This is a genomic window from Solimonas soli DSM 21787 (genome assembly GCF_000474945.1).
Taxonomy (GTDB): Bacteria; Pseudomonadota; Gammaproteobacteria; order Nevskiales; family Nevskiaceae; genus Solimonas; species Solimonas soli.
In genome coordinates this window covers 114,141-229,483 of record NZ_AXDW01000004.1, presented here as the reverse complement: position 1 = coordinate 229,483, position 115,343 = coordinate 114,141, and the positions used below count along the sequence as shown (strand labels likewise).

Below are 115,343 nucleotides of genomic sequence, written 5' to 3'. Positions count from 1 at the left end.
GGCTTCATGCGCGCCGGCTAGGCTCGCACTTTTCCCGGCGAGGCTCACGATGATCATCCTTCCTTCGGCGAGGCGCGTGCGCGGCGGCCTCTCGCGCCGCGGCTTCCTCAAGCGCGGCGCCCAGGCCGCGGCCTATGTCGCACTGGCGCGCGCGCTCGCCGCCTGCGGTGGCGGTGGCGACGGCAACGGTGCCGGCGATGGCGCGCGCCTGGCCAAGGTCGGCGCCCTCGGCGAGCCGCTCGACATCGGCATCCGCATTCCGCGCGGCTTCAGCGCGCGCGTGATCGCGCGCGCCGGCGAAACGATCGAAGGCACTGCCCTGCGCTGGCACAGCGACCCCGACGGCGGCGCCACGTTCGCGACCGACGATGGCGGCTGGATCTACGTGTCCAACCGCGAGTTCCTGCCCGGCGGCGTCGACGCGATCCGCTTCGACGCCGGCGGCGCGATCGTCGACGCCTACAACGTGCTGCCCGGCGCGCTGACGCGCATCAATTGCAGCGGCGGCGCGACGCCGTGGAAGACCTGGATGTCCGGCGAGGAATACGACCTCGGCATCGTCTGGGAATGCGATCCCTGGGGCGTCGCCAGCCCGACGCCGCTGCGCGCCCTCGGCACCTTCGCGCACGAGGCGGTCGCCGTCGATCCGCGCACGAACATCGTCTACGAGACCGAGGACAAGCCGGACGGCCGCTTCTACCGCTTCGTGCCGGACACGCCGAATGTCGGCGGCAAGCCGGACCTCGCGCGCGGCACGCTGCAGGTGATGCGCGTGCTCGCCGATCCCGCCACGGTTGCCGCCGATGGCCTGCTGCCGGCGACGAAAGTCGAATGGCTCGACGTGCCGGATCCGAACCCGGTGCTCGGCGGCGTGCTGATCGGCAAGCCGACGCGCGAGCAGGTGCCGGAGAGCACGGCCTTCGACGGCGGCGAAGGCATCTGGCATCACGAGGGCCTGATCTATTTCACGACCAAGGGCGACCGCAAGATCTGGGCGCACGACACCGCGGCCGGCACCCTCGCCTGCGTCTACGACGACAGCCTCTACGCCGCGCCGGTGCTCGACTCGGTCGACAACATCCTCGTCACGCCGGGCGGCGATCTGGTCGTCGTCGAGGACAAGAGCGAGGCGAACCAGCAGGCCGTGGCGATCACGCCGGACGGCGCGATCTTTCCGCTGATCGAACTGTCCGGCCAGCAGGGCTCCGAGGTGACCGGCCCGGCGTTCTCGCCGGACGGCCGGCATTTCTATTTCAGCTCGCAGCGCGGTCCCGGCGCCGACGCCGCGACCGGCTCGGCGGGCGTCACGTACTGCGTCAGCGGACCGTGGTTCGGGCGCTGACATTCCGATGATCGCGTCCATGGGGGAACCGCAGTCCTTCACGCCCATTGGGCCACGGTTCCCGTAGGAGCGGCCCATGGCCGCGATCGGCCGCGCCTACGGCAAGAGCACGACCGACCCCGTCGTCCTGCGCGCTTCGAGATCGCGATGCGCCTGCGCGGCGTCGCGCAGTGCGTAGCTGTGATTCACGCTGATCTTCACCGCGCCGCCGCGCACGACCTCGAACAGCGCGTGCGCGCTGCTCTCCAGCTCGTCGCGCGTGGCGATGTAATCGGCGAGCCGCGGTCGCGTCATGAACAGCGAGCCCTTCGCCGCCAGCAGCGCCGGGGCGAACGGCGCGACGGCGCCGCTGGCGTTGCCGAAGCTGACGAACAGGCCGCGCGGCGCGAGGCTGTCGAGCGAGGCGTTGAAGGTGTCGCGGCCGACGCCGTCGTAGACCACCGGCACGCCGCGTCCGTGCGTCAGCGCGCGCACGGTCGCGGCGACGTCTTCCTTGCGGTAATTGACGACGTGGTCGCAGCCGAGCATCCTGGCGATCGCCGCCTTGTCCTCGCTGCCGACGGTACCGATCACGGTCGCGCCGATGTGCTTGAGCCACTGCACGGCGATCTGGCCGACGCCGCCGGCGGCCGCGTGCAGCAGCACGGTCTGGCCGCGCTGCACCGGGAACAGACGGCGGATCAGGTATTCGACGGTCATGCCCTGCAGCATCATCGCCGCCGCCGTGCGCAGCTCGATCGAGGCCGGCACGCGCACCAGCTTGTCGGCCGGGAACGTGCGGTACTCGGCATAGGCGCCGAGCGGGCCGTTGCCGCCGTAGGCGACGCGATCGCCGACCGCGAGCCCGCTGACGCCGGGGCCGATCGCCGCCACGGTGCCGGCGCCTTCGCTGCCGAGCACGGCCGGCAGCGGCACCGCGTACAGGCCGCTGCGGTGATAGGTGTCGATGTAGTTGAGGCCGATCGCCTCGTGCCGGATCAGCACCTCGCCGGCCTGCGGATCGGCGACCTCGATCTCGTCCCAGCTCAGCTGCTCGGGACCGCCGTGCTGGTGGACGCGGATGGCGTGGGCTCGCATCGCGAAAGGCTCCGTTCGACGAGGGATGCGGCGCATCGTAGCGCCGAAGGCTCGCGCGCGCTGCGAGCGTCGCCTTGGCGGCGGCCAGGAAAACGTTCGGCTGCCGCAGGCGCTGTCGATCGCGGCCATGGGCCGCTCCTACGGAGACCGCGGTTTCAGTAGGAGCGCCTCATGGACGCGACCCATGGAACGTCAAGAACGGTCGCGGGAATGACGGAAAACAGGTTCTAGCGCAGCAGCAGCCGCTCGTACAGCGCGAAATACGCGCGCGCCGACGCGCCCCAGGAGAAATCGCGCTGCATCGCCGTGCGGCGCAGCTGCGCGCGGCGCTCGGGCTGTTCGTGCAGCGCGAGCGCGCGACGCAGGCCGTACAGCAGGCCGCCGCGATCGGCGTCGTTGAACTGCACGCCGCTCGCCGAGCCGTCGGCGAGCGTGGCCTCGTTGGCATCGACCACGGTGTCGATCAGCCCGCCGGTGCGGCGCACGACGGGGATCGCGCCGTAGCGCTGCGCGTACATCTGGTTGAGGCCGCAGGGTTCGAAGCGCGAGGGCATCAGCAGGATGTCGGCGGCGGCGTTGAAGCGGTGCGCGAGGCGCTCGTCATGGGCGATGCGCACGGCGACGCGGCCCGGCGCCGTGGCCGCGAAGGCCTGCAGCTCGCGCTGCAGCTGCGCCTCGCCGCTGGCGAGGATCGCGTACTGCGCCGGCAGGCGCAGCAGCTCGTCCTGCGCGGCGACGATCAGGTCGGCGCCCTTCTGCTCGGCGAGCCGGCCGACGAACGCCACGAGCGGCCAGTCGCCGGGCGCGAGGCCCAGCTCGGCCTGCAGCAGATATTTGTTGGCGGCCTTGCCGGCGGCGACGTCGTCGACGCCGTAGCGGCGCTCGATCAGCGGGTCTTCGGCCGGATTCCACACCGTGTCGTCGATGCCGTTGACGATGCCGCCGAGCGCGCCGGCGCGCGCGCGCAGCACGCCGTCGAGCCCGCATCCGTACGCCGGCGTCTGGATTTCCGCGGCGTAGCTCGGGCTCACCGTGGTGATCGCGTCGCTGCAGACGATGCCGGCCTTCATGCATGACCAGTCGCCCCAGAACTCGATGCGCTCGGGCGACCACCAGTGCGCGGGCAGCTGCAGGGCCTCGAACTCGCGGCGGCCGAAGCGGCCCTGGTAGGCGAGATTGTGGATCGTGTAGACCACGCGCGGCGCCGCGGCTTCCTCGCGCAGCCAGGCGGCAGCGAGGCCGGCCTGCCAGTCGTGCAGATGCACGAGGTCGGGCCGGAACGCGGCGTCGCCGCCCAATGCGAGATGCCGTACGGCGGCGGCGAAGCAGGCGAAGCGCAAGGCGTTGTCGGCGAAATCGCGGCCCTGCTCGTCGCGGTACGGATCGCCGCCGCGCTCGTACAGCGCCGGCGCCGCGACGAGGTATACCGTCAGTGCGGCGGTCGGTCCGGCCATCAGCGTGCCGCGGCGCAGCTGCAAGGTCTGGCCGTGCGCCTGCAGGCTCGCGATCGTCTGCAGGCCTTGGAGCCCTGCGGCGAGACCGTGATAGCCGGGCAGGACGACGCGCGCGTCGACGCCGAGCCCGCGCAGGGCCAGCGGCAGCGCGCCGACCACGTCGGCGAGGCCGCCGGTCTTGATCAGGGGGAAGCATTCGGAGGCCGCGTGCAGGACGTTCATGCGCTGGTTCGGTTCGTGCTTGGGGTTTGTGACCGCGGGACCGCATCGATAGTTTAGAGGCGCGGCGGCGTTGTCCGGCCGCACCGTGGAACGGCTTCGTGCAGCTTCGAGGGAAAACCGTGACCATAGGGAACACCGATATCTTTCTGACCGGCGACGCCCGGCAAGGCGTCGAGATCGGACGCATCGCGCAGGGCCCTGCCGAGGATGGCCGCATGAGGGACAGTTCCGAGACGCGCTTCGTCAGCCGCCTGACGCGCGACACCGTGGCGCTGGTGATGGCCGGCGGCCGCGGCACGCGCCTGATGCAGCTGACCACGCAGCGCGCCAAGCCGGCCGTGCCCTTCGGCGGCAAGTTCCGCATCATCGACTTCACGCTGTCGAACTGCATCAACAGCGGCATCCGCCGCATCGGCGTGCTGACGCAGTACAAGAGCAACTCGCTGCTGCGCCCGCTGCAGCTCGGCTGGAGCTTCCTGCGCGGGCAGTTCGGCGAGTTCGTCGAGCTCCTGCCCGCCGAGCAGCGCGGCGAGATCGCCTCCTGGTACGCCGGCACCGCCGACGCCGTCTACCAGAACCTCGATTTCATCAAGGAACATCAGCCGGCGCACGTACTGATCCTCGCCGGCGACCACGTCTACAAGATGGACTACGGGCGCATGCTCGCCCACCACGCGCGCAGCGGCGCCATGCTCACCGTCGGCTGCATCGAGGTGCCGGTCGGGGAGGCCAGCTCGTTCGGCGTGATGGAAGTCGACGAGAACACGCGCGTCGTGCGCTTCGAGGAGAAACCGAAGCAGCCGCGCAGCATGCCGGGCAAGCCGGACCGCGCGCTGGCCAGCATGGGCATCTACGTGTTCGACGCGCACTTCCTGCTGCGCTGGCTGATGCGCGACGCCGGCATCGCCGAGTCGAGCCACGATTTCGGCAAGGACGTCGTGCCCTCGGCGATCAAGGAGGGCGTGGTCTACGCCTACGAATTCACCGATCTCTACGACAGCGGCAAGCAGGGCTACTGGCGCGACGTCGGCACCGTCGACGCGTACTGGCAGGCCAACATCGAGCTGACCGAGGTCACGCCCGAGCTGAATCTCTACGACGAGGAATGGCCGATCTGGACGCACACGCCGCAGCTGCCGCCGGCCAAGTTCGTGTTCAACGATGACGCGCGCCGCGGCTGCGCGGTCGATTCGCTGGTCAGCGGCGGCTGCATCGTCTCCGGCGCGCAGGTCAGCCGCAGCGTGCTGTTCTCGAAGGTGCGCATCGACAGCGGCAGCAGCGTCGAGGAAAGCGTGGTGCTGCCGGACGTGCGCATCGGCCGCAACTGCCGCGTGCATCGCGCCATCATCGACGAAGGCTGCGTGCTGCCGGACGGCACGACGATCGGCGTCGATCGCGAGCGCGATCGGCGCCTGTTCCACGTCAGCGAAGGCGGCGTGACGCTGGTGACGCGCGAGATGCTGGAGAGCTAGGGCCTCTTGCCGCCATGCGCGCATTCATGAGCGAGTCATCCACGGGCGGTGAGACTGCGTCGGATCGCCACAGCAGGTGGTCCGCCCTCGCACCGCCATGTCACGATCCGTCATGTCGCAACCCTCAGCCAAGACCCAGCTGAACCCGCTCGCGGATGTCGCCTCGGCCATGGCGGCGCCGCGCATCGCGATCGAGCGTATCGCGCCGGCGGTCGACGGCGGCCGCTTCGCGGCCAAGGCGGTGGTCGGCCAGCCGGTCGAACTCGGCGCCGACATCTTCATCGACGGACACGACCAGCTCGCGGCGCGCGTGCTGTGGCAGCGTGTCGGCGAGCGCGAGTGGCAGGCAGCGCCGCTGCGGCCGGTCGGCAACGACCGCTGGAGCGGCCGCTTCGTGCCGCAGCGCACCGGCCTGCACCGCTACGTCGTCGAGGCCTGGCTCGACACCTGGGCCAGCTACCGCAGCGAGCTGGCGAAGAAGCACCGCGCCGGCGTCGCCACCACGCTCGAAATCGAGGAAGGCCGGCGCCTGGTGACCGCCGCCGCGCGCCGCGCGCCGACGTCGACGGTGCAGCGCTTCGCCGAGCTGCTGGCGCAGAGCGACGATGCCGGCGCGCGCGAGCTGCTGCTGAGCGACGCCTGCGCGGCGGCGATGGCGACGGCCGACGAGCAACGCTTCCTGGTGCGCAGCGAGCCGCCGCTGGCGATCGACGTCGAACGCCTGCAGGCCGGCTTCGCATCCTGGTACGAACTCTTTCCGCGCTCGCAGGTGCGCGCGCCGGACTTCGGGGCGCCGCGGCACGGCACCTTCGACGATGTCATCGCCCGCCTGCCGGCGATCCATGCGATGGGCTTCGACGTGCTGTACTTCCCGCCGATCCATCCGATCGGCCACACGCACCGCAAGGGCCGCAACAACAGCCTGTACGCCAGCTTCAGCGATCCCGGTTCGCCCTACGCGATCGGCAGCGAGCGCGGCGGCCACGACGCCGTGCATCCGCAGCTCGGCGGCATCGAGGCCTTTCGCCGCCTGCGCGTCGCGGCGGCCGACTACGGCATCGAGCTGGCGCTCGACTTCGCCGTCCAGTGCTCGCCCGACCATCCCTGGCTGAAAGAGCATCCGGAGTGGTTCTCGTGGCGGCCGGACGGCTCGATCCGCTATGCCGAGAATCCGCCGAAGAAATACGAGGACATCGTCAACGTCGACTTCTACGCCGACGGCGCGCGGCCGGCGCTGTGGCTCGCGCTGCGCGACGTCATCGAATACTGGATCGGCGAAGGCGTGAAGATGTTCCGCGTCGACAATCCGCACACCAAGCCGCTGCCGTTCTGGCAATGGCTGATCGCCGACATCCGCTCGCGCCATGCCGACGCGATCTTCCTGTCGGAGGCCTTCACGCGACCGGCGATGATGTACCGCCTCGGCAAGATCGGCTTCACGCAGAGCTACACCTATTTCACCTGGCGGCACGGCAAGCAGGAGCTGACCGACTACCTCGTCGAGCTGACGCAGGGGCCGGCACGCGATTTCTTCCGGCCGCATTTCTTCGTCAACACGCCTGACATCAACCCCTACTTCCTGCAGACCTCGGGCCGCGCCGGCTTCCTGATCCGCGCCGCGCTCGCCGGCACGCTGTCCGGCCTGTGGGGCCTGTACAGCGGCTTCGAGCTTTGCGAAGGCGCGGCGCTGCCGGGCAAGGAGGAGTACCTCGACTCCGAGAAGTACGAAATCCGGCCGCGCGACTGGCACGCGCCCGGCAACATCGTCGCCGAGATTTCGCGGCTCAATCACATCCGCCGCGACAATCCGGCGCTGCACACGCATCTGAACCTGAAGTTCTACAGCGCCTGGAACGATCAGGTGCTGTGGTACGGCAAGCACACGCCGGACAAGTCCAACTTCGTGCTCGCCCTGGTCAGCCTCGATCCGCACCACGGCCAGAGCGTGCATTTCGAGGTACCGCTCTGGGAGTTCGGCCTGCCCGACGACGGCCGCGTCGAGGTCGAGGAGCTGATGGGCGGCGGGCGCTTCGTCTGGCAGGGCAAGACGCAGCACTGGTGGTTCGATCCGCACGGCGGCCTGCCGTTCGCCATCTTCCGCATCCGTCCCGCGCTCTGACATGGCACGCAACGGCAAGCACGGACAGACCTTCCGCGAGGCGCCGGCCGGCACGCCGTTCACGGTCGATCCGCTGTGGTACAAGGACGCGGTCATCTACCAGGTGCACGTCAAGAGCTTCTACGACGCCAACGGCGACGGCATCGGCGATTTCGCCGGCCTGATCGCCAAGCTCGACTACATCGCCGAGCTCGGCGTCAACACGATCTGGCTGCTGCCCTTCTATCCGAGCCCGCGCCGCGACGACGGCTACGACATCGCCGAGTACCGCGGCGTGCATCCCGATTACGGCACGCTCGGCGACGCCCGGCGCTTCGTGCAGGAGGCGCACAAGCGCGGCCTGCGCGTCATCACCGAGCTGGTCATCAATCACACCTCGGACCAGCATCCCTGGTTCCAGCGCGCTCGGCGCGCCAGGCCCGGCTCGGCGGCGCGCAATTTCTACGTGTGGTCGGACAGCGAGCGCGCCTACGACGGCACGCGCATCATCTTCCTCGACACCGAGAAGTCGAATTGGACCTGGGACCCGGTGGCCGGCGCCTACTACTGGCACCGCTTCTACGCGCACCAGCCGGACCTCAACTTCGACAACCCGCAGGTGCTCAAGGCCGTGCTCGGCGTGATGCGCTTCTGGCTGGAGATCGGTGTCGACGGCCTGCGCCTCGACGCCGTGCCGTACCTGATCGAGCGCGAAGGCACCAGCAACGAGAACCTGCCGGAGACGCACGCGATCCTCAAGCGCATCCGCGCCGAGCTGGACGCCAACTTCGAAGGCCGCATGCTGCTCGCCGAGGCCAACCAGTGGCCGGAGGACACGCAGCAGTACTTCGGCGGCAAAGCCGCGGACAAGCCGGCGGGCGGCGGCGGCGCGCCGTCGGCGGACGACAACGTCGTGCTGGGCGACGAATGCCACATGGCCTTCCACTTCCCGCTGATGCCGCGCATGTACATGGCGCTCGCCCAGGAAGACCGCTTCCCGATCACCGACATCCTGCGCCAGACGCCGGACATCCCGCCGAACTGCCAGTGGGCGATCTTCCTGCGCAACCACGACGAGCTGACGCTGGAGATGGTCACCGACAAGGAGCGCGACTATCTCTGGAACTACTACGCCTCCGACAAGCGCGCGCGCCTGAATCTCGGCATCCGCCGCCGCCTCGCGCCGCTGCTCGAACGCGACCGGCGCCGCATCGAGCTGCTCAACTCGCTGCTGCTGTCGATGCCGGGCACGCCGGTCATCTACTACGGCGACGAGATCGGCATGGGCGACAACATCCATCTCGGCGATCGCGACGGCGTGCGCACGCCGATGCAGTGGTCGCCCGACCGCAACGGCGGCTTCTCGAAGGCCGATCCGGAGCAGCTGGTGCTGCCGCCGGTCATGGGCACGCTGTACGGCTACGAATCGGTGAACGTCGAGGCGCAGACACGCGATCCGCATTCGCTGCTCAACTGGATGCGCCGCCTGCTCGCCGTGCGCAAGCGCCTGCACGTGTTCGGCCGCGGCACGCTGAAGCTGCTCTACCCGCGCAACCGGCGCATCCTCGCCTACCTGCGCGAGTACAGCGATCCGGACGGCAACCAGCAGACCGTGCTCTGCGTCGCCAATGTCTCGCGCGTGGCGCAGGCGGTCGAGCTCGAGCTGGCGCCGCTCGCCGGCCGCGTGCCGGTCGAGATGATCGGCGGCTCGGCGTTTCCGCCGATCGGCCAGCTGCCGTATCTGCTGACGCTGCCGCCCTACGGCTTCTACTGGTTCCTGCTCGCCGCCGAGGCGCAGCTGCCGCCCTGGCACACGCCGCAGCCGGAGCCGCTGCCCGACCTGCAGACCATCGTCCTGCGCCGCGACGTCTCCGAGCTGCTCGACGCGCCGCACCGCAGCGTGCTGGAGCGCGACATCCTGCCGGCCTATCTGCCGAAGCGGCGCTGGTTCGCCGCCAAGGACGAGCGCCTGCGCAGCGTGCGCATCGCCGACGCGGCGATGCTGCCCGGCTTCGCGCGGCCGATCCTGCTCGCCGCGGTCGAGGTCGAGACCGCGCATGGCCGCGAGCAGTACCAGCTGCCGCTCGGCTTCCTGCCCGAGGAGGAGCAGATCAGCGCGCTGCCGCACCAGCTGGCGCTGGCGCGCGTGCGCCGCGGCGCGCGCGTCGGCTACCTCACCGATGCCTTCACCCTGGACGCCTTCGCGCACGGCGTGCTGGCGCGCCTGCGCGAAGGGCGCGGCCTGGCGCTCAGCAACGGCGAGCTGCGCTTCCTGCCGAGCTCGAAGATGCAGGCGCTCGACGTCGCCGCCGACGCCGAGGTGCGCCGCGTCGCCGCCGAGCAGTCGAACAGCTCGCTGGTCGTCGGCGAGAAGGCGATCATCAAGATCATCCGCAAGCTCGCCGCCGGCCGTCATCCCGAAGCGGAGATGGGCCGCTATCTCACCGAAGCCGGCTACACGAACATCGCGCCGCTGCTCGGCGAGGTCACACGGATCGCCAGGGACGGCACGCCGACCGTGCTCGCCGTCGTGCAGGGCTTCGTGCACAACCAGGGCGATGCCTGGACCTGGACACAGAACCAGCTGACGCGCGCGGCGCAGGACGCCGCGCTGGCGACGGCGCCCGGCGGCTTCGAGAAGCGGCAGGACCCGCTGGCCGAGATGGCCGCCGCCGCCGCGGTGCTCGGCCGGCGCCTCGGCGAGATGCACGCCGTGCTGGCACGCGACACCGACAACGCCGACTTCGCGCCCGAAGCGGCCGACGAGGCCGGCGCCGCGGCCTGGGCGGAGCAGACGCGCGCACGTCTCGACGAGGCCTTCGAGGTGCTCGCCGCACCGCGCGAAGGGCTCGACGCCGATGGCCGCGCACTCGCGCAGTCGCTGCTCGGCGCGCGCGCCGCGCTGCGCGCGGCGGCCGACAGACTCGCGCGAGCCGGCGTCGGCTCGCTGCGCACGCGCACGCACGGCGATCTCCACCTCGGCCAGGTGCTGGTCGCGCAGGACGACGCCTATTTCATCGACTTCGAAGGCGAGCCGGCGCGGCCGCTGGCGGAGCGGCGCGCCAAGACCAGCCCGCTGCGCGACGTCGCCGGCATGCTGCGTTCCTTCGACTACGCCGCCGCGGTGGCGCTGCGCGGCGAAGGCAGCGCGGTCGGCGAGGCGCGCATGCGCGGCGACATCGTGAAGGGCTTCCGCGAAGTCGCGCCGCGCAGCTTCGTCGCGGCCTACCTGCAGGCCAGCGCCGGCATCGCCCATCGCTGGGCCGCCGCGCACGGCGCCGACGCGCTGATCGATCTCTTCTGCCTCGAGAAGGCGGCCTACGAAGTCGTCTACGAGGCCAACAACCGCCCCGCCTGGCTCGACGTTCCCCTGCACGGCCTCGCCGCGCTCGCGCGCCGGCTCGGCGTGCTGGACAAGGCCTCATGATCAAGACCCGGATGCAACACACCGACGCGAGTCCGCTCGAACCGCCCGCCGCCGTGCTCGACGCGCTCGTGCGCGGCAGCTGCCACGATCCCTTTGCCTGGCTCGGCCCGCACGGCACGCCTGACGGCGGCGTCGTGGTGCGGGCCTTCCTGCCCAGCGCCGAGCGCGTCGAACTGGTCGAACGCGACGGCGAAGCCGTGCTCGCCACGCTCGAACCGCTGCGCGACAGCGGGCTGTTCGCCGGCCGGCTCGCGCGCCCGGCGGCCTACCGCCTGCGCATCCGCTGGCCCGGCGGCGCCACGCAGGAGACCGAGGATCCCTACGCCTTCGGCCTGCTGCTCGGCGACCTCGATCTGTATCTGATCGGCGAAGGCCGGCACCAGGAACTCGGCCGCTGCCTCGGCGCGCAGATGATGACGATCGACGGCGTCGACGGCGTGCGCTTCGCGGTGTGGGCGCCGAATGCGCGGCGCGTGTCGGTGGTCGGCGACTTCAACGGCTGGGACGGCCGCCGGCATCCGATGCGCCTGCGCAAGCCGTCCGGCATCTGGGAGCTGTTCGTGCCGCGCCTGCCGGCCGGCACGCGCTACAAGTACGAAATCCTCGGCGCGCACGGCCTGCTGCCGCTGAAGGCCGATCCGCTCGCCCGGCAATGCGAGGCGCCGCCGCAGACGGCGTCGATCGTCGCCGCTCCGGATCGCTACGAATGGCACGACCAGGCCTGGATGGCGGCGCGCGCGCAGCGTCAGTCGGTCCACGCGCCGATGGCGGTCTACGAGGTGCACGCCGGTTCCTGGCGACGGCGCTGGGATCCCGGCCATCCGTCGCTGTCCTGGGACGAGCTCGCCGAGCAGCTGATTCCCTACGTGGCCGATCTCGGCTTCACGCACATCGAGCTGCTGCCGGTGATGGCGCACCCCTTCGGCGGCTCCTGGGGCTATCAGCCGCTGGGCCTGTACGCGCCGCATGCGCCGCTCGGCGAGCCCGACGGCCTGCGCCGCTTCGTCGACCGCGCGCACCAGGCCGGCATCGGCGTGCTGCTCGACTGGGTGCCGGCGCACTTTCCGACCGACGCGCACGGCCTCGCGCGCTTCGACGGCACCGCGCTCTACGAGCACGAGGACCCGCGCGAAGGCTTCCACCAGGACTGGAACACGCTGATCTACAACCTCGGCCGCCGCGAGGTGCACGGCTTCGTGCTCGCCAGCGCGCTGCACTGGCTCGAGCACTATCACATCGACGGCCTGCGCGTCGACGCCGTGGCGTCGATGCTGTACCGCGACTACTCGCGCAAGGCCGGCGAATGGATCCCCAACCGCTACGGCGGCCGCGAGAACCTGGAGAACGTCGAGTTCCTGCGCGAGCTCAACGAAACCGTGCGCCAGCGCTGCCCGGGCGCGATCACCGTCGCCGAGGAATCGACCGCCTGGCCGGGCGTGTCGCGGCCGGTCGCCGAAGGCGGCCTCGGCTTCAACTACAAGTGGAACATGGGCTGGATGCACGACACGCTGGAATACGTGCGCCGCGACCCGATCCATCGCCGCCATCACCACCACGAGCTGACCTTCGGCCTGGTCTACGCCTTCTCCGAGAACTTCGTGCTGCCGCTGTCGCACGACGAAGTCGTGCACGGCAAGGGCTCGCTGATCGGCAAGATGCCGGGCGACGGCTGGCAGCGCTTCGCCAACCTGCGCGCCTACTTCGCCTTCATGTGGGCGCACCCGGGCAAGAAACTGCTGTTCATGGGCGGCGAACTCGCGCAGGAGCGCGAATGGAACCACGATGCGCAGCTCGACTGGCCGGCGCTCGCCGATCCGCGGCATGCCGGCATCCAGCAGCTGATCCGCGACCTCAACCGCCTCTACGCGCAGGAACCCGCGCTGCACGCCGCCGACTGCGAGAGCTACGGCTTCCAGTGGCTGATCGGCGACGACGCGGCGAACAGCGTCTACGCCTGGGTGCGCTGGGGCCACGGCGACGCGCGGCCGGTGCTCGCCGTCTGCAACTTCACGCCGGTGCCGCGCCACGGTTACCAGGTCGGCTGCCCCTGCCCGGGCCGCTGGCAGGTGCTGCTCAACACGGATTCGGCGTTCTACGGCGGCAGCAACACCGGCAACGCCGGCGCGCTGGAGACCACGCCGACACCGATGCACGGCCAGCCGCACGCGCTGACGCTGACCATTCCGCCGCTGGCGGTGGTGTGGTTGCGGCATGAGGGGTGAGGCGATGACGGCCACGAATCGCAATATTCCCCAGTTTGCTGTCAGTCATTGCTTGGCGGCTTTGGTTTCGCGCTGTCGCGCGCCCTACTTTTCTTTGCTTGTGCAAAGAAAAGTAGGCAAAAGAAAGCACACCCTGGCTCTGCGCCCTCCGCTACGCGGAGGGTTCCCTGCGGTGCTCGATCCGGAGGGCGCGGCCGAAACTCGCGGTGCTGCGCACCGCTCAGACACTCGGCCGCTTTTCTCCCTCCGGATCTGCGCGCCTCGGCGCAACGCAAAGGGGCCCAACATCAAAAGCAACAGCAAAGCTGCGCGCGACGCTGTGCTGCGGCTTTTCGCTTTTGATGTCGGGCCCCTAAGGGCCGCACCGAGCAGCGCAGCGCGCGCAGGGGGTGAGCCGGGGATTTGCGGATGTCCGGTGGACATCCGCCCCGGCGAACGCCCCGCCCCGTGGGCGGGGCCGGATGGCGCGCCAGGACGGCACGCCAAGTCGCCGACAGGCCATGGATGGCCTGTCGGCGACGGCCCCGAGCACGTGAGCAGCGCAGGCTCCGCTCGCGACAGCGAGCGGTGCGGCCCTCAGGGTGTGCTTTCTCTTGGGTACTTCTCTTTGCACAAGCAAAGAGAAGTACCTCGCCGAAGGCGAAATCAAAGGCAGGATCGAGAGCCAAAGCGCCATTGCGCGAGAACCCAAAGCTCTCGCCGAGCAGCCCCGTAGAACACCAAGAACTCCCGATCGCACCCCCATGCTGAGCGACCTCCCCGACCGCCTCCTCCCGCCCGACCCGCAACACGCCGACGGCCCGCTCGGCGCGCACTGGGACGGCCGCGGCACGCACTTCGCCGTGTTCTCGGAAAGCGCCGAACTGATCGAGCTGTGCCTGTTCGACGCCAGCGGCCGCCACGAACTGCGCCTGCCGATGCCCGAGTGCGTCGACGGCATCTGGCGCGGCTATCTGCCGAACGCGCGGCCCGGCCAGCTCTACGGCTATCGCGCCTACGGCGCCTACGAGCCCAAGGCCGGCAAGCGCTTCAACCCGCACAAGCTGCTCGTCGATCCCTACGCGCGCCAGCTCGCCGGCGAGCTGAAATGGCACGACGCGCTGTACGGCTACCGGCTCGGCTCGCCGCGCGGCGACCTTTCGTTTGATCGCCGCGACAGCGCCGCCTACGTGCCGAAAGCGATCGTCGTCGACGACCGCTTCGACTGGGGCGACGATCATCCGCCGCGCGTGCCGTGGTCGCAGACGACGATCTACGAAATGCACGTGCGCGGCTTCAGCAAGCGCCGCGACGGTCTTTACGATCATGACCGCGGCACCTTCGGCGCGCTCGGCCACCCGCAGACCATCGACTATCTCAAACGCCTCGGCGTCACCGCCGTCGAGCTGCTGCCGACCCACGCCTTCGTGCGCGACCGCTATCTGGTCGACCAGGAGCTGACGAACTACTGGGGCTACAACACGCTCGCCTTCTTCGCGCCGGACCGCGCCTATCTTTCCGACGGTACGCTCGGCCAGATCAAGTGGGCGATCAAGCAGCTGCACGCGGCCGGCATCGAGGTGATCCTCGACGTCGTCTACAACCACACCTGCGAGGGCAACGAGCTCGGTCCGACGCTCTCCTTGCGCGGCCTCGACAACGCAGCCTACTACCGCCTGCTGCCGAACAACCTGCGCCACTACATCAACGACACCGGCTGCGGCAACACCGTCAATCTCAGCCATCCGGCGACCATCCGTCTGGTCATGGATTCGCTGCGCCACTGGGTGCGCGAGTTCCACGTCGACGGCTTCCGCTTCGATCTCGGCGTGACGCTCGGCCGCGAGCCGAGCGGCTTCGATCCGGGCGCCGGCTTCTTCGACGCGCTGATGCAGGACCCGCTGCTGGCGCGCGTGAAACTGATCTCCGAGCCCTGGGACATCGGCCCGGGCGGCTACCAGATCGGCAACCATCCGGCCGGCATGGCGGAATGGAACGGCAAGTTCCGCGACGACGTGCGCCGTTACTGGAAGGGCGACGCCGGCCTGCGCCCGGCGCTCGCCGCGCGCCTGCAGGGCTCGGCGGAGATGTTCGACCATCACCGCCGCCGGCCGTGGGCCAGCGTCAACTTCGTCACCGCGCACGACGGCTTCACGCTCGAAGACCTGGTCAGCTACAACGGCAAGCACAACGAGGCGAACGGCGAGAACAACCGCGACGGCAGCGACCACAACGACAGCTCGAACTGGGGTGTCGAAGGACCGACCGACGATGCCGGCATCGTCGCGCAGCGCGAGCGCGTCAAGCGCGCGATGCTGGGGACGCTGCTGATCTCGCACGGCACGCCGATGCTGCTGGCCGGCGACGAATTCGGCCAGACGCAGAAGGGCAACAACAACGCCTACTGCCAGGACAACGAGCTTTCCTGGCTCGACTGGTCGCGGCTCGACGACCCGCGCGGCGCCGCGCTGCGCGATTTCGTCGCGCAGATGCTGGCGCTGCGCCGCGAGCAGCCGCTGCTGCAGGGTCTGCAGTTCCAGCACGCGCGCGTCGAGCTGGCGCCGGGCCTGCGCGACGTGTTCTGGTTCGACGAGGACGGCGTGGAGCTGTCGGCCGACGACTGGAACAACCCGAACGCGCGCCTGCTCGGCCTGCGCCGCGCCGGCCTGCGCGGCGGCAACGAGCGCGAGATCGACGTCGTCATCGCCCTGTTCAACGCCGACGGCGACAGCTACCGCTTCGAGCTGCCGCCGCCCGCGCTCGATTACCGCCTGCTGATCGACACCGCCGATCCGCAGCGCCGCGAGCTGCGCCTCGTCGACGGCGGCGTCGAGATCGCCGGGCACAGCCTGATGCTGCTCGGCGCACGCGTCGAGCGCGCGGCGCTGACGGCGCTGCCGGCCGGCGCGCCGGCGGCGGCGAACGAAGGCGAGCCGCCAGCGCCGGAGAACGACGAGTCGGAGCAGGCCGCGTGAGCACGCGCCACGCGCACGACATGCGCCAGGGCGCCACCTATCTCGGCGCCGGCCGCACGCGCTTCGCCCTGTGGGCGCCGGCGCAGCAACGCGTACAGCTGCTCGTCGACGACGCGGCGCCGCAGCCGATGCGGCGCGGCGACGACGGCTGGTTCGAGCTCGAAGCCCCCTGCGCGCCGGGCTGCGGCTATCGCTACCTGCTCGACGACGAGCTCGCGGTGCCCGATCCCGCTTCGCGCGCGCAGCGCGGCGACGTGCACGACGCCAGCCTCGTCGTCGACCCGCGCGCCTACGCCTGGCGACACGGCGAATGGCGCGGCCGGCCCTGGCACGAGACCGTGCTCTACGAGCTGCACGCCGGCTGCTGCGGCGGCTTCCGCGGCGTCGCCGCGCGCCTGCCGGCGCTCGCCGCGCTCGGCATCACGGCGATCGAGCTGATGCCGATCAACGATTTTCCGGGCGCGCGCAACTGGGGCTACGACGGCGTGCTGCCCTACGCGCCCGACGCCAGCTATGGCACGCCGGACGAACTCAAGTCGCTGATCGACGCCGCGCACGGCCTGGGCCTGATGGTGTTCCTCGACGTCGTCTACAACCACTTCGGCCCGGACGGCAATTACCTGCACGCCTACGCGCCGAGTTTCTTCCGCGCCGACCAGCACACGCCCTGGGGCGCTGCGATCGACTTCCGCCGCCGCGAGGTGCGCGACTACTTCATCGACAACGCGCTGTACTGGATTCACGAGTACCGCGTCGACGGCCTGCGCTTCGACGCCGTGCACGCGATCGGCGAGCGCGATTTCCTCATCGACCTGGCGCGGCGCGTGCGCGCGTCCGTCGAAGCGGGCCGGCAGGTGCATCTGGTGCTCGAGAACGAGCATAACGACGCCGCCCTGCTCGGCCACGGCGCGCGCGACGATGCCGAGGCGCTCTACGACGCGCAGTGGAACGACGACGCGCACAACAGCATTCATGTGCTGCTGACCGGCGAGCAGGACGGCTACTACGCGAATTACGCCGACCGGCCGATGACGCATCTGGCGCGCGTGCTCGCCGAGGGCTTCTGCTACCAGGGCGAACCGGCCGCGAGCCTCGGCGGGCGGCGGCGCGGCACGCCGAGCGCGCAGCTGCCGCCGACCGCCTTCGTGTTCTTCCTGCAGAACCATGACCAGATCGGCAACCGCGCCTTCGGCGAGCGCCTGCAGACGCTGAGCGACGCCGATTCGCTGCGCGCCGCCATCGCCCTGCAGCTGCTCTGCCCGCAGATCCCGCTGCTGTTCATGGGCGAGGAATGGGGCAGCCGCACGCCGTTCCTGTTCTTCACCGACCATCACGGCGAGCTCGCGCCGAAGGTGACCGAGGGCCGGCGCGCCGAGTTCGCGAAATTCGCCGCCTTCGCCGACGCCGCGCAGCGCGAGCGCATTCCCGACCCCAATGCCGCGAGCACCTACCTGCATTCGGTGCCCGACGCCGGCGAAGCGGCCTGCGCCGAGCACGCCGCCTGGCTCGGCTACTACGGCGAGCTGCTCGCCCTGCGTCGTCGCCACCTCACGCCGTATCTGCCGCAGGCTCGCGGCGGCCGCACGCAACTGTTCGGCCGTCGCGGCGTGCTCGCGCAGTGGACGCTCGGCACCGGCCGCGCGCTGAGCATCGCCGCGCAATGGGACGCCGGCGAAGCGCCGCTGCCGATGCTGCCGCCCGGCCGCCTGCTGTTCTGCAGCCGCGAGGGCGCGCTGAGCGAAGCGACGCTGCGCGGGCCCTGTTGCTGCGTGTTTCTCGACGAACCATCGGAATCTGCACGGGAGTCCACGTGAGCAGCGATCTGCAGCGTCTTGCCGCCAATGCCGGTATCGCCTTGCGCTGGATCGACTATCGCGGCGCGCCGCAGGAGGTGGGCGAGGCCTCGCTGCGCGCCCTGCTCGGCGCGCTCGACCTGCCCTGCGCGACGCCCGCGCAGATCCGCGACAGCGAGGCACGCCTGAGCATCGAGGCGGCGATGCTGCCGCCGCTGCTGACCGCGGTGTCCGGCGGCTCGCTGTTCGTGCCGTCGCCGGCGCTGAGCGGGCGGCGGCTGCCGCTGCACCTCGAAGCGGGCGGCAAGACGGAACTGCTGTTCGAGGCCGAAGCCGGCGGCGCCTGCGCGCACATCGCCGTCGCGCCCGGCTATCACCGTCTCGAACTGCCGGCCGGCGAGGCCCTGACCATCGCCGTCGCGCCGCCACGCGCCTTCGGCGTGCGCGACGTGCGCGGCGCGGCGCCGCGCGTCTGGGGCCTCGCCGCGCAGATCTACGCGCTGCGCCGCCGCGGCGACGCCGGCATCGGCGACTTCACCGCGCTCGCCGACTTCGCCGAGCGTTGCGCGGCGGCCGGTGCCGACGCCCTGGCGGTGAGCCCGGTGCACGCGCTGTTCTCGGCCGACGTCCATCACTTCAGCCCCTACGCGCCGTCGAGCCGCCTGTTCCTCAACGTCCTGCACGCCGACCCGGCCCTGCTGCTCGGCAGCGGGCCGTGGCAGGAGCTGGTCGCCGAACTGGGCCTCGGCGACGAACTGGCGCGGCTCGAAGCGCTGTCGCTGGTCGACTGGCCGGCATCCGGCCGCGTGCGCCTCGCGCTGCTGCGCGCCGCCTTCGCCCGCCTCGCGCCGCGTCTCGGCGCGGGCGATCCGCTCGGCGAGGAATTCGCGGCCTTCGTGCGCGCCGGCGGCGAAGCGCTGCTCGATCACGCGCGCTTCGAGGTGCTGCATGCGCAGCAGTTCGCCGCCGGCCGCTGGTCCTGGCGCGAATGGCCGCAGGCGCTGCGCGATCCGCGCGCGCCCGCCGTCGCCGAAGCGGCGGCGGCACAGCCCGAAGAGCTGCGCTTCCATCTGTTCGCGCAGTGGCTCGCCGCGCGCGGGCTGGCGCAGGCGCAGCGCGCGGCGCGCGAGGCCGGCATGGCGATCGGCCTGATCGGCGATCTGGCGGTCGGCACCGACGCCAGCGGCAGCCACGCCTGGAGCCGCCAGACCGAGATGCTCGACGGCGTCTCGGCCGGCGCGCCGCCGGACATGCTCAATGCGCTCGGCCAGAGCTGGGGGCTCGCCGCCTTCTCGCCGCGCGCCTTGCGCCGGCACGGCTACGGCGCCTTCCTCGAGATGCTGCGCGCCGCCCTGCGCCACGTCGGCGGCCTGCGCATCGACCACGTGCTCGGCCTGATGCGCCTGTGGCTGGTGCCGCAGGGCGCCACCGCGCGCGAGGGCGCCTACCTGCACTGCCCCTTCCAGGATCTGCTGCGCCTGGTCGCCCTGGAATCGCATCGTCACCGCGCGGTGATCGTCGGCGAGGACCTCGGTACGGTGCCGGAGGGCATACGCGAAGCGCTGTACGGCGCCGGCCTGATGGGCATGCGCGTGCTGTGGTTCGAGCGCGACCACGGCCTGTTCGTCGAGCCGGCACGCTGGCCGCGCGAAGCGATGGCGACCACCACCACGCACGATCTGCCGACCGTCGCCGGCTGGTGGGCGGGCCGCGACATCGACTGGCGCGAACGACTCGCGCTGTTCGCGCCCGGCAGCGACGCGGCGCGCGAGCACGCCGAGCGCGCCGAGGAGCGCCGCAAGCTGTGGGGCGCCTTGCGCTACGCCGGCGTCGCCGACGGCGAGGCGGTGCCGGCACCGGACGATGCGGCGCCGGTGATCGGCGCGGCGCTGCGCTTCGTGGCGCGCACGCCGGCCGAACTCGCCATCGTGCCGGTCGAGGACATCGCCGGCCTCGTCGAGCAGCCGAACCTGCCCGGCACGACCCGCGAGCATCCGAACTGGCAACGGCGCCTGCCGGCGGAAGCGTCGGAACTGTTCGCCGCGCCGGAGGCGCAGCAGCGTCTCGCCGCGCTCGCCAGCGAGCGGCCGGCGACGCGATGAGCAAGCCGACCGAGATCCGCGCCACGCTGCGCCTGCAGCTGCACCGCGACTTCGGCTTCGACGCGGCGCGCGCACAGCTGCCCTATCTCGCGGCGCTCGGCGTCAGCCATCTGTATCTGTCGCCGATCCTCACCGCGCGCAGCGGTTCGCTGCACGGCTACGACGTCGTCGATCACGGCGCGATCAACCCGGAGCTGGGCGGCGAAGCGGGCTTCCGCGCGCTGGTCGCGGCAACGCGCGAGCGCGGCATGGGCGTGATCGTCGACATCGTGCCGAACCACATGGCGGTCGGCGAGCACGACAACGCCTGGTGGCTGGACGTGCTCGAATGGGGCCGCGACAGCCGCTACGCGGCGTTCTTCGACATCGACTGGGACGTCGACGATCCGGCGCTGCACGGCCGCCTCTGCGCGCCCTTCCTCGGCAAGCCCTACGGCGAAGCCCTCGCAGACGGCGAGCTCGCGCTGTCGTTCGACGCCGCGCGCGGGCGCCTGTACGTCGCCTACTACGATCACCATTTCCCGCTCGCGCCGCAGGTCTACGCGCCGCTGCTGCGCAGCGGCGGCGGCGCGCTCGCCGATCCCGCGCGGGTCTTCCACGCCGCGCTCGCGCGCCGCGGCCGCGCCGCGCGCTGGAGCGCCTTCGACGACGCGCGCGCCGCGCTCGCCGCCGCCGCGCAGCGCGACGACGTGCGCGCGGCGCTCGACGCGCTGCTCGCGCGCTATCGCCGCGACGAGCAGGCCGGCGCGGCCGGCGACGCGCGCCGGCGCGAGCAGCTGCATCGGCTCTGCGAACGCCAGCACTGGCGGCTGGCCTGGTGGCGCACCGCCGCCGACGAGATCAACTGGCGCCGCTTCTTCGACGTCATCAGCCTCGCCGCGCTGCGCGCCGACGAGGGTGCCGTCTTCGAGGCCACGCACGCGCTCGTCTTCCGCCTCTACGCCGAGGGCCTGATCGACGGCGTGCGCATCGACCACATCGACGGCCTCGCCGATCCGCGCGCCTATTGCCGGCGCCTGCGCGCGCGCCTCACGCAGCTGCAGGCACAGCGGCCGCAGGCGCTGCGTGGCGAGCCGTACATCGTCGCCGAAAAAATCCTCGCGCCGCGCGAGAAGCTGGCACGCGACTGGCGGCTCGACGGCACCTCCGGCTATGTGTTCATGAACGAGGTGTCGGCGGTGCTGCACGACCGCGGCGGCGCCGGCGCGCTGTCGGCGCTGTGGAGCGAATGCAGCGGCTACAGCGGCAACTTCGAGCAGGAGGCCGAGCGCGCGCGGCGGCGCATTCCCCAGGAACTGTTCGCCGCCGACTTCGAGGCCTGCGCGCGCAGCCTGCACCGCATCGCCCGCCTCGATCCGCTGACGCGCGACTGGACCCTGGCGGCGATTCGCCGCGTGCTCGCCGAGCTGCTCGCGCATTTCCCCGTCTACCGTACCTACGTCGACGCGCGCGGCCGTTCGCAGGACGACGCCGCGATCATGCGCAAGGTGAGCGAGGCGGCGCGCGCCAGCTGCCGCCCGGCCGAGCGGGCGCTCGTCGAGCAGATCGACCGCTGGCTGTCCGGCGTGCCGGCCGGCGCCGGCAATCCGCAGCGCCAGCTGCATCGCCGCGCCATCGCGCGCTTCCAGCAGCTCACGCCGCCGGTCGCCGCCAAATCCATCGAGGACACCGCGTTCTACCGCTACGGCGTGCTGGTCTCGCGCAACGAGGTCGGCGCCGATCCGGCGCATTTCGCGATCAGCGTCGAGGCCTTTCATCACGCCTGCCGCGAACGCCTGCGCCGCTTTCCGCGCGCGATGCTCGCCACCGCCACGCACGATCACAAGCGCGGCGAGGATCTGCGCGCGCGGCTCGCGCTGCTCAGCGCGATGCCCGGCCGCTGGGCCGAACTCGTCAGCGGCTGGCGCGCGCTCAACGCGCAGCGCAAGCCGGTGATCGACGGCGTGCGCGGCCCCGATGCGACGGACGAGTACATCCTTTACCAGATGCTGGTCGGCGCCTGGCCGCCCGGCCTGCGCGGCGACGACGCCGAAGGCCGCGCGCAGTTCTGTGCGCGTCTGGCCGCCTGGCAGGAAAAAGCGGCGCGCGAAGCCAAGCGGCGTTCCGGATGGGCGGAGCCGAATCTCGCCTACGAGCGCGCCGCGCTCGAATTCCTCGAAGCGCTGCTCGGGCAGCACGGCGACTTCGTCGCGCAGCTCGTCGCCTTCGTCGAGTCGATCGGCGCCGCCGGCGCCGTCAACGGCCTGGCGCAGACCGCGCTGCGCCTGACCACGCCGGGCGTGCCCGACACCTACCAGGGCTGCGAGTTCTGGGACTTCAGCCTCGTCGATCCGGACAACCGCCGTCCCGTCGACTACGCGGCGCGCAGCGCGGCGCTCGCCTCGCGCGACGACGACGCGACGCTCCTGCGCCACTGGCACGACGGCCGCGTCAAGCAGCGCCTGATCGCGCGCCTGCTGCAGCTGCGCGCCGCGCAGCCGGCGCTGTTCGGCGAGAAAAGCAGCTACATGCCGCTGGCCGTGGAAGGCGCGCGCGGCGCGAACCTGATCGCCTTTGCGCGGCAGGCGGGCAGTGCGCGCCTGGTCGTCGTCGTGCCGCGCCTGCCGCAGGCACTGCTCGACGACAGCGGTGCGCTGACCTTCGACCCGGCGCGCTGGGCCGACACCGCGGTGCGCCTGCCGGCCGGCTGGCGCGATCTGCGCTGGACGACGCTCGACGGCGACAGCTTCAGCGCCGGCGCGCAGCTCGCCGCTGCGCAGCGGTTCGGGCGCTGGCCGCTGGCTGTCCTGCACGCAGCCTGAGCGCCATCTGCGCTTCACCGATCTGACGCAATGAATTCCTAGGCTGGCGCAGCGCGGACAGGGCCGCGCCCGCCCGAGGATTCATCGTGACGACCGCAGCGCGCAGATCCTGCGCACGTTCCTTCAGCCGCTTCGCCCTCGCCGCCGCCTTCACCACGCTGTCCGCCTGCGGCGGCGATCACGGCAACGGCGACGGCGCGCCGCCGACCGACGCCAGGCTGCACTGCGCGCCGGAGCCCGGCGACACCACGCTCGCGCAAGCCTGTTCGACCACGAACGGAGCGGCGTCGTGAGCCTCGACCGCCGCCGCTTCCTGCAGCTCGCCGGCGGCGCGGTGCTGGCCGGCACCTTGCCGCCGAGCATCCGCCGCGCGCTCGCCATCCCCGCCAACAACCGCAAGGGCACGATCGAGGACGTCGAACACGTGGTGATCCTCATGCAGGAGAACCGCGCCTTCAATCACTACTTCGGCACCCTGCCCGGCGTGCGCGGCTTCGGCGACCGCATCACCATTCCGCTGCCCGACGGCCGCAGCGTCTGGCAGCAGCGCTACGCGCCGGACGGCGAGACGCCGCGCATCATCCTGCCGTACCACCTCGATCAAGCGAAGGGCAACGCGCAGCGCGTCAGCGGCACGCCGCACGGCTGGAGCGACGCGCACGGCGCCTGGGACAACGGCCGCATGAGCCAGTGGCCGACGTTCAAGAAGCCGCAGTCGATGGGCTATTACGAGGCAGCGGAAGTGCCGTTCCAGCGCGCGCTCGCCGAGGCGTTCACGATCTGCGACGCCTACCACTGCGCGATTCACAGCAGCACCAATCCGAACCGTCTCTTCCACTGGACCGGCAGCAACGATCCGGCCGGCATCAACGGCGGCCCGGCGACCAGCAACCAGTGGGACTCGCTGGGCCCGTCGAGCGAGGGCTACACGTGGAAGACCTATCCCGAACGGCTCGAGGACGCGGGCGTCAGCTGGAAGCTGTACCAGTATCTGCCGAACAACTTCACCGACAATCCGCTCGCCGGCTTCAAGCCGTATCGCGCCGCCAACGAAGCGCACGGCAACGACAGCGACGGCTCGCCGTATCCGCCGTACCGCGACGCCGACAGCGTCAACAATCCGCTCTACAAGGGCATCGCCAACACTCTGCCGAACGGCGGCGTGCTGAACCCGAACATGCTGAAGGGCTTTCGCGACGACGTCGCCGCCGGCCGCCTGCCGCAGGTGTCGTGGATCGTGGCGCCGGACGCCTATTCCGAGCATCCCGGCCCGTCGAGCCCGGTGCAGGGCGCCTGGTACATCCAGGAAGTGCTCGACGCGCTCACCGCGCAGCCGGATGTCTGGAGCAAGACCGTGCTGCTCGTCAACTTCGACGAGAACGACGGCTTCTTCGATCACCTGCCGCCGCCCTGCGCACCCTCGCTCGACGCCAACGGACAGCGCCTCGGCCGCTCGACGATTCCGCTCGACGGCGAGACGCACAGCGACGGCCTCGTCTACGGACCCGGCCCGCGCGTGCCGATGACGGTGATCTCGCCGTGGAGCCGCGGCGGCTGGGTATGCAGCGAAACCTTCGACCACACCTCGGTGCTGCGCTTCCTCGAAGCGCGCTTCGGCGTGCGCGAGACCAACATCTCGCCGTGGCGGCGCGCCGTCTGCGGCGATCTCACCTCCGCGTTCAATTTCGTCAACCCGAATGACGAGCTGCCGTCCGGCCTGCCGACGCGCAGCAAGGGCGAGGCCGACGCGCTGCGCGCCGCGCAGGGCTTTCGCCCGCAGATCGCCGTGCCGGACGAATCCGCGCAACGACTACCGGTGCAGCCGCTGGCGCTGCGCCCTTCGCGCGCCCTGCCTTACGAGCTGCACGCGACCGCGCGCGTCGACGCCGCCAGCCGGCGCCTCGCGCTGCTGTTCGCCAACACCGGCAGCGCCGCCGCGGTGTTTCACGTCTACGACAAGCTGCATCTCGACCGCGGCCCGCGCCGCTATGGCGTCGAGCCCGGCAAGACCCTGCAGGACGACTGGAACCTCGCCGACGACGACGGCGGCTACGATCTCTGGGTGCTCGGCCCGAACGGCTGGCATCGCCACTTCATCGGCAAGGCATCGGCGCCCGCCGGCGGCAGCGATCCGGAAATCCGCGTCTGCTACGCGCCGGACGATCGTCTCGTGCACCTCGACCTGCGTAACCACGGCACCAAAGCCTGCCGCTTCACGATCACGCCGAACGCCTACTACGACGACGCGCCGGCCACCATCGACATTGCGCCCGGCAAGAGCGCCACCTGGCAGCGCGCGCTGACCGCCAGCCACAACTGGTACGACTTCACGGTGAAAACCGACGGCGACGCCAGCTTCACACGCCGCTTCGCGGGGCGCATCGAGAATGGCCAGCCGCTGATGTCGGATCCGGAGATGGGGCTGCCGGCCTGAGACGAATCGGCGGGCGCCGCCGCCACGTCCCCTCGCGGGGGCTGAGAGTTGATTCAGCTCTGCCCTCTTCGCTCAGAAAGGGCCGGTGAAGCACCGATCACCCGCCGCACGTGAACGCTCTGAACCCGCCGGCCTCCTGCGGACGACCGCTGCCGCGCGAATGCCAGCGTTGCGCGACGAAAGCCGTCACTTCTGTCCATTGCCGACGCCGGCATACTCAGCGCGGCGCGAGCTTGCGTTTGCCACCGCGCAGCGATACCACGCGCAAGCTCCGGTCAGATCCTGTGCGAGGCCCGCAGGCTTTGCCGCCTCACGCCCACACCGCCGCGCCCAGCTCGAACGGATGCGACATCGCCGGATGCGTCGGGCGGATGCGGAAGCGCAGTTTCTGCAAACCCGGCAGCGGTGCGATCGCCGCGCCGAAATGCGAGACGCCGTCGCCGCTCGCCAGTGCGCCGAGCGCGATGGTCTTGTGCGCGCGGAAGCGGCCGTTGACCTCCTGGCCGATCAGGCATTCGACGATGACGTCGGCCGGCTGCAGGCCGTTGAGCTGCGCTTCGACGCTGACATTGAGCGGCTCGCCCTGCGGCAGCACGGCCGGCAGTTCGGGCACGCGCAGCGTGACGCCGCCCCAGCGTTCGCGCAGATGGCGCTTCCAGGCGGCGTAGTCGCGGGCCATGGCGTGGCCGTTGGCCGACAGCCGCGCTGACTGCCGCGCCGCCGGTCCGTAGAAGCCGCGCACGTAGTCCATCACCATGCGCGCCGAGTTGAAGCGCGGGATCAGCGTCTTCATCGAGTTCTTGCTGATGCGGATCCACTCCGGCGCGTAAGCCTCGTTGTCGGCGCCCCAGTACAGCGGTACGACCTGCTGTTCGAGGATGTCGAGCAGCTGCTGCGATTCCTCCTCGTCGCGCTTGCGCCGCGCCACTTCGTCGCCGAGCAGCGCATACCAGTAGCGCGGATCGATGGGTTTGATGGCGAACCCGTTCGGGCCGTCCGGGCCTTCGCCGACATAGCCTTCATCCCACCAGCCGTCGAGCACCGAGACGTTGACCACGCCGTTGATGCCGGCCTTCTCGCCCGAGGTGCCGCTCGCTTCCTGCGGATATTCGGGGTTGTTGAGCCAGACGTCGCAGCCCTGCACGAGGTTGCGCGCCAGCAGCATGTCGTAGCCCTCGACCATGATCAGGCGGCCGATGAACTGCGGTTTCATGCTGGTCTCGTAGAGCTTCTGGATCAGCGCCTGGCCGGGCTGGTCCTTGGGATGCGCCTTGCCGGCGAAGATGAGGATCGCCGGCCGCTGCGGATCGCCGAGCAGGCGCGCCAGACGCTCCTCGTCGGAGAGGATCAGCGTGGCGCGCTTGTAGGTGGCGAAGCGGCGCGCGAAGCCGAGCACGAGCGCCTTGCTGTTGGGATCGCCGACGTAGCGCGTGGCGCGCGCGATGATGGTCTCCGGCACGCCGTTGCGCGCCAGCTGGCGGCGCACGCGCGCGGCGATGTCGATCAGCAGGTCGCGCTTGAGCTGGCGGCGCACGGCGACGTAGCGGTCATACGGGATGCTGTCGATGCAGCGCCAGAAGTCGCGGTCGAGCAGGCTCTTGCGCCAGGCGCGGAAGCTGTCGTGGAACAGCCGCGTCCACGCCCGCGCGATGAAGGTGTGCATGTGCACGCCGTTGGTGACGTGGCCGATCGGGTTCTCGTCCGGCGTCACCTGCGGCCACATGTAGCTTTCCATGCGGCTGGCGACACCGCCGTGGATCTTCGACACGCCGTTGTGGAAGCGGCTGCCGCGCAGCGCCAGCGAGGTCATGTTGAAGCGGTCGCCGCCATGCTGGTCGGCGCCGAGCCCGAGCAGCGTCGCCTCCTCGGTGCCGAGCTGCGCGAGCAGACGGCCGAGGAACCAGCGCAGCTGGGCGTGATGGAAGATGTCATGGCCGGCCGGCACCGGCGTGTGCGTGGTGAACACCGTGGCGGCGGCGACGGCTTCGAGGCTCGCGTTGAAATCGAGCCCGGCGGCGACGCCCTCGCGGATGCGTTCGAGGATCTGGAAGGCGGCGTGGCCTTCGTTGATGTGCCAGACGGTCGGCACGCGGCCGAGCGCGCGCAGGGCGCGCACGCCGCCGACGCCGAGCACGGTCTCCTGCTGGATGCGCGTGTCGGAGTCGCCGCCGTAGAGCTGATCGGTGATGCGGCGATCGGCGTCGGTGTTCTCCGGCACGTCGCTGTCGAGCAGGTACAGGGAGACGTGGCCGATCTTCGCCTCCCAGACGCGCAGCACCACGTCGCGCTCGGCGATCTCGACGCGCACGCGGATCTCGCCGCCGGCCGCGTCGCGGCACAGCGTGACCGGCAGCTCGTCGAAGTCGACGGTGTGCGCATTGGCCTGCTGGCGGCCCTGCGCGTCGATGGTCTGCGTGAAATAGCCCTGGCGATACAGCAGGCCGACGGCGACGAAGGGCACACCGAGATCGCTGATCGCCTTGCAGTGGTCGCCGGCGAGGATGCCCAGGCCGCCGGAGTAGATCGGCAGGCTCTCGTGCAGGCCGAACTCGGCGCAGAAATAGGCGACGAGATCGTGCTCGGGACGCAGATGCTTGTCGATGTCCGGCCGGCTGCCGCCGGCCATGTAGGAGTCGAAGGACGACAGCGCGCGGCTGTAGTCCTCGAGGAAATCGCGGTCCTCGGCGAGCTGGTCGAGCACGTCCTGCGACATGCGGCGCAGCACGATCTTGGGATTGTTCTCGCAGCTGAGCCACAGCTTGGGGTCGAGACGCCAGAACACGCGGCGGATGTCGCGGTCCCAGGCGTAGGCCAGGTTGCCGGCCAGTTCCTCGAGGCGGTGCAGCGCGTCCGGAATTCGGGGGCGGGTTTCGAGGGTGAGTGTCGTCGTCACCAGAGCGTTCCTGTTCGGTTCGGTGGGCCATCGCGGCGCCGGCCGCCGCTGCGTCCGGGCCTGGCATACGAATGCACGGATCAGGCCAGCGCCGGCAGCCGTGGGCGAAGGGCATGGTCAGTATTATCGCTTTCAGGCGCACGGTCACCCTGTCATGCTCGATCCGGCTCCTGTCTTCCCGGGGGGGACCGATGGATCTCATGGTGGCGCTGCACCAGGAGCGGCGCCCGCGCCGGCTGTATCGCCTGCATTTCGCGACACCAGGTTTCGAGGAGGAGTTCCGCGGCTGGCAGCGCCAGCGCTACCGGACGACGCGCATGCTGCTGTTCGGCGTCTTCGCGCTGACGGTACTGCTGACGCCGCTCTTCGGCGTCACGCTGTTCGAGGTCGGTGCCGATGCGCAGCCCCTGCTGCGCGCCATTCACTGGCGGCTGATGCTGCCGGCGGCGCTGTGCGGCGTGGCGGCCGGCTTCGTGCGCGGCATCGATCTGGCGCGCGGCCTGCAGACCGCCGCGGTGCTCGGCCTGTGGGGCGGCATACTGGCGATGCGCTGGCTGTCGCTGCACGGCGCCTGGAACTACGCCAGCCCCCTGCTCGCGCTCGGCGTGCTCGGCGTCGCGCTGTTCGGCGGCTACAGCTGGCGACGCGTCGCCTCCGGCACGCTGCTGTTCGCCAGCCTGTCGATCGCCATCGAATCGCGGGCCGCCGCGCCGGGCTCGCACGCCGCGCTGCAGATCTACACGCTCGTGGCGATCTTCGCGACGACGCTGGCCGGCGCCTTCTCGCACGAGCTGATGTCGCGGCTGATCTGGCTGAATCACCGCTACAACCTGTTGATGGCGGCGACCGACCGCCTGACCGGCCTCGCCAATCACTACGAGTTCCACCGCTCGCTGGAGCGCGTCCTGGCGCATGCGGCGCGCGAGCAGCGCGCGCTCGCCGTCGCGCTCATCGATCTCGATCACTTCAAGTCGATCAACGACCGCTACGGCCATCTGTTCGGCGATCGCGTGCTGCGCGATGTCGGCGCGCTGCTGCGCAACGAAGTGGCGCGCCGCCCGCTCGACGTCCGCGCGCGCTACGGCGGCGAGGAACTGGCCATTCTCTGGTACGACGTCAAGCCGGCCGCCGTGCCCGGCCTCGTCGAAAGCGTGCTCGATCAGCTCCGCAACCTGCCATTCAGCGATCCGGCGAGCGGCCAGCGCGTGCGCGTCACCGCCAGCGCCGGTGCCTGCTGGCTGGTGCCGAACGAGACGACGCGACCCGAGGATGTGCTGCACTGCGCCGACCTGCTGCTCTATTGCGCCAAGTCGGAAGGCCGCGATCGCGGCTGCCTGGCGCCGTTCAACAACGCCCTGCAGACGATCAGCGCCACGCCGGCGGCGCCGAAAGCCGTGCGCAGCCACGTGCTGCACGGCGATCTGCTCGAATAGGGCGCGCGCCGCCCGGCGTCCCGCCGCGCCGGCCGGCAGACGCAAGGCCCGCGCCGACCGTTACACTGCGCGCCCATGATTTCGCTCCAGTCCCTCACCCTGCGCCGCGGCGCGCGCGCGCTGCTCGAAGATGTTTCGCTGACGATCTATCCCGGCTGGCGCGTCGGTGTGGTCGGCCGCAACGGCACCGGCAAGTCGACGCTGTTCGCGGCCATCAGGGGCGAGCTCGACGCCGACAAGGGCGGCCTGTCGCTGCCGAAAGACATCGCCATCGCCGCGGTTGCCCAGGAAACGCCGTCGCTGCCGGATCTCGCGATCGAGTTCGTGCTCGACGGCGACGTCGAGCTGCGCCAGCTCGAAACGCGCCTGACCAAGGCCGAGGCCGAGCACGATCTCGAGCGCATCGCCGCGATCCACGAGCGTCTCAACGTGATCGGCGGCTACGCGGCGCGCGCACGGGCGGCGACGCTGATGCACGGCCTCGGCTTCGCGCACGAGGCGGAGCAGCGGCCGGTCGCCAGCTTCTCCGGCGGCTGGCGCATGCGCCTCAACCTGGCGCGCGCGCTGATGTGCCGCTCGGACCTGCTGCTGCTCGACGAGCCGACCAACCATCTCGATCTCGACGCGGTGCTCTGGCTGCAGGAATGGCTGGTGTCGTATCCGGGCACCCTGCTGCTGATTTCGCACGACCGCGAGTTCCTCGACGCGGTGACGACGCAGACCCTGCACCTGGAGAACCGGAAAGCCGTCCTGTACAGCGGCAACTACTCGCAGTTCGAGCGCCAGCGCGCCGAGAAGCTGACCCTGCAGGCCGCGCAATACGACAAGCAGCAGCGCGAGATCGCGCACCTGCAGAACTTCATCCGCCGCTTCAAGGCCAAGGCCAGCAAGGCCACGCAGGCGCAGAGCCGCGTCAAGGCGCTGGAGCGCATGGAGCTCGTCGCCGCCGTGCATGCCGATTCGGAATTCTCGTTCAGCTTCCCGGTGCCCGAACGCCTGCCGGCGCCGCTGATCCGCTTCGACAAGGTCACCGCCGGCTATGGCGAGAAGAAGATCCTCGCCAACCTCAAGCTGCTGGTCGGGCCCGGCGACCGCATCGGCCTGCTCGGCCCGAACGGCGCCGGCAAGTCGACGCTGGTGCGCACGCTGGCCGGCGAGCTGCCGCCGCTGGCCGGCGGCGCGATGCGCGATCCGCATCTGCGCGTCGGCTACTTCGCCCAGCACACCACCGACAGCCTCGACCCGCAGGCCTCGCCGTTCCTGCATCTGAAACGCCTCGATCCGCGCGCCAACGAACAGAGCCTGCGCAACTTCCTCGGCAGCTTCAATTTCCGCGGCGACCGCGCGATGGAGAAGGTCGAGCCCTTCTCCGGCGGCGAAAAGGCACGCCTCGCGCTGGCGCTGGTCGTCTACCAGAAGCCGAACCTGCTGCTGCTCGACGAGCCGACCAACCATCTCGATCTCGACATGCGCCACGCGCTCGAACAGGCCCTGCTCGACTATCCGGGCGCGCTGGTCGTGGTCTCGCACGATCGTCACCTGCTGACCAGCACCTGCGAAACCTTCTGGCTGGTCGCCAACGGCGAAGCCCAGCCCTTCGACGGCGACCTCGACGACTACGCGCGCTGGCTGCGCACGCGCGACAGCACGCCGGGCGCAGCGAAGCCGGCGGCCGCGAGACCGCCCGCGGCGACACGCCGCGACGCCGCCGAGCTGCGCGCGCTGACCAGGCCGCTGCGCGAGGCGATCGGCAGGCTCGACAAGCAGATGACCAGGCTGCAGGCCGAGCTGGCGACCGTCGACGGCAAGCTCGGTGATCCGGCGATCTACGAATCCGCGCGCAGCGCCGACCTGCGCGAAGCGCTGGCCCGCCAGGCGACGCTGCGCCAGCAGCTGGCGACCGCCGAGGAGCAATGGCTGGCGACCACCGAACAGCTGGACGCGCTCGAAGCCGGCTGAGCGTTCGCCAGCCGTTCGCGGCGCCAAAGCCGGCGCTCGATCACGGAGCGCCGGGAATGTCGCGTGCTAGCATCGCGACATCGGGGAAAGGCCGCCACCAGGCCGGCCACGCACGCCATGAATCAAGCCGCCGTCGACTCCAGCCTGTTCCGCCAGTACGTGCCGCTCAACGCCCTGCGCAGCGAGAGCCAGCGCGATCTCGCGCGCAAGGCGGCGCTGCTGCAGGCGCACGACGGCGATTACCTGTTCCGCGCCGGTGATGCGGCGCCGCAGGCGCTCTATCTGGTCGCCGGCGAGCTGCAGCTCGAATCGGCGGCCGGCAAGCCGCTGTCCCGGCTGCGCGGCGGCGATCCGGCGGCCGCGCACCGCATCGCCCACCAGTCGCCGCGCACGGTGTCGGCGCGCTGCGTCGGCGACGTGCAGGTGCTGGCGATCGACGCCGGCCTGCTCGACGTGGTGCTGACCTGGGACCAGACCGGCCAGTTCGTGGTCGGCGATCTGGCGACCGACACCGCCAGCGTCGCCGACGACTGGATGACGCGCCTGCTGCAGATGCGCACCTTCCAGCTGGTGCCGCCGGCGAAGCTGCAGGCGATGTTCATGCGCCTGCAGAAGCTCGGCGCCGAGCCCGGCCAGACCATCGTCAAGCAGGGCGACGCCGGCGACTACTTCTACGTGATCGTCGAAGGCAAGTGCATCGTCACCCGCGAGCAGGCCGGGCTCGCCAAGCCGGTCCGCCTGGCCGAGCTCGAATCCGGCTCCTGCTTCGGCGAGGAGGCGCTGATCTCCGAGGAACGCCGCAACGCCACGGTGACGGCGCTGACCCGGGTCAGCCTCATGCGCCTCGCCAAGGCCGATTTCCGCACCCTGCTCAACGAACCGCTGGAGCGGCGCATCAGCCTCGCCGACGCGCAGAAGCTGGTCGACGCCGGCCGCGCGCAGTGGCTCGACGTGCGCCTGCCGAGCGAGTTCCAGAACCAGCACCTGCCCGGCGCGCTCAACCTGCCGCTCTACATGCTGCGCCTCAAGCTGGCGACGCTCGACAGCAAGACCACCTGGATCGTCTGCTGCGACACCATGCGGCGCAGCGCGGTCGGCTTCTTCGTGCTGACGCAGAAGGGTTTCGATGCCTACGTGCTCGAACCCGGTCTGCGGCCGAAGGGCTGAGGCCGCGCAAAGACCGGGATTTCCCGCGTTGCGGCGCGCCGCGCGAGCGGCGATCGTAGCGGCGTCCCGAGGTGCCGGAGCCCGCTCATGATGCGCTGGATCGCTGCGCTGTCGCTGATCACCCTCGCCTTCGCGGCGGCGGCCGCCACCAGGAACCGTTCGCCGGACGCGCCGCCGGCGCCGGCGGCGCTGTTCGCCATCGCCGATCGCGTCGATGCCGCGCAGTTGCGCGCGACGATCGAGGCGCTGGTCGCTTTCGGCACGCGCCACACCCTGTCCGACACGCAATCGGAAAGCCGCGGCATCGGCGCGGCGCGGCGCTGGGTGCAGGCGCGTTTCGCGGCGATCGGCGCCGACTGCGACGGCTGCCTCAGCGTCGTCACGCCGGCGCAGACGTTCACCGGCGCGCGCATGGCGCAGCCGACCGCCGTCGTCGATGTGGTCGCCGTCCAGCGCGGCAGCGACGATCCGCAGCGCGTCATCGTCATCTCCGGTCATCTCGATTCGCGCGTCAGCGACGTCATGGACGCGACCAGCGACGCGCCGGGCGCCAACGACGACGCTTCCGGCGTGGCGGCCGTCATCGAAGCCGCCCGCGTGCTGTCGAAATACCGCTTCCGCGCCACCCTGGTCTATGCCGCGCTGTCCGGCGAGGAACAGGGCCTGTACGGCGCCAAGGTGCTCGCCGGCTACGCCAGGGCACAGGGCTGGCAGGTGCAGGCCGATCTCAACAACGACATCGTCGGCAACAGCGAAGGCCAGGACGGCACGCGCGAGACCGACGTCGTGCGTGTCTTCTCCGAGGGCACCCGCAGCCTGGAGACGCTCGACGAGGCGAAGTACCGCCGCTACCACGGCGGCGAGGTCGATTCGCCGTCGCGCAATGTCGCGCGCTACATGGCCGCGCTCGCCGAGCGCTATCTGCCGAACTTCACGGTGCGCATGGTCTACCGCACCGATCGCTACGGCCGCGGCGGCGACGAGGTGCCGTTTCTCGAAGCGGGCTACCCGGCCGTGCGCGTCACCGAGGCGCACGAGAACTACGCGCGCCAGCACCAGGACCTGCGCAGCGAAAACGGTGTGCGCTACGGCGACACGATCGATGGCGTCGACTTCGCCTACCTCGCCAGGGTCACGCGCCTCAACGCCATCACCATGGCGCAGATGGCCTGGGCGCCGGCGCCGCCGGACGGCGTCGACGTCGAGGGCGCCCTGCGCGCGGACACGACCGTGAAGTGGAACGCCGTGCCGGGCGCCGCCGCGTATCGCGTCTGGTGGCGCGACACCACGGCCGCGCAGTGGCAGCACAGCCGCGACGCCGACGGCAAGGCCACGAGCCTCGTGCTGCAGAACGTGGTCGTCGACGACCAGTTCTTCGGCGTCAGCAGCGTCTCGGCGGAGGGCTTCGAGAGTCCCGTGGTGTTTGCCGGCGCGGCCGGGCGATTCTGAGCTTCAGCGCTCCGGCAGCGCCTCGCGCAGGTCGGCCGTTTCGTCGTCGTCCATCGTCACCGAAGCGGCGCGGGCGGCGGCGACCAGCGGCAGATCGATCGGCCGGTAGCCGTGGGCGGGCGTGTTCAGCGTTTCGGCCACGTAGCGCAGGATGCTGACGAACTCCTCGTCCTTCATCCGCCCGCGATAGGTCAGCATGAGGCCCTGATACGGCTGGCCCTGCACGCGGATCGGCCCCGCATAGCCCTGCATGACGATGCGCGTGACGTAGGCGCGGCCGGCCTCGCTGGCGAGCCAGCCGCTCATGCCGGTCAGCGGCGGGAAATGCCCGACGACGCCCTGCCCGTCCGCCTGGTGGCAGGGCGCGCAACGCTTCAGGTAGGACGCCTGTCCGTCATCGGCGCGACCGGCGCACGGCAGCAGCGCCAGGCACAGGCCGAGGACCGGCCACATGGAAAAACGCATCGCGGAACCTCCATCGAACGAAGTCCGCTCCGCAAATACGGGGCCAGACGGTCGCGCGATGCGGCGGGCGCCGGAGCAAAGCCTTACATCGTGTGCGTCGGCCGGTCGGCGCCCAGCGCGCCGGCCAGCAGGCCTTCGATCTTCTTCTGCGTGGCGCCGCCATCCTGGGCGCTGAACTGCACGCCGATGCCCTGCACGCGCTTGTTCTGCGCGCCCTTCGGCGTCACCCAGACGACCTTGCCGGCGACCGGCAGGCGTTCCGGATTCTCCATGAGCGTGAGCAGCATGAAGACCTCGTCGCCGAGGCGGTAATCCTTGTTGGTCGGGATGAACAGGCCGCCATTCTTCACGAACGGCATATAGGCGACGTAGAGCGCCGACTTGTCCTTGATGTGCAGGGTCAGGATGCCGGGCGGTGCGCCGCCGACGCGCGGAGGCGTGCTCATGACGCCGTCAACCGCGTGAAGGATTGCCGTGCGCAGCAGGGGCATCCCGGACTCGGGAGCCGATGCCGGCGCGGCAGCACGCAAGCGGTATGGGAGTCGGTCAGGGGCATGCAGAAGGCGATCCGGTCGCTCGAGACCCGCATCTTAAGCTCAGCGCCGCTCGGGCGGTATCGCGCCGACTTCGGCGAGCAGCGCCGCGTGCGCGGCGGGGTCGACGGGCCGATGCAGCGGCCGGGTGGCGGCCGGATAGCGGCCGAGGAAATTGCCCTTGCGGCGATCCTGCGCCGGACGCACCGGCCGCGGCGCGAAGCCGCCGCCGCAATTCGGGCAGACGTTCTTCAGGACCCGCTCGACGCAGTCGGCGCAGAAGGTGCATTCGAAGCTGCAGATGCGCGCGTCGGTGGCGTCCGGCGGCAGCGCCCTGGCGCAGTGTTCACAGACGGGCCGCAGTTCGAGCATCGTCTCCTCCTTCAACGCGTGGCGACCGGCGGCGCGGCGCGGCTCAGGCGCAGCCAGCGCACGAACAGCGATTCCATCAGCAGCTGCGGCTGCGCGTTGCCGGCGGCGCGGCGCTGCGCATCGAAGACGTCCTGCATCATCTGCGCGATCGATTCGCGGCGCGGCAGCGGCGCGCCGAGCTGGGCGCGCAGCTGCTCGGTCAGCCACTGCTGCGCCCATTGCAGATGCTCGCCGACGCTGTCCTTGTCGATCGCCGCCGCCGCCGTCAGCGGATCCTTGCGGCCGCTGCCGACCGCGCTCCACAGGTCCGCCCACTGCCGGCGCAGGGCGATGCCGTCGCCTCGCGCGAGCTCGAGCGCGCGCAGCGGCGCGCCGAGCGCGAGACGCAGCGCGTCGTCGTCGCGCACGCCCTGCTCCGCCATCCAGGCGCGCGCCGCCGCTTCGTCGGGCGCGGCAAAGCGCAGGCGCTGGCAGCGGCTGCGCAGCGTCGGCAGCAGCGCCTGCGGGCGCTCGGTGACGAGCACGAGATGCGTGCCGGCCGGCGGCTCTTCGATGGTCTTCAGCAGCGCATTGGCGCTGCTCGCGTTGAGCAGGTCGGCCGGCTCGATCAGCGCGTAGCGATCGCTGCCGTAATGGCTGGCGAGGCCGAGCGTGCCGATCAGGCTGCGCGCCGCGTCGATCGTGATGTCGCGACGCTTGCGATCCTCGTCCGGCTCCCAGTGCACGAGACCCTGCTCGGCATGGCCATCGGCGGTCGGCGCGAGACCGAGATGGCCGTCGACGCCGACCACGCTGGCGTTCGGGTGCGTGCCGGCGCCGAGCTGCACACAGCTGCGGCACTGGCCGCAGGCGTAGCCGCTGCGCTGCTCGCACAGCGCGAAGGCGATCAGCGCACGCGCGAACCAGCGCTTGCCGATGCCGGCGCCGCCGATCATCAGCAGCGCGTGCGGCAGGCGCTGTTGCAGGATCAGCGAAGTCTGCTCGAGCCACAGGTCCTGCTGCCAGGGCAGCGGGCGCCAGAACGCCGTGCCTTTCATGCGGACGGCGGCCCGACGAAGCCGAGACGCGCGGCCAGCGCCTCGGCGACCGCGGCGCTCACCGCTTCCGGTTCGCGCGACGCGTCGATCACCACGAAGCGCTCCGGCTCGGCCTGCGCGCGCGCCAGGAAGATTTCGCGCACCCGGCGCTGGAAGTCCAGGGCTTCCTGCTCGAAACGGTTGTTGTCGTCGCCGCGCTCCTGCGTGCGGCGCAGGCCGAGCTCGGGGTCGATGTCGAACAGCAGCGTGACATCGGGCTTGCGCTTGCCGAGCACCATGCGCTCCAGCATGCGCAGCCGGCGCTCGGTGATGCCCTTGCGGCCGCCCTGGTAGGCGTAGCTCGAATCGACGAAGCGGTCGCTGACCACGTCGCGGCCGGCGGCGAGCGCCGGCTTGATGGTGGTGTTCCAGTGCGCGGCGCGCGCCGCGAACATCAGCAGCGTTTCGGTCGACGGCGCGATGCCTTCGGCCCAGTCGCCGAGCACGAGATGGCGGATCGCTTCGGCCAGCGGCGAACCGCCGGGCTCGCGCGTCAGCAGCACCTGGCGGCCGCGCGCTTCGAGCCAATCGCGGATGTAGCGCGCCTGCGTCGACTTGCCGGCGCCCTCGCCGCCTTCGAGCGTGATGAAGCGTCCGCGTGTCGTCATGGGCCTTGCTGCTTTTTCTTGCGCGACGGGCTGGCTGGTTTCGAATTCGCTTCGGGGTTCACGTCCGGCCTGGCGTCCTGCCGCGGCTGCGCCGGCAATTGATACTGGCGCACCGCCGCATCGTGTTGTTCCAGCGTCTCCGAGAACTGATGCGTGCCGTCGCGTCTCGAGACGAAGAATAGCGCCTTGCCGTCGTCCGGATGCAAGGCGGCGTGGATCGCCGCGCGGCCCGGCAGCGCGATCGGCGTCGGCGGCAGTCCGGCGCGCGTGTAGCTGTTGTACGGGCCGTCGGTGGTCAGGTCGAGGCGGCGCAGATTGCCGTCGAAGGCGCTGCCGAGACCGTAGATGATCGTCGGATCGGTCTGCAGGCGCATGCCGAGCTGCAGACGCCGCACGAACACTCCGGCGATCTGCGCGCGCTCGGCGGGCACGCCGGTCTCCTTCTCGACGATCGAGGCCATGATCAGCGCGTCGTCGGGCGAGGCATACGGCAGGTCGGGCGCGCGCTGCTCCCATTCGGCGGCGAGCGTCTTCTGCATCGCCGCGTAGGCCTGGCGCAGCAAGGCCACGTCCGTGCTGTTCTTCGGAAAGCGATAGGTGTCGGGAAAGAAGCGACCTTCGGCGGCGATGCCGGGCGCGCCGATCGCCGCCATGATCGCGTCCGCCGTTGCATCGGCAGCGAGCGTCTGACGGATCATGTCATTGGCGCGGATCGCCTGCAGGGCCTGCGCGAAGGTCCAGCCCTCGACGATGCGCAGTTCGTGGACGATGGTGCGCCCGGACATGAACAGCTCCAGCGCGTCGAGCAGCGTCTGGTTCTGGTCGAGCCCGTACTCGCCGGTGCGGATGCGCGCGCCGAGCGCCCGCCAGCGCACGTAGAGCCGCAGATAGAAGGCGGCGCGCGCGCTCGGCAGCCACTGCCGCGTCTGCATGTCGGCGAGCACGCCGGCCAGCGTCTCGCCCTGCGCGATCTCGATCGTCTGCCAGCCGTCGACGCGCAGCGGCTCGTGCAGCTGCCGGTAGCCGTCGAACACCAGGCCGCCGGCGAGCAGCGCGAGCAGCAGCAGGAGGCGGCCGAGGAAGCGGAACAGGCGCATGTCGTGAGTGTTCTTTCTCTAGGTCAGCAAAGGATGCCGCAATTCCCGCTGCAGGCGGCGCGTCAGCGCGCCCGGCGCGGGAAGCGCGGTCGCGTCGAGGCGGCGCAGGGGCCAGATGCCGATCAGCGCGTTGGTGACGAAGGCCTCGTCGGCCTGCGCCAGCGCGGCGGCATCCGCCTCGACCTCGTCCAGCGGCACGCCGAGTCCGGCGGCGAGCCGCAGCACGCGGCCGCGCATCGTGCCGGCAACGCCGCAGCGCGTCAGCGCCGGCGTCAACAGGCGACCCTCGCGCACCCAGAACAGATTGCTGCGCAGGCCGCCGACCAGGCGATCGCGATGATCGCACATCAGCAGTTCGTCGACGCCCGCGCCCAGCTCGCGGGCCGCGAGCACCTGTTCGAGGCGGTTCAGATGCTTGATGCCGGCGAGCGCCGGCTGCTCGCCGAGCCGCAGCGCCGCCAGGCGCGCGACGACGCCCTGCGTCCAGTGCGTTGCCGGATGGCGCGGCGCCGCCGTGCGCAGGACGATGCGCGTCGCGGCGCCGGTGCTCGCCGCATAGCCGCGGCCGGCGCTGCGGCGCACGAGCAGCCATTTGACGACCGCGCGCGACTGGCCGGCGGCGAGCGCGGCGGTGTCGCGGCGCAGCGCGTCCGCGTCCGGCGGATCCAGCGCGAGGCGCGCCGCATCGGCGCGCAGCGCGGCGAGATGATCGTCGACGTGCAGTGCCACGCCGTCGGCGACCAGCAGGGTGCGGAACACGCCGTCGCCATAGGCGAGGCCGCGATTGTCGACGGCCAGCGCGTCGCCCGCTTCGCCGTCGATCAGCGCGACGACGCTCAAGCCTCGGCTCCCAGCGCCAGCAGCAGGCCGCGCGCCTTGGCCCGCGTTTCCTGCAGCTCCGCGTCCGGCTGCGAATCGGCGACGATGCCGGCGCCGGCGCGAAAGGAGACCAGGCCCGGCTGCCAGACCATGGTGCGGATCAGGATGTTGGTGTCGAGCCGGCCGTCGCGCGACAGATAGCCGATCGCGCCGGTGTAGGGGCCGCGGCCCTCGCCTTCGAGCTCGGCGATCACTTCCATCACGCGCACCTTCGGGCAGCCGGTGATCGTGCCGCCGGGAAACACCGCCTTCAGCGCCGCGCCGGGGCCGATGCCCTCGCGCAGGCGGCCGCGCACGTTGGAGACGATGTGGTGCACGTGCGCATAGCTTTCGAGCGTCATCAGCTCGTTGACCTCGATCGTGCCCGGCACGCAGACGCGGCCGAGATCGTTGCGCTCGAGATCGAGCAGCATGACGTGCTCGGCACGCTCCTTGAGGTTCTCGCGCAGCACGCTCTTCAGCCGCGCGTCCTCCTCGGCATCCGCACCGCGCCGCCGCGTGCCGGCGATCGGCCGCGTCTGCGCGAGGCCGGCGTCGATGCTCAGGAGCCGCTCCGGCGACGAACTGATCACCGCCGCCTCGCCCCAGCGCATCAGGCCGGCGAACGGCGCCGGATTGCGCCGCTGCAGCGCGGCATACAGGTCGGCCGGATCGAGCGCGGCATCGACACGGGCGTCCCAGCGGCGTGACAGATTGACCTGGAAGGCGTCACCCGCCTGCAGATAGTCGAGCACGCGGCGCACGCCGTCGCGATAGCGCTGCGGATCTTCCTCGACGATCTCGCTGGCCCGCACGGCGCGCGCCGCCGCCGGCGGCGCGGCGACGGCGAGCGCGCAGAGTTCACGCAGCTGCGCCTCGCTTTCGGCGACGGCGATGAAGCGAGCGCGCTCGCGATCGTGAATGAGCGCCGCCGGGCAGCGCACGGCGAGCGCGTCGGGCAATGCGAACGGCGACGGCGGCAGACGCAGGCGCGGCTCGACGTGCTGCGCCGCTTCGTAGCCGAGATAGAGAAACCAGCCGCCGCCGAACGGCAGCTCGTCCGCCGCGGCGCCGGCCTCGCCGCGCGTTTCGCGCGCGACCCAGCGATCGAGGGCGGCGAAGAAATCGCCGGTACCGTCGGCATCGGGCCCGTCGAGACGGCCGCCGCGCAGGCTCAGCGCCTCCTGCGGAAACGCCAGCAGCAGATCCCAGCGGCCGGACTGCGCATGCGCCGCCACGCTCTGCAGCAGGAAGGGAAAAAGCCGCGGCTGCCGGCGGTGCAAGGCCAGCAGGTCCACGGCTTCATGAAGGTCCGCGCGCCGCATCGCGGCGGTGAAACTCAGCTGAACCGCTTGAACGCGACGCAGCCGTTGGTGCCGCCGAAGCCGAAGGAGTTCGAGATGACGATCTCGAGCTTGCGCTCCTTGGCCTTGTGCGCGGTGTAGTCGAGATCGCAGCCTTCGTCCGGATTGTCGAGATTGATCGTCGGCGGCACGATCTGGTCGCGCAGCGCCAGCACAGAGAAGATCGCCTCGATGCCGCCGGCGGCGCCGAGCAGATGGCCGGTCATCGACTTCGTCGAGCTGACCGACAGCTTGTAGGCGTGCTCGCCGAACACTTCCTTGATCGCGTTCGACTCGCCGACGTCGCCAGCCGGCGTCGAGGTGCCGTGCGCGTTGACGTAGTCGACCTGGTCCGGATTGATCGCCGCATCGCGCAGCGTGTTCTGCATGGCGCGGCGCGCGCCGCCGTTGCCGGGCAGCGTGATGTGGAAGGCGTCGCCGGACATGCCGAAGCCGATGAGCTCGGCGTAGATCTTCGCGCCGCGCTTCTTCGCGTGCTCGAGGTCTTCGATGATCAGCACGCCGGCGCCATCGCCGAGCACGAAGCCGTCGCGGTCCTTGTCCCAGGGACGGCTGGCGCGTTCCGGATCGTCATTGCGCGTCGACAGCGCACGCGCCTGGCAGAAACCGGCCAGGCCCGCGGGTGCCGAACCGGCCTCGCCGGCACCGACGATGAAGACGTCGGCGTCGCCGGCCTGGATCAGGCGCGCACCGACACCGATCGCATGCGTCGCCGTCGTGCAGGCGGTGACGGTGGCGATGTTCGGCCCGGTGATGCCGAGATCGATGGAGATGTAGCCCGAGATCATGTTGATGATCGAGCTCGGCACGAAGAATGGCGAGACCTTCTTCGGACCGCCGTTGTGGAGCGCGCGGCACTCCTCCTCGATGCTGCCGATGCCACCGATGCCCGAGCCCACGCAGATGCCGATGCGCTCGCGGTTGTCGTCGGTGACTTCGATGCCGGCGTCGCGGATGGCCTGCTTGGCCGCCGCCACGCCGTAGTGAATGAACGGGTCGGTGCGCTTGACCTCCTTCACGCCGAGCCAGTCGCCGGCCTTGAAGTCCTTGATCATGCCACCGAACCGGGTGGTATAGGCCGACACGTCGTAGTACGTGATCGGCCCGATACCGGATTTCCCCGCGATGATGTTGCTCCAGGCCGTGGCGACATCGTTGCCCACAGGGGACACGATGCCCAGGCCGGTGACGACAACGCGCCTACGGCTCATCAGCAATTCCTGATTGTCGGGGGATTGGCGGTGCGATCAGCCCTGCTGCGGAGCGTGCGCCTTGATGTAGGTCAGCACGTCGTTGAACGTCACGATCTTCTCGGCTTCTTCGTCCGGGATGTCGATTTCAAACTCTTCTTCGAGCGCCATCACGAGCTCGACGGTGTCCAGAGAGTCGGCACCGAGGTCTTCGACGAACGAGGCCTCCGGCGTGATCTGATCTTCGCTGACCGACAGCTGCTCAGCGATGATCTTCTTGACCTTCTCTTCCAACGTACTCATGCATTACTCCTGGGGACCACTGTTGTCGATATGTGAAGCCGGCGTATTGTAGACAAACGCCGTGAGGGACACAGCCGCGGCAAAACTACGCAAATTCAGTGCCTTGTTCCGCTGCGGCGCACATCGGGAAACATACGCGGGCGTATGCGCGGATGCCGTAGGCACCTTCGCACGCCGCCGCACCATCAATCCATGTAGAGACCGCCATTGACGTGCAGCGTCGTGCCGGTCACGTAGCCCGCCTCGCGCGAGACGAGATAGGCGACGGCGGCGGCGATGTCGTCCGGCGTGCCGAGGCGCTGCACCGGCACGCGGTCCATGAGGCCCTTGCGCACGTCGTCGCTGAGCGCCTTGGTCATGTCGGTGTCGATGAAGCCCGGCGCGACCACGTTGACGGTGATGCCGCGCGAGCCGATTTCCTGCGCCAGCGACTTCGAGAAGCCGATCAGGCCGGCCTTGGCCGCGCAGTAATTCGCCTGGCCCGGATTGCCCATGCTGCCGACCACCGAGCCGATGCTGACGATGCGGCCGTAGCGCGCCTTCATCATGCCGCGCAGCACGGCGCGCGACAGGCGGAACACCGAGGTGAGATCGGTCTGGATCACCTGATCCCAGTCTTCGTCCTTCATGCGCAGCATCAGCGTGTCGCGCGTGACGCCGGCGTTGTTGACGAGGATGGCCGGCGTGCCGATCGAGTCGAGCAGCGCTTCGATCGCCGCCGGATCGCGCACGTCGAGCACGCGCCCCTCGCCGCCGTAAGGCGCGAGCGTCTCGCTGATCTTGGCGGCGCCGGCTTCGCTGGTGGCGGTGCCGTAGACCTTGGCGCCATCGCGGGCGAGGCGCAGCGCGATGGCCTGGCCGATGCCACGGCTGGCGCCGGTAATCAAGGCTACCTCGCGCGACGCACCCTCGGCGCCGGCAGCACGAACGGATTCAGTCATCGGATGTAGGAGTCGAGTTGGTCACGGTTCAGACCCTGTTGCTGCACCGCAACACTTTATATCGATTGGCTGGCGGCGCGCATTTAGCCGGCCGCCCGCCGCCTGCGTCAAGCCTTGACAGCGGCCACGGCCTTGTCGAAGCCCTCGCGATCCTCGAGCGCAAAAGACGCCGCGTCCTTGGCGATGCGCTTGTTGAGGCCGACCAGCACCTTGCCCGGTCCGCACTCGACGAAGCTGCCCACGCCCTCGCCCTTGAGCTGCGCGATGGTCGTCGCCCAGCGCACCGGCTTGAACAGCTGCTGATGCAGCGCCGCGCGAATGCTGTCCGCGTCATCGCGCGCGGCGCCATCGAGATTGTGGCGCACCGGGATTGCAGGCTTGTTAACGCGCATCGCGGCGAGGCGCTCGGCGAGCTTGTCAGCGGCGCCGCGCATCAGCGAGCAATGCGAGGGCACCGACATCGGCAGGCGCACGATCATGCGCGCGCCGTGGGCCTTGCCTTCGCGCTCCAGCCATTCGAGCGCCGGCACGTTGCCGGCGACCACGACCTGGCCCGGCGCGTTGTAGTTGGCCGGCTCGAGCACGCCCGCGCCCTCGTACTTCGCGCAAAAAGCCTCGACCGCCGCATCGTCGAGGCCGACCACGGCCGCCATGCCGCCGACGCCCTCCGGCACCGCCGCCTGCATCAGCTTGCCGCGCAGCTCGACCAGGCGCAGCGCCTCGCCGAAATCGAGACTGCCGGCGGCGACCAGCGCCGTGTATTCGCCGAGGCTGTGCCCGGCCAGCGCGGCCGGCGCCGGCGGGTTCTGCGCCTGCCAGAGGCGCCACACCGCGATGCCCGCCGCGAGCAGCGCCGGCTGCGTGCGCGCGGTCTGGTTCAGCGCTTCCGCCGGACCGGCGGCGACCAGCCCGGCGAGATCCCAGCCGAGCGCCTGCGAGGCCTCGTCGAAGGTCGAGCGCACACGCGCATCGTCGAGACCGGACAGCATGCCGACGGCCTGCGAGCCCTGGCCGGGAAACAGCATCGCGTAACTCATTTGATCGATTCCTGCGGTAGTGGTTGGGGTGAAGCGGAACGGGCTTCGCGCCCGCTGAAGCTGCCAAACACAAGGCCGTAAACGAAAGCGCTGAGCGAGCCGTACAGATGCGACTCGGTGACGACATGGCCGCCGATCGCGGCCTCGTCCGAAACCGGCGTGCCGGTGACCAGTTCCCAGCCGAGCTTGCCGAGCAGGTACGCCAGGCACAGCCCGGCGATGATGCGGTCTCGCCGGTCGTATGGATGTCCGTCCGGGGCGCGGCGCAACAGCTGCGGCACCAGGCCGAGCACGAACAGGCCATGGATCACGCCGGACATGCCGACGTAGGTCTGCAGGTTCGGCACGAAGGCGTAGAGGCACAGGCTCATGCCCAGCGCGAGCAGTGCCAGCCGGCGCAGCCAGATCCGCGGCGGCAGCGCCTGCGGGCAGAGCAGCACGAGCACGCCGATGCCGATCGCGTTGAGCATCAGATGATACCAGCCCAGGTGCACGAGGCTGCCGGTCAGCAGACGCCACCACTGGCCCTGCGCGATCAGCGAGCGCTCGTATTCGAGCGCGGCGCGGCCGGCGTCGCCGAACAGCTCGGCAACGATCATCAGCAGTACCAGCAGCAGCGGCCACAAGCAGACGTCGCGGGAGCGCACGATCGACTTTGTTATCATCGGGGGAAAGGCGCATCGCCTCTCTATAACAGCCGACATTATCTCCAATGAATGCATTCCGCGCGCGCCGCCGTCAGGGCGCTCATCAAAACGCCCGCCAAAGCGGCTTCACCCTGATCGAGATCATGGTCGTGGTCGTCATCCTCGGCATTCTCGCCGCGGTGGTGGTGCCGCGCATCATGGATCGTCCTGACGAAGCCCGCGTGGTCAAGGCCAAGCAGGACATCCGCATGATCGAGTCGGCGCTCAACCTCTACAAGCTCGACAACTTCAACTATCCGTCGACGCAGCAGGGCCTCGACGCGCTGGTCAACAAGCCGGGCGGCGATCCGGAGCCGAAGAACTACAAGGTCGGCGGCTACGTGAAGTCGCTGCCCAAGGATCCCTGGGGCAATCCGTACCAGTATCTGTCGCCGGGCACCAAGGGCGAGATCGACATCTTCTCCTACGGCCGCGACGGCAAGCCGGGCGGCGAAGGCACCGACGCCGACATCGGCAACTGGGATCTCGGCAGCTGAGCTGCCGCGCCGCTTCGCACCGAGCCCGCCGTCAGGCGGGCTTTTTCGTGCGCGGCTTCAGCGCCGCGTCCCAGGGCGCATCGGCATAGCGCTCGGCGAGAAAATCGAGCAAGGCACGCAGGCCCGCCGGCATGTGGCGGCGCGTGGCATACACGGCGTACAGGTGCAGAGGTTTCGGCGGCTCCGCCGGCAGCAGGGCGACGAGACGGCCGGCGCGCAGGTGTTCGGCGACGGCGAAGCTCGGCTGCATGACGACGCCGGCGCCGCAGAGCGCCGCCTCGAGCAGGACCGCCGTCTCGTTGCTGCTGAGATTGCCGGCGACCGGCACCTCGACGGCGCGGCCCCTGCGCTCGAACCGCCAGAGGTTTTTTCCGAAGTATGAATACGTCAGGCAGTTGTGCCGGACGAGATCCTCGGCGCGTCGCGGCAGGCCATGGCGCGCGAGATAGGCCGGCGCCGCGCAAACCACCGAGCGGCACGGCGCGAGTCGGCGCGCGATCAGCGCGTCGTCCGGCGCGTCGGTGATGCGCAGCGCCAGATCGATGCGCTCCTCGATGAGATTGACGATGCGGTTGACGATCTGCACGTCGATCGCCATCTGCGGATGGCGCGCCAGGAATCCGGCGATCGCCGGCGCCAGCAGGTCATAGCCGAACGCCGAGCTGCAGCTGAGGCGCAGCAGGCCGCGCGGCGTCGCGTCCTGCGCCGCGCGCTCGGCCTCGATGCCGTCGGCGGCGTCGAGCAGCGCGCGGCAGCGCGCGAGCGTCTGCTCGCCGGCCGGCGTCAGGCCGAGGCGTCGCGTGCTGCGATGCAGGAGCCGCGCGCCCGCCCAGCGCTCCATCGCCGCCAGCCCGCGCGTGACCATGGCGCGCGACATGTCGAGCCGCTCGGCGGCGGCGGTCAGGCTGCCACGCTCGACCACTTCCACGAAGACCTGCGCGGCTTTCAGCCGATCCATGTCGGTCGTTCCTTTTGCGCGAATCCTGCAACAAATATTCTTTGATTAGAGCATTTATCGAAACAGCGTGAGGGCCTAAGGTGCCAGGCATCGGGCGCTGGCCCGCAACGCCTCAACGGGAGCATCACCATGAACATCGCCATCATCGGCATCAGCGGCCGCGTCGGCTCGCGTCTCGCCCAGGAACTGCTGCGGCGCGGCCATCGCCTGACCGGCATCGCGCGCAACACGGCGGGCATTGCGGCGCCGGCCGGCCTGAACGTGGTCCGCGGCGACGCCAACGACGCCGACGCGCTGGCCACGCTGATCGCCGGTCACGACGTCGTGATCAGCGCCGGCCGCTTCGCCAGCACCGCGCCGGCGCCGCTGCTCGCGGCGCTGCGCAAGGCCGGCGTCGGTCGCCTGCTGGTCGTCGGCGGCGCCGGCAGCCTGGAAGTCGCGCCGGGCGTCGCGCTGGTCGATACGCCGGACTTCCCGGCCGCCTACAAGCCCGAGGCGCTGGCCGGCCGCGATTTCCTCGATGCGCTGCGCGGCGTCGTCGACATCGACTGGACTTTTCTCTCGCCGGCGGCGCTGTTCGAGCCGGGCGAACGCAGCGGCCGTTTCCGCATCGGCGGCGACCGCCTGCTGCTCGACGCGCAGGGCAACAGCCGCATCTCGATGGAGGACTACGCGATCGCCATGGCCGACGAGATCGAGCGGCCGCAACACTCGCGGCAGCGCTTCAGCGTCGCCTATTGAGGTCGAGGGGCGGCATCGGCGACGGCGGCGCGCGGCTGCCCGTCGTTTCGCGCAGCGGCACGCTACACTGTCGTCCTTCCCCCGTGTGCGGGACGCGCGGCGACGCGCCGGGCCGGCATACTGAACTTCGACCTCCGCTCGCCGCTCCAAGACCGGGCATGATCCCGCCGCCCCGCTCCCGCGCACCGCTTCGCCCGCCGGCGCGTGGCTTCACGCTGATCGAAGTCCTCGTCGTCATCGTCATCGTCGGCATCCTCGTCACCTTCGCGACGCTGTCGATCGGCAACCGCGCGCTGACCGATCGTCTCGAAAGCGAGGCGCGGCGCCTGCAGCAGCTGTTCGCGATGGCCGGCGAAGACGCCGAGATGCACGGCGCCGAGATCGGCTTCGTCTACACCGACCAGGGCTACGCCTTCGTCACCATCGGCCCGAACGGCCGCTGGGTGCCGATCCCGGACGGCGCGCTGCGCCCGCGCGAAGTCAAGGAACCGATCACCCTCAGCCTGCGCGTCGAGGGCCGGCTGGTGCCGCCGACGCCGCTCGCCGATCTGATCGCGGCCGGCAAGGCGGCGATGGCCGATGCCGAAAAGGCGCAGCAGAAGGACAGCGCGGCGCAGCCGGTCGCCGGCGTCGCCGGCGCGACCCTGTCGGCGAACGAGGCCGGCAAAAAGATGGACGACAAGGACAAGCAGGACGACGACAAGAACAGCAAGGCGCTGAAGCCGCAGGCCATGTTCCTGTCGAGCGGCGAAGCGACGGCGATCAGTGTCGACGTCGCCGCGCCCGGCGTCGCCGACGTCTACCGGCTGGAAATCGACAACCTCGGGCGCAGCAAGCTCGGCGTACTCGGAGGCGGCAAATGAGCGCACGCGCGGCGCGCGGCTTCACGCTGATCGAGATGCTCGCGGCGGTCGCCGTGGTGGCGATCGCCATGGGCGCGATCATCGCCGGCATGGCGCGCTATACCGACAACGCCTCCTACCTGCGCCAGAAGACCGTGGCGCTGTGGGTCGCGCACAACCGCATGACCGAGCTGGAGCTGCAGCGCGGCTGGCCGGATGCCGGCAAGAGCAACGGCGAAGTGGAAATGGCCGGCACGCGCTGGCGCTGGGACGCCGAGGTGCTGGCGACGCAGGACCCGCACCTGCGCCGCGTCAACCTCAGCGTGCGCCGCGTCGATCCGAAGGCGACCGCCAGCGCGCTCGACAAGCAGACGCCGCTGGCGCACCTGTCCGCCTTCCTCGCCGACGCGGGGCGCAAATGATGAACGACGGCCGCCCCCACCCCACCGTTTGCCCTGCAAGCGGTCCCCCCCTCTCCCCTGTGCGGGGGCCGAGGTGCCGCTGCGCGGGCGGGGGACGAACGTCGGCCCGCGGCCGCAAGTCTGTCCGGGGCTTCACGCTGCTCGAGATCATCATCGTCGTCGCCATCTTCGCGATCTTCGCCATGCTCGCCTACGGCGGCCTCGACGCCGTGCTGAAGACGCGCAAGTCGGTCGAGACCGCGCAGCTGCGTCTCGCCGAGCTGCAGAAGGCCTACATCCGCCTGCGCGACGATTTCCAGCAGGTGCGCAACCGGCCGATCCGCGACAACTACGGCGACCAGCAGCCGGGCCTGCGCGGCGCCGACAACGCCGCCGTCGAGTTCACGCGCGGCGGCTGGCGCAATCCGCTGTCGCAGCCGCGCTCGACGCTGGAGCGGGTCGGCTACCGGCTCGAGGATGGCGCGCTGCTGCGTTCGAGCTGGCGCCTGCTCGACCGCGCGCAGGACACCAAGCCGGTGGACGTCGTGCTGCTGCGCGACGTCACCGATCTGCGCTGGCGCTTTCTCGACCAGCAGCGCGAATGGCAGACGCGCTGGCCGCCGCTGGCCAGCGGCGCGACCGCCGCGCAGGCCGCCGTGGTCGCGCCGCCGGCCGGCGTCGAGGTCACGCTGAAGACCAAGGATCTCGGCGAACTGAGCTTCCTGTTCCGCATCGGCCTCGATGCGGACACCGGCGCCGGCGTCGCGCCGCCGCTGCCCGGCACCGGCGGCGGTACCGTCGACGACGGCACGACGACCGGCGACGGCGGCGAGGGCTCGACCGCCAACGGGGACACGCAGTGAGGCGGCGCCAGCGGGGCATCGCCCTGATCACCGCCGTGCTGGTCGTCGCGCTCGCGGCGATCGCCGCGGCGGCGATCCTCACGTCCGCCAATCTGGCGATTCACCGCACGCAGAACCTGCAGGAATCCGAGCTCGGCTGGTGGTACGTCGACGGCGTCGAGAGCTGGGTCAAGACCATCCTGCAGCGCGACACGGAGATCAACAAGTACGACGCGCTGAGCGACATCTGGGCGATGCCGGCCGCCCTGCCGGTCGACGAAGGCGGCCTGCGCGGCGTGATCATCGACCTGCAGGGCCGCTACAACGTCAACAATCTCGGCCTGAGCAACGCGACCGCGGCCGGCAGCGGCGGCACGACCGCCACCGTCGCCGGCTATCCGAGCGAGAAGGCCTTCTTCTCGCGCCTCTACGCGCTCGCCACCGGCGGCGATGCCTACCAGGGCGAAGCGCTCGCCGACGCGATTCGTGACTACGTCGATGCCGACAGCGAACCGACCGGCAGCGGCGGCGCCGAGGACGCCGACTATCTCGGCATGGACCCGCCGCGGCGCGTGCCGAACCGTCCGCTGCAATCGGTCAGCGAACTGCTCGGCGTGCGCGGCATGACGCCGGAGATCTACGGCAAGCTCGCGCCCTACCTCAGCGCCCTGCCCAAGCTGACGCCGCTGAACGTCAACACCGCGGCGCCGCTGCTGCTGCAGGCGCTGACGCCGCAGCCCGGCACTGAGCTGGAGCAGTTCGTCACCGAGCGGCTGAAACAGCCGGTGGAGTCGATCAGCGATTTCAACAAGCGCGTGCAGCTCGGTGCCGGTGCCGTGCCGTCTTCGATGCTCAGCTACAAGAGCGACTACTTCCAATTGCAGGTCGAAGCCTACATAGGCAGCGGACGGCTCGAACTGTATAGTTTCCTCTACCGTGCGGGCAGTGCCGCGCCGGTGGTCTACGGACGCAGCACCTTTACTGAATAGACGCCCGCAGCGTAAACAGGCCCATGCGCGAAACCCTCTACATACGCCTGCGCTCGGCAGACGCCGCCGAGCCCGTCGAATACTGCCTGGCCCGTGCCGATGCGGTCGCCTCCTTCGTCGTGCAGCGCGCGCCGCTCGCGCAGCTGGCGGCGCTCGCGACGGCGCGCCGCGTCGTCGTGCTGGTGCCGTCCGCCGATCTGCGCTTCGCCTCCGTGCAGGTGCCGGCACGCCAGCCGGCCAAGGTCCTGCAGGCGGCGCCGTTCGTGCTCGAGGAGCAGCTCGCCGACGACGTCGACACCCTGCACTTCGCGCTCGGCGCGCGACAGGCCGACAAGCGCTGGCCGCTGGCGATCATCGCCCGGCAGCGCATGGCGATCTGGCTCGAGCTGCTCGCCGATCACAGCCTGCACGCCGACCTGATGATCCCGGATCTGCTCGCCCTGCAGGTCCCGGACGATGCGCACTTCAGCGCCCTGATCGACGGCGGCCAGGCCATCGTGCGGACGGCGCGCGACGGCGGCTTCGTCTGCCTGCTCGACGATCTGCCGCTGTGCCTCGAACTGGCCGACGCCGAGAAGCGGCGCAGCGTGCGCGTCATCGTGCCGCGCGGCGAGGAATTCGATCTCAGCCGGCTCGGCTGGCCGGTCGAACCGCGCCATGGTTTCGCCAGCCCGCTCGAAGCGCTGCTGCAGCAGCTGCGCAGCGACGACGCCATCGATCTGCTGCAGGGCGCCTACTCGCCGCAGCGCGACCGCCTGCGCTGGTTCGCGCCGTGGAAGGCGGCGGCCACGCTGGCCGGCGCGGCGATCGTGCTCTCGCTCGTCACGCACGGCATCGAAGCCTTGCGCCTGAAGCGCGAGCTGAGCGCGCAGGAAGCCGCCAACGTCGCGCGCTACCAGCAGCTGTTCCCGGCCGAGACGCGCATCGTCGATCTCGACGCGCAGCTGACGCAGCAGCTCAACGCGCTGCAGAACGGCAGCGGCGGCGGCCAGTTCATCGGCCTGCTCGACGTGCTCGCGCAGGCGCTCGCCGCGCAGCCCGGCCTGCGCCTGCAGAACCTGCAGTATCGCGACAATACCCTGTACGCCGGCCTCGGCGCCGCCAATCTCGAATTGCTCGAACGCCTCAAGAGCTGGTTCGCCGGCGCGCGCGGCGCGCGGCTCGAAGTCGAATCGGCGAACTCGGGCGCCGAAGGCGTGCAGATCCGCATCCGCCTCTCCGCCGCATGAACGCCCAGCTCGAACAACTGCAGGCCCGCGTCCGCGGCCAACTCGACCAGCTGCAGCCGCGCGAACGCCTGATGGTGCTCGCCGGCGGCGCCGTGCTGCTCGTCGTCATCTTCTACCTGGCGCTGTGGGAACCGCTGCTGCTCGCCGGCAAGCGCCGCGCCGATGAACTCGACAGCGCCCGCGCGCTGGCCGTGCGCATCGAGTCCGCCGCCAGTCTCGCGCAGAGCGGCCGCGCCGGCGGCGCCGTCGACCGCGGCACCCCGATCGTCAGCGTCGTCGACCAGAGCAGCCGCGGCAGCACGCTCGGCGTGCCGCCGACGCGCGTGCAGCCGGAAGGCAACGGCGACAAGGCCGTCAAGGTCTGGTTCGAGAACGTGCCCTTCGACAATACCGTGCGCTGGCTCGGCGAACTGCAGGCGCGCTACGCCGTCACGGTGTCGAGCGCGGAGATCGAACCCGGCTCGGCACCGGGCACCGTCACCGCACGTTTCACCCTGAGCCGCTGATGTCGCGCCGCACGCCTTACGTGCTGGTCGGCACGCTCGTCTTCCTCGCCAGCGTCGTGCTGCTGGCGCCGGCCGCGACGCTGTACGGCTGGCTCAAGCCGCGCCTCGGCGACGCGCGTTTCGAGCTCAGCGGCGTCAGCGGCACGCTGCGCGACGGCAGCGTCGCGGCCGTGCTGGTCGGCGGCCGGCCGCTGGTCGACAAGCTGCACTGGCGCCTCAGCCTCGGCGAGCTGCTGCTCGCGCGCATCGGTGCCGACTTCGACAGCCGCGGCACTTTCCTGCTCGACGGGCATGTCAGCAAGGGCTTCAACACGCTGCGCGCACACGATCTGACCCTCAGCGCGCCGGCGAAGCCGCTGCTCGCCGCCATCGGCCAGCCGTTCGCGCCGCTCGACGGCCAGGCGCGCCTGGAGCTGGCGCAGCTCAAGCTGCTCGGCGGCTGGCCCAGCGATGCCGCCGGCACGCTGCGCATCGAGGGCCTGGCCTGGACGCTGGCCAAGGAGCCGATCGTGCTCGGCGACTACGAGGCGACCTTCAGCCGCGACGGCAACGACATCGTCGCGCTCGTGCATACGCTCGGCGGCGCGCTCGAAGTCAACGGCGACGCGCGCGCCAAGGCCGATCATTCCTACGAGCTGCATCTGCAGCTGCGCCCGAAGGCGGACGCGCCGCCGCTGCTGCCCAATCTGCTGCGCTCGCTCGGCGCGCCCGATCCGCAGGGCTACTACCATCTGCGCCGCGAGGGCAAGGTCGAATCATGAGCCGCAGCTGGACGCCGCACGTCGTCGTCGCCTGCGTCGTCGAACGCGACGGCCGCTATCTGATCGTCGAGGAGCGCATCTCCGGCCTGCCGCAGCTCGTGCTGAACCAGCCGTCCGGCCACTGGGAGCAAGGCGAGACGCTGATCGAGGCCGGCATCCGCGAAACGCTCGAAGAAACCGGCTGGGACGTGCGGCCGACCGCCGTGCTCGGCCTCTATCACTACGATCCGCCGGGCCTCGGCTACGGCTTCCTGCGCGTCGCCTTCATCGCCGAAGCGCTGGGCGAGCGCGCCGGACATGCGCTCGATCACGGCATCGAGCGCGTGCTGTGGCTGACGCGCGACGAGCTGCTCGCCAGCCGCGCACGGCATCGCAGCCCGATGGTCCTGCGCTGCATCGACGACGCCCTCGCCGGCCGCCGCCTGCCGCTCGACATCATCGCGCACCTGCGGGACGCGCCCTGAGCGCAGAGGCCGTGCGATGAGCGCGCCGCACGTGGTCGTCGGCCTGTCCGGCGGCGTCGATTCCTCGGTCAGCGCGTACCTGCTCAAGGAACAGGGTTACCGCGTGTCCGGCCTGTTCATGGTCAACTGGACCGAGGACGAACAGGGCTACTGCACGGCCGCCGACGATTTCCAGGACGCGCGCGCCGTCTGCGAGGAACTCGACATCCCGCTGCACCGCGTCGACTTCTCGCGCGAATACCGCGAGCGCGTGTTCGCGCGCTTCATCGAAGACTACGCCGCCGGCAAGACGCCGAATCCCGACGTGCTGTGCAACCGCGAGGTGAAGTTCGCGCCGTTCCGCGAGCATGCGCTGCGCCTCGGCGCCGACTTCATCGCCACCGGCCACTACGCGCGCATCACCCATGGCGGCGACGGCGCGCACCTGCTGCGCGCGGTCGACGACAACAAGGATCAGACCTACTTCCTCGCCGCCGTCGCGCGCGCGCAGCTCGAACGCGTGCTGTTCCCGGTCGGCGGCCTGCACAAGCCCGAGGTGCGCGCCGTGGCGACGCGCGCCGGCCTGCCGGTGCATCGCAAGAAGGATTCGACCGGCATCTGCTTCATCGGCGAGCGCGAGTTCCGCGATTTCCTCGCCGCCTATCTGAAGCCGAACCCCGGCGACATCGTCGATGACGCCGGCCGCGTCATCGGCCGCCACCAGGGTCTCATGTACTACACGCTCGGCCAGCGCCGCGGGCTCGGCGTCGGCGGCACGCGCGGCGCGCGCGACGCGCCGTGGTACGTGGTCGCCAAGGACGCGGCGCGCAATCGCCTCGTCGCCTCGCAGGACGCCGCGCATCCGCTGCTGATGACGCGCGAGCTGAGCGCCACGCCGTTCCACTGGATCCGGCGGCCGACGACGTTGCCGTCGCGGCTGCACGCGCGCATCCGCCATCGCCAGCCGCTGCAGGCCTGCAGCGCCGAGGCGCTCGCCGACGGCCGCGTGCGCGTGCGCTTCGAACACGCGCAGCGCGCCGCGGTCGCCGGCCAGTACGTCGTGCTCTACGACGGCGACGAGTGCCTGGGCGGCGGCGAGATCGAGGACACGATGCCGCTCGCCTGAGCGGGCCGCGCCTGCTCAGGCACGTCGCGGTGCGCACGCTGTATACGGCGGTGGCGATTCCCTGCGGCTCGCGGTCGGTGGCCTCACCGACGACAGCGACGAGCGCGGGGCGCTGACCGGCCTGCGCATGCAGTTCGCCTTCCTCGGCGGCACGCTGGTCGCCCATCCGCTGCCGAGCCTCGCCGCCCGCTTCGGCGGCGGCGCCCTCGCATACGGCACCGCCGCGGCGCTGATCGGCGTGCTGGCGACGCTCGGCCTCGCCGCCTGCTTCGCGACCGCGCATGAACGGCCGCGCGCGACCGCCGATGCCGCGCCGGCGCGCGCCCTGCGGCGGCGCTGACGCCACGCCCATCCGCGTGACGAAGCCCTGCAATGCTAGAATGGCGGGCGCGGAGCGCAGCAACCCGTGGACAGCAAGGTCGCCGATCGCCGGGTTCGGGCTTCGCCCATTGATCCCCGTTCTTTCGCAATCGGACCGCCAAACACCATGCTGCAAGCCTATCGCCAACACGTAGCCGAGCGCGCCGCGCTCGGTATTCCGCCGCTGCCGCTGTCCGCGCAGCAGACCGCCGACGTCATCGAGCTGATCAAGAAGCCGCCGGCGGGGGAAGAGGCGTTTCTGGTCGATCTGCTCACCTACCGCGTGCCGCCCGGCGTCGACGACGCGGCCAAGGTCAAGGCCTCGTTCCTCGCCGCCGTGGCGCACGGCGACCTCGAGGTCGGCCTGATCTCGCGCGCCAAGGCCACCGAGCTGCTCGGCACCATGGTCGGCGGTTACAACGTCAAGCCGCTGATCGAGCTGCTCGCCGACGCCGAAGTGGGCGCCGTCGCCGCCGATGCGCTGAAGAAGACGCTGCTGATGTTCGATTTCTTCCACGACGTCGCCGAACTGGCCAAGGCCGGCAACGCCAACGCCAAGGCGGTGATCCAGTCCTGGGCCGACGCCGAGTGGTTCACCAGCCGCCCGGAAGTGGCGAAGAAGATCACCGTCACCGTGTTCAAGGTGCCGGGCGAGACCAATACCGACGACCTGTCGCCGGCGCCGGATGCCTGGAGCCGCCCGGACATCCCGCTGCACTACCTGGCGATGCTGAAGATGGTGCGCCCGGACGCCGCCTTCAAGCCGGAAGAGGAAGGCAAGCGCGGTCCGATCCAGTTCATCGAGGATCTCAAGAAGAAGGGCCACCTCGTCGCCTACGTCGGCGACGTGGTCGGCACGGGTTCCTCGCGCAAGTCGGCGACCAACAGCGTGATCTGGGCGACGGGTGAAGACATCCCCTTCGTGCCGAACAAGCGCTTCGGCGGCGTCACGCTCGGCGGCAAGATCGCGCCGATCTTCTTCAACACCCAGGAAGACTCCGGCTCGCTGCCGATCGAAGTCGACGTCTCGAAGTTCGAGATGGGCGACGTCATCGACATCTTTCCCTACGAAGGCAAGATCGAGAAGAACGGCGCCGTCGCCGCCAACTTCGAGCTGAAGAGCCAGGTGCTGCTCGACGAGGTGCGCGCCGGCGGCCGCATCAACCTCATCATCGGTCGCTCGCTGACCGCCAAGGCCCGCGAATTCCTCGGCCTGCCCGCCTCGACCACCTTCCGCCTGCCGCAGGCGCCTAAGGATTCGGGCAAGGGCTACACCCTCGCGCAGAAGATGGTCGGCCGCGCCTGCGGCCTGCCGGAAGGCCAGGGCATCCGTCCGGGCACGTACTGCGAACCGAAGATGACGACGGTCGGCTCGCAGGACACGACCGGCCCGATGACGCGCGACGAACTGAAGGATCTCGCCTGCCTCGGCTTCTCGGCCGACCTGGTGATGCAGTCGTTCTGCCACACCGCCGCCTATCCGAAGCCGGTCGACGTCAAGACCCATCGCGAACTGCCGGCCTTCATCTCGAACCGTGGCGGCGTCGCCCTGCGCCCCGGCGACGGCGTCATCCACTCCTGGCTCAACCGCCTGCTGCTGCCCGACACGGTCGGCACCGGCGGCGACTCGCACACGCGCTTCCCGATCGGCATCTCCTTCCCGGCCGGCTCGGGCCTCGTCGCCTTCGGCGCCGCGACCGGCGTCATGCCGCTCGACATGCCGGAATCGGTGCTGGTCCGCTTCAAGGGCAAGATGCAGCCGGGCGTCACGCTGCGCGACCTCGTGCACGCGATCCCGCTGTACGCGATCAAGGCCGGCCTGCTGACGGTCGCCAAGGCCGGCAAGAAGAACATCTTCTCGGGCCGCATCCTCGAAATCGAAGGCCTGCCGGATCTCAAGGTCGAACAGGCCTTCGAGCTGTCCGACGCCTCGGCCGAACGCTCCGCCGCCGGCTGCACGATCAAGCTCAACCAGGCGCCGATCATCGAGTACATGAACTCGAACATCGTGCTGATGAAGAACATGATCGCCGACGGCTACAAGGATGCGCGCACGCTGGAGCGCCGCATCAAGAAAATGGAAGAGTGGCTGGCCAAGCCGAACCTGCTCGAAGCCGACCAGGATGCCGAGTACGCGGCGGTCATCGACATCGACCTCGCCGACATCAAGGAGCCGATCGTCTGCTGCCCGAACGATCCGGACGACGCCAAGTTCCTCTCCGAAGTCGCCGGCACCAAGATCGACGAAGCCTTCATCGGCTCGTGCATGACCAACATCGGCCACTTCCGCGCCGCCGGCCGTCTGCTCGAAGGCAAGAAGGACATCCCGGTGCGCCTGTGGGTCGCCCCGCCGACCAAGATGGACGCCGCCAAGCTCACCCAGGAAGGCGTCTACAACACCTTCGGCACGGCCGGTGCGCGCACCGAAATGCCCGGCTGCTCGCTGTGCATGGGCAATCAGGCGCAGATGAAGGAAGGCGCCACGGCGATCTCGACCTCGACGCGCAACTTCCCCAACCGCCTCGGCAAGAACACCAATGTGTTCCTCGGCTCGGCGGAACTCGCGGCGATCGCCTCGAAGATGGGCAGGCTGCCGACGCGCGAGGAGTATCTCGCCGAGATGGGCATCGTCGACAAGAACGCCGACCAGATCTACCAGTACCTCAACTTCGACAAGATCGAAGAATACGCGGAGACGGCGAAGTCGGTGGAAGTCGCGTAAGCCTGTCTTGCCGCGCCGGCACCGTCTTGGGGCCGGTGCGGGCGCGGCGCCGGACCGCCCCGCGCACGCCATTGTCGAAAAAGCCCGCCGGTGCGAACCGGCGGGCTTTTCGGTTTCGCCGCTTCGCACCGTGGGCGATAATAGCGCCGATGATTGCAGCCGAAGCTCGCCTCGCGAGACCTTCATGTCCAGCCACCGCTGCCACGACGTCACCACGGCAGCCATACCGAGAAACGCCATGACGGACAGTTTCAAGAGTAAAGCCAGCTTGACGGTCGGGTCCAAGACCTACACGTATTTCAATCTCAGGGCGCTGGAGCCGACGTACAAGCTCTCGCGCATGCCCTACTCGCACAAGATCCTGCTCGAAAACCTCCTGCGCTGGGAGGACGGCGTCAATACGACGAAGGCCGACATCGAGGCGCTCGCCGGCGCCGACATCAAGCAGCTGCCGAACAAGGACATCAATTTCACGCCGGCGCGCGTGGTGCTGCAGGACTTCACCGGCGTGCCCTGCGTCGTCGACCTGGCGGCGATGCGCGACGCGATGAAGAACCTCGGCGGCGACATGGCCAAGGTCAATCCGCTGTGCCCGGTCGAACTGGTCATCGACCACTCGGTGATGATCGATCACTACGGCAGCAAGGAGGCGCTCGATCTCAACGCCAAGATCGAGTTCCAGCGCAACGAGGAGCGCTACAAGTTCCTGCGCTGGGGCCAGGAGGCGCTGAAGAACTTCAAGGCGGTGCCGCCGGATACCGGCATCGTGCACCAGGTCAACATCGAATACCTGGCGCGCGTGGTGTTCGAGAACAGCGACGGCGTGCTGTATCCCGACTCCTGCTTCGGCACCGACTCGCACACGACGATGGTCAATGGCATCGGCGTGCTCGGCTGGGGCGTCGGCGGCATCGAGGCGGAGGCGGCGATGCTCGGCCAGCCCTCGTCGATGCTGATTCCGGAAGTGATCGGCGTGCGCGTCACCGGCAGGCTCGCCGAAGGCGCGACGGCGACGGACCTCGTGCTCACCGTCACCGAAATGCTGCGCAAGCGCGGCGTCGTCGAGAAGTTCGTCGAATTCTTCGGCCCGGCAATCGCCAACCTGTCGGCATCGGACCGCAACACCATCGGCAACATGGCGCCGGAATACGGCGCGACCTGCGGCATCTTCCCGATCGACGAGGAGACGCTCAACTACCTGCGCCTGACCGGCCGCAGCGAGGAGCACATCGCCGTGGTCAAGGCCTATGCGCAGGCGCAGGGCCTGTGGTGGACGCCGGATGCGCCGGAAGCCGAGTACACGGACGTGCTGCATCTCGACCTCGGCAGCATCAAGCCGTCGATGGCCGGCCCCAAGCGCCCGCAGGACCGCGTGCTGCTGTCGGACGTGAAGGCCAACTTCCGCAAGGCCTTCGAGGGCGAGCAGAAGCTGCGCCCGTCGAAAGGCCCGGCCAAGGTCACGCACAAGGGCGAAACGTTTGACTTGAAGGACGGCGCCGTCGTGATCGCCGCGATCACCTCGTGCACCAACACCTCGAACCCGTCGGTGCTGATCGGTGCCGGCCTGCTCGCGCGCAAGGCGCGCGCCGCCGGCCTGCGCACGCAGCCCTGGGTGAAGACCTCGCTGGCACCGGGCTCGCTGGCCGTCACCGAATACCTGAAGAAGGCCGGCCTGCTCGAAGACCTCGAAGCACTCGGCTTCTTCGTCTCGGCCTACGGCTGCACGACCTGCATCGGCAACTCCGGCCCGCTCGACGAGCCGATCGGCAAGGCGATCAACGACAACACCCTGAGCGTGTCGGCGGTGCTGTCGGGCAATCGAAACTTCGAAGGCCGCGTCCATCAGGACGTGCGCATGAACTACCTTGCCTCGCCGCCGCTGGTTGTCGCGCACGCGCTCGCCGGCACGACCGACATCGATCTCACCAGCGAACCGATCGGCAAGGGCAAGGACGGGCAGGATGTCTATCTGAAGGACATCTGGCCGTCGAATGCCGAGATCCAGGCCGTCGTCGCCAAGGCCGTGACCAGCGACCTGTTCAAGGCCAGCTACGCCAACGTGCTGCGCGGCGACGAGCGCTGGCAGGGCATCAAGGTCGCCAAATCGGAAACCTATCCCTGGGACGCGAAGTCCACCTACATCCAGAACCCGCCGTACTTCGTCGGCATGACCAAGACGCCGCCGGGCATCCAGCCGATCCGCGGCGCGCGCGTGCTGGCCGTGCTCGGCGATTCGATCACCACCGACCATATTTCGCCGGCCGGCGACATCAAGAAGGACGGTCCGGCCGGCAAGTTCCTCGAGGCGCATGGCGTCAAGAAGGCCGACTTCAACAGCTTCGGCTCGCGGCGCGGCAATCACGAGATCATGATGCGCGGCACCTTCGCCAACACGCGCATCAAGAACGCGATGACGCCGGGCGTCGAGGGCGGCGTCTCCAAGTATATCGGCAAGGATGGCAAGGCCGGTGACGTCGAATCGATCTACGACGTGGCGATGAAGTACCAGAAGGAGGGCACGCCGCTGGTCGTGCTCGCCGGCAAGGAATACGGCACCGGATCGTCGCGCGACTGGGCGGCCAAGGGCACGATCCTGCTCGGCGTGAAGGCGGTGATCTCCGAGAGCTTCGAGCGTATCCACCGCTCGAACCTCGTCGGCATGGGCGTGCTGCCGCTGAACTTCGTCGATGGCCAGAACGCGCAGAGCCTCGGCCTCGACGGCACGGAAGTCTTCGACTTCGACGGCCTGAAGAATGGCGCTTTGCTGCTCGACGTGACGGCACGCAAGGCCGACGGCTCGACGGTGCAGTTCAAGGCCAAGGTACGCATCAATACGCCGAAGGAGTGGGAGTACTACGAGAACGGCGGCGTGCTGCAGTACATGCTGCGCCAGATGGCGGCGTAGTTCGCGGTCGCCGCGGCAACGGCGCCGCGGTGCACAGGCAAGCGAGAGGGCGCAGCGGCGCCCTCTCTTTTTGATGGACGCTTTTTCGATTCACGACTTCAACGGCGAGCGCGTGAACACAGCTTCTTATTCCCTGCCCTGGCTGCTGCACTGGCTCGGCGTCGAGCGGAGCCCGGTCAGCCACGCCGAACGCCTCGTGTCGGCGTTCGGCGGCTTCGTCGCCATCGCCGCCGTGCTGTGGCTCGCGCCCGATGTCGACGCCGGCGCGCAGATGCTGATCGTCGCCTCGATGGGTGCCTCCGCCGTCCTGCTGTTCGGTGTGCCGCACGGCGCGCTGTCGCAACCCTGGCCGGTATTCGGCGGACATCTCGTTTCGGCCATCGTCGGCGTCGCCAGCCAGCGCTGGCTGGGCGATCCGCTGCTCGCCGCGGCCGCGGCGGTGGCGTGGCCATCGGCGTGATGCCCTATCTGCGCTGTCTGCATCCGCCCGGCGGCGCGACCGCGCTGACGGCGGTGATCGGCGGCCCTTCGGTGCACGCGCTCGGGTTCGGCCATTTGCTGCATCCGGTGCTGCTCAATGTCATCGTTCTGCTCGGCGTCGCCATCGTATTCAACGCGCTGTTCCGCTGGCGCCGCTATCCGGTCGCGCGGCACGAACCTCAGCAGCTCGAGAAGAGACGCGCGTAGATGTCACGGCCCTCGGCCGCGCTGAAGTTCTGCCAGGCGAACAAGAGCCGCCCGCTGCCGTCGCTGGCGACGCTCGCCAGCAGCGGCGTGTGCAGCGTCGACGAAGCGTCGACACGGAACGCACCGCCCGGCGCGCTGCCGGTGACGCTCCAGCACTGCGCGTAGATCGCGTCGCCGTGGGCGGCGACCACCAGCTGCGTGTCGTTGGTGAAGGCGATTTGCGGAAAGCGCAGCAGGCGGCCGTCGACGCGAGTCGGCGCCATCGTCGCGCGGCCGGCCGCGCTGTAGGCGCGCAGGTAGACGCCGGTATCGGTGAACGCCTCGTCGCCCGTCTCCCAGGCGATCGCGAACGCACCGCCGGCGCTGGCCGCGATCCGCGGGCGGTCGACATCGTCGCCGGCGCCGCTGACGCGGAAGCTCAGCCCGCGCGCCGCGCCGGCGGCGTCATAGCGCCGCGCCCAGATGCTGTTGGCGCCGATGAACCAGGCGACGACGAAGTTGCCGGCGCCGTCGGCGGCGACCGTCGGCACGCGCACCTGGAACAGCGGCGTGCTGTAGACGGTGATCGGCGCGCCCTGCGCGATGCCGTCGCGCGAATAGCGCTGCGCGTTGACGTAGCGGGTCTGCAGGCTGGCGCCGACGATGCTGTCGTGGTCGGCCCAGACCACGACGAAGGCGCCGTTCGGCGCCATGGCCACGTCGAATTGCGCCGACGTGGCGCGGCCGGTGCCGTCGACCCGGAACTCGTCGCCCAGCGGTGTGCCGGACGCATCGTAGCGGCGCGCATAGATCGACAGGCCGATGCGATCCTGTGCGTTGCTGAGCCAGGCGACCACGAAGCCGCCGTCGCTGTCGGCGGCGATGCGCGGCGCGTACTGGCGGTCGCGCGTCGTCGTGTTGACGCGGAACTCGCCGCCGAGCGCCGTGCCGCTCGCGGCGTAGCGGCGCGCGTAGACATCGCCGGCGACGCCGCCGGCCTCGGTGCTGTCCCAGGCGACGACGAAGCTGCCGCCGGCGCTGCGCGCCACCGCCGGGCGCTGCTGGTCGTAGGCCGTGTTCACGTTGACGCGAAACTCGGCGCCCGGTGCCTGTGCCTGCAGCTGCGGCGGGCCGAGCAGCGCCGCGCACAGCCAGAGCATGCGAATGACGGGACGGGTCATGGCGACGCTCCTTGTCGCGAGAACTGCAGCAGGAACTGCATGAACGTCGTGGTCGCGTCGAAGTCCTGCGTCGTCAGGCCAAGCGACGGCGTGAAGTCGACGGCGCCCGGCCAGGTGTGACCGCCGCCGACGACGGTGTACAGCTGCACGGCCTTGCCGCTCGCACAGTCGCCGTAGCGATCAACGAGCACCGTGGTGCCGTCCTCGACGAGATCGGGCAAGGCGCTGCGCTGCGGGATGGTGCTGCAAGCGTTGGCCCGCGCCCAGAACGCGGCGCTGTCGACGGCCGGCATCAGGGTCGCATTGCCCTCGTAGGGGCCGATCGGGTCCTCGATGCCGTTGACGAAGGTCAGCGCCGGCGGCCGGCTGGTGCCGCAGCTGTCCGCGAGCGTGCGGATCATCTGCGCGCCGACGACGGTCGCGGCGGCGATGCGGCCGGGCCGCTCGCAGAGGTAGCGCAGCGTCATCATCGCGCCGCCGGAATAGCCGCCCATGTAGAGACGCTGCGCATCGACGCCGTAGGCCGACACCGCATCGTCGATGATGCGGTCGAGGAATTCGAGATCGTTCGGCGTGGTCAGCGGGCCGATCAGCATCTTGTAGTTCCACAGGCCGGTGAAGGCCTCGGGGATGATCACCCAGGCACCGTAGTCGCGCGCCAGGCGGCCGGCGCGCACGAGATCGGCCATGTCGTCGGCCGTGCCGTTGCGGTACGGCAGCAGGAAGAACGCCGGCGGCGGTGTCGACGGCGCCTCGCGTGGACGCAGATAGACGATGCTCCGGCTCACGCCCTGGTCGAGAATCGTCTTGCGGAAGACGACGACGTTCTCGTCGGGCGTCACCGCGGCCGCGGCGAGCTGCGTCATGGCCAGCAGCGCGGCGCCGAGCAGCAGGCGCAGGGCCGTCGTCGATCGCATGTTCTCTCCTCCATACGGTCCGCTCTGCCGCAGGATAAGCAAGCGCCGGGCTCGCACCCGTCAGGCGTTCACCCGCATGCTTGTAGGTTGGACGGCAGCCTCGGCCGCCGCGCGCAGGGCACACGGCGCCGCGGTACGCGGGTCACGACGACGTCACGAAGCTGCGCTACAAAGCGTTGTTCCTGCGCCGGCACGGAAGCTGCTTGACGGAACGTGCGGACTGCAAAGTCGCAGCCGCTCCCCGAAACGGCAAGCGCCAGGCCAATGGCGCGACGCCGCTTCAAGAACCGAGAGCTTTTCGTTTTGCGCTTCAGACTCTTTTATTGCATGGCCGGCACGGCCATCGGCCTGCTCGGCCCGAGCGGCAAGGTCGCCATGGCGGCGACCGACACGGATCTGGTCGCATCCTGTCGCGGCGTGCTCGCCGCGACCGAACCGGCCACGCGCCGCGTCTGGCTGGAGCGCGATCTGTTCGCCTACGAGCTGCGCGCCGCGCTCGGCGGTTCGAGCGACGAGATGCGCATCTACCGCGCCAATCTGCGCGAAACCTGCGCGCGCGTCGACTACAACAACCATCTGCTCAGGGTGCGCAGCCAGCAGGCGCGCGCGGTCTGGCCACCCGCTTCCTGAGCCGCGCCGTCAGCCCTTGCGCTTGACGGCGAACGGCGAGAAGGCCTGGCACTCCGGCATCAGCGAGATGGTGTTGACATTGACGTGCGGCGGCCGCGAGGCGATCCAGTAGACGGTTTCGGCGATGTCGTCGGCGGTCATCGGCGTGGTGCCGGCGTAGATCGCCGCGGCCTTCTCGGCGTCGCCGCTGTAGCGCACCAGCGAGAACTCGGTTTCCGCCATGCCCGGCTCGACGTTGCTGACGCGCACGCCGCGGCCGACGAAATCGGCGCGCAGATTCAGCGAGAACTGGCGCACGAAGGCCTTGGTGCCGCCGTAGACGTTGCCGCCGGGATACGGCCATTCGCCGGCCACCGAACCGATGTTGATCACGTGGCCGCGGCCGCGCTCGACCATGCCGGGCGTCACCGCGCGCGTCACGTAGACCAGGCCCTTGATGTTGGTGTCGATCATCTGCTCCCAGTCCGACAGCTCGGCCTCGTGCGCCGGCTTGAGGCCGAGCGCGAGGCCGGCGTTGTTGACCAGCACGTCGATCGCCGCGAACTCGGCCGGCAGCTCCGCGATCGCCGCTTCGACGGCCGGCGGGTCGCGCACGTCGAGCACGACCGTGTGCAGGCGCCCACCTCCGGACAGGCCGGAGACCTCGGCGGCCAGTGCCTGCAGGCGCTCGGCGCGACGGCCGGCGGCGATCACGCGATGGCCCTCGGCGATGAAGCGGCGCGCGATGGCGGCACCGAAACCGGAGGTAGCGCCGGTCACGAGAATGTTCGATGGGGACTTCATGACGGAGGCAGATCCTGAAACGGCGCCCGCGGTCCCGGCTGGCTGGCCGGCCAGTCCGCGCGGCAAAGGCATGAGCTAGCATTTTGCCATCGTCGCGCGGCCGGCACGATGGATGCTTGCACGGACGATGAGGATTTGCGGATATTGCCGGGAACCGTGGAGACGTCATGAAGCGCGTGGTATTCAACCAGAAAGGTGGCGTCGGCAAGACGACGATCGTCTGCAACCTGGCCGCGATCGCGGCCGCCAACGGCTTGCGCACGCTGGTCGTCGATCTCGACACGCAGGGCAATGCCACGCAGTACCTGCTCGGCGAGCGCGCGGCGCGCGTCGACCGCACGATCGCCGACTTCTTCGAATCGACCCTGTCGTTCTCGCTGGCACCGCCGCCGTTCGTCACCTACGTGACGAATTCGCCGTTCGAGAATCTCGACGTGGTGGCGGCCGATCCGCGCCTCGAGGAGCTGTCGATCAAGCTCGAGTCCAAGCAGAAGATTTACAAGCTGCGCGACGCCCTGCGCCGCCTGAAGGGCTACGACGCGGTGTTCATCGACACGCCGCCGGCCCTGAACTTCTACGCGCGCTCGGCCCTGATCGCCGCCGACAGCGTGCTGATTCCGTTCGACTGCGACGAATTCGCGCGCCAGGCGCTGTACACCTTGCTCGCCAACATCGAGGAGCTGCGCGCCGACCACAACGACGAGCTGCGCATCGAAGGCATCGTCGCCAATCAGTTCTCGGCGCGCTCGAAGCTGCCGACGCGGCTGATCGACGAGCTGCGCGCCGAGGGCAAGCCGGTGCTCGAACAGACGCTGTCGAGCTCGGTGCGCGTCAAGGAATCGCACGAGCAGCACAAGCCGATGATCTACCTTGACCGCAGCCACCGCGTCACTCAGGAATACATGGCGCTGTACGAAGCGCTGCACGCCGGCTGAGGGTTTTTCAGAAGAAGCGTTTGACCACAGATTTCACGGATGGCACGGAAAAGGCAAGAGCTTCTTCTTCAATCTGTGAAGTCCGTGCTTCCGCTTTTCTTTTTTCTTACGTCGTCAGGTCGTCGAAGAAGCGCTTCGCCTTGCCGAGCCAGCTCGATGCCTCGGGATGATGCTTGTTGCCTTCCTTGTCGAGCGTCTCGCCGAACTGGCGCAGCAGTTCCTTCTGCTGCTTGGTCAACCGCACCGGCGTCTCCACGAACACCGTGCAGTAGAGGTCGCCCGGCCCCGAGGTGCGCACCGAACGCACGCCGCGCCCGCGCAGGCGGAACTGCTTGCCGCTCTGCGAGCCCTCCGGCACGTCGACTTCGATCTTGCCTTCCAGCGTCGGCACTTCGATCGTGCCGCCGAGCGCGGCGGTGACGACCGAGATCGGCACCGAACAGTGCAGATCGTTGCCGTCGCGCTCGAAGATCTCGTGCGGCTTGACGTTGATCTGCACGTAGAGATCGCCGTTCGGCGCGCCGGCGTCGCCGGGCTCGCCTTCGCCGGACAGGCGGATGCGATCGCCGATATCGACACCGGCCGGAATCTTCACCTCGAGCGTCTTCTCGCGACGCAGCTTGCCGGCGCCGCGGCAGCTCTTGCACGGATCGCTGACGGCGGTGCCGAGGCCGCGGCAGTTCGGACAGGTCTGCTGCAGCACGAAGAAGCCCTGCTGCACGCGCACCTGGCCGGTGCCGCGGCAGGTGGAACAGGTCGGGGGCTTCCTGCCGTCGGCGGTGCCGTGGCCATGACAGGTTTCGCATTCCTGCCAGCTCGGAATGCGAATGCTCTCGGTGGCGCCGAACACGGCCTGCTCGAGCGTCAGCTCCATCATGTAGCGCAGGTCGGCGCCGCGCCGCGGACCGCCGCGCCCGCCGCCGCCACCGCCGAAGATGTCGGCGAACACGTCGCCGAAGATGTCGGCGAAACCGCCTGCGCCACCGAAGCCGGCGCCACCGGCGCCGCGGCTCAGGCCTTCGTGGCCGTACTGGTCGTAGATGGCGCGCTTCTTGTCGTCGCTGAGAACCTCATAGGCCTCGCTGACTTCCTTGAAGTGCTCCTCGGCGGCCTTGTCGCCCGGATTGCGGTCCGGGTGATACTTCATCGCCAGCTTGCGATAGGCCTTCTTCAGTCCATCTTCGTCGACGGTCTTTTCGACCATCAGCACTTCGTAATAGTCACGCTTGCTCACAGGCGTTCACTCACTGGCGCTCGTCAATCCTTCAGTTTCGACTCGATCCGCCGATCGGGGACCAGCCACATCAATGCCACGGCGACATAGATCAGGTCGGCCAGCCAGCGCTGCCAGAACGACAGCGCGATCGCCGACAGGTAGAGCAGCGGCGAGATCTTGCCCTTGAGATCGCGGCCGAGGGCTTCCTTCAGGCGCGACCGCGAGCCATCGTGCCGGACGATGGCGAACTGCAGCATGAAGTACGACACCGCCGCTGCCAACAGCACGGCACCGTACAGCGCCGTCGGCAGGCTGTCGAAATGGTTCTCGCCCATCCAGGCGGTGGTGAACGGGAACAGCGACAGCCAGAACAGGAAATGCAGGTTCGCCCACATCACGCCGCCGCCGACCGAGCCGACCGCGTGCAGCAGATGGTGATGGTTGTTCCAGTAGATGCCGACGTAGATGAAGCTCAGCACGTAGCTGAGAAACGTCGGCCACAGTTCGCCGAGCGCCGCGAACGTCGGTTCGTGCGGCACTTTCAGTTCGAGGACCATGATCGTGATGATGATCGCGATCACGCCGTCGCTGAATGCCTCCAGCCTGCCCTTGCCCACTTCGTCATGCCCCCATAACGACGAGCGCCCGGGATTGCCGGGCGCTCTCGGTGAAACGCGTGCCGCTTACTTCTTGTCCTTCACTTCGGTGAACTCGGCGTCGACCACGTCGCCGTCCGCCTGCGCAGCGCCGGTGCCGCCCGTTGCCGCACCGGCGCCGCCGGCGGCCGCGCCCTGCTCCGCGTAGACGCGCTCCATGAGCTTGGCCGAGGCCTGCGCCAGCGCTTCGGTCTTGGCCGTGATGGCGTCCTTGTCGTCGCCCTTGGCGGCTTCGCGCGCCGCGGCGACCGCGTCCTCGATCGACTTCTTCTCGCCGGCCTCGACCTTGTCGCCGAGATCCTTCAGCGACTTCTCGACGGCGTGGATCATCTGGTCGGCCTGGTTGCGCGCCGTGATCAGCTCGTTGAACTTCTTGTCTTCCTCGGCGTGCGCCTCGGCGTCCTTCACCATCTTCTGGATCTCGTCTTCCGACAGACCCGAGTTGGCGGTGATGCGGATGCTCTGTTCCTTGCCGGTCGCCTTGTCCTTCGCGGTGACGTGCAGGATGCCATTGGCGTCGATGTCGAAGATCACCTCGACCTGCGGCACGCCGCGCGGCGCCGGCGCGATGCCGGTGAGGTCGAAGCGGCCGAGCGACTTGTTCGCCGAGGCGATCTCGCGCTCGCCCTGGTAGACCTGGATGGTCACCGCCGTCTGGTTGTCGTCGGCCGTGGTGAAGGTCTCCGACTTCTTGGTCGGGATCGTCGTGTTCTTCTCGATCAGCTTGGTCATCTTGCCGCCCAGCGTCTCGATGCCCAGCGACAGCGGCGTCACGTCGAGCAGCAGCACGTCCTTGCGGTCGCCCGAGAGCACCGCGCCCTGCACGGCCGCGCCGACGGCGACAGCCTCGTCCGGGTTGACGTCCTTGCGCGGCTCCTTGCCGAAGAAGTTCTTGACCGCCTCCTGGACCTTCGGCATGCGCGTCTGGCCGCCGACGAGGATGACCTCGTCGATCTCGCTGGCCTTGAGGCCGGCATCCTTCAGCGCGATCTTGCACGGCTCCATCGACTTGGCGATGAGGTCGTCGACCAGCGCTTCCAGCTTGGCGCGCGTCAGCTTCATGTTGAGGTGCTTCGGGCCCGAGGCGTCGGCCGTGATGTACGGCAGGTTGATGTCGGTCTGCGTCGAGCTCGACAGCTCGATCTTGGCCTTCTCGGCCGCTTCCTTCAGGCGCTGCAGCGCCAGCGGGTCCTTGTGCAGGTCGATGCCCTGCTCTTTCTGGAACTCCGAGGCGATGTACTCGATCACGCGCTGGTCGAAATCCTCGCCGCCGAGGAAGGTGTCGCCGTTGGTGGCCAGCACCTCGAACTGCTTCTCGCCGTCGACGTCGGCGATCTCGATGATGGAGATGTCGAAGGTGCCGCCGCCGAGGTCGTAGACGGCGATCTTCTGGTCCTTCTTGCCGCCCTTGTCGAGGCCGAAGGCCAGCGCCGCCGCGGTCGGCTCGTTGATGATGCGCTTGACGTCGAGGCCGGCGATGCGGCCGGCGTCCTTGGTCGCCTGGCGCTGCGAATCGTTGAAGTAGGCCGGGACCGTGATGACCGCCTCCGTGACCTTCTCGCCGAGATAGTCCTCGGCGGTCTTCTTCATCTTCAGCAGCACTTCGGCCGAGACCTGCTGCGGCGCGAGCTTCTTGCCCTTGACCTCGACCCAGGCGTCGCCGTTGTCGGCCTTGACGATCTTGAACGGCGAATGCTTGATCGCCTTCTGTACCTCGGCATCCTCGTAGCGGCGGCCGATCAGGCGCTTGACCGCGAACAGGGTGTTGAGGTGATTGGTCACCGCCTGGCGCTTCGCCGAACGGCCGACCAGGGTCTGGCCGTCATCGGTGTACGCGACGATGGACGGCGTGGTGCGCTCGCCCTCGCTGTTCTCGATGACTTTGACGTTGCCGCCTTCGAGGATGGCGACGCAGCTGTTGGTCGTGCCGAGGTCGATGCCGATGATCTTTGCCATGTCTGTGTCTTCCGAAAGGATTCAGTCCTGACCGTTAACTAGTGCCGCCAGGAAGGGTTTCAAGAGGTTTTGTGCAGTCCGCGCGGAGAATCGGGCAAGCCGGCGCTTCAGGCGTCGGGCGCTCGCGCCACGACGACCATCGCCGGCCGCAGCAGGCGTTCGTGCAGGCTGTAGCCCTTCTGCATCACGCTCAGCACATGGTTGGCCGGCACGTCGGCGCTCGGCACCATGGTCATCGCCTGGTGGAAATCGGGATTGAAGGGCTGTCCGGCCGGATCGATCTGCCGCACGCCGTTCTTCTCCAGCACGCTCATCAGCTGGCGGTAGGTCAGCTCCATGCCGTCGGCCATCGCCTTGATCGCGCCATCGGCACCCTCGGCGGCCTTCAGGCCCAGCTCCAGGCTGTCGGCGACGGCCAGCAGTTGGCCGAGCAGCTTCTCGGCGGCGTACTTCAGGTTGTTGGAAGCGTCGCGCTCGAGGCGGCGGCGCGTGTTCTCGATGTCGGCGGCGGCGCGCAGCTGCGCGTCCTTGGCGGCGGCGGCGCGCGCTTCCGCGTCGGCGAGCTGGGCGCGCAGGGTCGCGAGTTCGTCGCCGGCGGCGGTTTCGGGCGACGCGGCCGGGGCGGCCTGTTCGGTCGTGTCCGTCATAAGAGCAAATCGGTCTTTTGATCCAGCGAAGGAAGGGGCCCCGCGGCCGGCCGGCCGCGAGGGGCGCCATGATAGCCAGCGGATCGCCGTGGCGAAACCGCGAGGCTTCCGCTTACTGGAGGCTCAGGCCTCGCCGTTCAAGCCCGCGCCGAGCAGGCGCGCGGTTTCGCGGACGATGGGGATGATGCGGTGATAGGCCATGCGCGTCGGGCCGATGACGCCGAGGATGCCGGCGACCTTGCCCTCGACGTAGTACGGCGCGGTGACGACGCTGCACTCGTCGAGCACGCGGTAGCCCGATTCGTCGCCGATGAACAGCTGCACGCGGTCGGCGCTCAGGCACTGGTCGAACAGGTTCAGCAGGTCGCGCTTGGTGTCGAGCGCCTCGAACAGGCCGCGCAGGCGCTGCACGTCGGCCAGTTCCTGGAAGCCCATCAGGTTCGGCCGCCCGGCGACCACGTAGTCGCCGCCGCTCTGCGGACGCAGTGCCTGCTCGGCCATGGCCGCCGCCTCGCGCAGCAGCTGGTTGACGTGCGCCTGCGCTTCCGCCGCTTCCTGCATCAGCGCCTGGCGCAGGCTGACCAGGTCACGGCCGGCGAAGTGCTCGTTGAGGACGTTGGCGTAGCGTTCGAGCTCGTCGGCGCCGTAGGGCCGATCGGTATTGACGATGCGGTTCTGCACCTCGTGCTGGTTGACGACGAGGATCGCCAGCACGCGGTTGCCGGACAGCGGCAGGAACTCGATGCGGCGCAGGACCGTGAGATTGCGCTGCGGCACGGTGACGACGCCGGCCATCCTCGACATCTGCGACAGCAGATTCGACGCCGCCTGCACGAGGTCGGCCGGCGAACGGTCGCCCGGCAGCAGCTCCTCGGCGATCAGGTCCTGCTCGTTCGCCGACAGCGGCTCCGGCGACAGCAGGGCGTCGACGAAATAGCGATAGCCGCGCGTGGTCGGCACGCGGCCGGCCGAGGTGTGCGGGGAGGCGACGAAGCCGAGATCGTCGAGATCGGCCATGACGTTGCGGATGGTTGCCGACGACAGGCCCGGATTGAACATGCGCGACAGCGTGCGCGAGCCGACTGGCTGGCCGTCGTGGATGTAGCGCTCGACGAGCAGCTTCAGCAGTTCGGCGGCGCGCGGGTCTAGGGCTTGCGACATACTGCAAAAGTGCAGGTTTTCCGGCGCCTTTTCAATAGGCTGAGACACGAGGCGCGACGGCGCGCCACGTCATTCGTGATAACTTTCCGCGAAGTGCTCGGGGACTTTCGCGGGATGCATCACTTCAAGATCGTCGGTGTGGTCGGCAAGCGGCGCGATCCGCAGGCCGACGGCACGCTGCTGCAACTGCTCGACGTGCTGCGTGCCCTCGGCCGGCAGATCTACGTCGAGGACGCCAGCCTGCACGGTCACGAGCTGCCGGCCGGCATCGAGCGTCTGGCGCGCAAGGACATGGGCCGCTGCGATCTGGTCATCGTCGTCGGCGGCGACGGCACCCTGCTGTCGGCGGCGCGCGATCTGGCGCCGGCCGGCGTCGCCCTGCTCGGCATCAACCAGGGCCGTCTCGGCTTCATGGTCGACGTGCCGCCGGCGGAGATGCGCGAGGCACTCGCCGCGGTGTTCGCCGGCGAGTATGTGCGCGAGCAGCGCCTGCTGCTGTCGACCCGCCTGCTGCGCGACAGGCGGCCGCCGCCGCCGCCGCGCCTGGCGGTCAACGACGTCGTGATCCGCAACCAGGCGGCGATCCGCATGCTGGAGTTCGAGACCTGGCTCGACGGCGAGTTCATCTCGCAGCACCGCGCCGACGGCTTCATCGTCGCCACGCCGACCGGCTCGACCGCCTATGCCCTGTCCGGCGGCGGGCCGGTCGTGCATCCGGGCCTCGATGCGCTGACGCTCGTGCCGATCTGCCCGCACACCCTGTCCGACCGCCCGATCGTCGTATCGAGCCGGCAGACGGTGCGCATCACCCTGCGCGGCGCGCCGAACACGGTGGCCATGTACACCTGCGACGGCCAGACCGCCGAGACCCTGCACGCCGGCGAATCCTTCGAGGTGCGCGAGGCGGACTTCCGCCTGAACCTCGTGCATCCCCGGCAGTACTCGTACTTCAACATCCTGCGCAGCAAGCTGCACTGGGGTCGCGGGCCGGCCCTGAACGCGCAGCCTGACGCCGGCAGTGACATTAAATAAGCACGCCAAGATGCTGAAATCATTGTCCATACGAAACCTCGCGATCATCGACGCAGTGGATCTCGAGTTCACCACGGGCTTTACCGTGCTGACCGGCGAGACCGGCGCCGGCAAGTCGATCCTGATCGACGCCATCGGTCTCGCCATCGGCCTGCGCGCCGACGCGGCACTGGTCCGCGCCGGCCAGGACAAGGCCGAGATCGGCGCCAGCTTCGAGCTGGACGCGCGCGATCCGACGCGCCGCTGGCTCGCCGAGCACGAGCTCGCCGATGCCGACGACCCCGCCCTGCTGGTCATCCGTCGCGTCGTTTACGCCGAGGGCCGCACGCGCGCCTTCGTCAACGGCGCGCCGGTCAACGCCGGCCAGCTGCGCGAGCTGGGCGAACAGCTGATCGAGATCTTCGGCCAGTCGGAGAGCCAGACCCTGCTGCGCGCCGAGGTGCAGCGCGAAGCGCTCGACGGTTACGGCTGCGGCGAGGCGACACTGGCGGCGGTCGCCGCCGCCGCGCAGGCGCATGGCGACGCCGAGCGCGCGCTCGAACGCCTGCGCGGCGCCGGCAGCCGCGATCAGACGCAGATCGATTTCCTGCGTTTCCAGATCGGCGAGCTCGAAGCCCTCGCCCTCGGCGACGGCGAACTCGAAGAGCTCGAAGCCGAGCACCGCCAGCTGGCGCACGCCGGCCGCCTGCTGAGTGAAGGCGAACAGGTGCAGGAGCTGCTGTACGGCGGCGAGAACAGCATCTACGACCAGCTCGGCGGCGCCCAGGCCCTGCTCGCCGGCCTGGTGCCGCTGCACGACGGCTTCCGCGCCGCGCTGGAGGCGACCGAAGGAGCGCTGGCGCAGGTGCGCGACGCCGCCGACGGCGCGCGCCGCGTGCTCGACAAGCTCGATCTCGACCCCGAGCGGCTCGCCGAAGTCGAGCGACGGCTCGGCGCGATCCACGATCTGGCGCGCAAGCATCGCCTCAAGGCGGCCGAACTGCCGGCGCATCTGCAAAGCCTGCGCGCGCAGTTCGACGAATCGGCGAACGCCGCCGGCCGCCTCGCCGAACTCGAACGCCTGCGCGACGCGGCGCTGCAGCGCTACCTGGAAGCCGCCGGCAAGCTGAGCGCCGAACGCCGGCGCGCCGCATCGAGGTTCGGCTCCGCGGTGACGGCCATCGTGCGCACGCTCGGCATGCCGAACGCGCAGTTCGTGGTCGCCGTCGAGCCGGCCGCCGACGCGCCGGTACGGGCGCAGGGCGTCGATGCGGTGCGCTTCGATTTCTCGGCCAATCCCGGCCAGCCGCCGCGCGCCCTGGCCAAGGTGGCGTCCGGCGGCGAGTTGTCACGCGTGTCGCTGGCGATCCAAGTCGCCGCGCTCGCCCGGCACGGCACTGCGACCATGATTTTCGACGAGGTCGACGCCGGCATCAGCGGCGGCGTCGCCGAGATCGTCGGGCAGCAGTTGCGCGCGCTCGGAGCGCAGCGGCAGGTGATGAGCGTCACGCACCTCGCCCAGGTCGCCGCGCAGGGCCACGCGCATTTCGCGATCCGCAAGGAAATCCACAAGCAGCAGACCTACACGCGGGTGACGGCGCTGCCGGCCAGCGCACGCGTCGAGGAGCTGGCGCGCATGCAGGGCGGCGTGGAGATTTCCGCCGCGGCGCTCGAGCACGCGCGCGATCTGCTGCGGCGCGCCGGCCAGACGGGCTGAGGCGACGCTAGGGTTTTTTCGCTTCGGCCGGCTCGCCGCTGACCGCCTGCTTCACATCCTGCGCGCCTTCGTGCACGGCGTGGCCGGTGGCCTTGGCCGCGTCGCGCGTGGCGTGGCCCGTCGCCTTGGCGGCATCGCGCGTCGCATGGCCCGCCTTCCTGGCGACATTGCGGCTGGCGTGGCCGACCGCCTTGGCGCCGTCGCGCGCCGCGTGGCCGGTCGCCTTGGCGGCATCGCGCGTCGCATGACCGACGTCCTTGGCCGCCTCCTTGGCGCCATGGCCGACATCGCGGGCCGCGTCACGCAATTCCTGGCCGACGCCCTCGCCCTTGCCTTGTTCCTGCGCGTGCAGCGGCGGCGCCATCAGCAGGCCCAGCACGGAAACCACCCATAGTCCACGCATGACAGGCTCCTTGTAGCCAACCGCTCAGTTCTTGCCGGTCTTGTTCTTCGGCCGGACGTACAGCACGAGACTGTGTTCCTCGACGATGAAGCCGTGCCGCTCGGCGATCTGCTGCTGCAGCTTCTCGATTTCCTCGCTGACGAACTCGATCACCTCGCCGGTGTCGAGCCGCACCATGTGATCGTGGTGCGGGCCGCGTTCGAGCTCGAACACGGCATGGCCGCCCTCGAAGTTGTGGCGACGCACGAGGCCGGCCGCCTCGAACTGCGTCAGCACGCGATAGACCGTGGCGAGGCCGACGTCCTCGTTGAGATCGATCAGGCGGCGGTAGATGTCTTCGGCCGAAAGATGACGCGCATCGCTGTTCTCGAGCATCTCGAGAATCTTCAGGCGCGGCAGGGTGACTTTCAGGCCGACGTTGCGGAGATCTGCGGATTCCATGGGCTCTGGCGCTGTGCGGCGGGGATTCCGCTATTATCCCCGCTCTACCTTTTGCAGCAAGCCCAGCGACCCCCGATGCGCGTCCTTCTCGTCGTTTCCGCAGCCCTCGCGCTGTCGGCCTGTTCGATCATCTACAAGCTGCCGACCCGCCAGGGCAACGTCATCGAACAGAAGCAGGTCGACCAGCTGAAGCTCGGCATGACGCACGAGCAGGTGCATTACCTGATGGGCACGCCGATCGCGGCCAGCGCCTTCCAGCCGAACCGCTGGGACTACGTCGGCTACTACAAGTCGCCGCGCGGCGATGTCACGCAGCGCGTCGTCAGCCTCTACTTCGAAGGCGATGTCCTGGCGCGCATGGAAGGCGCCGAGCCGGCGACCGGCCAGAAGGCGATCGATTCGCCCGACGTCGGCACCATTCTCAAGCAAGAGAAAAAGAACGCGAACGAGGATTCGCGCGCGGCCAGCGATCGCCAGAGCGGCGTGGTCGTCACGCCGCCGGGTTCGCAGCCTTAAGGCTTGGGCGCTCGGCCGCCGCGCGACTCGCGCACGCGCGCGCGGCGCGCTTCCTTCGGATCGGCGCGCAGCGTGCGGTAGATCTCCACGCGGTCGCCGTCGTCGAGCCGTTGCGCCAGTTCGGCCACGCGGCCGAACACACCGACCGCGTCGCGGTGCGGATCGATCTGCGGAAATTCGCCAGGCAGACCGGACGCGGCGATCGCGTCGGCCACCGTCGCGCCGGGCGCGAGGCGCAGGACTTTCACGACCTGGCGCTCCGGCAGCGCGTAGACGACTTCGATCCGCAGCTCAGGCACGGCCGTACAGGGATTCGGCGCGCAGGCGGAAGGCGTCCATCACCGAGCCGACCGCGCGGTCGATCCACGGCCCCAGCGTCGCTTCCATGAGACGGTTGCCGAAATCGAGGTCGAGCTGCAGCGAAACCTTGCAGGCCGTCTCGCCGAGCGGCTCGAACTGCCAGTGTCCTTGCAGCAGGCGGAACGGGCCGTCGAGCAGGCGCATGCGGATGCGGTTGCCGTCGTCGAGCAGATTCTCCGTGGCGAAGCTGTCGCTGAGTCCCTTGACGCGGAAGCCGAGCCGCGCCCGCACCTGGGCGCCTTCGGTGTGCTCGACCGCCGCCGACACGCAGCCCGGCACGAAGTGCGGATACGACTCGATGTCGCCGACCAGCCGGTAAATGTCCTGCGCGCGGTATTTGAGCAGACTCGAACGTTGCAAGGACCGCAACTCACTTCTCCCACAGCGATGCCAGCCAGTCGAGCAGACCGGTCGAATAGACGAGGACGGCGATGAGACCGAGGCGTGCCGGATAGCGCAGCGTGCCGAACCAGACCGGATACAGCCACGATCGTGATTCCCCCCACAGCGTGCGCGCCAGATCGCGCGGCATGATGCTGACGACGAACACGCAAATCAACAGGCCGCCGAGCGGCGCGAACCAGCTCGAGGTCAGCCACTGCACCCACTCGAAGAAGTTGCGATCCAGCAGCCGCAGATCCTGCAGCACGCTGAACGACAGCAGGGTGCCGAGGCCGATGAACCAGATCAGCAGCGCCGCGCAGGTCGCCGCGAACACGCGCGTCCAGCGCTGGCGGTCCATGAAATAGCGGCTCAGCGGCTCGAGCATGGTGGTCGCCGAGGTCATCGTCACAATGAAGGTCATCAGATACAGGCCGGCGGCGAACAGCGAGCCGCCGAGATCGGCGCTGATGGCGCGCGGCAGGGTCTGGAACATCAGGGTGATGCCCGAGGTCGGCTCCAGTCCGGCGCCGAGCACGATGGCGAGGACGGACAGGCCGACCAGCAGGCTGAACACGGTATCGATGAGGATCAGCGTCAGCGCCACGCGGCGCAGCGGCGCGTCGACCGGCAGATAGCTGCCGACGCCCATCATCACGCCCATGCCGAGCCCGAGCGTGAAGAAGGCGTGGTGCAGCGCCTCCATCACGCCGCGCCAGCCGAGCTTCTCGGGATGCGGAGCGAAGACCCGTTCCAGCGCCGCGTTGGCATCGCCGTGGCTGAAGGCGTACCAGCACATCGCCAGGACCAGGACCAGCACGAACGGCACGAGGCCGCGCGAGGCGCGCTCGACGCCTTCGCGAAAGCCGTGCGAGACGACGATGCAGGCCGCGAGAATGAACAGCGTGTGCCAGGACAGGCTGCGCTCCGGATCCTGCGCGAGATCGAGAAAGATCTCGCTGGCGCCGTCGGCCGTCAGCTGGCCGAACAGGCCGCTGCCGGCGCGAAAGGCGTAGGCCAGACTCCAGCCGGCGATGACGCTGTAGTACGAGAGAATGAGGCCGGCGGTCAGCAGCGCGAGGCCGCCGATCACGACCCAGGCGCGTTTCGCCCTCGCCGTTTCCACGAGCCGCCCGAAGCCGGCAACGAGGTCGTCGCGCATCCAGCGGCCGAGCATCCATTCGGCGAGCAGCAGCGGCAGGCCGACCAGCAGGAGGCCGAGCAGATAGACCGCGAGGAACAGCACGCCGCCGTATTCGGCCATCAGGCCCGGCAGACGCACGGCATTGCCGACGCCGAGCACGGCGCCGACCGCCACCCACAGGAAGGCGCGGTGCGAACTCCAGTACCCATAGCTGCTTTCGCGGATGTTCATCGGATTAGTCTAGCCTGTGGGCGGCTCTATATAATTGATGCATGAGCAAAAAAGAAACGGCCGCGCCGGAGCGCACGATCGCCGTCAACCGCCGCGCCCGCTTCGAGTACTTCATCGAAGAGCGCTACGAGGCCGGCCTCGTCCTCAAGGGCTGGGAGGTCAAGAGCCTGCGCGCCGGCCGCGCGCAGATCGCCGAAGCCTACGTGACGCTGAAGAACGGCGAAGCCTGGCTCATCGGCGCGCATTTCACGCCGCTGAAGCAGACGTCCACCCACGAGATCGCCGACGCTACCCGCACCCGCAAACTGCTGCTGCACCAGCGCGAGCTGGCGACGCTGATCGGCAAGGTCGAGCGTGCCGGCTACACCCTGATTCCGCTCGATCTGCACTGGGAAAAAGGCCGCGCCAAGCTCGAGGTGGGCCTCGCCAAGGGCAAGAAGGAGCACGACAAGCGGGCCGACATCAAGGAGCGGGACTGGCAGCGCGAGAAAGGCCGCGTCATGCGCCATTCGGCCTGAGGCGCCGGCTCGGGTCCATCCCGCCAGTCCCGTTCGCCGTCTCGCCGGCGCTGCTGCGCGGCGCGGGCGGCTCGCGTCGATACTGGCAGCGCGAGAAAGGCCGCGTCATGCGCCATTCGGCCTGAGGCGCCGGATCGGGTCCATCCCGCCAGTCCGTTCGCCGGTCTCGCCGGCGCTGCTACGCGGCGCGGGCGGCTCGCGTCGATACTGGCAGCGCGAAAAAGGCCGCGTCATGCGCCATGCGGCCTGAGGCGCCAGGTTTCGCGTCCGTCAGGCCCCTGTGCAGCCTCGCCGCTCTTGAATCGGCATGTCGCGCCATCATCTTGCTACACTAAGGACGCACACGGGGCTGACCGGTTTCGACGCTGGTAACGGAATCCGAAGTGCATGCCGAGGTGTCATGTCCTCGTAAAACCTGTGACAACCAAGCTAGTTGCGAACGACTCCAACTACGCCCTCGCCGCCTAAATCCCGGTGAGCGGTTGCCCTTCTGGTTCCGATACCGGTTGGTGCGACCGTCGACTCTTATCGGATCGCAGTGACGTCCGCCCTTGGCCGATCTGCTAAATCTCTAAGGGGATAAGCGTTGGCGTTCCGTGCCCGTCCGGCAGCCAGCGACGAAAACCAAAGATCGGGCTAAGCATGTAGATCTGAGGGCTACGATCTGGCGGACGCGGGTTCAATTCCCGCCAGCTCCACCAACAAAAACGACCACCTTCGCGGTGGTCTTTTTGTTTCTAGGCCTGCGGCAGGGTCGGCGTCGGCGAACTCGCCGGCGCGTCGCTGCGCGGGCCCGGCGGCGGCGCGCCCGGCGGCGTTTCGCCGCGCATCAGCTCGGCCCGTGTATGCGGCAGATACAGCGGGTACTCGCGGGCGATGAAGGAGATCAGCGCTTCGCGCACGCGGCAGCGCAGATCGAAGTTGCGCCCGGAATCGGCCGACGACAGCAGCACGCGCAGCTGCATGGTCTGTTCGCTGGTGTCGGTGACCTGCGCGATGGCCACGCGCCGATCCCAGTCCTTGTCGCCTTCGACCAGTCGCTTCAGTTCGGCGCGGACCGCGTCGACCGGCAGGCGGTAGTCGACCCACAGCATGACCGTGCCGAGAATCTGCGAGGTCTGGCGAGTCCAGTTCTGGAAGGGCTTCTCGATGAAGTACTGCAGCGGCACGACCAGGCGCCGCTGGTCCCAGATCGCCACCACGACATAGGTGCCGGTGATTTCCTCGACGCGTCCCCACTCGCCTTCCAGCACCAGCACATCGTCGATGCGGATCGGCTGGGTGATGGCAAGCTGCAGGCCGGCCAGCAGATTGCCGAGCACGGGCCGCGCCGCCAGACCAATCGCCAGAGCGCCGATGCCGGCCGACGCGAGCAGGCTGGTGCCGATCTGGCGCACGCCGGGAATCGCCATCAGCGCCAGCGACAGCCCGACCAGCAGGATGATCACGTACAGCGTGCGCGTCAGCACGCGGGTGCGTGTGAGCAGCATGCGCGCGTGCAGATTGTCCGCCATGTTGTACGGGTTGAGCTCGACGACCGCGTCACCGCCGAGCGCGACGCCGCGCAGCGCGAGCCAGGTCAGCGAGGCGATCCACAGCACGACCGATACGCGGCGCACGACACCGATCAGCGGGATGTCGTCCGGCGCCGCCTGCCAGACCAGATTCAGCGCGGCGATCGCCACCACGATCGTCAGCGGCGCGTGCGTGCGACGCACGACCAGGCCCATCACCGTCGAATGGCTGGCCGCACGCAGCACCAGCCTGTGCACGAAGTGCATGCCGCCGAGCACGACGAGCAGGCTCAAGCAGGCGGCGATGCCGGTCCAGGCCCAGTCCGGGCCGAGGTTCTGCAAGGAGTCGATCAGTTCGCGCATGCGAAGGGTCCAGTTCAATCACCACATGCGCACTTGCCGTGCCCGTTACCCCGGCGCAGCGCAGCGCGCAAAAGAAAAACCCGCGCCGATGGGCGCGGGTGAGTGGTTGAGAAGAGTCCTTGGGAGTGACTCGACGCTCAGACTAGCGTTTCAATCCGAACCCAATATGAACGAAGCGCACACAAAGCCCGGCAAGGCCCGGCGCGGACCGACAGCGTTGTTCATTTCCTGCATGAAGATATTCATTCAAGTCATTCACTTGTGCTAGCCTCCTGACAATCGGCGGCACCGGGAAGCCGCCCAGCATCGACAGGATGTTGCTGCATGAAAGAGGGAGGGAAAAGGCTCGATGCGTGGCCATTCGTCGGCCGCAAAATGCCGCTGATCATTGCCGGACACGGCTCGTGGTGTCCGCTGCGCGTACGCTGGTTGGCATTGGTCCGGAGCATCGTTTCGCCGGCCTGCGCGGGGTCATTGAAAAACGCAAAACCATTCGTCGCGCCGGCCTCGGCCAGGGAGCGCAAGGTGAATGTCAGACGTGGCGCTGGATTTTCGCTGATCGAGCTAATGACGGTAGTCGCCGTCATGGGAATCTTGTTGTCGATCGCCGTGCCCGGCTACCGCTATGTGGTGACCTCTAACCGCCTGGCGACGGCCGCCAACGACATCGTCGCCGCGTTCAACACCGCCCGCATGGAAGCGATCCGGCGCAACAGCGCGACGCAGCTCTGCGGCAGCACCGGCAATGGCAGCGATACCTTGGGTACATCCTGTGGCTCCGCCACCGCGGCGGCCGTATACGTGGCCGAACCGAACGATGCCGATGGCAATGCCGTCAGTCCGAGTCAGACCTACAGCCCACCCGCCCTGCCCTCCGGCGTGCAGCTCGGCAGCGGCACGAACAGCATGGTGGCACTGCGCTTTGGCGGACAGGGGCTCGCGCATACGACGACGAGCAATGCGCCCTACACCGGTCTGCTGGCTGACGTGTATTCGATCAAGATCAGCAGCAACAATCACCGCTGCCTCTATGTCAGCACGGGCAGCGCCGTCAGTTCCTGTTCCCTCAGCACGAGCTGCCCCAATGCCGCACCGACCACATGTCAATAAGCCGGCCTTGCGCGCGGGCCGCTACCGCCAGAAGGGCGTCGGCCTGATCGAAGTGCTCGTCGCCGTGCTCATTCTTTCGATCGGTCTGCTCGGCATCGCGCTCGTGCAGACGCGCTCGCTTTCCGGCAACAACAGTTCCATGGCGCGCAGCATGGCCGTTGTCGCCAGCTATTCGATTCTCGAAGCCATGCGCGCCGACCGCGCGAATGCCTTGGGCGGCAGCTACAACAAGACCGTGGCCGGCAACAACTGCAACGCGGTCACCAGCAGCGCACTGGCGCAGGAGCGCCTGCGCGCTTGGTGCGCCAATCAGCTCGCGGCCCAGCTTGGCGCGGCGGCGACAACCACCGGCGTCATCAGCTGCACAGCCGGCGGCGTCTGCACTGTCACTATTACCTACGATGACAGCCGCGGCATCGGCCCGGCTTCCGGCAGTTCCGCCGCGACGGCCTATGCGTCGAGCTCGACGCAGACCGTCGTCACCCAGGCGGCCCTATGAAACCTTACACGCTCCGTTCGCGCCTACGGGGCTTCAGCCTCGTCGAGCTGATGATCGCGCTGCTGCTCGGCCTGCTGGTGATCGGCGGTGCCAGCTCCGTGTTCCTTTCCAACAAGCAGTCCTACCGTACCAATGAAGCGATCGGCCGTCTGCAGGAGAACGCCAGAGTCGCCTTCGATCTCATCGCGCGCGACATACGCAACGCCGCCTTGACCGGTTGTGGCAACTCGGGGCGCGTCGCCAATGTGCTCAACAATTCTGCCACCGCGTGGTGGGCCAACTGGGCCAACGTCGTGGCCGGATACGGCGGCACGAGCGCGGACAGCAACCCGTCCTTGACCACGGGCACCGGTTCCGCCCAGCACGTCACTGGCACCGATTCGATCATCCTCATCGGCGCATCGGACTCAGGCTATGGCATTTCGAACAATGCCAATGGCACCTCGACATCCAGCCCGGCCGGCTTCCAGATCAGCGAAGGCAGCTCGGACCTTCAGGTCGGCGACGTGATTGTCGTATGCGATCCCGATCATGCCACGATCACGCAGATCACCTCGATCAATGGTAGCTCGTTCATCACCGAAAAAACCGACACGACGACGCCGACGACCTCGCCAGGCAATTGCTCACACGATCTCAGCTACCCGACCTTGTGCTCGAGCACCGCATCGTACACCTTCCTGCGCAACTCGCTGCTGTCCAAGCTGAAGGCGGTCAGCTGGTATATGGCGGCGAATCCGCAGGGCACCACTTCGCTCTACCGGATGACGCTGCAGACCGCCACACTACCCGGTGGCGTCCCGACGGCGTCGCCGACGCCGCAGGAGATGGTCCGCAACGTCACTAATTTCCAGCTCCGTTACCACATGAGCGGCGGAGCCGCTTTCGTCGATGCCGCCGGCGTGGGCGCCGCCGGTTCGGCGAACTGGGCGACGGTCGATGCAGTGCAAGTCACGATCACCATGCAAAGCGCCGACACACGCGCCGGCGCGCGTGCCCAACCCATCACGCGCCAGATGATCACTACCATCGCGCTGCGCAACCGGGTCAATTGAAGATGCGCGCGACGCAAAATCCACGCACGCAACACGGCATTGCTCTCGCCATCGCCCTGATCCTGTTGATTCTCGTCACGCTGATCGGTCTTGCCGCGCTTCGCGGCACGACGACGCAGCAGAAGATGACGAGCAACTTCTACGATCGCGAAATCGCCTTCCAGAACGCCGAAGCGGGCCTGGTGTCCGGCGCCGCCGTGCTGCTGACGGGTAGCGGTATCCGCAACTGCGTCGGCACCGCGAACCCTTGCCTGGCCAACCCGTTCCTGGATGCCAACGCGACCGCCTTCATTCAGACCGCGCCGACCTCCGGCGCCGGCAGCTACACGGCACCCGGCAACGCGCAGGGACAACCGCAGTTCGTGATCGAGGACATGGGCAACTGGATTGATCCGAATGCCGCGAACGGCTTCACGCAAAGCGCCAATGCCATGCAGTATGGCGCGCAGGGCGTGTCAACGACCGCGAAGTACTACCGCATCACCGCCCGCAGCGCGGACCCTTCGCAAGTCACCGATCGCGCGATCGTCACCTTGCAAGCGATGTACAAGCAATGAGGGATGCCATGACGCCACGCGCACAGCTTCGTTACTGGTACCGGCTCGCACTCGCCGCCTTCGGCCTCGGCTTGGCGATCACGGTTCCGCCGGCGGCACGGGCTGACAATCCCGTCGTCGATCAGGCACCGCTGACGACCACCGCGCAGTTGCCGCCGAACATGGTGCTGATGTTCGACGACTCGGGCTCGATGGACAGCGACTACATGCCCGACAATCCGGTCAACACAAGCAACGACGGCTATCGCAACTCGGTCAATAACGGTACTTACTACAACCCCGCCGTGACCTATGCGCCGCCACCGCGCGCAAACGGCTCCTCATGGCCGCAGCCGACGTTTCCGTGCGGCTATTCCGACCCGTTCAGCAGCACGACGGCGCCGACATCGGGCTGCAACCAGTCGACCACCGACATCACCAATTACTACAACGACAACTACGCCTACTACACGGCGCTCCAGGTGGCGGATACGACCCGTTCGGCCGCGGCGACGACCTGTGATGCGAATGGCGATACGCTGATCACGAGCGGGACGCGAAAGGGACAGTGCCAACACACGGTCTCGTGCAATTTTTTCGGCTGCACGTACACCTACTACACGCTGCCCTATTGCGCCAGCGGCACGCTCGACACGGCGACCAACCAGTGCGTCGTGACGACCACGTACAACAAGAACTTCTTCACCTATACCGTTCCAAGAACGACGCCGATCACGAGCTCCACCAGTTTCACGCGCTACTACGTGGGCCAGACGGGCGATTGCGCCAAGCTCACCAGCAGCACCGCACAGGCGACCTGCGCCGACGATGTGCCGACCCAGCAGAACGTCGCCAACTGGTTCTCCTATTACAGAAAGCGCATCCTGATGGCAAAGAGCGGCCTGATGGCCGCCTTCAACGACTTGGCACCGACGATCCGGTTTGGCTACGGCAGCATCAACGGCAGAGCGACGTCCCAGATCACCTCCGACAAGGGCGCCGGCTTCTATCCCTTCAGCACTGCCACGAACAGCAGCAACCGGCTCGCCAGGGTCGCGACCTTCGACAGCAACTGCACGCCGCCGGCCGATCCGAATACGTGCACGAAGGGTCAGAGCGGCACGCAGCGCGCGAATTTCTGGGACTGGCTCGTCGCCGAATCGCCGAATGGCAATACACCGCTGCGCGGCGCGCTCAATGCGGTCGGCACCTATTACACGACCGATCAACCCTGGCAAAGCTCGTCCACGGATACGAGCAAGCTCGAATGCCGCCAGGCGTACACGATTCTCACCACCGACGGCTTCTGGAACGAATCCACCACGCCGACGCTGACAACCATCAGCACGCCGTCCGGCGATACAGTCACCCTGCCGTCCCTGTCGTCGCCCAGCGATATCGATTCGACAGCCAAGGTCACGCACGTCAACCCGGTGGGCGGCAACTTCAGCTACGACGGCACGAAGACCGCGGCTCTCCCTTGGAAGGACAGCTACAACTCGACGTACTCGATCACATCGCTCGCCGACGTCGCCATGTATTACTGGCTGATGGACCTGCAGCCCAGCCTGACGAACAAGGTGCCGGTCAGCCCCGGCGTCGACCCGGCGTTCTGGCAGCACATGACGACGTTCACTGTCGGCCTCGGCTACACACCAACCGGCATCACACCGAGCAGCGCGACCGTCCCGCTGATCTTCAAGTGGGCGAACGATGGCGGCGGCACCGGTAGTTCGGCACCGAGCAGCCAGATCAGCAATTTCAAATGGCCACAGCCGGTCAATAACACCGCGGCCAATATCGCCGACCTCGCACACGCTGCCGTCAATGGGCACGGTGGCTTCTATTCCGCGAACAACCCTGAAGAATTCTCCAGCGGCATTGCCGACGCGCTGAAGCGCGTGTCGCAACGCGCCGGCTCGGGCGCGAGCCTCGCGGCGAACAGCACCAAGCTCGACACCGGCACGAGGACGTACCAGGCGACGTACCAGAGCGGCGTGTGGACCGGCGACCTCACTTCATACACCGTCAATGCGAGCACGGGCGCGATCAGCGGCACGGCGAACTGGTCCGCGTCGGCAAAGCTGCCGGCCTACGGCAGCCGTGTGATCAAGACTTACAACGGCACGGCGATGGTCGATTTCGTCGCGAGCGGTGCGTCGCCGGCCATGACGACCACTCAGCTCGCCTATTTCGGATCATCCGCCACCGATCGAACAAAAGTCATCAATTATCTGCGCGGCGACACCAGCAACGAGCAGCGCAACGGCGGCAGTCTGCGCAACCGGCCGGTGCCGGCGGGAAGCGTCAACAGCACCGCGCCCATGGGCGACATCGTCGATTCGCAGCCTGTCTACGTCGGCACACCCGATCCGAATCTCTACAACGGCAAAACCTTCACCGGTTCCAGTGCCTACTCGGCATTCGCGACGAATTCAACCGCCAACGGCGGCGTCGCCGGTCGTCAAGCGACGGTCTGGGTCGCCGCGAACGATGGCATGCTGCACGCGTTCAATGCGGACACGGGCGTGGAAACCTTCGCCTATCTACCGGCCGCGGTACTGCCGTCGATCAAGAACTACAGCGATCAGGATTACGGCAGCAACAGCCTGCCTCACCAGTACTACAACGACGGCCTGCTGACCGTCAGCGATATCTACGACAACGCCCAGTCGAAGTGGCGCACGATCCTGGTCGGCACAACGGGCCGCGGCGCGGCCCGTGCCGTCTACGCATTCGATGTCAGCAGCCCATCCTCGGTGTCGCTGCTCTGGGAGCACTCCGCGAGCGAAGGCGGCGACTATGCCTATATCGGTCAGATCGTCGGCCAGCCGATCATCGCGCAGACCGCCGATGCCACATGGTCGGTGCTGCTGGGCAACGGCTTCAACAGCGCGAGCGGAACCGCCGCGCTGCTTCAGTTCGACGTGCTCGCCGGCACCATCAGCAAGATCACGACCGACACCAACACGGGAAACGGACTCGCCGCGCCCGCCGTATGGATGTCCAATCCGGCGAACGGCATCAGTACGACAGCCTACGCCGGCGATGTACTCGGCCGGGTCTGGTCGTTCACGCTCAGCAGCGGCACGAGCTCGAACATCTTCATCGCTAAAGACGGAACGGGCACGGGCGCCAGGGCACAGCCCATCACTGCCGGCATGCTGGCCGGCAAGGACCCGGCGACCGGCAACGTCTGGATCTTCTTCGGCACAGGCAAGTACCTCACGTCTTCTGACTTCACGGCCCCGAGCGGCGGCTGGTCGACGGCCGTGCAGACCTGGTACGGGCTCATCGTCCAGGCCGGCAGCAGCGGTTATTCGGCGGTTTCGAGTTCGACCACGCGCAGCAATCTCGCGCAGCGCACCATCGCCGTGGAAACCTCGGCGTCGGGATCCTCGCTGGCGGCTCGTGGCATCACCACGCCGACGGCTGGCGACGTCACACTCGGCTGGTACATGGACCTGGTTTCGCCGGGCTCTGCAGCGAAAGGCGAGCGCATGGTCACACCCAACCAGTTCCAGGGCACCCTGCTGATCGGCACCACGCGACTGCCGACGACGAATTCGAATTCCTGCAATCCGTCCGGCAATAGCTGGATCATGGCCATCAATCCGTTCACCGGCGCGCCGCCCGGCAAACCGTTCTTCGATACCACGCAGAACGGAACCATCGACGACAGCGACAACATCACGAGCGGCAGCACGTCGTATGTGGTTGCCGGCGTCGGCTTCGACCAGATCGCCAACAATCCGATCTTCGTCGGCAACGACATGCTCATCAGCTACGACAACGCCACGCTGGGCAATGTGCAGACCGCAGGCACGACCGGCACGCTGCAACGGCTGACCTGGCGCGAGCTGATCACGCAATGAGCGCATCGGAGTAGATGCCATGCTGAGACATCCCAGGAGCGGCCAGGCCGGCTTCTCGCTGATCGAACTCATGATCGTCGTTTTGATCGTCGGCATTCTGGCGCGAATCGCCTATCCCTCCTACGTCAAGTCCGTGACCAAAACCAAGCGACGCGCCGCCGAAGCCTGTCTGTCGAACTACGCGACGTACATGGAGCGCTTCTACGCCACGAATCTGCGCTACGACCAGGATCTGGCCGGCACGGCCATCAGCCTGCCGACGCTCGACTGCGCCGGCACGCAGAACACCGGCAAGGACTATGGATACAGCCTCAGCACCGTTGCTGCTTCAAGCTACACCTTGCAGGCCGTACCCACCGGCAAGCAAGCCATCCGTGATACGCAGTGCGGAACGCTGACGCTCAACCAGACCGGCACGCGCGGCGCCGGCACCACGGATTGCTGGTAACCGCTGCTCAGCTCAGGGCGCCGGACAGTTACCTGCGAAATTCCGCAGTGTCGGCTCGGCGCGGCCGCTGCCGATCAGCAGAAGGTCGGTCGCATTGGTCCCCGCCGCCTTCTTGATGCAGATGCGCAGCGTGCCGGCGGCAAAAGCGCCCGTCACCGTCTCCGCCGCGCCGCTTTCGCGAAACACCACGGCGCGGCGGAACGGCCCGTTCCCGGCTATTTCGAGCGAACTTGACGACGACAGGCGATCCACGAACGTCAATGGCTCGTCATCGTCGACATTGCCGTCGTGATCGCGGTCGGAAAAAATGATCCACTCCTTGCGCGTCCAGTCGCCATGACAGCCCTCTGCCGCGCTGCCGGCGCAAAAAGTCATCGCGCTGTTCCGCGTTACCGCCATCTGGCGCGCTGACAATAAAGCGAGTTGCAGCTGGTTCGATGCCGCCGCCCGGCGGTTCTGCGCCAGCGCGCCCTGCACGGCCGGAATCGCGATGCCCATGCTCACCGAGACGATGGCCGCCGTCGTCAGAACCTCCAACACCGACCAACCCGCTTGCCCTCGCCGGCAGTGCTGCTTCCGCCGTCCCCGCACGCCCATACCTTGGCCGTCCATGGCGCTCTCCAAGCGACCGGCACCCGGGAGACCATTGCCACATCATGCTCCCGCCCCTGACATCGCGACCGAACCCGTGTCGGCTCGATGCTAGCGGTGGGCGGACGGATGAAACTGCCGAATGCTTCGCAGTTCGTCGCGATACGGCGCGGCCGACCGGGCCAGGGGCGATCAGTTCGTGAACTGTGCCGCGATTCGCGCCGCGCTGGCCGGGGCGAGCGTCAGGCCGATGCGGAAGTGGCCGGTCGCGAGCCACAGACCGCCGGTGCGCGGGTGCGGCCCGAGCGCCGGGCCGTCGCCTGCCAGCCGCGGCCGCAGTCCCGCCCAGTGCGCGACGAGGGGCAGCCCGGCGGCCGGCGGCCAGAGCCGGACGGCGCGCGCGAGCAGATGCGTGCGCGCGGCAGCCGTCGGCGCGACATCGAAGCCGACATCCTCGATCGTGCTGCCGACGAGGATGTGCCCGTCGCGGCGCGGGATCAGATAGACCTCGTCGCCGATCAGCATGCGCGGCAGATGGCCCGGCGTGGAGCGCAGCAGCAGCATCTGTCCCTTCGCCGGGCGCACGTCGTCGGCACCCAGCGCCGCCGACCACGCGCCGGCGGCGAGCACGGCTTTGCCGCAGGCGATATCGCCGCGCGTGGTGCGCACGCCGTTCACCACGCCATCGGCTTCGATCCAGCCGAGCGCCGTGCTGTGTTCGCGCACGCTCACGCCGCGCGCGCGCAGCGTGCCGGCGAGGGCTTTCATCAGGCGCGGATTGCGCACCTGCGCCAGGCGCGGATACTCGATGTGGCGACCGTCGTTCTTGATGTAGTCGGCGCCGCATTCCCAGTACTCGGGGTCGATGCCGGATTCACGCTGCAGGCGCGCACACCATTCGGGATACAGCGCCAGGCTCTCGGCGAGCAGTTCACGGATCGGCTCCGGCACATGATCCGGTGGCAGCGGGCACAACATGCCGCCGCCGGCCCAGGAGGCGCCGCGGCCGAGTTCGCCCTTTTCGACGATGCACACCGACTGGCCGGCGCGGCTCAGCGCTTCGGCGCAGGCCATGCCGATGACGCCGCCACCGACGATGGCGACGTCGTAGCGCCTCAAGGACTCGCCCTCCCCTCGAACGAGCGTGGAGGGTCGGGTTGAGGGGCCAATGGATCGACAGGCGCCATTGGCGGACTCCGCCTCGCCCGCACCGTCTCCCCCCTCGCTACGCGACGAGGGCGAGGAAGTCACGGGATCGCCGTCTTCGTGGCGCGACGCAGCGCCGGCGGCAGCGAGAAGACGATGTGTTCCTCGCGACCGGCGAGCTCGCTGACCGCCGTGCCGCCGAACTCCTTGAGCCGCGCGATGACCTCGCGCACCAGCACTTCCGGCGCCGATGCGCCGGCGGTGACGCCGACGCGCCGCTTGCCCTGGATCCATTCGGCGCGGATGTCCTGCGCCCCGTCGATCAGATAGGCCGGCGTGCCGCGGCTCTCGGCCAGCTCGCGCAGGCGGTTCGAGTTGGAACTGTTGCGCGAGCCGACCACGAGCAGCGCGTCGCACTGCGCCGCCAGATCCTTCACCGCGTCCTGGCGATTCTGCGTCGCATAGCAGATGTCGTCCTTGCGCGGGCCGTGCACCTGCGGGAACCGCGCGCGCAGCGCGTCGATGACCTTGGCGGTGTCGTCCATCGACAGCGTGGTCTGCGTGACGAAGGCGACGCGCGCCGGATCGCGGATCGGCAGGCGCACGACGTCGTCCGGTGTTTCGACGAGATAGATCGCACCACCCTGGCTGGCGTCGAACTGGCCCATCGTGCCTTCGACCTCCGGATGCCCGGCATGACCGATCAGCACCACCTCGCGGCCCTCGCGCGAATAGCGCTTGACCTCGATGTGCACCTTGGTGACCAGCGGACAGGTCGCGTCGAACACGGTCAGGTGCCGCCTCGCCGCCGCCTCGCGCACCGCCTGCGAGACGCCGTGCGCGGAGAAAATGCAGGTTGCACCGATCGGCACCTCGTCGACTTCCTCGACGAAAACGGCGCCCTTGGCACGGAGGTTCTCGACCACGAAGCGGTTGTGCACGACTTCGTGGCGCACGTAGATCGGCGCGCCGAGCACCTCGAGCGCGCGCTCGACGATCTCGATCGCTCGATCGACGCCGGCGCAGAATCCGCGCGGATTGGCGAGCAGGATCTCCATGCCTTGCATCTCAGCCCGGGGCCTTCGCCGTCCTGCGGCGGAACGTGTCGAGCAGCATGTCGAGCACCAGCAGCGCGGCGCCGCAGCTGATCGCCATGTCGGCGACGTTGAAGGCCGCGAAGTGCCAGCTGCCGACATAGAAATCGACGAAGTCGACGACGTGGCCGCGCGTGACGCGGTCGATGACATTGCCGAGCGCGCCGCCCATGATCAGCGACAGCGCCACGGCGACCAGATGCTGGTCGCGCGGATGCCGGCGCAGCCAGACCAGGATGCCGATGCTGACGCCGACGCCGAGCAGCACGAACAGCACCGGCGAGGCATCCGACATCATCGAGAACGCCGCGCCGGTGTTCTTCATGTGCACGAGATTGAAATGCGGCAGCAGCGGCATCACGTCGAACCACTGCAAATGGCGGACGATCAGCTGCTTGCTGATCTGGTCGACGAGGATCACCGCCACCGTCAGCCACAGCCAGTAAACGTTTTTGTACTGAAAAGACATGGGTTCAGGGCGAGGCTTCAGTCCATTTCCATCATGCGCGCAAGAGGGCATCCAGAGATCCGGCGCTACCGCGGGAGTGACGTTGCAGGTTCATAGCCCGGTCGCACGCGACCAGATTACCGCAGTCCAGGCCCAGATGAGATTGACGGCCCAGATCACCAGCGGCGTCAGCAGGCCGAGTTCGAGCCCCAGCCAGCCCTGCCCGGTCTGGAACGGAAAGATCCACAGCAGCGTGACCAGCGTCGGCGCCAGGCTCAGCACGACGCCGCGCAGGAACGCCGAGCCGCCGATCGGCAGCAGCAGCAGAAGGCCCCAGAGACCGCCGACGATCAGGCGCGGATAAAGCCAGTACAGACCGAGCGCCGGCGCGATCGCCACGTGCAGCCTGGCGAGCAGGCCGAAGTGCCCGGCCGCCCACAAGGCGACGCTGGCGACCAGCGCCGCCGCGAGTCCGGCCGCGTAGGCCAGAGACAGACGGCGCAGCATCAAATGAAACTCCGCGTTTCGCCGATGCCGTCAGGCGCGATGTTGACGACGCAGCGCCCGCAGATCGTCGGATACGCCGGATCGACGCCGACGTCCGCCCGCTGGTGCCAGCAGCGCTCGCACTTCGCATGCGGCGACGGCTGCGCGACGATGTAGACATTGCTGCCCTCGCCGGCCGCCGTCGCGTTCGCCGGCTTCGCGGCGAGCGGCGCGACACTCGCGCCCGAGGTGATGAACCAGAAGCGCAGTTCGTCACCGACCTTGGCGAGCGCCTCGGCCGGCGCACCGTCGGCGTACAGCGTCACCTCGGCATTGAGACCCGAGCCGATCTGGCCGGCGACGCGCAACTCCTCGAGCACCTTCTTGACCGGCTCGCGCACCGCCTTGAGCGTCGCCCAGTCGACCGTCGTCGCCGGCACGGCCGGAAAGGCATACCAGGGCTGCGCGAAGACGGTGACCGTGCGCTCGCCCGGCAGCATGCGCCAGATCTCGTCGGCGGTGTACGAGAGGATCGGCGCGATCCAGCGCACCATGCCCTCGGCGATGTGCAGCAGCGCGGTCTGCGCCGAGCGGCGCGCCAGCGACCGCGATGGCAGCGTGTACAGACGATCCTTGAGCAGATCGAGATACAGGCCGCCGAGATCGTTGACGCAGTAGTTGTGCAGCTTGTGATAGACCAGATGGAACTCGCGGCGGCCGTAGGCCTCCTTGAGTTCGGCCTGCAGCGCCGCCGCCTGCGCGATCGCCCAGGCGTCGACGGCGACCAGCTGATCCGGCGCGACCAGATCGGTGGCCGGATCGAAGTCCTTGAAGCTGCCGAGCAGATAGCGCGCCGTGTTGCGGATGCGGCGATACGCCTCGGCGATGCGCTGCAAGAGCGTCTTCGACAGCACGATCTCGCCGGAGTAATCGCTCGACGCCACCCACAGGCGCAGCACGTCGGCGCCCAGGGTCTTCATGATCTCCTGCGGCTCGATGCCGTTGCCGAGCGACTTCGACATCTTGCGGCCCTGCTCGTCGACCGTGAAGCCGTGCGTCAGCACCTGCTTGTACGGCGAGCGGCCGCGCATCGCCACGGACGTGAGCAGCGACGAGTGGAACCAGCCGCGATGCTGGTCGGAGCCTTCGAGATAGATATCGGCCTGCGGCGCCAGACCGTCGGCGTCGAGCGCCTCCGGGATCATCGACTTGAACACGCACTGGTGCGCGACGCCGGAATCGAACCAGACGTCGAGCGTGTCGCTGCCCTTCTCGTATTGCGCCTCATCGACACCCCAGTCGGCCGGCGTCGAGCCGAACCAGGCTTCGAGGCCTTCGGCTTCGACCTTGTCGGCGATCCTGCGCAGCAGTGCCGCCGCATCCGGATGCAGCTCCTGCGTTTGGCGGTCGATGAAGATCGCCAGCGGCACGCCCCAGTAGCGCTGGCGCGAGATGCACCAGTCCGGGCGGCTGGCGATCATGTCGTGGATGCGGTTCTGGCCCCAGTCGGGAATCCAGTCGGTCCTGGCGATCGCCTCGAGCGCGCCCTCGCGCAGCCCGCGCCGGTCCATCGACATGAACCACTGCGGCGTGGCGCGGAAGATCAGCGGCGTCTTGTGCCGCCAGCAGTGCGGATAACTGTGCGTGATGGTCGCCAGGTGCACGAGCGCGCCGCCGTCGCGCAGCGCGTCGATGATCGGCGCCTCGGCCTTGCGCACGTGCAGGCCGGCGACCCGCGGCGTGCCGCTGATGAACACGCCGTTGCCGGCGACCGGATTGTCGACCGGCAGGCCGTAGAGCTTGCCGACCGCATAGTCCTCGACGCCGTGCGCCGGCGCCGTGTGCACGAGGCCGGTGCCGGCGTCGAGCGTGACGTGCTCGCCGAGAACGACCGGCACGATGCGCTCGGCGAACGGATGCTGCGCCTTGGCGCCTTCGAGCGCGGCGCCTTTCACCGTCGCCCGCACTTTCGCTGCATCGCCCCAGCGTCGGGCGGTCGCCTCGACGAGATCGGCGGCGATGACGACGCGGCCGGCTCCGGCAAAGTCGACCAGCGCGTAGTCGAGCCCGGCGTTCGCCGCGACCGCCTGGTTGGCCGGTAGCGTCCACGGCGTCGTCGTCCAGATCACGAAGGCCGCGCCGCTGGCATCGCCGACGCCGAAGCGCCGCGCGAGATCGGCGGCGTCGGCCGCCGCGAACTTCACGTCGATCGCGCTCGACTGCTTGTCCTGGTATTCGACTTCCGCCTCGGCGAGCGACGAGCCGCAATCGAGACACCAGTGCACCGGCTTGAAGCCGCGCACGACGTGGCCGTTGTCGATGATCCGGGCCAGCACGCGCAGCTGCTCGGCCTCGTAGGACGGACGCATCGTCAGGTACGGACGCTCCCAGTCGGCGAGCACGCCGAGCCGCTTGAAGCCTTCGCGCTGACGGCCGACCTGCTCGGTGGCGTACTCGCGGCACTTCTCGCGGAAGGTCTTCGCATCCACCTTGTCGCCCACCTTGCCGAACTTCTTCTCGACCTGCAGTTCGATCGGCAGGCCGTGGCAGTCCCAGCCCGGCACGAAGGCGGCGTCGTAACCGTCGAGGCGGGCGGCCTTGACGATCATGTCCTTCAGCGTCTTGTTGACGGCGTGGCCGAGGTGAATGTCGCCGTTCGCGTAGGGCGGGCCGTCGACGAACCAGAACTTCGGCCGGCCGGCCGTCGCCTTCTGGATCTGCCCGTAAAGGTCTTCCGCCAGCCAGCGCGCGAGCATCTCCGGCTCGCGCCTGGCGAGGTTGGCCTGCATCGGAAACGCGGTTTCCGGCAGGTTGATGGTGGCTTTGAGGTCCAGCGGGCTGGGCGGCTTGTCGGTCACGGTCGGCTTGCGTATCGCGCGGCTGCGGCGGCCGGCGGCGGATGCCGGCGCGGCGGTAAGCGGTGGAGTGAGCTGCCGATTATCGGCCGCCCCGCCCCCAAAAGCTATCGGAGCAGGGCCATGGCATCGAGCTTGTCGCGCTGCATCTGCACCTTCAGCGCATCGAGCGAATCGAAGCGCAGTTCGGGACGCAGGAAATGCCGGAACTCGACCTCGATGCGCGCGCCGTAGATATCGCCCGGCGGCTCGAACAGATGCGTTTCGAGCAGCACGTGCGTCAGGCCCAGCGTCGGCCGCACGCCGAGCGCCGCGACGCCCTTCCACGGGCGCGGTTCGCCGCGCAGCTGCGCCTCGACCGCATAGATGCCGAGGCGCAGGGCCGGCGGCCGCAGCAGGTAGAGATTGGCGGTCGGCATGCCGAGTTCGCGGCCGAGCTTGAGGCCATGGCGGACATGGCCGAGCAGGCGGTACGGCCGACCGAGCATCCGCGCCGCGCGCGAAAGATCCGGGATCGCCAGCGCCTCGCGGATCGCCGTCGAACTGCAGCGCTCGCCGTCGACGACGACGCTCGGCACGCTTTCCGTCGTGAAGCCGCATTCGGCGCCCCGCGCCCGCAGCAGGCCCATGTCGCCGGAGCGCGCCGCACCGAAATTGAAATCGTCGCCGACGATCACCGCCCTGGCGCGCAGATGCTGGTGAATGATGTGGTCGATGAACGCCAGGCCGCTGAGCGTGCAGAACGGCTTGCCGAAGCGCTGCACGACGACCACCTCGACGCCAGCCGCCTCGAAGTCGGCGAGCTTGCTGCGCAGGTTGCTGATGCGGCCCGGCGCCGACTGCGGCCGGAAGTATTCGCGCGGCGTCGGCTCGAAGCACATCACGGTCAGCGGCAGCCCGAGCTCCTGCGCGCGCAGGCGCGTGCGCTCGATCAGCGCCCGATGGCCGAGATGCAGGCCGTCGAAATTGCCGATGGTCAGCGCACAGCCGCGCCAGTCCTTCGGCAGATTCTGCACGCCCCTGACGAGCAACATGGTCAACTCCGCCGGAAATGCCGCGGCCGCAGGCCGCCGGCCGCCAGAGCAGCGAAGTAGACGACGATCGCCGCGACGATGACAAGCAGCGCGCGCACCGCCTTGTCCCGCGCGCCGGCCTCGGTCCACCAGGCGAGCGAACCCATGCCCCAGAGCACCACGCCGGTCAGCAGCGCGCAGGCCAGCAGCAGGCGCAGCGTGAATGCGCCCCAGCCGGCCGACGCCACGTAGACGCCGTCGCGCTTCAGGCGATGCAGCAGCAGCAGCGCATTGATCCAGGCGGTCAGCGACGTCGATGCCGCCAGCCCGGCGTGCGCCGCGCGGAACTCGAAATGCCGGGCCAGCGCGAACAGCAGCAGGCTCATCGCCATGCCGACGCACAGACCGATGATCGCGAAGCGCACCGGCAGCCGCGTCTCCTGGCGGGCGTAGAAACCCGGCGTCAGCACCTTGATGAGCGAGAAGCCGATGAAGCCGGCGCCGTAGGCCCACAGCGCATACGTCGTCATGCGCACGTCGTCGGCGCCGAAGCGGCCGTGGCCGTAGACGGTCGCCACCAGCGGCCCGGCGAACAGCACCATGCCGACCGCCGCCGGCAGGCCGATGACCAGCATCAGGCGCAGGCTCCAGTCCAGCGTCGCCGCGAACTGCTCCGCCGATCGGGTGGCGTGCTGGGCGGACAGGGTCGGCAGGATCGCCGTGCCGATGGCGATGCTGAAGATGCCGAGCGGGAATTCCATCAGGCGGTTGGCGTAGTACAGCCAGCTGACCGGGCCGTCGCCGAGGTGCGTGGAGAGGTTCGAGTTGAGCAGCAGGCTGATCTGCGCGATCGACGAGCCGACCATCACCGGAAGCATCAGGCCGACGATTTTCTTGACGCGCGCGTCGCCCCAGCCCCAGCGCGGCAGCGGCAACAGGCGCAGCGTCCACAGCGACGGCAGCTGGAAGGCGAACTGCAGGATGCCGGCCGCGAACACCGCCCAGGCCAGCGCCTGCACGGAGCCGGAATCGACGAAGGCCGAGGCGATCATGCAGACGTTGAGGATCACCGGCGTGAAGGCCGGAATCGCGAAGCGCCCGTAGGCATTGAGGATGCCGCCGGCCATCGAGGTCAGCGAGATGAACATCAGGTACGGGAAGGTCCAGCGCAGCAGGCCGGCCGACAGCGCGGCCTTGTCCGGGTCGTCGTGGAAACCGGACGCGAAGGCCCAGACCAGCAGCGGCGAGGCGACGCAGCCGACGATCGTGATGAGCGACAGCACGCCGCCGAGCGTGCCCATCGTCACCGCCACCAGCGCGCGCGCCTCCTCGTGCGGCGCCGTGGTCTTGGTCGCCGTGAACACCGGCACGAAGGCCTGCGAGAACGCGCCCTCGGCGAACATGCGGCGGCCGAAGTTCGGAATCATCAGCGCGACGAGGAAGGCGTCCATGCCGGCGCCGGCGCCGAAGGCGGCGGCCAGCATGATCTCGCGCACGAAACCGAGCAGGCGCGACAGCAGGGTCATCAGGCCGACGACGCCGGAGGCCCGGAACAGGGATTTCGACATAGGGCGCGAAGTGTAGAGCCTGGGCGCGCGCAGGGCACGCCCAGGCGGTCGCAAGCGTCAATGTTTTCCGCGTCTTATCCTTCGTTTCCCGGACCGCGAGCGGTTGACAAACAAAGCCTCCCTCCCCATACTCCGCGACCTTTCAAACAGACCCCGATCTTTCGGTTGCGGGTTTTCGAGACCCGAGTTTCAGGAGTTTTACCTTGGCCAACATTGCCAGCGCGAAGAAGCGCGCCCGCCAGTCCGAGAAGCGCCGTGCCCGCAACGTCGCGCAGCGCTCGATGATCCGCACCTACATCAAGAAGGTCGTCAAGGCCATCGACGCGAAGGACAAGGCCGCCGCTCAGGCCGCCTACGCTGAAATGGTGCCGGTCGTCGACCGTTACGCGACCAAGGGCCAGATCCACAAGAATAAGGCCGCGCGCCACAAGTCGCGCCTCGCGGCCAGGATTCTCGCCCTCGCCTGAAGCGAGGCGACGTCTTCGAAAAGCCCCCGCCTCGCGGGGGCTTTTTCGTTGGCGGCGCCCGTTCAGCTGCAGCCTTTCAGCGCGAAGGGCTGCGTGCTGCCGCTGTACGGCGTGCCGTCCTGCGTGACGCCCTGGTAGCGGATGCGGTAGGTGCCGGGCTCGGTGCCGGCCGGTACCTGCCATTCGACCAGCGCCTCGTCGCTGCCGCCGCCGTTCTTGAGATAGGTGAAGCGCGTCCACCAGTCGTCGTCGGTGGCGACCACCTTCCAGTCGTCGCCGACCTTGCGGTCGACGTAGAGATAGCTCGAACCGAGCATCAGGTCATTGCGCGGATGCGCGCTGTAGAAGCGCGCGCTGACGGTGAGGCGCTCGTCGCGCGTCATCTGGTATTCGGCCGCCGGCTGCTGCGTGACGTCGCCGAAGGCGGCGCCGGCCGGCAGGCGGCTGTCGCTGACCACCAGCCCGAGGTGGAACGGCAGCAGGGGCACGTGATCGCGATAACGCGGATCGGCGTATGGGCTCGCCGCCGCGCTGCCGTCGCGCAGATGGCTGGCGAGGCGCGTCATCTCCTGGATCACCGCGTCGAGCGACCAGGGACCGTAGATGTTCGAGCCGCCCTCGTAGTTCTGCACCGAATACTCTTCGCGCGTGGTCAGGTAGTCGACGTAACTGTTGGACAGGCCGGCGATCACCGCGTAGTCGATGCCGGCATCCTGCAGCGTGTCGAGCACGGCCTCGCGCAGGCGGCGGCCGGCCATCGTCGTCACTTCCCAGGGCAGCGAGATGATCGCCAGGTTGCCGAGCGTGACGATCTGCAGCGGCGCGGTGCGCGCCTGCAGCAGCACCAGCGGCAGTCCGGCCGGCGCGACGGCGAGCGGCAGCAGGATCGGCTTCTCCTGCTGGCAGGCGTAGCCCAGCAGCGCGAAGGCCGGGTTGTAGCAGCCGACCGGCTCGATCAGGGTCGACGGCAGCGCGCCGTCCGGCAGCACGCCCAGCGTCGTCTGAAGATAGCCGGTGATGAACGGCAGCAGCCGGTCGTCGCTCATCGGGCACGCCGCGCCCTCCTCGCTGAACGGCCCGCGACCGTCCTCGGCGCCGGCGGCGAAGGTGACGCCGAAGGCCGGCTCGCAGGTGCGCTGCGCGCCGACCGCCGGCATCAGCGCGTCCGGATAAGTCTTCGGCGCTTCGATGACGACCTTGCTCATGTCGATCGGAATGTGGATCGCCTTCACCTCGCCGTGCAGCTTCTCGTCCGCGTCGTCCCACAGCGCCAGCGCATGGTGATACTGCTTGTAGCCGGAGATCATCGCGCTCTCGTAATCGTCGCGGCCGCCGCCGCGCGTGTCCCAGCCCTCGCCGCCATGCGCATGCAGGACCGATTCCGGCAGTTCCATCATGAACAGGTTCGGCGACGAGTCGCCCTCGTCGGACTGGAAGAAGCCGGCCACGAAAGCGCCGTCCGCGTAGACGCCGCGGCTGAACTCGTGCTCGAAGCGCTGCGCCGCGTAGCCCTTGTTGTCGCCGGACAGCAGCTTGTGCGTCTGGCCGATCGACGTGCCGTGCACCGAATACCAGTTGATCATGCCGACCGGCGTGCCGTCGTCGCGCTTGAGCTTGAGCAGGGTCATCATGCGATTGGTCGTCACCTCGCGGCCCGCGGTGTCGACGAACGCCCTTCGCTCCGCCTCCGGGTCCTGCGCGTAGGCCGGCGGCGAGCGGTTGACGGCGGTGTCGAGCAATTCCCTGGTGGCGATCGCGATCGGTCCCGGCGTCGCCTGCATCAGGTTGCGGTGCGCCTGCACGATCGCCTGGAAAATGCCATCGACGACGGCGCCGTAGGCCTGCTGGTCAAAGCCGAGCGCGAACAGATTGACGTAGTCGTAATGCGCCTGTCCGCCGGCGCTGGAATGCGTGTGCGTCGCCGAAATCAGGACATTGTCCATCGTCCAGTAGTCGGCCAGACGGTCCTGGGTATCGTCGGCGATCTTCTTCATCACGCCGAACTTGATCGAGTCGAAGGCCAGCGCGTTGTCGACATTGACCAGCATCGCGTAGCCGCTGCGGCCGCCGCATTGCGATGAAAAGGCGAACGCGCGCGCATGCTCGCGTGTATGGATGCCTTGCGAGACCTGCGCCGGATCGGCGTAGCCGAGCTGCTCCTCGCCGAGCGCCGGTCCGGTGATGTCACCGACGCCGGCGCCGTAGCGGAAGCTGCGATTCGACTCGCAGCCGCCGCCGTTCAGCAGCGCGTCGGCGGCGCGCGCGTGGCGGCGCGGCGCGTAATGCGAAAGATCGGCGAGCGGCTGGTCGGGCGCGGCGCGCTTCAACGCGAGCATCTGCGTCTCGTCGAGCTGGCCGACCTCGCAGACGGCGCCGGCCTGATGGACGGACGGCGAGCTGCTGCCGCAGGCGGCGAGCCCGACAGCGGCCGCGATCACCAGGAGGCCGCCGATCCGCCGGCGACGCATCCTCTGCACGGCCCCGCCCTTGCCGCATGTCTCCATCGCTCCCTCCGCGCGTGTGCCGGTCCCGCATTGGCCTTGCCAGGCAAGCGGATGATGGCGATCCGTGCGGATCGGCGATGCATGCAGCTTGCGCACGATGTTCGCATCGTGCGGACGGGCGTCGGCGGTTTCTTGACATTTACCGCCAGCGTCGCGCCACGCCGTTCAGACCGTACCGCTCTCGTGGATGACGCGAAACGGAGAGAGGTCCGTTCGAGAAACGGCCCGATGCGCTCGCGCTGCGCCGCGAACAGGTCGCTGCAGGCTATGACTTCGAGCATGCTTGAGCTCAAGCGCGCCGGGCACCAAGCCGTCAGAGCCCGCGACGAGCGGCGGCGCCGTGTTCCTTCACTGTCATGGGTCCGGCTTCAGCTCGCGTCCGAAGAAATCGAGATACGTGCGCCACTGCTGCAGCTGCTTGGCGTTGCCGCGCACGCCGTGGCGCTGGCCGGGATAGGTCATCAGGTCGAAGACGATGCCGCGCTGCTGCAGCGCTTCCATCAGGCGCGTGGAATTGGCGAACAGCACGTTGTCGTCGGCCATGCCGTGCATGAGCAGCAGGCGGCCCGACAGGTTCGGCAGGCGCGGCAGGATGTCAGTACCGCGATAGCCCTCGGCGTTGTCGGCGGGCGTGCCCATGTAGCGCTCGGTGTAGTGCGTGTCGTACAGCGCGAAGTCGGTCGGCGGACCGCCGGCGGCGCCGGCGCGAATGCCGGCGCCGGGCTCGGTCAGCATGCGCAGGGTCATGAAGCCGCCATAGCTCCAGCCCTGGTAGCCGATGCGCGCGGCATCGACGTAAGGCAAGGACTTCAGGAAGTTCACGCCGACCCGTTGGTCGCGCACTTCGACGGTGCCGAGGTGGCGGTCGATCGCCGTCTTGAACGCCACCGAACGATTGTCCGAGCCGCGGTTGTCGAGACGGAACACGACGTAGCCGGCGGCGAGGTAGAGCTGATCCTTCAGATCGCCCCAGGCCTTCGTCACGGTCTGCACGTGCGGGCCGCCGTAGACGAGCACGATCGCCGGATACTTGCGCCGCGGATCGAAGCCGGGCGGCGTCGCCAGCGAGTAGTACAGGGGCGTGCCGTCGTCCGCGCTCAGCGTGCCGAACTGCGGCACACGGTGATGATCGAGGTAGGCGTGATAGGGATGCGTCGCGTCGAGCGCGTTCGCCTCGATCCAGCGCAGGCGCCGGCCGCTCGCGTCGTACAGCGCGGTTCGCGGCGGCGTGCGCGGATCGGAGTAGGTGCCGACGAAGGCGTTGCCGCGCTCGGCGAAGCTCGCCGTCCAGACGCCCTCGCCGTCCGTCAAGCGCCGCGGCTCGGCGCCGCGCTCATACGCGACGCTCCAGATCTGCTTGCCGAGCGGATCATCGATCGAGGCGGCGAAGAACAGGCGCTGATGCGTCTCGTCGACGCCGAGCAGCGCGGCGACCGGCCAGTCGCCGCCGGTGATCTGGCGCACCAGCGTGCCGTCGCGATGGTAAAGATAGAGATGCCGCCAGCCCGAGCGCTCGGACGACCACAGGAAGTCGCCGTCGGCGAGCGGCTGGAAGTCCTTGCTCAGCTCGACCCAGTGCGGCGAGGTCTCGCTGAGGATCACGGCGCAGGCGCCCGTCTCCGGCTCGCAGGCCAGCAGGTCGAGACGCTTCTGGTCGCGCGCTTGGCGCTGCACGTACAGCGTGCGGCCGTCGCGCGACCACTCGACGCGCGCCAGGTAGATATCCGTATCGGGGCCGAGATCGACGGCGACGCGCGCGCCGCTCGCCACGTCGGCGACGAACAGCGAGACGATGGCGTTCGGCCGACCGACACGCGGGTATCGCTGCGCGACCGTGGTTGCACCCTGCGGGCCGAGGTCGAGACGTTCGATGACGTCGACGCCGGTTTCGTCGACGCGCGTCAGGGCGATGCGCTGCTCGTCCGGCGACCACCAGTAGCCGGTGTCGCGATCCATTTCCTCCTGCGCGACGAATTCGGCCGTCGCCCAGCTCAGCGTGCCGGCACCGTCCGTGGTCAGCGCGCGCTCGTCGCCGCCGCGCAGCGAGCGCACATAGAGATTCTGCTCGCGCACGTAGGAGACGTAGCGGCCGCGCGGCGAGAGCTTGGCGTCGATTTCATCGGCCGGGGTCTCGGTCAGGCGGCGTGGCGCGTGCGTGGCGCGATCGACGACGAACAGATCGCCGTCGACCGGCACCAGCAGCGAACGGCTGTCCGCACTCCAGGCGTAGTCGACGACGCCGCGCTGGCTCACGCGCTGCCGCTCGCGCCGCGCCTTCTCGGCTTCCGAGAGGGCCTTGTCCGGCGCACCGAGCGTGTTCGCGTCGATCAGGCGGTACGGCTCGCCGCCGCGCGTGTTGACCGCCCACAGGTCGAGCACGTTCTGGTTGTCGGGCTTGGCCTTCAGATAGCTGACGATCCGCCCATCCGGCGACAGCTGCACGCCGCGGACGCGCGGGCCGTTCAGATCGGGATCGGCGAACAAGCGCTCCGGCGTAAGCTTTTCGGCGTGCGCGGCACCGCCGAGCAGCAGCGCGAACATCGTCAGGGTGGAAGCCAGGATTCTCATGCTCACTCCAGTTATTCGTTCCGATTTTCGGCATGTTCGACCGCTCAGGCCAGCGCGCTGCGACGCCGCGCGTAGGCCAGATAGAGGGCCAGGCCGAGCGCGTTCCAGATGAAGAAGAAGCGGATGGTCTCGCGCGGCAGGCTCGCGAACAGGTACAGGCAGCCGGCGATCGCGACCGCGCCGACCAGCCACCACAGCGGCACGCGAAAGCGCCGCGCGCGCAGCGGTTCGCGCACGCGCAGCAGCATCATCGCCGCCGCCGTGGCGATGAATGCGCAGAGCGTGCCGGCGTTGGCGAGCGCGACGATGCGCGCCAGCGGCACAAAGCCGGCGAGCGTTGCGGCGATGACGCCGGTCAGCAGCGTCACCGCGACCGGCGTGCCGCGCGTCGCGTGCACGGCGGCGAGCCGTCGCGGCAGCAGGCCGTCGCGCGCCATCGCGAAGAACACGCGGCTCTGCCCGTACATGAAGGCCATGATCACCGTCGGCAGGGCGATCACCGCCGCCGCGCCGATCGCCACCGCGGCGCGCGGATGGCCGAGGCTGCGCAGGATGTGCGCGAGCGGCTCGCCGCTCCTGGCGAACTCGGCCACCGGCCGCGCGCCGATCGCGCTGGCCGCGACCGCCATGTAGATCAGCGTGCAGAGCAGCATCGAGCCGACGATGCCGATGGTCAGGTCGCGGCCGGGGTTCTGTGTCTCCTCGGAAGCCGTCGAGATCGTGTCGAAGCCGTAGAACGCGAAGAAGATGATCGACGCGGCGGCGATCACGCCGACCTTGACGCCGTCGACTTCATGGGCCGCGAAACCCTGCGGCATGAAGGGCGTGAAGTGCGCCGCGTCGAAGGCCGGCAGGCAGAGGGCGACGAAGCCGGCGAGCGCGACGATCTTGACGATCACCAGCACGAGGTTCACGCGCGCGCTCTCGCGTGTGCCGAGCGTCAGCATGCCGGCGACGGCGAGCGCGATGAGCACCGCGGGCAGATCGATCAGGCCGCCGTTCGCCGGCGCGGTCAGCAGCAGCTCGGGCACCGGCAGGCCCGCCTGGTGGATGAGGCCGCTCGCGTAACCGCCCCAGCCGACGGCGACGACCGAGCAGACCAGGGTGTACTCGAGGATCAGGCTCCAGCCGACGATCCAGGCCCAGCCCTCTCCGATCACCGTGTACGTGTAGGTGTAGGCGCTGCCGGCGACGGGAATCATCGTCGACATTTCCGCATACGCGAGCGCCGCGCAGGCGCAGACGATACCGGCGATGACGAAGGACAGCATCGCCGCCGGCCCGGCCAGCGCCGCCGCCTCGCCGGTCAGCGTATAGATGCCGGTGCCGACGATGCCGCCGACGCCGAGCGCGACGAGATGCGGCCAGGATAGCGAGCGCTTCAGGTGCGGCGTGCCGTCGGCGTGCGCAGCGAGGGCACTGCCCCACGGTCGACGGCGATTCCAGAACGACATGTGCTCTCCCTCCACCGCAAAATTTTTCCCTCTCCCCCATCGCTGACGCGACGAGGGAGAGGGAACATTTTCGTTTACTGCTTCTGCTGCTCGGAAATCCAGCCGTCGATCCGGCGCTCCAGGATCGACAGCGGCAGCGAGCCGTGCAGCAGCACGGCGTCGTGGAAGCCGCGTTCGTCGAAACGATCGCCGAGCGCCGTCTCCGCCTTGTGCCGCAACTCGACGAGCTTCAGCTCGCCCATCTTGTAGGCCAGCGCCTGCCCCGGCCAGGACACGTAGCGCTGCAGTTCGATCTCGATGTTGAGCGGCGACAGCGCCGTGTTGGCGGTGAAGCAGGCGCGCGCCTGCGCCAGCGTCCAGTGCTTCCAGTGCATGCCGGTGTCGGCGACGAGCCGGCAGGCGCGCCACATCTCGTAAGACAGCCGGCCGAAGCGCTCGTAGGGGTCGCGGTAAATGCCCATTTCCTCGCCGAGCCGCTCGGCATACAGGGCCCAGCCTTCGCCGTAGGCCGTCACGTAGAGCGTGCGACGGAACTTCGGCACCTCGTCCTGCTCCTGCGCGAGCGCGACCTGCAGATGATGGCCGGGCACGCCCTCGTGCAGCACCAGCGCCGGCAGCTCGTAGAGCGGCCGCTGGTCGAGGTGCGAGGTGTTGATCATCAGGCCGCCGGCGCGATGCTGGCGCGGATCGCCGCTGAAGTAGCGGCCGGTCGTGTAGCCCTCCTCGATCTCCGCCGGCACCGGCCGCACGCCGTAGCTGAGGCGCGGCAAGGTGCCGAAGTGTGCCGGCAGTTCGCCGTCGATGCGCTTGGCGATCTCCGACGCTTTCTCCAGCAGCTGCTGCCGCGAAGTCGCATAGAAGCGCGGCTCGGCGTGCAGCCGGGCGATGAACTGCGGCAGCGTGCCGTCGAAGCCCGCCGCGCGCATCGTCTGTTCCATCTCGGCGCGGATGCGCGCGACTTCGCGCTGGCCGATGTCGTGGATCTCGTCCGGCGTCAGGCCCATCGTCGTATGGCGACGCACGAGGAAGGCGTAGTACGCGCGGCCATCCGGCAGATCGGACGCGGCCAGACTTGTCGCCGCGTGCGGCAGGTACTCGCGCTCCAGGAAGGCCGCGAAGTTGGCGCGCGCCGGCACGATGCCGTCGCGGACCAGGGTCTCGCCCTGCGCGAGCAGCGCGGCGCGGCGCGCTTCCGGAATGCTCGCCGGCAGCGCGCGCAAGGGCGCCAGCAGCGGATCGTTGTCGGGCGTCACCGCCGCCTCGCTGCGCGCACGTTTCAGCACCGCCTCCGCGGTCGGCCTCGGCTGCACGAAGCGCGTCCGCATGCCGCGCCGCGCGTTGGCGATGTTCTGCTCGTACCAGCGCGGCACCTCGCCGAGCAGCTGCAGCCAGGCCTGCGCCTTCTTCTCGTCGGCGAGCGGCTGTCCGGCCCGATACAGCAGGGTCACGTCGAAGCCGCCGTCGCTGTTGAACGGCATGCGCGATTCATCGAACGGCAGGGCCTCGAGCCAGCCGGCGATGGTCCAGCGCAGCAGCTCGTGCGTCAGGCGCTCGTCGGCCGGCAGCGTCGCCGCATCGATCCTCGCCAGCGCCGCGTCGACCTCGCGCAGCCTGGCGGCGCAGGCGCGCTCGGCGGCCGGACTGACGTCCGGCAGCTGGCGTCGGCCGGGCTCGGCGGACGCGGGGCTGTCCTCGTCCTCGTCGCGCACGCAGTCGGCGGCCTCGTAGGCCTGCGCGGCGGCTTGCAAGGGAGTCGGCGTCTGCGCCACCGGCGCGTGCGGCAGCAGCGCGGCAAGCAGCAGGCACCCGGCGGCGGGCCTGTGGATCATGGGTTCAGTGTCCTGCTCGGTGATGAGTGCGCGGTTCGCGCAGCGTATGCGCTCGATGACTCAGGCGTCGAGACTCAGCAGCGAGGCGTTGCCGCCGGCCGAGGTCGTGTCGACCGACAGCGTGCGTTCGGTCGCGAAGCGCAGCAGGTAGTGCGGACCGCCGGCCTTCGGCCCGGTGCCGGACAGGCCCTCGCCGCCGAACGGCTGGCTGCCGACCACGGCGCCGATCATCGTGCGGTTGACGTAGAGATTGCCGACCCGCGCACGTGCGCGCAGCTCGTCGAGCGCTTCCGAACGACGGCTGTGCAGGCCCATGGTCAGGCCGTAGCCGCCGGCATTGACGCGCTCGACCATCGACGCCAGCGTGCCGGCCTTCCAGGTCGCCAGGTGCAGCACCGGCCCGAACACCTCGCTGCGGAGCGCCTCGACGGCGTCCAGGCGGATCACGGTCGGCGGCACGAAATGGCCGCGTTGGCAGGCCGGCGGCAGGACGCACTGCGCGACGATGCGCTCGCGATGCGCGTCCAGATGGGCGAGCAGGCGCGCGCGCGCCTCGGCGTCGATCACCGGGCCGACGTCGGTCGCCAAGTCGGCCGGATCGCCGATGTTCAGCTCCGCCATCGCGCCCTTGAGCATTTCGAGCACGCGCGGCGCGACGTCCTCCTGCACGCACAGCAGGCGCAGCGCCGAACAGCGCTGACCGGCGCTCTGGAAGGCGGAGACGAGCACATCGGCGACGACCTGCTCGGGCAGCGCCGTGGAATCGACGAACATCGCGTTGAGGCCGCCGGTCTCGGCGATCAGCGGCACGATCGGCCGCGACTCGTCGTCGAGCAGCGCGCGCGCGATCCGCTTGGCGGTCGCCGTCGAGCCGGTGAAGGCGACGCCGGCGACGCGCGCATCGGCAACCAGCGCCGCGCCGACCGGCGGACCGCCGGGCACGAGATGCAGGGCATCGGCCGGCACGCCGGCCTCGCGCAGCAGGCGCACGGCGTGCGCGGCGATCAGCGGCGTCTGCGGCGCCGGCTTGGCGACGACGGTATTGCCGGCGACCAGCGCCGCGGCGACCTGGCCGATGAAGATCGCCAGCGGAAAATTCCACGGGCTGATGCAGGCGAACACGCCGCGACCGGTCAGCACGAGTTCGTTGCGCTCGCCGGTCGGCCCCGGCAGCGGCAGCGGCGCGAACTGCGCGCGCGCCTGCTGTGCGTAGTAGCGGCAGAAGTCGACGGCCTCGCGCACCTCGGCGAGCGCGTCGCCGACGCTCTTGCCGGCTTCGCGCATGGCCAGCGCCATCAGCGCATCGCGATCGCGTTCGAGCAGGTCGGCGGCGCGTTCGAGGCAGGCGGCGCGCGTCTCCACCGGCACCGCGTTCCAGCGCGGCTGCGCGGCGGCGGCGAGCGCCAGCGCATCGGCGACGTCGGCCGTCGTGGCGGCGACGACCTCGCCGACGATCCGGCTCGTGTCGGCCGGATCGCGTACCGGCTGCGCGACGCCGCCGCGTGTTTCGCCGCCGATCATCGGCGCCGCGCGCCGCGGCGTCGCCCAGGCTTCCTGCAGGGACCGCGCCAGGCGTTCGAGCGTGGCGGCGTCGGAAAGATCGAGACCGGAAGAATTGCGGCGAGCGCCGAAGATATCGCTGGGCATGGCAATGGCGTTGTGGTGCGAGAGGCCGGCCGCTTCCACCGCGGCGACGGGATCGGCCAGCAAGAGGTCGTCGCCGACCGCGCGGTCGGCGAGCTGGTGGACGAAGCTGCTGTTGGCGCCGTTCTCGAGCAGGCGGCGCACGAGATAGGCGAGCAGATCGCGATGGCCGCCGACCGGCGCGTAGACGCGCGCCGCGTAGCCGCGCTCGTCGATCAGCTTCTCGTAGAGGCCGACGCCCATGCCGTGCAGACGCTGGAACTCGAAGTCGCGGCGCGCGCCGGCCCATTCGAGGATCGTCGCCACGCTCAGCGCGTTGTGTGTGGCGAAGGCCGGATAGAGGTTCGGCGCGGCGAGCATCGCCCGGGCGCAGGCCAGGTAGCTGAGATCGGTCGCCGCCTTGCGCGTGAACAAGGGATAGTCGGTCAGGCCGCGTTCCTGCGCGCGCTTGATCTCGCTGTCCCAGTACGCGCCCTTGACGAGGCGCACGGTCAGCTTGCGCCGCGTCGCCGCGCCGAGCGCGTCGGCCCAGTCGATCACGGCGCGCGCGCGGCGCTGATAGGCCTGCACCGCCATGCCGAGGCCGTCCCAGCCGGCCAGCGCCGGATCGGCGGCGACGGCGGCGATGATGTCGAGCGACATCTCCAGACGCTCGCTTTCCTCGGCGTCGATGGTCAGGCCGATGCCGCGCGCCGCTGCCGCGCGCGCCAGCTCGACGACCATCGCCGTCAGCTCCGGCACCGCGTCACGCGCCTGCAGCACCTCGTAGCGGCAGTGCAGCGCCGACAGCTTCACCGAGACGCTGTCGCGCGCCAGCAGGCCACGGTCCGCCTGCGCCGCGGCGCCGACGGCGTCGATGGCGGCGCGGTACGACGCGAAGTAGCGCTGCGCATCCTCGCGCGTGCGCGCCGCCTCGCCGAGCATGTCGAAGGAATAGCGGAAGCGCGCGTTGCCGTTGCGGCGCGCGGCGTGCAGCGCTTCGCCGATGTCGCGGCCGAGCACGAACTGCTCGCCCATGATCTTCATCGCCACGGCGACGCCCTGGCGGATCGCCGGCTCGCCGAGCCGGGCCACGGCGCGCCGCACCGGTCCGGCATCGGGACCGTCCTCGATCAGCGCCTTGGTCATCGCCAATGCGAACGTCGCGCGGTTAACGAGAAAGGATTCCGACGCGCCGCGATGCGCCGCCCAGTCGCCGTCGCCCAGCTTGTCGCGGATCAGCGCGTCGGCGGTCAGCGCGTCGGGCACGCGCAGATACGCTTCGGCGAGCGCCAGCAGCGCGATGCCTTCGTCGGTGTCCAGCGGATACTGCTGCAGGAAGCGATCGATCCAGCCGCCGTTGCGCGGATCGCGCAGCGTGTCGAGCAGGCGGCCCGCCTCGGCGCGCACGCGCGTGCGCTCGTCGGCGGCGAGCCGCGCCGCTGGCAGCAGCTCGGCGAGGACTTCGGGCTCGGGGCGGCGATACAGCGCCGGCAGCCGCGCCCGCGCGGCCTGCAATGCGGGACTGGAAACCACGAACGATGGACTCCCTTGAAGAATCTCCATCGTATTCACAGCGGTGTCGAATGTGCTCGGTATTTTGACGCTGCTTTCCGAATCCGCATATAAATCCTCGATCGGAATCCGAAGGACCATCGGCCATGATCGACGACACCGACCGCCGCCTCCTGCGCGCCCTGCAGGCCGACGGCCGCATCACCAACCAGGATCTCGCGCAGCGCTGCAATCTCTCGCCGGCCGCCTGCCACGAGCGCTTCAAGCGCCTGCGCGAGCGCGGCTACATCACCGGCTTCACCGCCCTGCTCGATCCCGAGAAGCTCGATCGCGCCCTGCTGATCTTCGTCGAGATCCTGCTCGACCGCACGACCGGCGACGTGTTCGAGGCCTTCGCCGCCGCCGTGCGCGCCACCCCGGAAATCCTCGAATGCCATATGGTCGCCGGCGGCTTCGATTACCTGATCAAGGCGCGCGTGCAGGACATGGCCGCCTACCGCAACTTCCTCGGCGCGACGCTGGTCAACATGCCCGGCGTGCGCGAGACGCGGACCTATGCGGTACTCGAGGAAGTGAAGTCGACGGTCGCGCTGCCGATCTGAGCGGAGCCGCCGGCGCGCGGCGTCTCTAAGCAGTGACCCGTCGCCGGTACGCCAGCGGACTCGCGCCGCTCCAGCGCCGGAAGGCGCGGCTGAACGCGCTGGGCTCGGAATAGCCGAGCAGATAGCCGATCTCGGTCAGCGGCAGGTGGCCCTGGCGCAGATAGCGGCAGGCGCTGTCGTAGCGCAGCCGCTCGACGAGCTGCTGGAAACTGAGGCCGACGGCCTGCAGCCGGCGCTGCAGCGTGCGCTCGCTGAGGCCCAGCTGCGCGGCGATGGCATCGATCGTCACGCCGCCCTCGGGCAAAGCGCCGAGGATGCGGCGGCGCAGCTCGCCCATCAGATCGCCCGCACCGCATGCGGGCTTGCCGGCCGGCAGCGCGGCCACGGCCGCGGCGCGCGGGCCGCGCAGCGGCGCCTGCAACCACTCGCGCGCGAAGACCAGGGCATTGCGCGGCTGCGCGAAATGCACCGGCGCGTCGAACAGGCGGCGCTGCGCCGCAGGATCGGCCGGCGCCGGATGTTCGAAATGCACCTGCGCCGGCGCCCAGCGCGGATCGCCGCCGAGACGGCGCACGGCGGCGAGCATCTTGGCAAGCGACAACTCGGCGTCCTGCGCGTATTCGAGGCCGTGCAGATGGGCGATCGAGTAGGAGACGCTCGCCCAGCGGCCGTCGAGCTGCAGCTCGATGCGCACGCCGTCCTGGTGCAGCGGCAGGTCGGCGATCAGAAGGGCGATGGCCTCGCCGAAGCAGTGCGCCCCGGCAATGCGCTGTGCCCCTGGGCCGATCGAACTGAGCGGCTGGGCATAGCCGAGATGCAGGCCGAGGCCGGGCTGGCGGCTGCTGCGCGAGGCGTCTTCGAGCAGCTCCACATAGCGATCCAGCGGCAGGCGCGCCTCGGCATCGGCGAGCACCGCCGGATCGACGCCGCGCCGCTCGCAGAACGGCTCGGCGCGCAGCCCGCGCGGCGCCAGCGCATCGGCGATGCCCGTCAACGCGCCCGCGCGTATCGTCGCGCCGGCCCCGCTCCATTGCGCTTGCTGCATGATGACCTCCCCGCGGTCGGCGTCGCGGCCGCTCCCCGGAGCGCCGCGGATACTGCGCAGGCACGCATTTTCTGTGCCGACCGGACGGTATAGTAATCGGCCAGAATGTCGCCTCCTGTCAAGCGCCGCCGAGGCACGGCCCTTAGCTTCGCCGCCATGACCAAGACCAGACGTCCGGGCCAGGGCCCAGGCCGCCCCAGCAGCCGCGACGCGATGCTCGACGCCGCCGAGGCGATCGTCGTCGCGCACGGCGCGGTGCGCCTGACGCTCGATGCCGTGGCCCGCGAGGCCGGCGTCAGCAAGGGCGGCGTGATGTACCACTTCCCGAGCAAGAACGCCCTGCTCGAAGCGCTGGTCAGCCGCGCGGTCGAGCGTTCGCACGCGGCGCGCGAGGCGCAGGCCGACAAGCTGCCCGATGCGCCGGCCCGCGCCCTGCACGCCTACGTGCGCGCCTCGATCAACGACCCGCTGCACAACGACCGCGTCAGCGGCGCGCTGTTGTCCGTGGTCGCCAGCGACCCGAAGCTGATGGCGCCGGTGCGCGACTTCTTCCGCAAGCGCCTGCCGGCGATCAGCGAGGGCGTGCCCTTCGAGCGCGCCGCGCTCGTTCATCTGGCGACCGAGGGCCTGTGGCTCATGGAACTGTTCCGCGTCAGTCCGTTCACCCGCGCGCAGCGCGCGCGCATCAAGGATCTGCTGACCCGGCTCGCCACCGGCGGCGGCCAGGTGCCGTGAACATGCCCCGCCTCTCGTTCGACCGTGATGACCCGATTCACAGGAAGCCTGCCATGCGCCATTGCCCATTGCCGACCGCCCTCGCCGCCGTGCTGGCGGCCTCGCTGCTGCTCGCTGCCTGCGGCAGCAAAGACGCCGGCGACGCGCCGCTCAGCGCCGCCGATCTCAAGGCCGAGCCGACCGACAGCGCACTCGCGCCGATCTACGACAGCAGCTGCAAGCTCTGTCATGCGAATCCGGCGTCCGGCGCGCCGCTGGCCGGCGACCACAAGGCCTGGGCACCGCGCGTCGCGCAGGGCGCCGACACCCTGCTCGATCACACCATCAACGGCTATCAGGGCATGCCGCCGATGGGCATGTGCATGCAGTGCGACGAGGATCAGTTCATCGCCCTGATCGAATTCATGTCGGGCGCCAAGCTGGAGGGAGGGGAATGAGCATGCTCAGCAGACGCGAACTGATCCGCCGGCTCGTCGCCGGCGCCGCGCTCGGCATCGGCGGCGGCTGGACGGCGCTGGCCGAAGCCGCGCCGCGCCGCCTGATCCCCTGGCACAACTGGTCCGGCGCTCAGGCCTGCATTCCCTTCGCGCGGCTCGCGCCGAAAAGCGAGGACGAGCTGGCCGAGGCCGTTCGCAACGCGGTCGGCACGATCCGCCCGGTCGGCGCCTCGCATTCGTTCAGCGCCCTGGTGCCGACCGACGGCACGCTGATCTCGATGCCCTACTTCACCGGCCTGCTCGCGCACGACACCGGCAAGATGCAGTCGGAGTTCGGCGGCGGCACGCCAATGTCGACCATGGGCGAAGCGCTGAAGGCGGTCGGTCTCGCGCTGCCGAACATGTCCGACATCGACTACCAGACGCTCGGCGGCGCCATCTCGACCTCCACGCATGGCACCGGCGTGACGTTCGGCTCGTACTCGACGCAGGTCATCGGCCTGCGCCTCGTCACCGCCCGGGGTGAGATCGTCGACTGCGATGCCGAGCACCATCCGGAAATCTTCAGGGCCGCGCGCGTCGGCCTCGGCGCGCTCGGCCTGATCACGCGCGTGCGCCTGCAGAACCGCAAGGCCTTCCGCCTGCGCGAGAAGATGTGGGTCGCCAAAACCGATGATCTGCTCGACGACGTCGCGACGCTCACGCGCGAGAACCAGCACTGGGAGATGCAGATCATCACCAACTCGGACTACGCGGCCGCCGTCGCGCTGAACGAGACCGAAGATCCGCCGACGCCGCCGATCGATCCGGCCGAGGAAGGCGGCAACGACTACGTCACCGCGATCCAGAAGCTCGACCAGTACGGTCGCGACTGGCCGGCGGCACGCACGGCGATCCTCAATCTGGTGGCGCGCACGGCGTCCTTCGACGAACGCGTCGGCGATTCCTTCGACATCTTCGCCAACGTGCGCAACGTGCGCTTCAACGAGATGGAGTATTCGGTGCCGGCCGAAAACGGCCCGGCCTGCGTGCGCGAGATCCTCAGGAAGATTCGCGACAAGCGGCTGCCGACCTGGTTCCCGATCGAATACCGCTACGTGCACGCCGACGACATTCCGCTGTCGATGTTCGAGGGTGGCCCGCGTTGCTCGATTTCCGTCCATCAGCACTACACGATGGACTATCACAACTACTTCGCGGCGGTCGAACCGATCTTCTGGAAGTACGGCGGCCGTCCGCACTGGGGCAAGCTGCACACGCTCGGCGCGCGCCAGCTCGAACCGCTGTATCCGCGCTGGAAGGAGTTCGCCGACGTGCGCGCCGAACTCGATCCGCAGGGCAAGTTCCTGAACGGCCACCTGCGCACGGTATTCGGCGCCTGAGCCAGGCCGTCAGCGGACCCACGGAGGAAAACATGAACCGTCGCAAGTTCCTGATCGGCACGCTCGGCGTCGGCGCGGTCGCCGTCGGCGGCGCCGCGGCCCTGAAACCGACCGACCACGGCGCGCCGCACGACGACTACTTCCGCACGCTCAACGACGAGCTGAAGCGCAACGGCCCGATGCGGCCGAGCGTCGTCATCGACCTCGATCGGCTCGACCGCAACATCGCCGCCGTCAACGCCTTCACCGCGGCGAGCGGCAAGCATTACCGCATCGTCGAGAAGTCGCTGCCGTCGCTGGCGCTGATGCAATACATCGCGCAGCGCACGAACACGAAGCGCCTGATGTCGTTCCATCAACCGTTCCTCAACCACGACGCCGAGAACATGCCGGACGCCGACATCCTGCTCGGCAAGCCGCTGCCGGCGCGCTCGGCGCAGCTGTTCTACGAAAATCTGAAGGGCGACTTCGATCCGAAGCGCCAGCTGCAGTGGCTGATCGATACGCCGGAGCGTCTCGCGCAGTATCTGGACGTGGCGCGTGGCCTCGGCACCAAGATGCGCGTCAACATCGAGCTCGACGTCGGCCTGCATCGCGGCGGCGTCAAGGAACTGCCGGCGCTCGGCGAGCTGCTGAAGACCATCGCCGCGCACGCGGAGCATCTCGAATTCGCCGGCTTCATGGGCTACGACCCGCACATCGTCGCGATCCCGTCCATCGTCGCCTCGCGCGAGACCCTGCTGCGCCGCGTGCTCGATCACTACCAGGCCTGCGTCGATTTCACGCGCCGCGAGTACGCCGCGCTATGGCATGAAGGGCTGACGCTGAACACCGCCGGCAGCCCGAGCTACCCGCTGCATCGCGACGAGAAGATCAGCAACGAGGTGTCGATCGGCACCGGCATGCTGAAGCCGACGCACTACGATATCGACACCCTGCAGAATCACGTGCCGGCCGTCTACATCGCGACGCCGGTACTCAAGGCCACCGGCCCGACCGAGCTGCCCGGCCTCGACGAGAAGTCGGCGATCATTTCCTGGTGGGACCCGAACCAGCGCGAAACCTATTTCATCTACGGCGGCAACTGGATGGCCGAGTACGAATCGCCGAAAGGCCTGCAGTTCTATTCGAGCTTCGGCCACAGCTCGAACCAGGAAGGCATCAACGGCTCGCCGGCGACCGGCCTGAAGGTCGACGATCAGGTCTTCTTCCGCCCGACCGTCGTCGAGGAAGTGCTGCTCGAGTTCGGCGATCTCCTCGCCCTGCGCGGCGGCAGGATCGTCGAACGCTGGCCGGTTTACCGGAACTGAAAAGCGCCAACCACAGATTCCACAGATCAAAAGCCTCGAAAATGACACCTTTACTTCTGTGTCATCTGTGAAATCTGTGGTTCAAAAGAAGATCAGCCACGCCTCGCCTGCTGTCTCGCGAAGAACGTGACGATGCGCTGATGCAGCGCCGGCAGCAGCCGCACCATGATGTCGAACAGCTTGGCGTCCGGCCCGACCAGCACGCGGCGCTTGTTGCCTTCGACGGCTTTGAGAATGATGCGCGCCGCGCGGTGTGCCGAGGTGATGAACAGCTTGTCGAAGTTGTCGCGCGCCGACTGGCCGTCCTTGGCGAGCACGCCGTTGATGCTGTCGCTCATGCGCGCGGTCCTGGCGATGCCGGTCTTGATGCCGCCCGGATGCACGCTGGTCAGGCTCACCGGCGATCCGGTCAGTTCGAGTTCCTGGCGCAGGCACTCGTTGAAACCGCGCACCGCGAACTTGCTGGCGTTGTAGCAGCCGTTGCCCGGCACCGCGAACAGGCCGAACACGCTCGAGGTGTTGACGATGTGACCTTCGCCCGAGGCGCGCAGATGCGGCAGGAACGCCTTGCTGCCGTAGACCACGCCCCAGAAGTTGATGTTCATGATCCACTCGAAGTCCTCGTATGAGGCGCCTTCGAGCGTGCTGCCGAGCGCGACGCCGGCATTGTTGAAGACGAGGTTCACCTTGCCGTGGTCGGCGACGACCTGGTCGGCCCAGGCGTAGACCGCCTGACGGTCGGCGACATCGAGCCGCTGCGCCGTCACGCGCACCGGATGCGCCCTGACACGTTCGACCGTCTGCGCGAGTCCCGCTTCATTGACGTCGCCGAGTGCGACGTGACAGCCGCGCCTGGCCAGTTCGATCGCCAGTTCGCGGCCCATGCCGGAACCGGCGCCGGTGATCGCGGCAACCTTGCCGTGGAACGATTTCATCTCTCCCCCCTGGTGTCGGATCGACGCGCGGCTCAGGCGCGCGTCGCGCTGCTGGTTTCGGCCTCGACCGCATACTTCTCGGTCTTGAAGTGCCGCGTCTTGTTGCGGAATACGAAGGTGAAACCCGGCCAGATCGTGGTGTTGCGGCCGCGCGCATCGAGATACCAGCTCTTGCAGCCGCCGGAATTCCAGATCGCCGAGCTGACGGTGCCCTGCACCTTGTCGTTGAAGCGTTTCTGCACGTCGGCGCGCACGTCGACGGTGCGCAGTTTCTGGCTGCGCATCGTCCGGATGCAGTCCATCACGTAGCGGATCTGCGACTCGATCATGAACACCTGCGAGGTGTGGCCGAGGCCGGTGTTCGGGCCCATCAGCATGAAGAAGTTCGGGAAGCCATGGACGCTGGTGCCCAGATAGGCCTCGACGCCCTTCTCGCTCCAGCTGTCCCAGAGGTCCTTGCCGCCGCGACCGAAGATCGCGCCGCGCGGCACCGGATCCTGCACGGTGAAGCCGGTGCCGAGGATGATCGCATCGACCTCGCGCACGGTACCGTCGGCGGTGACGACGGCATTGGCGCGGATTTCGCTGACGTCGCTGGTGATGACGTCGACGTGCTTCTGCGTCAGCGCCGGGTAGTAGTCATCCGAGATCAGCACGCGCTTGCAGCCGATCGTGTAGTCCGGCGTGAGCTTCCGGCGCAGCTCCGGGTCCGGCA

The 115,343-nt window shown here is 69.1% G+C and carries 94 protein-coding genes, 1 other RNA gene and 1 pseudogene (1 of these 96 only partly in view); 49 read left to right on the top strand and 47 right to left on the bottom strand.

Going from position 1 to position 115,343, the window contains the following annotated elements:
- The first annotated feature begins 49 nt into the window (after positions 1-49).
- Positions 50-1,342, top strand: a complete 1,293-nt coding sequence (locus K344_RS0103675; RefSeq protein WP_084196983.1) for an alkaline phosphatase PhoX — start codon at positions 50-52, stop codon at positions 1,340-1,342.
- A gap of 96 nt (positions 1,343-1,438) precedes the next feature.
- Here the strand turns inward: K344_RS0103675 and K344_RS0103670 are convergent, their stop codons facing one another.
- Together K344_RS0103670 and glgA are read right to left on the bottom strand one after the other, a co-directional pair.
- Positions 1,439-2,419, bottom strand: a complete 981-nt coding sequence (locus tag K344_RS0103670) for a quinone oxidoreductase family protein (RefSeq protein ID WP_028079538.1) — start codon at positions 2,417-2,419, stop codon at positions 1,439-1,441.
- A 227-nt stretch (positions 2,420-2,646) separates the two neighbouring features.
- Positions 2,647-4,095, bottom strand: coding sequence for a glycogen synthase GlgA (glgA, locus tag K344_RS0103665; RefSeq protein WP_028079537.1), 1,449 nt, complete (start codon positions 4,093-4,095; stop codon positions 2,647-2,649).
- Positions 4,096-4,310: 215 nt separating this feature from the next.
- Here glgA and glgC point away from each other — a divergent pair, with 215 nt between their 5' ends.
- The 10 genes from glgC to K344_RS0103615 all read left to right on the top strand — a co-directional run bounded on the left by glgC (position 4,311) and on the right by K344_RS0103615 (position 25,398).
- On the top strand, positions 4,311-5,567 hold the full coding sequence (gene glgC, locus K344_RS0103660; protein WP_028079536.1) for a glucose-1-phosphate adenylyltransferase: 1,257 nt from the start codon (positions 4,311-4,313) through the stop codon (positions 5,565-5,567).
- Positions 5,568-5,679: 112 nt separating this feature from the next.
- Complete coding sequence (locus tag K344_RS0103655; protein ID WP_028079535.1) at positions 5,680-7,686, top strand: alpha-1,4-glucan--maltose-1-phosphate maltosyltransferase; 2,007 nt, start codon at positions 5,680-5,682, stop codon at positions 7,684-7,686.
- Between the two features lies 1 nt (position 7,687).
- Positions 7,688-11,092, top strand: coding sequence for a maltose alpha-D-glucosyltransferase (treS, locus tag K344_RS20005; RefSeq protein WP_084196929.1), 3,405 nt, complete (start codon positions 7,688-7,690; stop codon positions 11,090-11,092).
- Entirely contained in the window at positions 11,089-13,314 is a 2,226-nt protein-coding gene (gene glgB / locus K344_RS0103645) for a 1,4-alpha-glucan branching protein GlgB (RefSeq protein WP_245586100.1), read from the top strand. The genes treS and glgB overlap by 4 nt, the downstream gene beginning before the upstream one ends.
- Before the next feature lie 743 nt (positions 13,315-14,057).
- The gene (gene glgX, locus K344_RS0103640) at positions 14,058-16,268 is read left to right on the top strand and encodes a glycogen debranching protein GlgX (protein WP_028079533.1); all 2,211 of its coding nucleotides are present in this window, start codon (positions 14,058-14,060) and stop codon (positions 16,266-16,268) included.
- A 20-nt stretch (positions 16,269-16,288) separates the two neighbouring features.
- Entirely contained in the window at positions 16,289-18,082 is a 1,794-nt protein-coding gene (gene treZ / locus K344_RS0103635) for a malto-oligosyltrehalose trehalohydrolase (RefSeq protein WP_084196981.1), read from the top strand.
- Positions 18,079-20,163, top strand: a complete 2,085-nt coding sequence (gene malQ, locus K344_RS20000; protein ID WP_043113682.1) for a 4-alpha-glucanotransferase — start codon at positions 18,079-18,081, stop codon at positions 20,161-20,163. Before treZ ends, malQ begins: the two co-directional genes overlap by 4 nt.
- Positions 20,160-22,964: a malto-oligosyltrehalose synthase gene (treY, locus tag K344_RS0103625; RefSeq protein ID WP_028079531.1), complete on the top strand. Its 2,805-nt coding sequence runs from the start codon at positions 20,160-20,162 to the stop codon at positions 22,962-22,964. Before malQ ends, treY begins: the two co-directional genes overlap by 4 nt.
- 86 nt (positions 22,965-23,050) lie before the next feature.
- The gene (locus K344_RS0103620; protein ID WP_028079530.1) at positions 23,051-23,257 is read left to right on the top strand and encodes a hypothetical protein; all 207 of its coding nucleotides are present in this window, start codon (positions 23,051-23,053) and stop codon (positions 23,255-23,257) included.
- The gene (locus K344_RS0103615; RefSeq protein WP_028079529.1) at positions 23,254-25,398 is read left to right on the top strand and encodes a phosphocholine-specific phospholipase C; all 2,145 of its coding nucleotides are present in this window, start codon (positions 23,254-23,256) and stop codon (positions 25,396-25,398) included. Before K344_RS0103620 ends, K344_RS0103615 begins: the two co-directional genes overlap by 4 nt.
- Before the next feature lie 310 nt (positions 25,399-25,708).
- Here K344_RS0103615 and glgP read toward each other — a convergent pair whose 3' ends face one another.
- Complete coding sequence (gene glgP / locus K344_RS0103610; RefSeq protein ID WP_028079528.1) at positions 25,709-28,291, bottom strand: alpha-glucan family phosphorylase; 2,583 nt, start codon at positions 28,289-28,291, stop codon at positions 25,709-25,711.
- 191 nt (positions 28,292-28,482) lie between these two features.
- Between glgP and K344_RS22765 the strand changes: the two genes are divergently transcribed.
- The 4 genes from K344_RS22765 to K344_RS0103590 all read left to right on the top strand — a co-directional run bounded on the left by K344_RS22765 (position 28,483) and on the right by K344_RS0103590 (position 34,299).
- Complete coding sequence (locus K344_RS22765; RefSeq protein ID WP_051361845.1) at positions 28,483-29,724, top strand: GGDEF domain-containing protein; 1,242 nt, start codon at positions 28,483-28,485, stop codon at positions 29,722-29,724.
- Positions 29,725-29,799: 75 nt separating this feature from the next.
- The gene (locus K344_RS0103600; protein ID WP_028079527.1) at positions 29,800-31,683 is read left to right on the top strand and encodes an ATP-binding cassette domain-containing protein; all 1,884 of its coding nucleotides are present in this window, start codon (positions 29,800-29,802) and stop codon (positions 31,681-31,683) included.
- A 117-nt stretch (positions 31,684-31,800) separates the two neighbouring features.
- Positions 31,801-32,850 (top strand): cyclic nucleotide-binding domain-containing protein, encoded by a 1,050-nt coding sequence (locus tag K344_RS19990; RefSeq protein WP_043113679.1) that lies wholly within the window; start codon positions 31,801-31,803, stop codon positions 32,848-32,850.
- 90 nt (positions 32,851-32,940) lie between these two features.
- Positions 32,941-34,299: a M20/M25/M40 family metallo-hydrolase gene (locus tag K344_RS0103590; RefSeq protein ID WP_028079526.1), complete on the top strand. Its 1,359-nt coding sequence runs from the start codon at positions 32,941-32,943 to the stop codon at positions 34,297-34,299.
- 3 nt (positions 34,300-34,302) lie between these two features.
- On the opposite strand, the gene K344_RS19985 is transcribed toward K344_RS0103590, so the two are convergent.
- From K344_RS19985 to rrtA, 13 genes are all read right to left on the bottom strand, one after another.
- Positions 34,303-34,764, bottom strand: a complete 462-nt coding sequence (locus tag K344_RS19985; protein WP_084196922.1) for a c-type cytochrome — start codon at positions 34,762-34,764, stop codon at positions 34,303-34,305.
- 83 nt (positions 34,765-34,847) lie between these two features.
- The gene (locus K344_RS0103580; RefSeq protein ID WP_028079525.1) at positions 34,848-35,210 is read right to left on the bottom strand and encodes a PilZ domain-containing protein; all 363 of its coding nucleotides are present in this window, start codon (positions 35,208-35,210) and stop codon (positions 34,848-34,850) included.
- Between the two features lie 150 nt (positions 35,211-35,360).
- Complete coding sequence (locus K344_RS0103575; protein ID WP_028079524.1) at positions 35,361-35,669, bottom strand: DUF1272 domain-containing protein; 309 nt, start codon at positions 35,667-35,669, stop codon at positions 35,361-35,363.
- An 11-nt stretch (positions 35,670-35,680) separates the two neighbouring features.
- Positions 35,681-36,706 (bottom strand): DNA polymerase III delta subunit-related protein, encoded by a 1,026-nt coding sequence (locus tag K344_RS19980; protein WP_051361843.1) that lies wholly within the window; start codon positions 36,704-36,706, stop codon positions 35,681-35,683.
- Positions 36,703-37,353 (bottom strand): dTMP kinase, encoded by a 651-nt coding sequence (gene tmk / locus K344_RS0103565; protein ID WP_028079523.1) that lies wholly within the window; start codon positions 37,351-37,353, stop codon positions 36,703-36,705. Before tmk ends, K344_RS19980 begins: the two co-directional genes overlap by 4 nt.
- Positions 37,350-38,450, bottom strand: coding sequence for an endolytic transglycosylase MltG (mltG, locus tag K344_RS19975; protein WP_051361842.1), 1,101 nt, complete (start codon positions 38,448-38,450; stop codon positions 37,350-37,352). Before mltG ends, tmk begins: the two co-directional genes overlap by 4 nt.
- A gap of 18 nt (positions 38,451-38,468) precedes the next feature.
- A complete protein-coding gene (pabC, locus tag K344_RS0103555; RefSeq protein WP_028079522.1) occupies positions 38,469-39,290 on the bottom strand; it encodes an aminodeoxychorismate lyase in 822 nt (273 codons plus the stop codon).
- The gene (locus K344_RS0103550; protein WP_028079521.1) at positions 39,287-40,633 is read right to left on the bottom strand and encodes an aminodeoxychorismate synthase component I; all 1,347 of its coding nucleotides are present in this window, start codon (positions 40,631-40,633) and stop codon (positions 39,287-39,289) included. The genes pabC and K344_RS0103550 overlap by 4 nt, the downstream gene beginning before the upstream one ends.
- Before the next feature lie 14 nt (positions 40,634-40,647).
- On the bottom strand, positions 40,648-41,883 hold the full coding sequence (gene fabF / locus K344_RS0103545) for a beta-ketoacyl-ACP synthase II (RefSeq protein WP_028079520.1): 1,236 nt from the start codon (positions 41,881-41,883) through the stop codon (positions 40,648-40,650).
- Between the two features lie 36 nt (positions 41,884-41,919).
- Positions 41,920-42,165: an acyl carrier protein gene (gene acpP, locus K344_RS0103540; RefSeq protein WP_028079519.1), complete on the bottom strand. Its 246-nt coding sequence runs from the start codon at positions 42,163-42,165 to the stop codon at positions 41,920-41,922.
- Positions 42,166-42,350: 185 nt separating this feature from the next.
- Positions 42,351-43,106: a 3-oxoacyl-ACP reductase FabG gene (fabG, locus tag K344_RS0103535; protein WP_051361841.1), complete on the bottom strand. Its 756-nt coding sequence runs from the start codon at positions 43,104-43,106 to the stop codon at positions 42,351-42,353.
- 107 nt (positions 43,107-43,213) lie between these two features.
- Positions 43,214-44,143 carry an ACP S-malonyltransferase gene (fabD, locus tag K344_RS0103530; RefSeq protein WP_028079517.1) on the bottom strand — a complete coding sequence of 310 codons (930 nt, stop codon included), beginning with the start codon at positions 44,141-44,143 and terminating at the stop codon, positions 43,214-43,216.
- Positions 44,140-44,790 (bottom strand): rhombosortase, encoded by a 651-nt coding sequence (gene rrtA, locus K344_RS19970; protein WP_245586097.1) that lies wholly within the window; start codon positions 44,788-44,790, stop codon positions 44,140-44,142. Before rrtA ends, fabD begins: the two co-directional genes overlap by 4 nt.
- A gap of 65 nt (positions 44,791-44,855) precedes the next feature.
- On the opposite strand from rrtA, the gene gspG reads away from it, so the two are divergent.
- Positions 44,856-45,326 carry a type II secretion system major pseudopilin GspG gene (gene gspG / locus K344_RS0103520; protein WP_028079516.1) on the top strand — a complete coding sequence of 157 codons (471 nt, stop codon included), beginning with the start codon at positions 44,856-44,858 and terminating at the stop codon, positions 45,324-45,326.
- 31 nt (positions 45,327-45,357) lie between these two features.
- On the opposite strand, the gene K344_RS0103515 is transcribed toward gspG, so the two are convergent.
- Positions 45,358-46,284 carry a LysR family transcriptional regulator gene (locus K344_RS0103515; protein ID WP_028079515.1) on the bottom strand — a complete coding sequence of 309 codons (927 nt, stop codon included), beginning with the start codon at positions 46,282-46,284 and terminating at the stop codon, positions 45,358-45,360.
- Between the two features lie 129 nt (positions 46,285-46,413).
- On the opposite strand from K344_RS0103515, the gene K344_RS0103510 reads away from it, so the two are divergent.
- The 14 genes and pseudogenes from K344_RS0103510 to K344_RS24890 all read left to right on the top strand — a co-directional run bounded on the left by K344_RS0103510 (position 46,414) and on the right by K344_RS24890 (position 60,838).
- Complete coding sequence (locus tag K344_RS0103510; RefSeq protein ID WP_028079514.1) at positions 46,414-47,025, top strand: NAD(P)-dependent oxidoreductase; 612 nt, start codon at positions 46,414-46,416, stop codon at positions 47,023-47,025.
- Between the two features lie 158 nt (positions 47,026-47,183).
- Complete coding sequence (locus K344_RS22760; protein ID WP_051361839.1) at positions 47,184-47,888, top strand: prepilin-type N-terminal cleavage/methylation domain-containing protein; 705 nt, start codon at positions 47,184-47,186, stop codon at positions 47,886-47,888.
- Positions 47,885-48,289, top strand: coding sequence for a type II secretion system minor pseudopilin GspI (gspI, locus tag K344_RS0103500; protein WP_028079513.1), 405 nt, complete (start codon positions 47,885-47,887; stop codon positions 48,287-48,289). Before K344_RS22760 ends, gspI begins: the two co-directional genes overlap by 4 nt.
- Before the next feature lie 59 nt (positions 48,290-48,348).
- Complete coding sequence (gene gspJ / locus K344_RS19960; RefSeq protein WP_436278825.1) at positions 48,349-49,131, top strand: type II secretion system minor pseudopilin GspJ; 783 nt, start codon at positions 48,349-48,351, stop codon at positions 49,129-49,131.
- Positions 49,128-50,099: a type II secretion system minor pseudopilin GspK gene (gene gspK, locus K344_RS0103490; protein ID WP_084196917.1), complete on the top strand. Its 972-nt coding sequence runs from the start codon at positions 49,128-49,130 to the stop codon at positions 50,097-50,099. Before gspJ ends, gspK begins: the two co-directional genes overlap by 4 nt.
- Positions 50,100-50,122: 23 nt before the next feature.
- Entirely contained in the window at positions 50,123-51,328 is a 1,206-nt protein-coding gene (gene gspL / locus K344_RS0103485; protein WP_028079511.1) for a type II secretion system protein GspL, read from the top strand.
- Positions 51,325-51,834, top strand: a complete 510-nt coding sequence (locus K344_RS0103480) for a type II secretion system protein M (RefSeq protein ID WP_028079510.1) — start codon at positions 51,325-51,327, stop codon at positions 51,832-51,834. The genes gspL and K344_RS0103480 overlap by 4 nt, the downstream gene beginning before the upstream one ends.
- Complete coding sequence (locus K344_RS0103475; RefSeq protein WP_028079509.1) at positions 51,834-52,595, top strand: type II secretion system protein N; 762 nt, start codon at positions 51,834-51,836, stop codon at positions 52,593-52,595. Before K344_RS0103480 ends, K344_RS0103475 begins: the two co-directional genes overlap by 1 nt.
- Positions 52,589-53,059, top strand: coding sequence for an NUDIX hydrolase (locus K344_RS0103470; RefSeq protein WP_028079508.1), 471 nt, complete (start codon positions 52,589-52,591; stop codon positions 53,057-53,059). The genes K344_RS0103475 and K344_RS0103470 overlap by 7 nt, the downstream gene beginning before the upstream one ends.
- A gap of 16 nt (positions 53,060-53,075) precedes the next feature.
- The gene (gene mnmA / locus K344_RS0103465; protein WP_028079507.1) at positions 53,076-54,164 is read left to right on the top strand and encodes a tRNA 2-thiouridine(34) synthase MnmA; all 1,089 of its coding nucleotides are present in this window, start codon (positions 53,076-53,078) and stop codon (positions 54,162-54,164) included.
- 61 nt (positions 54,165-54,225) lie between these two features.
- Positions 54,226-54,504, top strand: a complete 279-nt coding sequence (locus tag K344_RS0103460; RefSeq protein WP_281169422.1) for an MFS transporter — start codon at positions 54,226-54,228, stop codon at positions 54,502-54,504.
- Between the two features lie 147 nt (positions 54,505-54,651).
- Positions 54,652-57,246: a bifunctional aconitate hydratase 2/2-methylisocitrate dehydratase gene (acnB, locus tag K344_RS0103455; protein ID WP_028079505.1), complete on the top strand. Its 2,595-nt coding sequence runs from the start codon at positions 54,652-54,654 to the stop codon at positions 57,244-57,246.
- A 238-nt stretch (positions 57,247-57,484) separates the two neighbouring features.
- Positions 57,485-60,151: an aconitate hydratase AcnA gene (gene acnA, locus K344_RS0103450; protein ID WP_028079504.1), complete on the top strand. Its 2,667-nt coding sequence runs from the start codon at positions 57,485-57,487 to the stop codon at positions 60,149-60,151.
- Between the two features lie 73 nt (positions 60,152-60,224).
- Positions 60,225-60,838 (top strand): annotated as a pseudogene (locus K344_RS24890) (HPP family protein).
- Here the strand turns inward: K344_RS24890 and K344_RS0103440 are convergent.
- Both K344_RS0103440 and K344_RS0103435 read right to left on the bottom strand, forming a co-directional pair.
- Positions 60,811-61,998 carry a hypothetical protein gene (locus K344_RS0103440; RefSeq protein ID WP_157622735.1) on the bottom strand — a complete coding sequence of 396 codons (1,188 nt, stop codon included), beginning with the start codon at positions 61,996-61,998 and terminating at the stop codon, positions 60,811-60,813. The pseudogene K344_RS24890 and the gene K344_RS0103440 overlap by 28 nt on opposite strands.
- Entirely contained in the window at positions 61,995-62,915 is a 921-nt protein-coding gene (locus K344_RS0103435) for a CE1 family esterase (protein WP_028079502.1), read from the bottom strand. The genes K344_RS0103440 and K344_RS0103435 overlap by 4 nt, the downstream gene beginning before the upstream one ends.
- A 327-nt stretch (positions 62,916-63,242) precedes the next feature.
- Between K344_RS0103435 and K344_RS0103430 the strand changes: the two genes are divergently transcribed.
- A complete protein-coding gene (locus tag K344_RS0103430) occupies positions 63,243-63,545 on the top strand; it encodes a hypothetical protein (RefSeq protein WP_028079501.1) in 303 nt (100 codons plus the stop codon).
- Between the two features lie 9 nt (positions 63,546-63,554).
- On the opposite strand, the gene K344_RS0103425 is transcribed toward K344_RS0103430, so the two are convergent.
- Entirely contained in the window at positions 63,555-64,328 is a 774-nt protein-coding gene (locus K344_RS0103425) for an SDR family oxidoreductase (RefSeq protein WP_028079500.1), read from the bottom strand.
- 167 nt (positions 64,329-64,495) lie between these two features.
- Between K344_RS0103425 and K344_RS0103420 the strand changes: the two genes are divergently transcribed.
- Entirely contained in the window at positions 64,496-65,263 is a 768-nt protein-coding gene (locus K344_RS0103420) for a ParA family protein (RefSeq protein ID WP_028079499.1), read from the top strand.
- Between the two features lie 106 nt (positions 65,264-65,369).
- On the opposite strand, the gene dnaJ is transcribed toward K344_RS0103420, so the two are convergent.
- The 5 genes from dnaJ to hrcA form a co-directional block, all read right to left on the bottom strand.
- On the bottom strand, positions 65,370-66,497 hold the full coding sequence (dnaJ, locus tag K344_RS0103415; protein WP_028079498.1) for a molecular chaperone DnaJ: 1,128 nt from the start codon (positions 66,495-66,497) through the stop codon (positions 65,370-65,372).
- Positions 66,498-66,520: 23 nt separating this feature from the next.
- Complete coding sequence (locus K344_RS0103410) at positions 66,521-67,096, bottom strand: TMEM175 family protein (protein WP_028079497.1); 576 nt, start codon at positions 67,094-67,096, stop codon at positions 66,521-66,523.
- A gap of 66 nt (positions 67,097-67,162) precedes the next feature.
- The gene (dnaK, locus tag K344_RS0103405) at positions 67,163-69,091 is read right to left on the bottom strand and encodes a molecular chaperone DnaK (RefSeq protein WP_028079496.1); all 1,929 of its coding nucleotides are present in this window, start codon (positions 69,089-69,091) and stop codon (positions 67,163-67,165) included.
- 107 nt (positions 69,092-69,198) lie between these two features.
- Positions 69,199-69,738, bottom strand: coding sequence for a nucleotide exchange factor GrpE (gene grpE / locus K344_RS0103400; protein ID WP_028079495.1), 540 nt, complete (start codon positions 69,736-69,738; stop codon positions 69,199-69,201).
- 123 nt (positions 69,739-69,861) lie between these two features.
- On the bottom strand, positions 69,862-70,899 hold the full coding sequence (hrcA, locus tag K344_RS0103395) for a heat-inducible transcriptional repressor HrcA (protein WP_028079494.1): 1,038 nt from the start codon (positions 70,897-70,899) through the stop codon (positions 69,862-69,864).
- 114 nt (positions 70,900-71,013) lie between these two features.
- Here hrcA and K344_RS0103390 point away from each other — a divergent pair, with 114 nt between their 5' ends.
- Positions 71,014-71,931, top strand: coding sequence for an NAD(+) kinase (locus K344_RS0103390; protein WP_028079493.1), 918 nt, complete (start codon positions 71,014-71,016; stop codon positions 71,929-71,931).
- Positions 71,932-71,953: 22 nt separating this feature from the next.
- Positions 71,954-73,627, top strand: a complete 1,674-nt coding sequence (gene recN, locus K344_RS0103385) for a DNA repair protein RecN (protein WP_245586093.1) — start codon at positions 71,954-71,956, stop codon at positions 73,625-73,627.
- 7 nt (positions 73,628-73,634) lie between these two features.
- Here recN and K344_RS19950 read toward each other — a convergent pair whose 3' ends face one another.
- Both K344_RS19950 and fur read right to left on the bottom strand, forming a co-directional pair.
- Entirely contained in the window at positions 73,635-74,030 is a 396-nt protein-coding gene (locus K344_RS19950; protein ID WP_157622734.1) for a dermokine domain-containing protein, read from the bottom strand.
- A gap of 24 nt (positions 74,031-74,054) precedes the next feature.
- A complete protein-coding gene (gene fur, locus K344_RS0103375) occupies positions 74,055-74,471 on the bottom strand; it encodes a ferric iron uptake transcriptional regulator (protein WP_028079491.1) in 417 nt (138 codons plus the stop codon).
- Between the two features lie 75 nt (positions 74,472-74,546).
- Here fur and K344_RS0103370 point away from each other — a divergent pair, with 75 nt between their 5' ends.
- On the top strand, positions 74,547-74,987 hold the full coding sequence (locus tag K344_RS0103370) for an outer membrane protein assembly factor BamE (protein WP_028079490.1): 441 nt from the start codon (positions 74,547-74,549) through the stop codon (positions 74,985-74,987).
- On the opposite strand, the gene K344_RS0103365 is transcribed toward K344_RS0103370, so the two are convergent.
- The 3 genes from K344_RS0103365 to K344_RS0103355 are packed head-to-tail and all read right to left on the bottom strand — an operon-like array spanning position 74,984 to position 77,103.
- The gene (locus K344_RS0103365; protein WP_028079489.1) at positions 74,984-75,286 is read right to left on the bottom strand and encodes an RnfH family protein; all 303 of its coding nucleotides are present in this window, start codon (positions 75,284-75,286) and stop codon (positions 74,984-74,986) included. The genes K344_RS0103370 and K344_RS0103365 overlap by 4 nt on opposite strands.
- On the bottom strand, positions 75,279-75,707 hold the full coding sequence (locus K344_RS0103360) for a type II toxin-antitoxin system RatA family toxin (protein WP_245586092.1): 429 nt from the start codon (positions 75,705-75,707) through the stop codon (positions 75,279-75,281). Before K344_RS0103360 ends, K344_RS0103365 begins: the two co-directional genes overlap by 8 nt.
- Before the next feature lie 10 nt (positions 75,708-75,717).
- Positions 75,718-77,103: a sodium-dependent transporter gene (locus K344_RS0103355; protein ID WP_028079487.1), complete on the bottom strand. Its 1,386-nt coding sequence runs from the start codon at positions 77,101-77,103 to the stop codon at positions 75,718-75,720.
- Between the two features lie 41 nt (positions 77,104-77,144).
- On the opposite strand from K344_RS0103355, the gene smpB reads away from it, so the two are divergent.
- Together smpB and ssrA are read left to right on the top strand one after the other, a co-directional pair.
- Complete coding sequence (gene smpB, locus K344_RS0103350; protein ID WP_028079486.1) at positions 77,145-77,621, top strand: SsrA-binding protein SmpB; 477 nt, start codon at positions 77,145-77,147, stop codon at positions 77,619-77,621.
- Between the two features lie 345 nt (positions 77,622-77,966).
- Positions 77,967-78,322: a transfer-messenger RNA gene (gene ssrA / locus K344_RS23300) on the top strand.
- Between the two features lie 36 nt (positions 78,323-78,358).
- Here ssrA and K344_RS0103345 read toward each other — a convergent pair.
- The gene (locus tag K344_RS0103345; RefSeq protein ID WP_043113676.1) at positions 78,359-79,498 is read right to left on the bottom strand and encodes a mechanosensitive ion channel family protein; all 1,140 of its coding nucleotides are present in this window, start codon (positions 79,496-79,498) and stop codon (positions 78,359-78,361) included.
- Between the two features lie 324 nt (positions 79,499-79,822).
- On the opposite strand from K344_RS0103345, the gene K344_RS22755 reads away from it, so the two are divergent.
- The 6 genes from K344_RS22755 to K344_RS0103315 are packed head-to-tail and all read left to right on the top strand — an operon-like array spanning position 79,823 to position 87,021.
- The gene (locus K344_RS22755) at positions 79,823-80,608 is read left to right on the top strand and encodes a GspH/FimT family pseudopilin (protein ID WP_084196914.1); all 786 of its coding nucleotides are present in this window, start codon (positions 79,823-79,825) and stop codon (positions 80,606-80,608) included.
- A 7-nt stretch (positions 80,609-80,615) separates the two neighbouring features.
- Entirely contained in the window at positions 80,616-81,107 is a 492-nt protein-coding gene (gene pilV, locus K344_RS0103335; RefSeq protein WP_028079484.1) for a type IV pilus modification protein PilV, read from the top strand.
- Entirely contained in the window at positions 81,104-82,162 is a 1,059-nt protein-coding gene (locus K344_RS0103330) for a PilW family protein (RefSeq protein ID WP_084196912.1), read from the top strand. Before pilV ends, K344_RS0103330 begins: the two co-directional genes overlap by 4 nt.
- 2 nt (positions 82,163-82,164) lie before the next feature.
- Positions 82,165-82,719 carry a pilus assembly PilX family protein gene (locus tag K344_RS0103325; RefSeq protein ID WP_211234463.1) on the top strand — a complete coding sequence of 185 codons (555 nt, stop codon included), beginning with the start codon at positions 82,165-82,167 and terminating at the stop codon, positions 82,717-82,719.
- A gap of 8 nt (positions 82,720-82,727) precedes the next feature.
- The gene (locus K344_RS0103320; protein ID WP_051361835.1) at positions 82,728-86,573 is read left to right on the top strand and encodes a pilus assembly protein; all 3,846 of its coding nucleotides are present in this window, start codon (positions 82,728-82,730) and stop codon (positions 86,571-86,573) included.
- A 19-nt stretch (positions 86,574-86,592) separates the two neighbouring features.
- Positions 86,593-87,021, top strand: coding sequence for a type IV pilin protein (locus tag K344_RS0103315; protein ID WP_028079480.1), 429 nt, complete (start codon positions 86,593-86,595; stop codon positions 87,019-87,021).
- 12 nt (positions 87,022-87,033) lie between these two features.
- On the opposite strand, the gene K344_RS0103310 is transcribed toward K344_RS0103315, so the two are convergent.
- The 8 genes from K344_RS0103310 to murJ all read right to left on the bottom strand — a co-directional run bounded on the left by K344_RS0103310 (position 87,034) and on the right by murJ (position 96,222).
- Positions 87,034-87,633 (bottom strand): GspH/FimT family pseudopilin, encoded by a 600-nt coding sequence (locus tag K344_RS0103310; RefSeq protein WP_157622733.1) that lies wholly within the window; start codon positions 87,631-87,633, stop codon positions 87,034-87,036.
- A gap of 171 nt (positions 87,634-87,804) precedes the next feature.
- Positions 87,805-88,731 (bottom strand): NAD(P)/FAD-dependent oxidoreductase, encoded by a 927-nt coding sequence (locus K344_RS19940; RefSeq protein ID WP_051361834.1) that lies wholly within the window; start codon positions 88,729-88,731, stop codon positions 87,805-87,807.
- Positions 88,732-88,859: 128 nt separating this feature from the next.
- Positions 88,860-89,816, bottom strand: a complete 957-nt coding sequence (ispH, locus tag K344_RS0103300) for a 4-hydroxy-3-methylbut-2-enyl diphosphate reductase (RefSeq protein ID WP_028079478.1) — start codon at positions 89,814-89,816, stop codon at positions 88,860-88,862.
- 10 nt (positions 89,817-89,826) lie between these two features.
- Positions 89,827-90,321: a signal peptidase II gene (gene lspA, locus K344_RS19935; protein ID WP_043113675.1), complete on the bottom strand. Its 495-nt coding sequence runs from the start codon at positions 90,319-90,321 to the stop codon at positions 89,827-89,829.
- A gap of 90 nt (positions 90,322-90,411) precedes the next feature.
- Complete coding sequence (locus tag K344_RS19930) at positions 90,412-90,807, bottom strand: hypothetical protein (protein ID WP_043113673.1); 396 nt, start codon at positions 90,805-90,807, stop codon at positions 90,412-90,414.
- Positions 90,807-93,575, bottom strand: a complete 2,769-nt coding sequence (ileS, locus tag K344_RS0103285) for an isoleucine--tRNA ligase (protein ID WP_051361887.1) — start codon at positions 93,573-93,575, stop codon at positions 90,807-90,809. The genes K344_RS19930 and ileS overlap by 1 nt, the downstream gene beginning before the upstream one ends.
- A gap of 173 nt (positions 93,576-93,748) precedes the next feature.
- Positions 93,749-94,675 carry a bifunctional riboflavin kinase/FAD synthetase gene (locus K344_RS0103280; protein WP_028079476.1) on the bottom strand — a complete coding sequence of 309 codons (927 nt, stop codon included), beginning with the start codon at positions 94,673-94,675 and terminating at the stop codon, positions 93,749-93,751.
- A gap of 2 nt (positions 94,676-94,677) precedes the next feature.
- Entirely contained in the window at positions 94,678-96,222 is a 1,545-nt protein-coding gene (gene murJ / locus K344_RS0103275; protein WP_028079475.1) for a murein biosynthesis integral membrane protein MurJ, read from the bottom strand.
- Positions 96,223-96,425: 203 nt separating this feature from the next.
- Between murJ and rpsT the strand changes: the two genes are divergently transcribed.
- A complete protein-coding gene (rpsT, locus tag K344_RS0103270; protein ID WP_028079474.1) occupies positions 96,426-96,689 on the top strand; it encodes a 30S ribosomal protein S20 in 264 nt (87 codons plus the stop codon).
- A gap of 62 nt (positions 96,690-96,751) precedes the next feature.
- Here the strand turns inward: rpsT and K344_RS19925 are convergent, their stop codons facing one another.
- The 5 genes from K344_RS19925 to putA all read right to left on the bottom strand — a co-directional run bounded on the left by K344_RS19925 (position 96,752) and on the right by putA (position 108,233).
- Positions 96,752-99,127, bottom strand: coding sequence for a neutral/alkaline non-lysosomal ceramidase N-terminal domain-containing protein (locus K344_RS19925; RefSeq protein WP_169729228.1), 2,376 nt, complete (start codon positions 99,125-99,127; stop codon positions 96,752-96,754).
- 420 nt (positions 99,128-99,547) lie between these two features.
- Positions 99,548-101,761 carry a S9 family peptidase gene (locus K344_RS0103260; protein WP_028079473.1) on the bottom strand — a complete coding sequence of 738 codons (2,214 nt, stop codon included), beginning with the start codon at positions 101,759-101,761 and terminating at the stop codon, positions 99,548-99,550.
- A 44-nt stretch (positions 101,762-101,805) separates the two neighbouring features.
- Positions 101,806-103,215, bottom strand: coding sequence for an amino acid permease (locus K344_RS0103255; protein ID WP_028079472.1), 1,410 nt, complete (start codon positions 103,213-103,215; stop codon positions 101,806-101,808).
- A 74-nt stretch (positions 103,216-103,289) separates the two neighbouring features.
- Positions 103,290-105,044, bottom strand: coding sequence for a DUF885 domain-containing protein (locus K344_RS0103250; protein WP_028079471.1), 1,755 nt, complete (start codon positions 105,042-105,044; stop codon positions 103,290-103,292).
- A gap of 60 nt (positions 105,045-105,104) precedes the next feature.
- Positions 105,105-108,233, bottom strand: a complete 3,129-nt coding sequence (putA, locus tag K344_RS0103245) for a bifunctional proline dehydrogenase/L-glutamate gamma-semialdehyde dehydrogenase PutA (protein ID WP_051361832.1) — start codon at positions 108,231-108,233, stop codon at positions 105,105-105,107.
- Positions 108,234-108,328: 95 nt separating this feature from the next.
- Between putA and K344_RS0103240 the strand changes: the two genes are divergently transcribed.
- Positions 108,329-108,784 carry an Lrp/AsnC ligand binding domain-containing protein gene (locus K344_RS0103240; protein ID WP_028079469.1) on the top strand — a complete coding sequence of 152 codons (456 nt, stop codon included), beginning with the start codon at positions 108,329-108,331 and terminating at the stop codon, positions 108,782-108,784.
- Between the two features lie 25 nt (positions 108,785-108,809).
- On the opposite strand, the gene K344_RS22750 is transcribed toward K344_RS0103240, so the two are convergent.
- Positions 108,810-109,829, bottom strand: coding sequence for an AraC family transcriptional regulator (locus K344_RS22750; protein WP_084196908.1), 1,020 nt, complete (start codon positions 109,827-109,829; stop codon positions 108,810-108,812).
- A 156-nt stretch (positions 109,830-109,985) separates the two neighbouring features.
- Here K344_RS22750 and K344_RS0103230 point away from each other — a divergent pair, with 156 nt between their 5' ends.
- Genes K344_RS0103230 through K344_RS0103215 form a run of 4 tightly spaced genes read left to right on the top strand, consistent with a single transcriptional unit; the run spans position 109,986 to position 113,693 of the window.
- On the top strand, positions 109,986-110,564 hold the full coding sequence (locus tag K344_RS0103230) for a TetR/AcrR family transcriptional regulator (protein WP_028079468.1): 579 nt from the start codon (positions 109,986-109,988) through the stop codon (positions 110,562-110,564).
- Positions 110,565-110,617: 53 nt separating this feature from the next.
- Entirely contained in the window at positions 110,618-111,001 is a 384-nt protein-coding gene (locus K344_RS0103225) for a c-type cytochrome (RefSeq protein WP_028079467.1), read from the top strand.
- Positions 110,998-112,383 carry a D-arabinono-1,4-lactone oxidase gene (locus K344_RS0103220; protein WP_028079466.1) on the top strand — a complete coding sequence of 462 codons (1,386 nt, stop codon included), beginning with the start codon at positions 110,998-111,000 and terminating at the stop codon, positions 112,381-112,383. The genes K344_RS0103225 and K344_RS0103220 overlap by 4 nt, the downstream gene beginning before the upstream one ends.
- A gap of 32 nt (positions 112,384-112,415) precedes the next feature.
- The gene (locus tag K344_RS0103215; RefSeq protein WP_028079465.1) at positions 112,416-113,693 is read left to right on the top strand and encodes a DSD1 family PLP-dependent enzyme; all 1,278 of its coding nucleotides are present in this window, start codon (positions 112,416-112,418) and stop codon (positions 113,691-113,693) included.
- A gap of 92 nt (positions 113,694-113,785) precedes the next feature.
- On the opposite strand, the gene K344_RS19915 is transcribed toward K344_RS0103215, so the two are convergent.
- Positions 113,786-114,628 (bottom strand): SDR family NAD(P)-dependent oxidoreductase, encoded by an 843-nt coding sequence (locus tag K344_RS19915; RefSeq protein ID WP_043113669.1) that lies wholly within the window; start codon positions 114,626-114,628, stop codon positions 113,786-113,788.
- Between the two features lie 32 nt (positions 114,629-114,660).
- Positions 114,661-115,343, bottom strand: partial view of a flavin-containing monooxygenase gene (locus tag K344_RS19910; protein ID WP_051361830.1) — the 3' end only. The gene runs 829 nt beyond the window's last position; the window shows 683 of its 1,512 coding nt (coding positions 830-1,512); its start codon lies beyond the right edge, outside the window; its stop codon occupies positions 114,661-114,663.

Bases quoted from the DNA above. Each gene is read 5' to 3' on its own strand.
- K344_RS0103675 (WP_084196983.1), top strand. From the start codon at position 50: ATGATCATCCTTCCTTCGGCGAGGCGCGTGCGCGGCGGCCTCTCGCGC.
- K344_RS0103670 (WP_028079538.1), bottom strand. From the start codon at position 2,419: ATGCGAGCCCACGCCATCCGCGTCCACCAGCACGGCGGTCCCGAGCAG.
- glgA (WP_028079537.1), bottom strand. From the start codon at position 4,095: ATGAACGTCCTGCACGCGGCCTCCGAATGCTTCCCCCTGATCAAGACC.
- glgC (WP_028079536.1), top strand. From the start codon at position 4,311: ATGAGGGACAGTTCCGAGACGCGCTTCGTCAGCCGCCTGACGCGCGAC.
- K344_RS0103655 (WP_028079535.1), top strand. From the start codon at position 5,680: ATGTCGCAACCCTCAGCCAAGACCCAGCTGAACCCGCTCGCGGATGTC.
- treS (WP_084196929.1), top strand. From the start codon at position 7,688: ATGGCACGCAACGGCAAGCACGGACAGACCTTCCGCGAGGCGCCGGCC.
- glgB (WP_245586100.1), top strand. From the start codon at position 11,089: ATGATCAAGACCCGGATGCAACACACCGACGCGAGTCCGCTCGAACCG.
- glgX (WP_028079533.1), top strand. From the start codon at position 14,058: ATGCTGAGCGACCTCCCCGACCGCCTCCTCCCGCCCGACCCGCAACAC.
- treZ (WP_084196981.1), top strand. From the start codon at position 16,289: ATGCGCCAGGGCGCCACCTATCTCGGCGCCGGCCGCACGCGCTTCGCC.
- treY (WP_028079531.1), top strand. From the start codon at position 20,160: ATGAGCAAGCCGACCGAGATCCGCGCCACGCTGCGCCTGCAGCTGCAC.
- K344_RS22765 (WP_051361845.1), top strand. From the start codon at position 28,483: ATGGATCTCATGGTGGCGCTGCACCAGGAGCGGCGCCCGCGCCGGCTG.
- K344_RS0103600 (WP_028079527.1), top strand. From the start codon at position 29,800: ATGATTTCGCTCCAGTCCCTCACCCTGCGCCGCGGCGCGCGCGCGCTG.
- K344_RS19990 (WP_043113679.1), top strand. From the start codon at position 31,801: ATGAATCAAGCCGCCGTCGACTCCAGCCTGTTCCGCCAGTACGTGCCG.
- K344_RS0103590 (WP_028079526.1), top strand. From the start codon at position 32,941: ATGCGCTGGATCGCTGCGCTGTCGCTGATCACCCTCGCCTTCGCGGCG.
- K344_RS19985 (WP_084196922.1), bottom strand. From the start codon at position 34,764: ATGCGTTTTTCCATGTGGCCGGTCCTCGGCCTGTGCCTGGCGCTGCTG.
- K344_RS0103580 (WP_028079525.1), bottom strand. From the start codon at position 35,210: ATGAGCACGCCTCCGCGCGTCGGCGGCGCACCGCCCGGCATCCTGACC.
- K344_RS0103575 (WP_028079524.1), bottom strand. From the start codon at position 35,669: ATGCTCGAACTGCGGCCCGTCTGTGAACACTGCGCCAGGGCGCTGCCG.
- K344_RS19980 (WP_051361843.1), bottom strand. From the start codon at position 36,706: ATGAAAGGCACGGCGTTCTGGCGCCCGCTGCCCTGGCAGCAGGACCTG.
- tmk (WP_028079523.1), bottom strand. From the start codon at position 37,353: ATGACGACACGCGGACGCTTCATCACGCTCGAAGGCGGCGAGGGCGCC.
- mltG (WP_051361842.1), bottom strand. From the start codon at position 38,450: ATGCGCCTGTTCCGCTTCCTCGGCCGCCTCCTGCTGCTGCTCGCGCTG.
- K344_RS0103550 (WP_028079521.1), bottom strand. From the start codon at position 40,633: ATGCGGCGCGCGGACCTTCATGAAGCCGTGGACCTGCTGGCCTTGCAC.
- fabF (WP_028079520.1), bottom strand. From the start codon at position 41,883: ATGAGCCGTAGGCGCGTTGTCGTCACCGGCCTGGGCATCGTGTCCCCT.
- acpP (WP_028079519.1), bottom strand. From the start codon at position 42,165: ATGAGTACGTTGGAAGAGAAGGTCAAGAAGATCATCGCTGAGCAGCTG.
- fabG (WP_051361841.1), bottom strand. From the start codon at position 43,106: ATGACTGAATCCGTTCGTGCTGCCGGCGCCGAGGGTGCGTCGCGCGAG.
- fabD (WP_028079517.1), bottom strand. From the start codon at position 44,143: ATGAGTTACGCGATGCTGTTTCCCGGCCAGGGCTCGCAGGCCGTCGGC.
- gspG (WP_028079516.1), top strand. From the start codon at position 44,856: ATGAATGCATTCCGCGCGCGCCGCCGTCAGGGCGCTCATCAAAACGCC.
- K344_RS0103515 (WP_028079515.1), bottom strand. From the start codon at position 46,284: ATGGATCGGCTGAAAGCCGCGCAGGTCTTCGTGGAAGTGGTCGAGCGT.
- K344_RS0103510 (WP_028079514.1), top strand. From the start codon at position 46,414: ATGAACATCGCCATCATCGGCATCAGCGGCCGCGTCGGCTCGCGTCTC.
- K344_RS22760 (WP_051361839.1), top strand. From the start codon at position 47,184: ATGATCCCGCCGCCCCGCTCCCGCGCACCGCTTCGCCCGCCGGCGCGT.
- gspI (WP_028079513.1), top strand. From the start codon at position 47,885: ATGAGCGCACGCGCGGCGCGCGGCTTCACGCTGATCGAGATGCTCGCG.
- gspL (WP_028079511.1), top strand. From the start codon at position 50,123: ATGCGCGAAACCCTCTACATACGCCTGCGCTCGGCAGACGCCGCCGAG.
- K344_RS0103480 (WP_028079510.1), top strand. From the start codon at position 51,325: ATGAACGCCCAGCTCGAACAACTGCAGGCCCGCGTCCGCGGCCAACTC.
- K344_RS0103475 (WP_028079509.1), top strand. From the start codon at position 51,834: ATGTCGCGCCGCACGCCTTACGTGCTGGTCGGCACGCTCGTCTTCCTC.
- mnmA (WP_028079507.1), top strand. From the start codon at position 53,076: ATGAGCGCGCCGCACGTGGTCGTCGGCCTGTCCGGCGGCGTCGATTCC.
- acnB (WP_028079505.1), top strand. From the start codon at position 54,652: ATGCTGCAAGCCTATCGCCAACACGTAGCCGAGCGCGCCGCGCTCGGT.
- acnA (WP_028079504.1), top strand. From the start codon at position 57,485: ATGACGGACAGTTTCAAGAGTAAAGCCAGCTTGACGGTCGGGTCCAAG.
- K344_RS0103440 (WP_157622735.1), bottom strand. From the start codon at position 61,998: ATGACCCGTCCCGTCATTCGCATGCTCTGGCTGTGCGCGGCGCTGCTC.
- K344_RS0103435 (WP_028079502.1), bottom strand. From the start codon at position 62,915: ATGCGATCGACGACGGCCCTGCGCCTGCTGCTCGGCGCCGCGCTGCTG.
- K344_RS0103430 (WP_028079501.1), top strand. From the start codon at position 63,243: ATGGCCGGCACGGCCATCGGCCTGCTCGGCCCGAGCGGCAAGGTCGCC.
- K344_RS0103425 (WP_028079500.1), bottom strand. From the start codon at position 64,328: ATGAAGTCCCCATCGAACATTCTCGTGACCGGCGCTACCTCCGGTTTC.
- K344_RS0103420 (WP_028079499.1), top strand. From the start codon at position 64,496: ATGAAGCGCGTGGTATTCAACCAGAAAGGTGGCGTCGGCAAGACGACG.
- dnaK (WP_028079496.1), bottom strand. From the start codon at position 69,091: ATGGCAAAGATCATCGGCATCGACCTCGGCACGACCAACAGCTGCGTC.
- grpE (WP_028079495.1), bottom strand. From the start codon at position 69,738: ATGACGGACACGACCGAACAGGCCGCCCCGGCCGCGTCGCCCGAAACC.
- hrcA (WP_028079494.1), bottom strand. From the start codon at position 70,899: ATGTCGCAAGCCCTAGACCCGCGCGCCGCCGAACTGCTGAAGCTGCTC.
- K344_RS0103390 (WP_028079493.1), top strand. From the start codon at position 71,014: ATGCATCACTTCAAGATCGTCGGTGTGGTCGGCAAGCGGCGCGATCCG.
- K344_RS19950 (WP_157622734.1), bottom strand. From the start codon at position 74,030: ATGCGTGGACTATGGGTGGTTTCCGTGCTGGGCCTGCTGATGGCGCCG.
- fur (WP_028079491.1), bottom strand. From the start codon at position 74,471: ATGGAATCCGCAGATCTCCGCAACGTCGGCCTGAAAGTCACCCTGCCG.
- K344_RS0103370 (WP_028079490.1), top strand. From the start codon at position 74,547: ATGCGCGTCCTTCTCGTCGTTTCCGCAGCCCTCGCGCTGTCGGCCTGT.
- K344_RS0103355 (WP_028079487.1), bottom strand. From the start codon at position 77,103: ATGAACATCCGCGAAAGCAGCTATGGGTACTGGAGTTCGCACCGCGCC.
- smpB (WP_028079486.1), top strand. From the start codon at position 77,145: ATGAGCAAAAAAGAAACGGCCGCGCCGGAGCGCACGATCGCCGTCAAC.
- K344_RS0103345 (WP_043113676.1), bottom strand. From the start codon at position 79,498: ATGCGCGAACTGATCGACTCCTTGCAGAACCTCGGCCCGGACTGGGCC.
- K344_RS22755 (WP_084196914.1), top strand. From the start codon at position 79,823: ATGAAAGAGGGAGGGAAAAGGCTCGATGCGTGGCCATTCGTCGGCCGC.
- K344_RS0103330 (WP_084196912.1), top strand. From the start codon at position 81,104: ATGAAACCTTACACGCTCCGTTCGCGCCTACGGGGCTTCAGCCTCGTC.
- K344_RS0103325 (WP_211234463.1), top strand. From the start codon at position 82,165: ATGCGCGCGACGCAAAATCCACGCACGCAACACGGCATTGCTCTCGCC.
- K344_RS0103320 (WP_051361835.1), top strand. From the start codon at position 82,728: ATGACGCCACGCGCACAGCTTCGTTACTGGTACCGGCTCGCACTCGCC.
- K344_RS0103315 (WP_028079480.1), top strand. From the start codon at position 86,593: ATGCTGAGACATCCCAGGAGCGGCCAGGCCGGCTTCTCGCTGATCGAA.
- K344_RS0103310 (WP_157622733.1), bottom strand. From the start codon at position 87,633: ATGGACGGCCAAGGTATGGGCGTGCGGGGACGGCGGAAGCAGCACTGC.
- ispH (WP_028079478.1), bottom strand. From the start codon at position 89,816: ATGGAGATCCTGCTCGCCAATCCGCGCGGATTCTGCGCCGGCGTCGAT.
- lspA (WP_043113675.1), bottom strand. From the start codon at position 90,321: ATGTCTTTTCAGTACAAAAACGTTTACTGGCTGTGGCTGACGGTGGCG.
- K344_RS19930 (WP_043113673.1), bottom strand. From the start codon at position 90,807: ATGCTGCGCCGTCTGTCTCTGGCCTACGCGGCCGGACTCGCGGCGGCG.
- ileS (WP_051361887.1), bottom strand. From the start codon at position 93,575: ATGCAGGCCAACCTCGCCAGGCGCGAGCCGGAGATGCTCGCGCGCTGG.
- K344_RS0103280 (WP_028079476.1), bottom strand. From the start codon at position 94,675: ATGTTGCTCGTCAGGGGCGTGCAGAATCTGCCGAAGGACTGGCGCGGC.
- murJ (WP_028079475.1), bottom strand. From the start codon at position 96,222: ATGTCGAAATCCCTGTTCCGGGCCTCCGGCGTCGTCGGCCTGATGACC.
- K344_RS0103260 (WP_028079473.1), bottom strand. From the start codon at position 101,761: ATGAGAATCCTGGCTTCCACCCTGACGATGTTCGCGCTGCTGCTCGGC.
- K344_RS0103255 (WP_028079472.1), bottom strand. From the start codon at position 103,215: ATGTCGTTCTGGAATCGCCGTCGACCGTGGGGCAGTGCCCTCGCTGCG.
- K344_RS0103250 (WP_028079471.1), bottom strand. From the start codon at position 105,044: ATGATCCACAGGCCCGCCGCCGGGTGCCTGCTGCTTGCCGCGCTGCTG.
- putA (WP_051361832.1), bottom strand. From the start codon at position 108,233: ATGGAGATTCTTCAAGGGAGTCCATCGTTCGTGGTTTCCAGTCCCGCA.
- K344_RS0103240 (WP_028079469.1), top strand. From the start codon at position 108,329: ATGATCGACGACACCGACCGCCGCCTCCTGCGCGCCCTGCAGGCCGAC.
- K344_RS22750 (WP_084196908.1), bottom strand. From the start codon at position 109,829: ATGCAGCAAGCGCAATGGAGCGGGGCCGGCGCGACGATACGCGCGGGC.
- K344_RS0103230 (WP_028079468.1), top strand. From the start codon at position 109,986: ATGACCAAGACCAGACGTCCGGGCCAGGGCCCAGGCCGCCCCAGCAGC.
- K344_RS0103225 (WP_028079467.1), top strand. From the start codon at position 110,618: ATGCGCCATTGCCCATTGCCGACCGCCCTCGCCGCCGTGCTGGCGGCC.
- K344_RS0103220 (WP_028079466.1), top strand. From the start codon at position 110,998: ATGAGCATGCTCAGCAGACGCGAACTGATCCGCCGGCTCGTCGCCGGC.
- K344_RS0103215 (WP_028079465.1), top strand. From the start codon at position 112,416: ATGAACCGTCGCAAGTTCCTGATCGGCACGCTCGGCGTCGGCGCGGTC.
- K344_RS19915 (WP_043113669.1), bottom strand. From the start codon at position 114,628: ATGAAATCGTTCCACGGCAAGGTTGCCGCGATCACCGGCGCCGGTTCC.